The organism is Corynebacterium sp. HMSC077D03 (assembly GCF_001808545.1).
GTDB lineage: Bacteria > Actinomycetota > Actinomycetes > Mycobacteriales > Mycobacteriaceae > Corynebacterium > Corynebacterium simulans.
This window is the reverse complement of sequence record NZ_KV793672.1, coordinates 1-81,014: the sequence shown is the minus strand read 5'-3', so window position 1 is coordinate 81,014 and position 81,014 is coordinate 1. Positions and strand designations below refer to the sequence as shown.

Below are 81,014 nucleotides of genomic sequence, written 5' to 3'. Positions count from 1 at the left end.
AGTTGACAACCTATATAGGAACACCCCCCCGCAGACCCCGCGGACTACTGCCCCAGCTCCTTGCGGCGCTCGGCTGCCAGACGTAGGCGCTCGGCCCGGTCTTTGTCATCCTTCTTTTTCAATTCCTCATAAAGTTTTTCGTCGTCGTCGGAGAGCTTGACCGCCTCCCTGACACCCCACGAGGCGATACCTGCAATCGGGAAGACAAGCCAGAAATAGTCCCAGTCGAAGACGAAAAGCCCCAGGAAGAAGAGGATCATCGTCGCTGACCAAATGACGGCATCGATTCGGTGGACTAACCCTCCGCGGCGCTGCAGCCGGTCGAGCTCGGCCTGCGCTTCCGATTCCTTGAACGGGACGACCTCTGCAATTGGATTGTCAGGAAGGTCCTCAAAGAGGGAAGCGATCTCGCCGCGGGTACGCGCAACAGCCGCCTTTCCTGTGCGGTCTTCGAACTCGTTGATATCGATGAGACCGTTAGCGAAGTGGGTGCTGAGGAGGTCTAGCGCATTGTGGCGTTCCGCGTCTCCCACGCGAATGTCTTTGTTCATGCTTTTACACTTTAATATCCAGCGTTCGGATCCACACGGGTAGGAATTTCCTCGCCAGCCTCAAAGGCTGCGGCCACCTTTGCGGTGTGTGCTCCCAAGTGGCGGCGCACCGAGTTACGGGTATTAGCAATGTGCGGTGTAATGACCACACGTTGGTCCTTCCACAGCGGGTGATCATCCGGGAGCGGCTCCGGATCAGTGACGTCGAGCGCTGCGCCGGCAATCTCGCCAGAGTCCAGCGCTGCCAAAAGATCCTCGGTACTGATGAGTGGGCCACGGCCCACGTTGACCACCACCGCATGATTCGGCATTTGGGCAAACACGTCTTTGTTGACCATGTGGTGGGTCTGCGGGGTAAGCGGCGCGATGAGCACAAAGTAGTCGGCCTCAGACCAGACCTTGTCCACCTCGGAGATGGGATAGGTCTCATCCGCGCCTGGAACCGCGTTGCCGGACCGGTTTACGGCGATGATGCGCGGGCCAAAGCCAGAGAGCATCGTGATGAGCCGCTTGCCGATGCCGCCGGCGCCGATGATCGCCACAGTCTTGTCCTCGTGTAGGTAGGACTTGTGATCCTGCACCTCCTCGTAGTTGGAGAAGGTGTCGTTGACATAGCGATGGGCATGCAGCTGCGCAAGCAGCAGCGCGATGGTAGATTCCGCCACGGTGTTATCGAATACGCCAGCGGCGTTGGACCAGATTACGTCGGTCTCCTTCATGACGTCGAGCAGATGGTCTACGCCTGCAGACGGAATCTGCACGAACTTGATGTTCTCCGGCAGTGGCAACGGGAAGTCCGAGCCGTCGCCGTTGTAGATGAGGAAGTCGGCATCGGAAAGCTCCGCGAGCTCATGGCCAGATCCCCGCAAGGTCTCGACGGATTCTTCCCATTGTTCCGGCAACATGGCGTATTTCATGGTCTTCTCCTGGGGTTCTCTGGCTTCTAGACTCTAGATTCGGGAGGCGTAGTTCGACAGGTAGTCGGCGTGGACAACGCTGCGGCGCTGGTATTCCGGCAGCTCCTCCATCTGCTTGCCCAGGATGCCCCGCAGCTCCGCGGAATCAAAACGTACTTCGCCGCGGCCGATGACCTCACCTTCCGGGCCCATGATGTCGATGATTTCCCCGCGGGAGAATTCACCGATGACCTCCGTGATGCCAACCGCCAGGAGCGAATTGCCTCCCTTGGTGACCGCCTGCATGGCGCCAGCGTCCAGGCGCACCGCCCCACCGGTATCGGCGCAGTAGAGCGCCCAGAACTTCCAGGCAGACAGCTTGCGCTCCTCGCGGGTGTGGAAGACGGTGCCCACGGAGGCATCGGCAAGAGCAGGGCCAATGTTATCCGTCGACGTCAGCAGCACCGGGATTCCGCCGCGGGTGGCCAGGCGCGCGGCCGAGACCTTCGTGGCCATACCACCGGTGCCGACGTTGCCGGACTCACCGGCCTCGACCCCTTTCAGGTCTTTGCCCGTACGCACCTCATCGATGAAGCGGGCGTCCGGCTCCGCCGGGTTTTTGTCATAGAGGCCATCGACATCAGAGAACAGGAACAGCGCGTCCGCGCCCATCAGGTTGGCCACCAAGGCGGAGAGCCGGTCATTGTCCCCGAAGTGCATCTCCGAGGTCGCCACCGTGTCATTCTCATTGACTATGGGAATGGTGCGCAGCTGGCGCAGCCGGTCGATGGTGCGCTGCGCGTTGCGGGCGCGGTCCCGGTGCCCCGTATCCGAGGCGGTGAGCAGCACCTGGCCCACCGTGCGGTCATAGCGGGCGAAAGACCGGCCCCACTCGTACGCCAGATGCACCTGGCCCACAGACGCCGCGGCCTGCTTGGTGGCCAGATCAGTCGGCCGGCGATTAAGCCCCAGCGGGCCCATGCCAGCGGCCACCGCACCGGAGGAGACCAGGATGACATCGGAGATGCCCATGCGGGCGTGCACCGCGTCCACAATGTGGTCGATGCGCTCCTGGGAGACCAGGAAGTCCTCATCCGTCAGCGACGAAGAACCAATCTTGATGACTACGCGCTTGGCGTGCGCGATGCGCTGGCGCAGCGGCGAATCAAAGCCGGACGCCGTGGGATTTTCATGCAACGGGTCCGGAAAGGGGGTGTCAACCGTGGGCCCGGAATAAGGTTTTTGGGTTAGCGGAAAATCTTGTTGCGAAGACATGGCCGCCCATTGTACTAGCCCTGCCAGCGGTCCCGGTTCGCCTGCTCGCGGGTGACCTTCTCGTCATCGCCAAAGTCATACTCGTCGATGAGGCCACGGCGAGCCTGCGAAGCGCGCTTACGCTCAGCGGCGGAAACACGCTCGGTGCCGCCGAGGCGACCGTCGAAGCCGCGGCCGGCATCCGTGGCACGGCCGCCAGTCATCGGCTCCCACTCGAAGGTGATGCCGCCGATGGTCACCGGACAGCCCTCAACAGCGCCCTGCTTGAACAGCTCATCTTCCACACCGGCCTTGGCCAAGCGGTCAGCGAGGTAGCCGATGGCTTCATCATTTTCGAAGTCGGTTTGCACAATCCAGCGCTCGATCTTGTCGCCCTCCACCACGAAGGCACCGGCAAGCTCGGGATCAGGGCGCACGGTGAAGTCAGCGTGGGAGCCGGACTTACGCTCGCCACGTGGGCGGATGATGGTGTGGTTCTTATCCGCCTTGACCTTCGGCTGTGTGCGACGGTGCTCCTTGACCATCTCAAGCAGCTTGTACTTGAGCGGATCGAGGCCCTTGCGTGCCACCGCAGAAATAATGAAGACGGGCCAACCGTACTTCTCCTCCAGCTCGGGTTTGACGAACTCGGCCAGTTCTTCCGCCTCCCGAATATCCGCCTTGTTCAAGATAATGATGCGTGGGCGCTGCCGCAGATCGCCCAAGCCAGTGTCCTGGTCCAGCAGTTCTTGGTACTTTGCGAGCTCCTCCTCGAGCGCCTCAATATCGGAAAGCGGGTCGCGGCCCGGCTCCAAGGAGGCAACGTCAACGACGTGAGCGAGCACCGCAGTGCGTTCGATGTGGCGCAGGAAGTCCAATCCGAGGCCCTTGCCGTCAGCAGCGCCCGGGATAAGGCCCGGAACATCGGCCATGGTGAAAGATTCAAAGCCCATGTCCACCACGCCGAGATTCGGCTGCAGGGTGGTAAACGGATAATCACCAATCTTTGGCTTGGCCGCAGAAAGCACGGAAATTAGGGAAGACTTGCCGGCCGATGGGAAACCGACGAGGCCGACATCCGCCATGGATTTAAGCTCCAACACCAGATCACGGGCCTCGCCCGGCTCGCCTTGAAGCGCAAAGCCTGGTGCCTTGCGGGCAGCAGAAGCTAGCGCAGCATTACCAAGGCCGCCAAAGCCGCCTTCAGCGGCTACAAAACGGGTGCCAGGAATCGTGAGATCCGCCAGCATCTCGCCGTCTTCGGAGTAGACCACGGTGCCGGCCGGGACCTCGAGGATGAGATCCTCGCCGCGGGCGCCATTGCGCCAGTCACCAGCACCGTTGTTACCTCGGCCGGACTTCAGGTGCGGACGGTAGTGGAAGTCCATCAAGGTATGCACCTGGGTGGAAACCTCCAGCAGGATGTCTCCTCCGTGGCCGCCATTGCCGCCGTCTGGACCGCCCAGCGGCTTAAACTTTTCACGGTGCACCGAAGAGCATCCGTGGCCTCCGTCGCCGGCCTGCAGGTGAAGTACGACGCGGTCAATAAAACGTGCCATGAAGTTGGTTTCCTCGCACTAACGCTAAGTAGCTGTTTTTCTTAATCTGAGCTGCTCATACTACCATCGGCGGCCGCCCGCTTCCTAGCCTGACGTTCCTCACGGGCTTGCTTACGTCGGCGGCGACGCCATTCCAGATAGATGATGATAAGCAAAGAGATGGCGATGATGCTAAGCGCGGCAATCATCCACCACGACAACTTCGGGCGCCAACCTGTCTCCTCATCATTTGCCTCCATGTACACGCGTTCTGCATGCACGAGCAGGCGATCCGTGTTGATGCCGTACGGGGTGCAGGTGATCAGCGTGATCTGATCCTTGTCAGGCTCATAAGTCACCGCATCGTACTTATCAGGTTTGACCACCTCGCGGCCCACGACCTTGTAATGCAGCAACTCGCCCATCACCTCGATGGTGACGATTTCGCCGTCCTTGAGTCGCGGCAAGTTATCAAACATCGACGCGTCCACCATGCCGGTGTGTGCAGAAATAACGGCATTGGTTCCCTTACCTCCCACCGGCAGTGAGGAACCAAACATGTGTCCCGCGCCGTCGTAAAGCACAGCAGGGGCAGTCGTATGCCGCACGGGAAGATCGACGTTAATTGCGGGAATGCGAAGTCGCGCAATCGCGCCCCCGGCCTCTGGGGCATTGAGCGTTTTCATGTAACGCTCAAAGCCCGGTGAAGAAGGATTCGGTGGGAAAGCATGATGACCTTGCTCCGCCAACCAATCGTTGTACTCATGTGCCTGCTGCACGTAGGCCTCTCGCTGGGCCGGCGGGTCGATGCGTTCGATAGCACGCCGATAATCCTCCGCCTGGCGCTGCAGCTGCCAATCGTTGTACTGCGTCGCCACGATTGGGTACAGCAGCACGAGGATGCCCAGGATAACCAGCCACAGCGAGCTTTTCTTCTTGCGTGACTGGTTCTTCTTCGACTTAGTCTTCGCCATCGGTTTCTTCGCCGTCGGTTTCTTCGTCGTTGCGATTACGCAGGTACAAAGCCATACCGATTGCCAGCAGAATGAGGCCGATGAGCAGCGCCCACACCAGGGTCTGGCGGCCGGTATCCGGCAGCAGGAAGCCGAGGCCTTCCTTCAGACGCAGAGCACCATAGCTATCGTCATCGGAGACGAGGATGTTATTGCCCAGCGCCGTCACAGTAACCTTGCCGCGGTAGTAGAAGTTATCCTCCGTCGACTCCGTGATCTTCACGTCGAAGCTGCAGGTGGTGGATGCCCCTTCAGCGAGATCGCCTGGGGCACAAACCTCAGTGGGAATCGCACCACCTTCCGGCACCACGTACTCGGATCCATCAGCGGCTACCACAGTGCGGCCAGCCAACTCCGGCTCGGTGAGCTTGAGGTCAGTCAGCGGCAAGGCGCCGTTGTTTTCTACCGTGTAGTTGAAACGCATGGTGGTCGCGTCGTCGGGAAGCACCGCGGTATCGGCCACCGTTCCGCTGACCGCACTGATAGGTGCGCCATCAATCTTCTTGGTGATGTTGACCCCAGGGAAGGTATTGATACCGGTCAGTTCCCACTTGCTGCCCGAAGTGGACATATCGCTGACCTTCGCTACCGGCAGGACATCGAAGGACCACTGGCCAGAAGTCACCGTGTGGGTAGTCGGATCGATGGAGTTATTCGCCTTCACATTACCCAGGCGCGGTCCGGTCTCACCCACGGAGACAACCGGAGACGCAGAATCTTGATTCATGACCTCGCCGATGGTGCAGTTCTGATCAACTTCGATGTCACTCAACGTATGCGACTGGCCAGACTTCAAAGTGAATGTCTCACCACAGCTCGAGGAGAACTCGAAGGTCCGCCCCTCTCCTGCCGCGCCAACAGATTGCTTAGTGAAGGTGACCTCAACGCTATCGCGCGGATGCATCGCCTCACCGGCGATGGTCAACACCGGAGCACCCGTCTCAGAGCGCAGCGCGCTATCCAGCCTAAAATCGTAGGTGTATTTCTTCAAGTCACTGGTGACTTTGTCGAGTGGAATATCTGCAGGCTTTACATCCGGGTTATCGGCTGCGGCGCCCTCCTTCGTCCACGTCGCGAAAGTCATGTACGGAGAACGCGTGCCCGCGGTCACTTCTAACTGCACGCGCTCGCGCAGGGCCGAGGAACCACTTGCATCCAAGGTGCAGTCATAGCCCACCGGCAGGTTTACAACCTTGCCACCCGAAGGTGCACTGGCGTCAGCCACCGTCGCACTCGAGTTAGCTCTATTGACGTCGAAGCTCAACGTTTGGCTATCAAAGCCCGGAGCAGTACAGCTGACCTTATAGTCATAGCTATTGTTGCTCAGACCACCGAGGTAGCCATCCTGCAGCGCCGCGAAGGACACGGGGACGGTGCGGCGCGTGTAGGTGTTGGTGAAGTCATAGGAAACCGCCGGTTGGCCCTCTTCACCGACGCGCTTGTCGACCTCACGTGGGTCCTGCTTCCACTCCAAAGCTTCTGGTGTGGCAGAAGGAGCGAGCTCCGTGAAGGTACACCACGCACCGGAAGGAACCTCAACCTCGTCCGAGGTGAAGGTCAACGTGCCATCCGGGAAGGCATTGGTATCGCCCGCATTCAAACTGGTAGGCAGCCCCACGTTAGAGATGGAATAACCCACGCCCTGGCACTGGTAGTCGAAGCGGAACTCTGGGTTGGCCTCGCGCAGCACCTGAAGGTCGTCCGCATTGGCGACGATCTTCTTACTCATCTTGATGGGCGACTTCACGAATTCATAGAAGTTGACCAGTTCGACCTTGTTGCCCAGGCCTCCATCGGAGATGTCGTCCTCAATCATGAACTTCTGCGAGGTGGTCTCACCATCTGCGAGATCGGTATCCGTGTAGGTCATGCCCTCGTCGCGCTGCAGACGCCACTCCACCTTGCTTGGACGCATGTGCGTTTCCAGTTCCGTGCCATCCGGCGCGGTCTGAGTCAAGTTGAGCTGACCGAACTTGTCACCGGTCAGTTCGCATTCCGCGCCGACCGGGATATCAGCAAAACTGGTAGAGCCAGGTCCCTGAATGGTGCTGTTGACCGGGAAAGTTCCCAGCTTGCCCGAACCATCGATAGGCCCTTCTGGGTCACGGCAGACCAATGCAAAGTTGTGGGTATAGAACTGGTCTTTCCAGTTTGCGCCATAGGCTGCCTGGACGTCGACTGGCGTGTTAGCAACCTTGTCCAGGTTCACCTCTGCCAGCTGACGGGTATAGGTATTGACCAACTTCACGTCTTGGTTGCCTCTGACGTCGAAGTTCAGGGAGCGATCGCCTGAAGCGTCCCCGACTTTTACTTCCTGGGTGAAAGTGATGCCCTCGGCAGCAGTGGTCTCACCTTCTGCCGCAACGCACTCGGAACCGTCCGGAATGTTATCAAAGCTCAAGGACTGGCTAGCCGCATCATCAGATTGCGGGGAGCTGACCTTACCGGAGACAGTGATGACGCTGCCGCCACCGGGTGGCGTGCACTTCATCGTGAAATCGAATTGACGGTTGTACTTGACGTCCTTGCGGGCCTGGGAGAAGTAAGCCTCATTGGCAAAGTCGACCTGCTTGGTCACAGCCACGGTGACATCTTGGTAGTCGTAGGTGTGGGTTACCTGTGCAATGGTGGAATCGCCGACGATGAACTCACCAGAAACGATGCGAGCTTCGTCGTTGAAGGTCTGAGACTCGCCATCGACTGAAATGTTGGAATCACGGTCGATGGCGTAGCCATTGCGTTTGCCGTCTTCACGGTTGCTGTCGGATTCGACCAATTGGCACGTGCTTCCCGACGTCACGACGGTGGCTGGCACGGTCTCCTTCGGGTTATCGGGCCCCAGGGTGATAGTGGCGTACTGGCCTAGGTCCAAGGGGCTGCCGTCGTCGGCGGTACAGGTCAATTCGTAGTCGACGTCGCGGAAGAACTCGTCGACGCCTGCCTCAGACTGGGTAATGGTGATGCCCTTACCGGCGGGTTCGAAGGTATTGGTCAGGCTAACGGATTCAGAGTCAGAATCGACTGTAAAAGTCTGCTCCTTGGCGTCGGTTGACCACAGAACGCCGTTGCCAGTCGAAGGAGTGGTTTCAGAGAACGTACATTCATTGCCATAGGGCACGCCCATCGCACCGTCGCGGTCATTAACCAGCCCCGCAATCGTGGGATCGGAGACCTCGGCGACGAGACGTTCGGTCTGCCCATCGGCTAAACGGACAGTACCAGTGAGGTCGACAGGAACATAGCTATCGCTCGTCGTCTCTACCGTGCGGGTACCACAGCGGAAGGAAAGCTCGTAGTCAGCAGGCAGGTTAGCGCCGTTGACGGAATTGTTAACGAGCTTGGTCAAATCGACCGTGCCCGTTTTATTGAAGTAGTGGTTCGACACAGAAACGCGGTTCTGGTTGGTATCCCTGGATTTGTTCACGGTCAAAACCGGGGTGGTCTTTGCTTCCTCATTGTTGAGGGTGGTCACCACGTCAGAAGAATTGGACGCGGAGACCGTGGTGCGGTCAAGCGTGACGTTCTGCTGCGAGGGGCTACCGGATTCGTAGACGTAGCAGTCTGCACCGACGCGCACGCCCTCGATCTTGACCGGATTGGCGGTGTCAGTGGTGATGTTCATGTCGCCTTCGAGGTTGTAGGCGGCATCGTTTGGGTCGGTGCAGCGATAGTGCACCGGGAAGGTGGTACCCGCGTCCAACAAGCTGCTGCCTGGTCCACGCAACTGCTTGATCACACGGACGTCGCGGGTCTTGTAAGAGTAGTGCGCCTCGATACGAATATCGGACACAGTCGGGGTTCCACCTTGCGGATAATCCTTCAGGCGGATGGTGTAGGTGCCATCGGAGTTGGCTTGAATTTGCTGGCCATCAACCCAGACATCGCGGCCGTCGAAGCTAATGCGCTCGGCCTCGGAATCGGAAAGGCCAGACAGTGGCTTGAGCACGCAATCGCGCTCGACTGGGACATTGTTAAAGCTCGTATCGCCGGCGATTTCATCCCCAGTGCCCGTGGCCTGGATCGTGGATTGCTGACTGTAATTGGTGGTCAAACAACGTAGCGAGAAAGAATAATCGCGCGGGCTGCCGAGCTCGTTGACGGGTTCGCCGGTGATGGTCTTTGAGATGTTGACGGTGCCGGGACGGTAGTCATAGTTGTTGTTTGCCTCGATGTCATTCGAGTGATCGGCGGCGTTGACACCGGATTTCAGGGTGACAGTACCAACGGGCACGGCGTCGGTGTTCTGGGAGGTGCCGTTGCCCTTCCAGGTCAGGGTCAGTTCCTTACCTGGACGGGCAGGCGGAGCACCATCAGCAAACTTCTCCGTCAAGGTACAAGTCGCGCCGGCTGGCAGACCTTCAACGGTGTAATCATCACCAGCGGCGAGATCACGAGAATCCTCCAGCTTCATCGTGGGGTAAGCATCGGAGTAGCCGGCCGGGGCGGCGCAGCGGTAGCCCAAGTTGAACTTGCGCGACTGCACCTCGTCGAAGCCGGCCGCGGTACCGGTGACCGTCTTTCGTAGGGTCAGCGAGGAGAATTGGTACTTTGGCTTCCACGTGACGGTACAGGACATGGGAACCGAGTACTTGTTTTGGTAGACCACCTCGGAGGTACCTGCCGCGGCATTGTTGTTGAGCTGGAATCCCGAGGGCACGGAGCCTTCTTTGATGGTGTAATCCGTGGTACCGAGGGTGCAACGCCACGTCGGCGTATAGCGGGCCAGCGCCTTGCTCTTTTCCGTGCCGGTGGCAGCAGACTTGAACACCATGGAATCGGCAGCGACGTTGCCGTTCACATCGGGGGACATGCGGCGCAGCGCCTGGGTGTAGGTGTTCGCGCCTTGCCACGGAACCTTGGTGTCGGTGCTGCCATAGCGGGTGGCCATGGAGAAATCGAACTTGGTCTCTTGACCCGTGATGGTCTTTTCCATCGTGGTATCCGGCTGGACGACGTCGCCGGTCATGCGGCCCATGTTGAGGGCTAGTGCAACGCCTTGGAAGTTGTTGCGAGTAAAGAAGCCGACGTCGAGGCTCGTCAGGCCATCGCCGCCCACGATGTAAGAGCCGGCCTTGCCGGTGTTGATGGAGAATTCCTTGCACACGAAGTCTTTCGGCGTGTTATCGCCGCGATTGTAGTAATCCTCGATGCCGGGGCCGAAGACGTTGCTGGAATTGTTATTGGGATCGCACGCGGAGCGATAACCGCTCGGAGTGAAACGCTTGTACGGAAAAATGGTCTGCCCCGTCTCGGGGGCATCGATGGTCAAGTTTTCCGTAAATAATGACCAACCACGAGTGTCCTGTGCATCGACGATTGAGGTGCGGTAATTGCTCACGTATTGGCCGGTGAACTTATCCTTGACCTTGATGTTGCGAAAGCGCAGGGTGGCCTGCTGCGATGCGGCCGTAATTCCGGTGCCTATACCCCACACCACGCTCGGCTGGATGGCCTCCTGACCAGAACGCGGGACAAAGTAGTCGGTGTCGTTTACATTGCGGCCAAAGACGCCGTCACCCACCGGACCGGAATACGTCTGCAGCTTGGAAGGATCAGTGTTTAGGTCGTAGCCGCGTTCGTCTTTTGTCTCGTACATGACGTCGAAAGTCAGCTCGTAGCGGCCGAGATCCTTCTTCACGGGCTTCGGGTAGGTGGTGACCGAGTTATTGAGATCCGACATGTCGATCCAGCACAGCTGGTCCGCATAGTTGGCGGCCTCACCGGTGCCACTGCGGAAACCGCACTGCTTGTACGTCGCCTCGTTCGTGGCCCAGCCCTTGCTGGTCTGTGCCTCGGCTTCGGGCGTCACCAAGTTATTCAGCGGCGAAGAGGGCGCGACGACTAGCATTAGCGTCACGAACGCCACCAATAATGCGGCGAAAAGGCGCCGAGTCTTGGTGTTAACCGTCATAAATGCTCCTGCGGAAAAGATTGTGTGTGAGGAATGAAATAGGTTGGCCGGGCGTACCCTCATACGCGACCATCTCCTTCATCGTCATCGTCATCCTCGTCGCGCCTGCGAACGAGAATAAAGCCCAGCACCAATGCGGTAATCGCAGCGAGCACGATGCCGATCACGCTGGCGCCGGTGCTTGCGAGGTTGTCGGCAATCTTGCCGGCAATACGCTTTGCTTGCTCGCCGACGCCGTTACCCTTGCTGTCATTGCCAGCATCGTCGACTACCCCACTGCTCGGAGAATCGGGATGCCCATGAGTCTCGGAACCCGGCTGGGTTTTTCCATCGCGATCGTCATCGTTGTCATCGATCGGATGATTTTTGCCTACAACGACGACTTTCGCTGGAGTGGACTGGATAGTGGCAGGCTGATCGCCACGGCACTGTTCAGCTGCAGCAAGAACAACGCGCTCAGTTACTTGACGGCCGTTAGCATCGGAATACGCCAAGGTCGAAACACTAGGACTTAGGTTTGGTAGGCAGTAGCCGTCGGGGCTAAAGCGCGCAATGTTGGTGATGACATCGCCAACAGCTTCAGAAGAGCGCACTTCTGCTTCCAAGTGAATTTCCACACGGGTCTCCGGATTGCCAAGCCGTGCCTTCGCCAGAATGTCTAGTCCAGACTGTTCCATCACGATTTCAACGGAGTTACCGTCAAGGATAGTGCGAAAATCGCGCCCGTCCTCCAAAGTTTGCGAGCCATTGAGGTTGCTCACGGTAATGGACTTTAGCCGCCGAAACGCAAGACGCGGATCCAGCTCATCGAGCACGACAAACTGGTGGAGTTTTCCTTGGGCGTCGCAAGGCGGCAGCGACGTCCTGATGCGATAGTCCAGCACAGCTCCAACCTCGACTGATCGGGCGTCCACAGATTTATCGGCAATTACCGGCTGCGCTTTGGCACTGATTTCAGCCTGCACGTCATTCTTTACGGGGACGAGGAAAGGGCCTGCCACATCCTCGTAGGAATTGTCGGTGCGTTGGGGCCGCTCAGTTACTTGGTACACGCCTTCTGACAGGCCTGTAAACTTTGCAGTACCGGTCTCATCAGTAGTTGCAACAATCTCAGGCCCGAGCTCCATGCCAGGCTTCGAAGTCAACAAGGCAGGATTATCCTGAACCATCTGCCCGAGTTCTTCTGGGCTTGCCAAGGGCAGCCCAAGAAGCTGACGGACGACGAATACAGCACCAACGTTGGAGTTGATTCCTTTGGGGTCAGCACTCTTGTGAACTGACAAACTACCAGTGCTTGCCGAATGCGCTGGCGCCGGCGAGACAGCGACGATCAAGGCACACGCAAAGAACAGGCCAACGGCCAAGCGCATCCATGCCTCACATCGCCCTCTGGTAGTCACGTTAGGATTCCTCTAATTCTTCTTCTTTTTTCTTTCGCTTACGCCCTGCCAGGAACCACCACAGCAGGTAAAGCAGAACGAACAACACGATGATGATCGCTGCAATCATCCACGGCTGCCATAGCGAGTGATAGCTCTGGTCAAGCTCAGCGGGTAGCTCGGTGCGCTCACCGCGAACCAGAAGGCGGTGACTGTTGATGCCGTACGGAGTACACGTCACCAAGGTCAATAAATCGCGGCCTTCTTCGGCACGTAAGGCCTCCACTTGATCGGGAAGAACCGTCTCAATCTGGTCCACCTTGTAGGCCATAGTCTTGCCCATGACCTCAACCGTAAAGACATCCCCCACCTTGATATGAGTGAGGTTGTCAAACATGGTCAGCGTGGCGAGACCTGTATGGCCCGTGAGGACCGCATGGTTTCCCTCGCCGCCGACCGGAAGAGCGGTGCCGTACAGATGCCCCACTCCATGCGCGAGAACATCAGTCGACGTTCCGTGATAGACAGGCAAGTCGATGCCCACTGATGGAACGTGAACACGCGCCATCGGGCCGACTTGGCGCAGCACTTGCAGATAGTGCTGATAGTCAGGCGACTTGGTATCTACACCGTTTACCCAAGGATCCGGCGCACCGACTTCCGGCAGATGCGCGTTGTAGTCTTGCGCCTCAGCGAAAGCCTGTTCGCGCTTTTCCGGCGTGAGGTCAAAGACGCTGCGGCTGTATTCCTCCGCAATCCGGTGCTGTTCCCAGTTCTTGTACTGGGTGAGCACCACCGGAAGGAGGAAGACCAAAATAGCCAGGATGAGGTAAATGACCCCTCGCGGATTACGCCTGCGCTTTCCCTTCACATGGCCTCCTTAGGCCTGGGCGCGGTTGTCCTTGTAAGAGGTGTACAGACCGCGAGCCAGCAGGAGCAGACCGACCAGGAAGACCAGGACGATACCCTAAGCACCGGTAGCCGGCAGCTTGTTGATGATGGTGTTCTTCTGGTTCTCGACGGTCGCCGTCAAGGTCAGGTCACCTTCGTTGATTTCGACGTGCTGCAGCTCTGGGTTACGAACGTAGCCGTCTGGCGCCTTGGTCTCGAGAACGCAGTAGTTGTTCTGAGAATCACCTGTTACTGCAGCATAGGACTTGATCGGAACGCCGAAGCCCGTTGCAGTCGACTTAGCGTTATCGCCACCGCTGGTGGTCAAGGTCTTCTGCGGGTTGCCACTAGCAGTGCTTGCGACGCTCAGCGGGTCACCAACAGCGGTGTATCCGCCGCCGTCCTTAGCAACGCATTGGTACAGCTCGAATACCGCGCCGGCCAGTGGCCTGTCGCCACCGTTGGAAGTCTTGTTAATGGTTAACGTGCCGAAGGTAGTGCTGGTTGGGCCGTCGCCATCGGTGGTGACGGTAGCGCCGTTCGGGTAGTTGATGGTTGCGGTGTTGGTGATAACACCGCCGGCTGGGATCTCCTTGACGGTCGCAGCGAAGTCAACGGTGACCTTCAAAGCAGGATCGGTAACACGCTGTTTCTCCAGCTTCTCCATACCTGCTTCAGTGAAAGTTACGGTCAGGGTGTTGTTGGCGGTGTCGATGTTGTAGTCGGTGCCAGCTTGCAGATCGACGCCTTTGGCTGCGACTTTAATCCCATCGGTCTTGAGGGTCAGTTCCTGCACGAGCTTGTCCTCGATCTTGAAGGTCGTCAGGTCGCTGGCTGGAACCGGAGCGTTGATGGTGTACTTGAGGTCGGTACCAATGGTGGCAGCGGAGTCATCAACTTGCTTGGAAGGGACCAGCTTCTGGTTCTTCGGGTAGACGTCGCGAGTGTAGGTCCATTTGCCGTCCTCATTGGAGTATGGCAGAGCAATCAGGAAAGGCTGGGCCGTGGTGTAACCAGTGCGGCTCTGCTCGGTTACGCGGTAGAGGCCCTGGCCGTTTGCTGCGGTAAACGTTGCAAGACCTCCACTAGTCGTGAGGGTCTCTCCAACCTTATCAGCGGGCAAAGCTTTGATTTGATCGACAGTGTAGTTGCCGTACTCTGCAGCCTTTGCCCAGCCAGCCTGGGTGGTGAGGTCTACTCCCTGAACCTTCTCCACCACGAATTGAGCGCCGTCGAGAGGCTTCAGTGCGTCAGGATTCTTAGGGGCACCAGTGTTACCCGGCTCTGGTTCGCCCTCGTACTTGTGGATGTTCAGGGTGACCGTAGCGTTGGGGTCTACGAGGTCAGCGGCAGCGGCAGGAGCGGAAGGCGTGGTTTCAACGCCAGCTTCCTGAGCGAGAGCGGGCGCAGCGAAACCAGCACTTGCAACGGATACGGTGCCTGCAGCAATTGCTGCTGCCAAGCGCATAGAGAACTTAGACATAGGGAATCCTATTCCCCCATCAAACTGGGGCATCGAGGGCGTTAAAATTGGCGCCCGCTGAATATTTAGCAGTTCAATCCTAGTAAATCGTTCGCAACCCCACAAACTATGAAACCATCTTTACCCACACTATTCGGTCACAAAACCGCACAATCGCCACCCATAACGCAGCAAAAATCAGCTCTTTTACCCCCGTTTTTGTCATTTTTCCACCCACACGGTGAACATAAGAGAAAAATTAATACATTGAATCTTTTCTTATTTGATTAATATTTTTCTGTAAAGCCGGACAATTTTCCTGAAAAAGAAGGCGTAAATACAAAAACGAAAAAGGTCTGACTCCAAAAATCGGAATCAGACCTTTTTACGTTATTAACTAGGCAGAAGCCTCAACTGCAGCCTGCTCAGCCGGAACGATGTTCACGATGCGGCGGTTGCGCTTGATAGCGAACTCAACAGCGCCTGCCTCGAGTGCGAACAGGGTATCGTCGCCGCCGCGACCAACGTTCTCACCTGGGTGGAACTTGGTGCCGCGCTGACGCACGATGATCTCGCCGGCCTTAACCTGCTGACCACCGAAGCGCTTGACGCCGAGACGCTTGGACTCAGAGTCGCGACCGTTGCTGGAGCTGGAAGCACCCTTCTTGTGTGCCATGTGGTTTTCCCTCCTTCAGGGATTTCTCGAGCCGGTTAAGGCTTACTTGATACCGGTTACCTTCAGAACGGTCAGCGGCTGACGGTGGCCCTGACGCTTCTTGTAGCCAGTCTTGTTCTTGTACTTCAAGATGTCGATCTTCGGGCCCTTGCCCTGCTCGACGATCTCAGCAGAGACGGAGACCTTCTCCAGGTCAGCAGCCTTAGCCTTAACGGTTGCGCCATCGACGAGCAGAACCGGGGTGAGAGCTACGGACGTACCCGGCTCACCCTCGATCTTCTCGACCTTGACGAGGTCACCTTCAGCAACCTTGTACTGCTTTCCGCCGGTCTTGACGATCGCGTACATAGAGGGTTACCCCTTATCTAAACTCGGCTCAGAAGCGGCAGGGTGAGCCACTTCTGAATGGACAATTACTTATTGCGTTTATCCCTGGCGCTATGTGTGGCGCCCGCGCAAAACAACGACTCGGCCGATGCAGCGCATTCATGGTCTAAACAGCGACTGTCAAAGACTACCCCGTCACGGGCAGAAAATACAAACTGCGTATTTTCTCTCCCGCGTGGCGAAGGCCTACTTTGCGCTGCGCCGTGCTACGCGACGCCGTCCGCGCCCACTGCCGCCCTTGCCAGAAGCACGCCCCTTTTCCCGCTCAGCCTGGCGATTTTCGCTCTGCTTAGCCGGATTTTCCTGAGTGTTTTCTGCTGCTGGCTGCGCGGACTTACGAGCCACCGCCTTGCGGACTGCCCGCTTGCGGCCACGGCGAATGACCTTGGTTTCTGTAGCTGCAGGCTCTCCTGCTTCCTCTGCCTCGGGCTTTACCACGGGGGCATCCTTTGGTTTGGCAGCACTCTGGCGAACAACGCGACGACGGCCACGCACTCGCTTTAGCTCAGCCTTCGGCTTGCGCTCCACCGTTTCCTCGGCGGGCGCTTCCTTTTCAGCCGGTGCCAGGAAGTCCTGCGGCTGCGGGCGGTGGTCGGAACGCGAGTTGCCACGGGTGCGGCGCTTACGACGCGGCGAAGCTTCGAACTCTGCAACGGCTTCCTCGTAGGTCTGCTGCTTATCGCTTTCCTGCTGCTTCGGAGCATTCGAACGCACGCTACGACGACGGCCGCGTCCGCTCTTGCGTTTATCATGGCGTGGCTGCTCTTCTTCGTCGGCAACGTACGAGCTGAACTCTGCGACGTCGTCAAGCTCTGCGGCGTTTTCTGCAGCAGCGTAACCGATACTTGCGATGTCTTCTGCAGAAGTACCAGCTTCCTGAGGCTTCCTTCCCTCCCGCTGGACGCGGCGATTGCGACGGTTGCGGCGCTTCTTATTGCCCTTCTGCTCGTCCTGCTCCTCCTCGCCCACGACGATGCCAGCTACGAGTTCCTCGATGGAGGTCTTCTTTTCCCCCTGTTGCTCTTGGTCCTGCTCATCCTCGTGGCGGTGCATGGCAACGGCAGCCGGATGCTGCTGCGGATCATGTTCGGGGTGACGGCGTTCGCGACGCTGGCGGCGTCCCTTGTGCTCGTGACTGCCGTGAGTATCCTGCTCTTCTTCCACTGGGTACTCGTGGATGATGATGCCGCGGCCATGGCAGGTCTCGCACTCGGTGGAGAAAGTCTCCACCAAGCCGGTGCCCAGGCGCTTACGGGTCATCTGCACCAGCCCCAGCGAAGTGACCTCAGAGACCTGGTGGCGCGTGCGGTCACGACCCAAGGCCTCCTTGAGGCGGCGCAGAACCAGCTCCTGGTTCTCCGGCAGAACCATGTCGATGAAGTCCACGACAATCATGCCGCCCAAATCACGCAGACGCATCTGGCGCACGATTTCCTCGGCAGCCTCAAGATTGTTACGGGTGACCGTCTCCTCCAGGTTGCCGCCGGAACCGGTGAACTTGCCGGTGTTGACGTCAATCACGGTCATGGCCTCAGTGCGGTCGATGACCAAGGTGCCGCCGGAAGGCAGCCATACCTTACGGCTGAGCGCCTTATGCAGCTGCTCATCGATGCGGTAGGTAACAAAGGCGTCTTCCCCGCCGTTGCTGCGTGCGTCGTACTTCTCCACGCGGTCAGCGAGATCGGGCGCCATGGACTCTACATAGGCGCTGACGGTGTTGAAGGAACGCTTGCCGTCAACGATGAGCTTGGTGAAGTCCTCGTTGAAAAGGTCTCGGACGACCTTAACCAGAAGATCTGGCTCTTCATACATGGTCACCGGCTTGGCACCCTTGGTGGACTTCTCGTGCTCAGCGCGGCGAGTGATGTCCTCCCACAGGTCATGGAGGCGATTGACGTCGGTGGAAATGGCCTCTTCGGAGACGTTCTCGGCTGCGGTGCGGATGATTGCGCCGCCGTCGCCAGGCACAACGCGCTCCAAAATGGATTTCAAGCGCTTGCGCTCCGGAACAGGCAGCTTGCGGGAAATACCCGCGCTGCGGCCACCTGGGACATAAACCAGGTAACGGCCGGCCAGGGAAATCTGGGTGGTCAGACGCGCGCCCTTGTGACCGATTGGGTCCTTAGCCACCTGGACCAGAACCTGGTCACCAGACTTGAGCGCATTTTCAATCTTGCGTCCGCGGCCGCCCAGACCAGCAGAACGCCAATCCACTTCACCGGCATAAAGCACGCCATTGCGGCCCTGTCCGATGTCGATGAAGGCAGCCTCCATCGAAGGCAGGACGTTTTGCACGCGGCCCAAGTAGATATTGCCGATGAGCGAGGCCTGGGCCTCAGTGGTGACGAAGTGCTCTACAAGGAGATCGTCTTCGAGGACGCCAACCTGCGTGATGATGCCAGCGCCATCGGCGCGCTCCTTGTCGCGCACGACCATGGTGCGCTCGACGGATTCCCGACGCGCCAGGAACTCCGCCTGGGAGACGATGTGCTGACGCTCTCGGCCCTTCTCACGCAGCTCGGCACGACGACGGCGCTGCGCTTCGATGCGAGTGGAACCCTTGATTGCTTTAGGCTCTTCGATCGTCTCGGTCTCGTGCTCATGCCCCTGTGCCCCACGGCCACGGGACGTACCACGGCTACCGCGTCGGCGACCACCGCTGCGAGCTTCCTCGGAGGTCTCCTCCGTCTCACGCGGCTGCGGCTTTTCCAGCTTCGGCGCTATGAAGATGGGAGCGAAGTCGTAGACCTCTGGCTCGTCCTGCGGCATCGGCGTAACGACGGGTGCATACTCGTCTTCGTCGAATTCATCGCCGGCTTCTACTAGCGCCTCATGCAGCTTCTCGACGTCGACGGTGCCCGTGTCCGCATGCTCAGCTTCTTCTGGCTGCGCAGTGTCTTCGACGGTCTCAGCGGTTTCGGCGAGCTCGGCCTCGATCTTTTCCTCGATCTGGGAAATCTCGTTGGCGACGTTCTTGCGCACGCGGTCGCGCAGCTTGGCATCGTCCTGCTCGTCTTTGATCTCAGCGGGCTGGGCGACGGCCTTCTTCTTTTTAGCCTTCTTGTTTTCTTGCTTGTTTTCTTGGGCCTCGCCATCGCCCGCCTTGGCGATGATGGCATCGAGGACTTGGCCTACCTCTTCCCGCGTGAGGGAGGATTGCGCGGCCTTTTTCAGGCCCAGCTCGGCGTATTCAGCAACGAGCTCTTTGGAGCTAAGCCCCAGCTGCTTTGCCACCGTATACAGGCGGGTCTTTTCTGCAAAAGCTTCGCGGTCAATCTTTGCGGCGAAAGCTGCTGCAGCAGCATATGAGTTTTCAGTTTTCGTATTCTTTGCAGTCTTCGTAGTCTTCTTAGTCGCCATCTGGTGACCTTCTCCTGACAAAATCAGCGGCACAATCCCCGGGCGCAGGCAACATAATCAGCACCTTTTGACTGACACAGGCTTTCTGCAGCCACACGAGGGGGCCGGAATGTATGGTGCGGTATGAAATTTTCTGCTTCCCATTGTGTCACAGGACGTCGGCAAGCTGTGCTTTAGCCAAACCAAGCCCCACGAGATATAAGCCACCTATGGCAAGATGTCGGACATGGAAGCGCCTGAGGAGAAAAAAGAACTCGCAATTCCTGAGCACGCACCGCGCACGGTGGCACAGGCTCGGGCCCGTAACGAGATTTCGATGCGCGATATTTTTATCGGCTCGATTCCGCTTTCCCTCGCGTTTGCTTTATCCAATCCAGATCTGGGGCACTATTCAGGCCAGTACGTGGTGGTGGGCATTTGCATCGTGCTTAGTGTGCTGGCGGGCATCAACATTCTGCGCAAAAAGCCCAAGATGATTCAGGCCGTGCGCGAGGAGTATAAGTCGGGCGACTACTCCTCCTTGGCCTATATCGGCCCCTTCCTGCCGGTGGTGGGTGCGCCAATTCTGTGGCTGGCCGATGACTTCGGCCTCGTCCCAGATGCCACTATCTCACCCATCGTGCTAACTGTCTGCAAGGCTATCTACATGGTGCCAGCGTTCACGCTTGGCGGTTGGGCCTCGTTTACTGGCCCATACCGCACTGGGCGGCGGCGCATTCGTAAGACGCTGGAGCATTCTTCGATCGAGGGAATCACCGAGACGACCTTGCAGGCTGTAACCGACTACGCCGATATTGTCTCCGCGCTGGTGGCAGCCGGTGCTGTGGAAGGCAATATCGTGAGCGTCAAGCAGTTGGGTTACATCACCGGGCAGGAGGAAGGCCTCGAAAAACGCGTGCTGGAGCTGGAAAAGACCGGCGTGGTGAAGCTGCGCGGTGTGCGCCATTCCGATAACACTCGCACCTGGGATGTCACGCTGACCGAGTTGGGTGTGCGGAGCATGCATGAGGCGCGGAGGCGTTAGCTGAGGGCTGCTGGGGCTTGGGCCGCACATTTTGCCAAATAGTGCGCTGAAACGGGGTGGTTTTGGCGGCATATTTGGCAAATTGCGCAGGCGCGGTGCAGATACGGCGCCAAAGCGGTGCAGATACGGCGCCAGCGAAGGAGAAGGGGCACCAAGCATGAAGAAAGCCCGCACTCGCCAAGCGAATGCGGGCTAAAAAGCTAGATGCTTTTACAGGTTCGGGAACCAGATGGAGATCTCGCGCTCAGCGGACTCTGGGGAGTCAGAGCCGTGAACAACGTTCTCGCCGACGGTCAGAGCGAAGTCGCCGCGGATGGTGCCCGGGGTGGCCTTGGAAACTGGGTCGGTGCCGCCGGCCAGCTGGCGCCATGCCTCGATAGCGCGCTCGCCCTCAACAACGCCAGCAACCAGCGGTGCGGAGGTGATGAACTCAACGAGGTCACCGAAGAATGGCTTGTCCCCGTGCTCTGCGTAGTGCTTCTTAGCGGTAGCCTCGTCTGCAACGCGCAGATCCATAGCAACCAGCTTCAGGCCCTTGCGCTCAATGCGGGTGATGATTTCACCGACGTGGCCGTTCTTAACGCCGTCTGGCTTGATGAGAATGAGTGTACGTTCAGTCATGGCTGCCATAGTACTAAAGCTATTCCGCCGCGTCTCGCGCTAGGGGCGAGTTATTTGGTTCAGCCCGCGCACGATTTTCTCCGCGTGGTTGTAATCGGTCCCCTTAAACCACAGCTGCACCTGTTTCACGGCGGTGCCGAACTGGCCGTTTTCCAACAGTCGGTTAAGTTCGGCTCGCTGCTCTTCTGAAAGATCTGTCTCACTAACGGGAGTTGCGGGGCGCGCCGATTGCCACAGGCCGAGCGCCAGGAACGCGGCGGCAGCAAGCAGCGCAACCAGCGGCATCCAAGGCTGCCCGGTCATTGCACGCAGCAGCAAGGCCGCAATGCAGCCCAGTGCCGCGAGGAAAAAGTAGAGATAGCGCATGCCTGCAAAGTCTACGTGGCTATTGGCGCGGCTGCGAGGCGTTTAGGTGCTGGGTGGTGAGGTATCCGCGCTTCATGCGCTCGACGATGATGCCGCGCATGTAAGAAGCCATAAGCCACAGCAGGCCAAAGATGATGAAGATGGCCGCGATGGACCAGTGGATCATAAAGCCCAAGATGATAGCGAGCACGTGCAGCGCAATCATGGCGTTGACAATCCACGGCTTGTTCATGAACGCGAAGCTAACGAGCAGCAACACAGCCAGGCCAATCACTACGGAGTAGTTAAACGGGGTCCACAGCGTGCCGTCGTAAAGCTTGTACAAAAGTGGCAGCGCCAGCACGAGGGTGAGCAGCTCCATGGTCAGAGAGCTGGCCACCACCATCCCGCCAAACTGCTTGAGCGGGTCTTTGACCGGTGCCTTGCCGAGACCGAGCGGACTGATTTCAGATTCCGGCACCTCGTTGCGGTTGGTGCGGCGGGACTGACTCATGCGGGATCCTTTCCAAACATCGCGCGGGCGTCGCCGGCAGTGACGACGGAACCCGTGATGACGATACCCGAGCCGGACTGAACTTCCGCATCCTCCGCAAGCTCCACTGCTTGCGCGTAGGCACCGGGCAGATCAGGCTCCACGTAGACGCGCTCTTCGCCGAAGATGTCGCGGGCGAGCTCTGCCAGCTCGTAGGCGTCGCGGGCGCGCGGAGAAGAGTTTTGCGTGATGACGACCTCGGTGAGATAAGGCTCGAGGGCCTCCAATATGCCAAGGGCATACTTGTCTTCGAAGATGCTGATGACGCCAACGAGGCGAGCGAAGTCGAAGTCGCGGTCAAGGGCCGCGCCTAGGGCCTTCGCGCCGTGCGGGTTATGGCAGGCATCGACGAAGGTCGTGGGGCTGGTGCGCACGCGTTCCAGACGGCCGGGAGAGATGGCCTGCGCAAAGCCGTTGCGCACGGTGGCCGCATCGAGCGGCTTGCCTGCCGACGCCCCGAAGAAGGCCTCGACCGCAGCCAGCGCCACGCCGGCGTTTTTAGCCTGGTGCTCGCCGTGCAGCGGCAGGAACACGTCCTCGTAGAGGCCGCCCAAGCCCTGAATGTTCAGCTGCTGGCCGCCGACCGCGATGCGGGACTCCAGCACCGCGAACTCGCTGCCGGAGCGCGCCACGCCCGCGCCGACCTCGACGGTGCGCTGCAGGATGACGGACATCGCCTCCGGCTCCTGCTCCGCGATAATGGCGATGTTCTCGCGCGGGGCGAGGACGTCATCGTCGTCGTGCTCGCGCGCCTTGATGATGCCGGCCTTCTCCCCCGCGATCTCGGCTAGGGTATCGCCCAGGTAGTCGGTGTGGTCGAGGCCCACCGGCATGATGACGGAGACCTCGGCGTTGACCACGTTGGTGGCATCCCAGGTGCCGCCGAGGCCGACCTCGACCACGGCGACGTCGACTGGCGCGTCGGCGAAGGCCGCATAAGAGATGGCCACCAGCACCTCGAACTTGGACATCGGAATGTCCGAGCGCGCGTCGACCATCTCGACATAAGGCTTGATTTCGCCCCAAATGCGCACGAAGTCACGCGGGTGAATCGGGCGGCCATCGATGCCGATGCGCTCGGTGACCAGCTGCAGGTGCGGGCTCGTCACCAATCCGACGCGGCGGTGGAAGGCGCGCAGCAAGGAGTCGATCATGCGGGAAGTCGAAGACTTGCCATTCGTGCCCGCGACGTGGATGACCTGGAAGGACTTCTCTGGGTTACCCAGCAAATCCATCAACGCCTGGATACGTTCCAGGCTCGGAGCGATCTGGGTTTCGGGCGCGCGGGCGTTGAGCTCGGCGTCGACAAGCGCTAGCGCTTCCAGTTCCTCCGGGCTGACCTCGATGGGAGCGGCTTCCTCGTACTCGTCTTCCGCGCCCATGCCGAGGTTGAGCTGCAGGCCGGACTCCGTGATCTCCACGGGTCCGCCCTCAGTACCCTCTTGCAGGGCGTCGACGAGTTCGTATTCCTCGCGATCTTCTCGCTTGCTCACTACTTAAGTGCCTCCAAGCGTGCAGTGATGCGGTCGACTTCTTCCTGTGCCACCTGCTGGCGGGTGCGGATCTTCTCCACGACCTCCTCCGGAGCCTTGGCTAGGAAGGACTCATTAGCCAGCTTCTTTCCGGTCTGATCGAGCTCCTTGTTGGCCTTGGCCAGATCCTTTTCCAGGCGCTTGCGCTCGGCCTCGACGTCGACTGCGCCGGAGGTATCGAGGGCGATCTCGACGGTGCCCTGGGAAAGGCGTACCTCGATGGAAGCAGAGGCGGTAAAGCCCTCTTCCGGCACGGTGGTATTAGCCAGGTTGCGCACCAGGTTCTCCTGACCTGCAAGGTCCACCGAGGCGAAGTCCAGGCGGCCTGGGACCTTCTGCGAAGGCTTAACGCCCTGGTCAGAGCGGAATCGGCGCAGCTCGGTGATGAGCTTGTCGGCGTCCGCGATGCGGCGAGCGGCAACCTCGTCGGTGGCCACGCCGCCGTTGGTATCGGCCGCGGTTGGCCACGGGGCAATCACGATTGACTCGCCGCCCGTTAGTGCCTTCCACAGGACCTCGGTGACAAAAGGCATGGTTGGGTGCAAAAGGCGCAGGACGACGTCGAGGACGCGGCCCAGGACGATCTGAGTGTTGCGTCCGGTCAGCCGCTCCGCGTCTGACGTATCTGCCGAATCGACGTCGCGCGGAATCTGGGACTTGGCGATCTCCAGGTACCAGTCACACAGCTCATCCCAGATGTAGTGGTAGAGCAGCTCGTTAGCCTTGGAGAACTGGTAGTCATCCAGGTAAGCGTCGAACTTGACGCGGACCTCTTCGGCGCGGTCCAGGATCCAACGGTCGGCGTCGGTTAGCTCCTCGCGTGCTGGCAGCTCCGCCACGCCAGCGCCGTTCATGAGCGCGAACTTGGTGGCGTTGAAAAGCTTGGTGGCGAAGTTACGGGAAGCCGCAGCAGCGTCGGAGCCCAGCGGCAGGTCGACGCCCGGGTTTGCGCCACGCGCCAGGGTAAAGCGCAGGGCATCCGCGCCGTAGTCGCGGACCCAGTCCATCGGGTCGATGCCGTTGCCCAGGGACTTCGACATCTTGCGGCCCTGCTCATCGCGAACCAAGCCATGCAGGTAAATGTCGTGGAAAGGAATCTGTGGGCGGCCATCACGCGCGGAGCCATCACCAGCGTTGAGCAACTCCGGGGTCTGGCCGCCAGCGAAGGTGCCGAACATCATCATGCGGGCGACCCAGAAGAACAGGATGTCGTAGGCAGTGACCAGCACGTTGGTTGGGTAGAACTTCTCCAGGTCCGGAGTCTTTTCCGGCCAGCCCAGCGTGGAAAATGGCCACAGCGCAGAGGAGAACCAGGTATCCAGAACGTCTGGATCCTGCTCGTAGCCTGCCGGCGGCTCCTCGTCAGGGCCGACGCAGACGATATCGCGGGTGGTGTTGCCCTCGGCGTCGGTGGTCTCCGGACCGTACCAGATCGGGATGCGGTGGCCCCACCACAGCTGGCGGGAGATGCACCAGTCGTGCATGTCGTCGACCCACTCGAAGTAACGCGGCTCGAGGGAGGTCGGGTGAATCGTGGTATCGCCCTCGCGCACGGCGTCGCCGGAGTACTTGGCCAGCTTTTCTACCGCCACGAACCACTGCAGGGAAAGGCGCGGCTCGACCGGCTCGCCGGAGCGCTCGGAGTGGCCAACGGAGTGGACATAAGGGCGGATTTCCTTGACGATGCGACCCTGTTCGCGCAGCGCCTCTCGGATCTCCACGCGTGCTTCCTCACGAGTCAGGCCATCGAACTTGGTGCCGGTGTTCGCGATGTGGCCGGTGGAGTCCATGATGGTGGGCATGCCCAGGTTGTGGCGCAGGCCCATCTGGTAGTCGTTCGGGTCGTGGGCCGGGGTGATCTTCACAGCACCGGTGCCGAATTCCATGTCCACGTAATCATCAGCGATGACCTTGAGCTTGAGATCATCACGGAATGGGTGGGCAAACTCCTGCCCCACCAGGTCCTTGTAGCGCTCGTCATCGGGGTGGACGGCAATCGCGACGTCGCCAAGCATGGTCTCCACGCGGGTGGTGGCCACGATGAGGTGCGGCTCGTCGTCGTTTAGCGAGCCGTAGCGGATGGACACGAGCTCGCCCTCGACGTCCTTGTAAACAACCTCGATGTCGGAGACCGCGGTCTCCAGAACCGGGGACCAGTTGACCAGGCGGTGGGCCTGGTAGATCATGCCGGCGTCGAAAAGCTGCTTAAAGATGGTCTGGACCGCGCGGGACAGGCCCTCGTCCAGGGTGAAGCGCTCGCGGGACCAGTCCACGGAGTCACCAATGGCACGCATCTGATTCTGGATGGTGCCGCCGTATTCTTCCTTCCATTCCCAGACCTTGGAGATGAACTCCTCACGCTCATAATCCCAGCGCTTTTTGCCCTCGGTCTCCTTCAGCTTGGCTTCGACCTTGGTCTGGGTGGCGATACCCGCGTGGTCGGCGCCCGGCAGCCACAGGGTGGCATAACCCTGCATGCGCTTGCGGCGAATGATGGAGTCGATGAGGGTGTGGTCTAGGGCATGGCCCATGTGCAGCTGGCCGGTCACGTTGGGTGGCGGCAGCACGATGGAATAAGGCTCTGCCTCGCTGGCGGCATCCGGGGTGAAGTAGCCGGCTTCCACCCAGGACTCGTAGAGGTCCTTTTCTGCCGCCTGCGGCTCCCAGGACTTCGGAAGCGCGTCAGCACGGTTAGTGCCTACTAGTTGCTCTTTATCTACAGCGTTGTTCTGCTCAGTCACCCGGACAAGTCTACCCTGTCGGTCAACTGGCTTTTCACCCCCATTGGGCGAAATCAGCACCGCGGGCGCCGGCGGCTGGATACATTGTCTGTCATGTCTTCACATCCTGGAACTTCCCCAGCGCGCCTGCGCACTCGCTGACCAAGGAGGTCTCCTTCCCCACCATCGGCATCGGCGCGGGCAATGCCTGCGATGGGCAGATTCTGGTCTGGACCGACGCTTTTGGCATGGGCGCGGGCAAGACGCCGCGCTTTGTGCGCCGGTATGCGGATCTGCGCGGCATGCTTGCCGAAGCCGCGCGTTCCTACGCCGCCGACGTTCACTCGCGCGCGTTCCCGAATGAGGCGGAATCCTTCAGCGACTAGTCTTTAAGGTTTGAGTAATGCAGGTTTTTGAAACTATTTCGCAGCTGCGTACTTTCCGCGCGGAGCAGGCCGCTGCCGGGCGGAGCGTGGGATTGGTGCCGACCATGGGTGCTCTGCATGCCGGGCACGGCGCGCTGGTTAAGCGCGCACGCCAAGACAACGACGTGGTCGTGGTCTCGGTGTTTGTAAATCCGCTGCAGTTTAGTGATTTGGGCGAGTGCGATGACTACCGGAACTACCCGCGGGATCTGGAAGGTGACGCGAAGTTCTTGGAATTAATTGGCGTGGATGCGGTTTTCGCGCCGCGCGTGGAACAGATGTATCCGTCTGGTACCCCGTTAGTGTGGGTGCGCACTGGGCGCATGGGTGAGGTGCTCGAGGGGGCTTCCCGCCCAGGCCACTTCGATGGTGTGGCCACGGTGGTGACCAAGCTCTTTACTATCGTGCAGCCCACCCGCGCCTACTTCGGGCAAAAGGATGCCCAGCAGGTGGCGGTGATTCGGCGCATGGTGGCAGATCTCGACCTGCCGGTGGAGATTGTGGCGGCACCCATCGTCCGCGCGGCAGATGGTCTGGCGGAATCGAGCCGCAATCAAAGGCTCAGCACGAAGGAGCGTGACCAGGCACTGGCGCTATCGCGCACGCTGTTTGCGCTTCGCGACGGCGCCTTCGCCGACGTAACGCAGGCCGCCGCGGCGCTGGATGCCAGCGAGGGCGTGAAGCTGGACTACCTGACGGTGGTGGATCCGAAAACGCTAGAGCCGGTGGCTGCTGCAGCGCGCCCTGCCCTAGCGTTGGTTGCCGCATTCGTGGGTCCGGTGCGGCTTATCGATAACCTGCTGCTCGATTAAAGCAGGTGCTGGACGGCTTCGCGCTCAGCGCGCAGCTCCTCCACGTTGGCCTGGATGCGTTCGTTCTGGAACTCACCAAGCTCTAGGCCCTGCACGATTTCCCAGGTGCCGTTCTTGGCCACGGTGGGGAAACCAAAGATAAGGCCCTCGTCCACGCCATAGGAGCCATCGGAAACCACCGCGGCGGTGCGCCAATCCTCGGTGCCGTGGATCCAGTCGTGCATGTGATCGACTGCAGCAGAGGCCGCAGAAGCAGCGGAGGAATGACCGCGGACCTCGATGATTTCCGCGCCGCGCTTGGCCACCTTCGGAATCATCTCCTCGGTGTACCACTTCTCATCTACCTCCGCATTGGAGTAGCTAAGGTCTGGGAACTGGGTGGCGGAGTGGTTGCCCCAGACGGCCACCTTGGTGAACTCTGCGGTTGGCGTGCCGGTCTTGAGCGAAAGCTGGCTGAGCGTGCGGTTGTGGTCTAGGCGCATGAGTGCGTTGAACTGGCTGGCGTCCAGGTCTGGTGCGCTCTGGGCGGCGATGTAGGCATTGGTGTTGGCTGGGTTGCCGACGACGAGCACGCGGACGTCGCGCGCGGCGTGATCGTTGATGGCCTTGCCCTGGACAGTGAAGATGGTGCCATTGGCCTCAAGGAGGTCCGCACGCTCCATGCCCTTGGAGCGTGGGCGCGCGCCCACGAGGAAGGCGGCCTTGGTGTCCTTGAAGGCCACTACTGGGTCATCGGTGACGGTGATGCCGCGCAGCAGCGGCAAAGCGGAGTCAGCCAACTCCATGGCAACGCCTTCTGCAGCGCCTACAGCGTCAGGGATTTCCAGCAGCGCAAGTTCAACCGGGGTGTCTTTTCCGTAGACGTCGCCAGCAGCGATGCGCCACAGCAGCGAATAAGCGATGTTGCCGGCTGCCCCAGTAACGGTTACTTTGACGGGCTTCAATGCTGACTCAGTCATGTGCAATCCTCCTGCGGGATGTGGTGAAACAAACATGTTCTTAAAGCCCACCTTAGCCTTGCGCGCAGAACTTATGCAGCAGGTTACTCCCCTCTTTTGGAGTCAATCGAGATCACAAAATTGCGAAAATTACCCCCAAATGTCCCGCAGTTCATGACTTTATTTTCACTTGAAACTCGGAAAAGTTGGTTTTTGGGCACTATAGGAAAGAGAAAGAAAGAGTCTTAAAGGAACAGATTCATCTCGCACAGGACTTACAAGGACGGAAACAATGACCATGGACGCCACTGATTCGGCTTCGCCCGATTCCGTCGGCACCGCCGAGCTTACGGGCTCCGTCGACAAAGTAATCGACGTCGCCATCGAGCAGTTCTCCGAGTTGGGATTCGCTGACACCAAGTTGGACAACATTTCCCGCCTCGCCGGCATGTCCAAGCGCATGATCCATTACCACTTTGGTGACAAAAAGGGCCTGTACCAGCAGGCCCTCACGGTTGCGGCACGCCTCCTCAACCCACCGGCAGGCAGCCTTGAGCTGGACTCTGCAGTCCCAGTGGAAGGCGTACGCACGCTCGTAGACTGGCTTTTCAAGCAGCACGTTGAGCACCCAGAGGCCATCCGCATGATGACGATGGAATCCTCCACCGGCGCGCTTGATGGCGGCCACGCGCTAATCGACGTCTCCGAAGTTTTCCTTCACTTGGACAAACTTCTGATGCTGGGCCAGGACTCCGGCGCCTTCCGCCCGGGCATTTCGGCCAACGATATCTTCACCCTCATTGCCTCCCTCACGATGTACCGCGTGACCAATCGCTCGATGATGCAGAATTTGTTGGACATCGACATGCGCAGCCCCGAAAACACCGACGGCATGCACCGCATGACTGTCGACGCAGTCCTGGCATTCCTTACCACCAACATCCCGGATTCCGGGCACAGCTCCTACCTCACCACCAGCGCCGCCGACGAAGACAACGACGCTAGCCCGCAGGATATCTACTCCAGCGACGAAGAGCAGGCCGCATCGGATATTTACGAATAAAGCCTAAAAGAGCCGCCTTTTAGAAGGCGGCTCTTTTTACATGTGGGCTAGAGGGAAACGCGCTAGCTAGGCAGATTCCTTTTCGGCGTCAGAGTAGACAAACTCCGGCTCGCCCTCGCCCTTAACGCAGGCCTCGGTAATGTGCACGGCCGTGATGTCCTCGCGGTCTGGCAGGTCATACATGATGGGAACGAGCAGCTCCTCCATGATGGCGCGCAAGCCACGAGCGCCGGTCTTGCGCTCAAGCGCGAGCTCGGCAATGGAGCCCAAGGCCTCGTCTGCGAAGACCAGTTCCGCGCCATCCATCTCGAAGAGGCGCTGATATTGCTTGATGAGCGAGTTCTTCGGCTCCACCAAGACCTTGACCAAGGACTCACGATCGAGGTTGTCCACGGTGGCCACAACCGGCAAGCGGCCGATGAACTCCGGGATAAGTCCGAACTTTACGAGATCCTCAGGGCGTACCTCAGAGAAGAGGTCGAGCTTCTCGCGCTCGCTGGCAGTCTCGAGCTTCGCGCCAAAGCCCACGCCCTTCTTGCCCACGCGCTCTGCGATGACTTTATCGAGACCAGCAAAGGCGCCAGCAACGATGAACAGGATGTTCGAGGTATCGAGCTGGATGAACTCTTGGTTGGGGTGCTTACGGCCACCCTGCGGCGGGATGGCGGCTACGGTGCCCTCCAAGATCTTCAGCAGGGCTTGCTGCACACCCTCACCGGAAACGTCACGAGTAATGGATGGGTTTTCAGACTTGCGGGAAATCTTGTCCACCTCATCGACGTAGATGATGCCGCGCTGCGCGCGCTCTACGTCAAAGTCTGCGGCCTGCAGGAGCTTGAGCAGGATGTTTTCTACGTCCTCGCCCACATAGCCGGCCTCGGTAAGGCTGGTGGCGTCGGCGATAGCAAAAGGAACATCCAGCATGCGAGCCAGCGTCTGCGCAAGGTAGGTCTTGCCGGAACCGGTAGGACCGAGCAGCAGGATGTTGGACTTAGCGATCTCGACGTCCTCATCCTCGACTTTCTTGCGGCGGCTTTCCAGGCCCGCTGCTTCTTCTGCCTTGATGCGCTTGTAGTGGTTATAAACCGCCACCGAAAGCACGCGCTTGGCCTGGTCCTGGCCGATGACGTACTTATCAAGGAAGGAGGAAATCTCCGAAGGGCGCGGAAGCTTTACTTCCTTCTCGGCATTGTCAGCCGCGGCGGCTGCGCCGAGTTCTTCCTCGATGATCTCATTACACAGCTCGATGCACTCATCACAGATGTAGACACCGCCGCCGGCGATGAGCTTTTTCACCTGTTTCTGGCTCTTGCCACAAAAGGAGCACTTGAGCAGGTCAGCGCTTTCTTGCATACGTGCCATTAAGGTCTTTCCACTCGCTTTTGATTATTGATTGTGGTGGGAAGATTCTAGGATGCCAATCCTTTGCATCCGGCGCCCTTAAAAAGGGGCGCGTCCCACAGATACCTCCACCTTAGTAAATCAACGCGACACCGCCCTCATTCATTCCTCCGCGTGGCGCAGCCTCAACCCCTCCTTGAGACTTCCCTTTTCGCAGTTCACATACACTATGCGTCTGCTTTCAGCAGGCAACGCAGGGACCAAGAAAACGGCGACGACGCCGCGGGCCTTAAGACCAACGGCGTCGGAAAGCATCGGCTCCTTTTTAGCGGAAGGTGGCGAAGTTCTTAACCACCCAGCGGCTGACTGCCAGGACCAGCAGACCCAGAACGATGGAAGCGATGCCCAGGGAGATAAAGAAGGTATTCTCCGCGCCAGCGTCCTCCGGGTTGTAGAAACCAGCCAGGGAGCCAGCCAGGGAGGTACCCATGGCAACGGCCATCATCCACACCGCCATCATGCGGGAGGGGAAGGCACGTGGCGCGACCTTCGTAGCAAGCGAGTTACCAACCGGGGACAGCAAAAGCTCGCCCATAGTGAACAGGAAGAGGATGCCAATGATGGCAAACATCGGCGTGGAATTTGCACCGGTACCGGAGTACGGCAGGAAGAAGAACAAGGAAATACCGATGATGATGTTCGCGGCGCCGAACTTCACTGGCGTGGACCACTGACGGTTACCGAGCTTGGTCCACATCGTTGCGAAAATCGCAGAGAAGACCACGATGAAGACCGGGTTGAAGGACTGCACCAGTGACGGCGGAATCTCGATGCCGAAGAAGTTACGGTCCAAGCGCACATCCGCGTAGATGGTCATGACGGTGAACTGCTGCTGGAAGATACCGAAGAACAAAACACCAGAGACAAACAGCGGGATAAATCCCAGCAGACGCTTCTTCTCTTCCGCATCAACCAGCTCGGAGAAGTACATCTGGCACCACAATACGATTGCCGCCAACAGCGCAACGACGGTGACGATGTTGGATAGCCAATCGACCTTGACAACGCCGGTTGCGATGGAAATTACCGCAATTGCCACGATGCCAAGGACGGCAGCTAGGCCGAGCAGCATCTGCTTGCTGCTAGCAGGGTTCGGGACCTCGTGGCCTGCATCCTTGATGGTGGACTTGCGCATCAGGGTGTACTGAATCAGGCCCGCGAACATGCCGATTGCCGCGAGGCCAAAGCCCCAGTGGAATCCCTTCCAGCCCCACATGATTGTTGTGACAAACGGGCCTAATAGAGCGCCGATGTTGACACCCATGTAGAAGATGGAGAAACCACCGTCACGGCGGGTGTCATCACGGCTATATAGCGAGCCAAGCACCACCTGGGCGGTGGTCTTCACGCCGCCAGAGCCGATGGCAATGAGAACCAAACCAATCGCCAGACCAATAACGTCCGGAATAAACGCCAGAGCGATATGACCGAGCATCACCAGGTTCGCGGAGTAGAACAGGGTGCGCTCCGGGCCCAAAATTCGGTCTGCAACCAAAGAGGCCAAAAGGCAGGCCATATAGACCAGACCGCCGTAGGCACCAACCACGGACGTTGCAGCGGTCTTGTCCATGCCTAGTCCGCCATCGGTGACGGAGTAGTACATATAGAGCAAAACGATCGACTGCATGCCGTAGAAGCTGAAACGCTCCCACATCTCGATGCCAAATAGGTTGGCTAGGCCCCACGGATGCCCGAAGAACAGTCTTTCTTCAGGCTCCGTTTTGTGTGCTGTCGCGCCAGACAGCTGCGTATTGTGATCTGACATATAAATAGTTGACCACTAATTCTCGGTAACAACAAATCGGTTGGTTGCCCGAAATATTTGTTAAAGCACGCGGCTGCAGAAAGTTCCACGTCACAGCCCCGCACTGCGAAAACTTTCACACCTATATTTGCAGCCGAATTGACCAAGGGTCGGAGCATCAACCTCCGCTTCTGCCGCTTGCTCTTGACGACACATCAAAGCTCATTTAGGGTTACCCACATAGGTGGTAAACCCACAAACCCACAAACCGCTTTGTTATCAGTCACGCATCCGAAAAGAGGTCTCATGGGCAATCCCCTCCCCCTCTACCAACAACTCGCCAGCGGCATCCGCGACATGATCATGTCCGGCCAGCTCGCCCCCGGCGACCGCGCCCCCAGCACAAACGAGCTTTCCGCATTCCACTCAGTCAACCCCACGACAGCGTCCAAGGCCTTAACCGCGCTCTTCGACGAAGGCCTGCTCGAAAAGCGTCGCGGACTTGGAATGTTCGTCACTCCCGAAGCGCGCACCCGCGTTGCAGAAAAGCGTCGTGCCGCATTACACGAGGATTTCGTCGCACCGCTTCTAGCCGAAGCACGAGCCCTCGGAATCACAACGGCTGAGCTCATCGAACTCATCAAAAGCGAAGGAGAATAACCATGCACACTATCGAGGCAAAAGACCTCCGAGTAAAGGACTTTCTCCATGCTCACTCGATCCGATTGAAGCCCGGAATTTACGGCATTATCGGCACCAACGGTGCGGGCAAGACGACGCTTATGAGAGCGATTGCGGGTCACCTTCCAATGACATCCGGCTCTATCGAGACTGCCCCAACTGCCCTTGCACGCACTGGCGCTGACATTTTGCTGGCGGGGCACACAGTGAAAGATCACCTTCACATCGCCCAGAAAGCGCGAGGCGAACTCGACATCGCCTATGCGAACCGTCTCCTAGCCCGCTTTGAGCTTCACCCCTCAGAGGTCTGCTCGAGGCTTTCCACCGGCAAGCGCCAATTGATTGCCAACATCACCGTTCTTGCTGCACGCACGCCTGTCACGCTGATGGATGAGCCTTTCACTGGGCTAGACGTACCGACGCGTGAGGTACTGCGCCAAGTCATCATCGAACACGCATCCCACAACGACGATTGGACGTTACTTCTATCCTCACATCGCGCCGAGGATCTCGCTGGCCTCGTTGAGGGGCTCATCGTCGTGCAGAAAGGCCGCGCGGTTGGTCCACTTCTGCTCGACGAACAGCGGGAACTATATCCACTGTTCACGGGCGAGAGCAGTGCCGTTGATGACGCAGTTGCCGCACTCACGGGGAGCGTCGTCAGCCAGCAAAAGCTCGGGCGAACCTCTCGCGTACGTGTCCAACTAGCGGAGCCGCTGAATACTCCTCTCCACGGCATAGACACCGATTTCCCAGACGACGTCCAACTCATCGACTCACTTGTATCCGCACAGCTTTAAAGGAGCAACACCATGACCGCACTCGTTTCGGCACACCGAAAGACAATCGCAGTATTTGCACCCCTCATCATTGTGCTCGCCGTGGGCGCTTACCTAGTTCCGCATGACTCCAGCCAAGTTAGCGTTAATCCCACTTTCTGGATCATCTTCTCGGCTATCTTTTGGGCGATACTTTGCGCAAGCGCAACCTCGCAGTTCAAGGTTTTGCGCAGCCTCGATATGCCGCAGAAGCGGTGGCAGATCGCAGCTCACGGGTTTGCCATCGTGGGTTCCGTCATCTTTGGACTCGTCGCCGCCGCAGCACATTACATCGCGGTATCCGCAGGCGTTGATGTCGATAGCTCTTTTGAGGTTGCTGTCAACGGCGATACCGGCACCCTTCCAACTTGGTTAGCTCATTTGCTTTCTGTCCTGGCATTCCTGACCACTTACCTCGTTGCGGGCTATGCTGGCACGGCGATAGGGATGCTCTTCAAAGCGCTTGATAATAGAAGTATCGCTATGCGAACCATCACCGCCGCTGGAGGCATTCTCCTAGTCTATTTCCTAGCAATCGCGATAAACTGGGCCGCATACACCTTCAGTATCCCAATCGAGGCACCGTACCCAGGCCTATTCATTTTCAGCGGTATCGCTATCATCGTCAGCGTTGTGCTGATGTGGCGGCTGCCTAGACACATCCATCCGTAGAACGGGTTTGGGTGACGCACCAAGACCTATAGAACTAAAACCAAAGCCCTTGCACCACGAATACGGTGCAAGGGCTTTAGCTTAACTACTGGTTTTAGGCGTTGAGCTTGCGGTAATCAAAGACGGTATCGATGATGCCGTACTCAACGGCTTCCTGAGCGGTCAGGATCTTGTCGCGGTCAGTGTCCTCACGGACCTGGTCTGCGGTGCGGCCGGTGTGCTCAGCGAGGGTGGTCTCCATGAGGCGGCGCATGCGCTCGATCTCGTTAGCCTCGATCTCTAGGTCAGAAACCTGGCCCTGGGTGCCCTGGGTGCGTGGCTGGTGAATCAGCACGCGGGAGTTCGGCAGTGCCGCACGCTTGCCCGGTGCGCCGGCAGCCAGCAGGACGGCTGCAGCAGATGCAGCCTGGCCCAGGCACACGGTCTGCACATCAGGACGTACGTAGCGCATGGTGTCGTAGATAGCCATCAGCGCGGTAAAGGAGCCACCCGGGGAGTTGATGTACATGGTGATGTCGCGATCTGGATCCTGGGACTCGAGGACCAGCAGCTGCGCCATGATGTCATTCGCCGAGGTGTCATCAACCTGGGTGCCAAGGAAGATGATGCGCTCTTCGAAGAGCTTGGAGTACGGGTTGGTGGTCTTAGAGCCTTGTGCGTTCTGCTCGACAAACTCCGGCAGAACGTAGCGGGAATTAGGCATTTGAAGGTTAGACATAGTGATAATTCTCCTTATTCCCTAGTTATTGATCGGGCCGTTTACGGACTCGATGACGTGGTCAACGATGCCGTATTCCTTGGCCTGCTGTGCGGTGAACCAACGGTCACGGTCAGAATCCTTGGTGATTTGCTCAAAGCTCTGGCCGGTATGCTCAGCGATCAGCTGCGCCATTTCGCGCTTGGTCTGAGCAAACTGCTCAGCCTGGATGGCGATGTCAGCAGCGGTGCCACCCACGCCAGCGGAAGGCTGGTGCATCATGATGCGAGCGTGTGGCAGAGCGTAGCGCTTGCCCTTGGTGCCGCCGGAGAGCAAGAACTGGCCCATGGAAGCTGCCAGACCCATGCCATAGGTAGCAATATCGCACGGCGAGTACTTCATCGTGTCGTAAATGGCCATGCCCGCGGTAACGGAGCCACCCGGCGAATTGATATAAAGCGAAATATCGCGCGTGGGATCCTCTGCGGACAGCAGGAGAATCTGGGCGCACAGCTTGTTCGCAATCTCATCATCCACCTGGGTTCCCAGGAAGATAATGCGCTCGCGCAAGAGGCGCTCATAGACGCTATCGCCCAGGCTCATACCAGTAGCGAATGAGTTCATTGAAATCTTCTCAGACATTAATGATGCTCCTTCAATTGAAAAATTTTTAACTGGCCCCACCTTACCGACATTCTTCTCAAATTTGGCCCCTGTTCGCTATGAGCGTTGGGAGCGCTACGTCAGCACACACTAAGGTGCTGGGTTAAGATTTTCCCATGTCTGTTTCCGAGCTTTCCACTAGCACACAGAATTATTTGAAAGCCATCTGGGGGCTAAAGGAATGGTCATCTGAGCCCGTAACCGCCACGCTTATTTCAGCACAGTTAGGGCTCAAACTCTCCTCAGTCTCCGATGCAGTGCGCAAAATGGCCAAGCAAGGGTTGGTATCACACACACCTTACGGAGCAGTGGAGCTCACCGATCGGGGTAGACAGTATGCATTGGATATGGTGCGCCGTCACCGATTGCTTGAATCTTTCTTGGTACAGGCATTGGACTATACATGGGACGAAGTCCATGACGAAGCAGAAAACCTCGAACACGCAGTGTCGGACATGCTGATAGAGCGCGTGGACAAGTTCCTCAATTTTCCCAGCAGGGATCCACACGGCGATCCTATTCCCACAGTTGATGGGAACATCACAATTCCTCGTGCACACCGGCTCTCTGACAGCGGAGCACAATCTCAGGTGATCGTTGAACGAATCTCCGATTCCGATCCACAACTACTAGCTTTCCTGAAAGAACACGGCATCGTCACGGGTGCCGTTCTAGACACGCGCGAAGGAGCCCCCTTTTCAGAATCACTCGAAGTGCGAGTATTTGGTAGCGCTCCGTGGGTACTGCTCGGACGCCCAGCTACCGACGCAGTTTTTGTAGCTCCTCATACCCCATAAAAGCCATCCCCCTCCACCTAAACCTAACATTACCTGCCCTTTTAAAATATACGTTGCAACGTAGTTTGCAACTACGCTCACACGTAGTTACGCTTTCGTATATCACATATCCCACGAATGGCTCAGGCCAGGATGAGCAGGATTGCTATGTCAGACTCACCAGATTTGGTGTACTTTTCGAGCGTTTCTGAAAACACAAAAAGATTTGTTGAACGCCTAGGCAGACCCGCAGTGCGAATTCCACTACGGCCCAAGAAAAACGGAATGATCCAGGTTTCACACCCGTATGTACTCGTCGTCCCTACCTACGGAGGCGGCTCTCTCAAACGCGCGGTTCCTAAACAGGTCATCACTTTCCTTAACGACCCAATCAATCGATCCTTTATCCGCGGCGTCATTTCCTCAGGAAACACCAATTTCGGAAACGCCTACTGCGTAGCCGGCCAAATCATTTCCGCCAAGTGCCACGTGCCCGAGCTGTATCACTTCGAGCTACTCGGCACCCAAAAAGATATTGACATCGTAAAACAAGGTCTTCACAAGTTTTGGGAACAGCAAGAACACGTCAAAAAATGAAGAACACGTCCGGACCACACAGATTGGACTACACAATGACCCCTCCGCAGACCACACCCACGCAGCCTGTTGACGCAGCCCATCGCATCACCACCGGTGCTAACGACGAAGGCGGCGTTGGTAAGCGCAAAAGTTACCATGCGCTCAACGCACAGCTGAACTTATTCGATTCTTCCGGGAGAATTCAGTTCGACAAAGATATTGAGGCAGCACAAGATTATTTAGCCCACCATGTTGCTCCCCGCATGCGCACATTTAGCTCCACCACGGAACGCCTGGAATGGTTAGTAGATAATGAATACTACGAGCGGGGTTTCCTCGAACTTTACGAGGACGAGTTCCTGTGCGCCATATATGACAGAGCACATCGCGCCCAGCATCGGTTCCGCACATTCCTCGGCGCATTTAAGTTCTTTACTTCCTACGCGCTAAAAACCTTTGACGGCTCAACACTCCTTGAAGGCTACGAAGAACGCGTCACCACCACAGCTCTTTACCTGGCACAAGGCGACAAAGTTCTTGCAGAGAAACTGGTGGACGACATCATGTCCGGACGATTCCAGCCCGCCACCCCTACTTTTCTCAACGCAGGCAAGGCTCAGCGCGGTGAAATGGTGTCTTGCTTCCTCCTGCGAATAGAAGACAACTTGGAAAGCATTGGCCGCAGTGTGAACTCCGCGCTACAGCTATCAAAACGCGGCGGTGGCGTGGCCCTATTGCTAAGCAATCTGCGCGAATCCGGAGCCCCGATCAAAAAGATTGAGAACCAAGCATCCGGCGTAGTCCCAGTTATGAAGATTCTGGAGGATAGTTTCAGCTATGCCAACCAACTGGGAGCCCGCCAGGGCGCTGGGGCTGTCTACCTGCATGCGCATCACCCAGATATTCTTCGCTTCCTCGATACCAAACGGGAAAATGCAGATGAAAAAGTTCGCATCAAGACCCTTTCACTGGGTGTCGTTATTCCGGATATAACGTTTCGCCTGGCCAAAGAGAACAAGGACATGCATCTGTTTAGTCCATATGACATTGCTCGCGAATACGGCGTGCCCATGTCCGACATGTCTATCACCGAGCATTACGACGAGCTGGTGACCAATCCGCGAATTTCGCACACCACCATCAAGGCCAGGGAGTTTTTCACTACGCTTGCTGAGCTTCAATTTGAATCTGGATACCCCTATATCCTCTTCGAAGATACGGTCAATCGCTCTAATCCCCTCAAAGGACGTATCAATATGTCCAACCTGTGTAGCGAGATCCTTCAAGTCAACACGCCATCCACTCTTGGCCCATCTGGCAACTACACCACCATCGGCCAAGACATTTCATGCAATCTGGGTTCGCTCAACATCGCTAAGGCCTTTGCATCACCGGATTTTGGAGCAACTGTAGAAACCGCAGTGCGCGCGCTCACCCAAGTCTCAGATCTTACCGATATCGAAGCAGTTCCTTCCATTGCTAAAGGCAATAAATCCATGCACGCGATTGGTTTGGGGCAGATGAATCTCCATGGTTTCCTTGCTTCCAAACGGATTCCCTATGGCTGCGCCGAGGCTTTGGACTTTACCAACTTCTATTTCCTGACTGTGACCTATCATGCGCTGCGCACATCCCATGCGTTAGCGGTAGAGAAAGGTCAGCGATTCCAGGGTTTTGAAGACTCTGCTTATGCCTCCGGCGCATTCTTCGACAAGTATCTCAAACAGGAATGGGTACCTGCCACCAAGCGAGTAGAGCAGCTTTTCCATGAAGCAGGCGTGCGGATTCCTACACGCGAGGACTGGCTGAAATTAAAGAATCAGGTGGCCCGAGACGGAATATATAACGCCTATCTACAGGCAGTTCCACCCACTGGATCAATTGCCTACATCAATGATTCGACTGCATCCATCCACCCGATTGCCTCCAAGATCGAAATTCGCAAGGAAGGCCGCTTGGGGCGCGTGTACTTCCCCGCACCGGAAATGACCAACGACAATGTGGAGTATTTCGAGGACTCTTTCACCGTGGGATACGAGAAAATCATTGATACCTACGCCATGGCCACGCAGCACGTGGACCAAGGCCTTTCTCTGACCTTGTTCTTTACTGCCGACAGCACCACTAGGGATATCAACAGGGCGCAAATCTATGCCTGGAAGGCCGGCATCAAGACCTTGTACTACATCCGTTTACGCCAATCCGCGCTCCAAGGCACTGAGGTCGAAGGCTGCGTCTCCTGCGCTTTATAGGAGCGCTGCCCTCCCATCTTTTGCACTACCAATTCACCCGAAAGGAAAAAGTAATGACTTCAGCATCGAACGCTGCTGCGTTAACTAGCATCTCTGTTACGCCTCCGAGCTTCCGACATGATCCCTCAGCCCGCATCCGCCCCATCAATTGGAACCGTGTGAGTGACGAAAAGGATCTTGAAGTATGGAACCGGCTCACCGCCAATTTCTGGCTGCCGGAGAAAGTGCCGCTTTCTAATGATCTCTCAGCCTGGCAGAAAATGACGCCCTCAGAGCGTAACCTCACCATGCGGGTGTTCACAGGTCTGACCACTTTAGATACCGTGCAGGCTACCGTGGGAGAAATCTGCCAAATTCAAGACGCCCGCACCGAGCATGAGCAGGCCGTTTACACCAACATTGCCTTCATGCAATCAGTTCACGCCCGTTCTTATTCTTCAGTGTTTTCTACGCTAAGCAGCACAAAGGAAATCGACGAAGCCTACCGCTGGGCGGTGAATAATGACCTTCTCCAAGCACGTGCCAAGAAAGTCCTCACGCACTATTTCGGGCCGGATCCGCTCAAGCGCAAGGTATCATCGACGCTTCTTTCTTCGCTCCTTCTATACGCGGGTTTCTATCTCCCCTTACACTTTTCTGTCCACGCCACCCTGACCAATACGGCAGACATGATTCGCCTCATTCTGCGTGACAAGGCAGTACACGGTTACTACTCGGGATATAAATACCAGCGTGGCCTAGAATCTTCTTCTCCTCAAAGGCAAAAAGAGATGAAGAATTTCACCATCTCTTTGCTCGAGGAGCTCTATTCCCTAGAGCTGGAATACTCCGGCGAACTATATGAACCATTAGGACTCATGGACGATGTGGCCGTCTTCGTTCGCTATAACGCAAATAAGGCCCTGATGAACTTAGGCTACCCAGATTACTTCCCACCTGAGGAAACGGAAGTTAACCCAGAAATTCTCGCCGCCCTAGCTCCTGGAGCAGACGAGAACCATGACTTCTTCTCTGGTTCAGGCTCCTCCTATGTCATTGGTACCGCTGAAGAAACGAGTGATGATGACTGGGATTTCTAAACCCTTCCCACGACCAGACCAAGGAAGCTGGCTTGAAACCATTGCATTGTTTGAGACTATTCGTGAAGGAAACCAACCTGCGGCATTGCGGCTGCTACAAAGCTCGGCCGCACGCGAGGCCGTCCTGGGAGGGCTCTTGGGCCTCATTGAACTGTATTTCCGCAATGAAGAAGATGACAAAATAGAGGGATTTCTCGCTGCCGCCCACAGTGCCGGCCCGCCCCCAGCTTTCGGTTGCAAGCCTTTTCTCCCTTAATCCAGCCCCAATGAAGAAAGAAGGTTCAGCATGACTTCCACCCCACGCATCACCGTTATCGTAGGTAGCCTGCGTCGCGGATCAATTGCGCGCAAGATTGCGCACGAAGTACTCACAATGATCCCGAAAGACTACGAGGCAAACATCCTCGAAATCCGCAACTTGCCCCTTTATGACTTCGACTACGATGATCCCGCGGTCACGGACAAGCCAACTCCGGCCGAGTACACCACCTTCCGCGACACCATCAAGAACTCTAGCGGAGTCCTTTTCATTACGCCCGAAAACAACCGCACAATCCCCGCATGCCTCAAAAACGCGGTGGACATCGGTTCTAAACCCAACTCAGATGTGGCTTGGAAGAACCTCCCCGCAGGAATCATCAGCCATTCTGTAGGGCGCATGGGTGGGTATAGCTCACAAAAGAACCTCCGATTGGCCCTGTCTTACTTTGATATGCCTTTTCCTGGGCAGCCCGAGGTATTCCTCGGCCAATCACCCACCCTTTTCGAAGACTCGGGCCGTCTTAATGAACACACCGCAGAATTTGTAAAGGACTACGTCATGCGCTTCCTGGCTCTGGTGGACAATGCCTTAACCAGCTAGGACCCACGCACATCTCTAGAGGGCGTTCACGATCACGCAAACCCCGGACTCATTCATGAATCCGGGGTTTGCTAGTGCGCTAGAAACCGCTCGCTACGAAAGAAACCTACTTCTCCTCGGTAGCATCTTCAGCGCCCTCTTCTTCGACCTCGCCGAAGTACTGGTCGACGTCAACCTTGTTGCCGTCCTCGTCCTTGACGTCAACGCGGCAGATAGCGGCTGCGAGAGCCTTGCCACGGCGAACATCAGAGAAAAGGTTTGCAATCTGGCCATTGGACTGCAGCTGCTGAATGAACTGGTTCGGGTCCATGCCGTAGGACTGAGCGGTGAACAGGATGTGGTCGGTCAGCTCCTGCTGGGAGACCTCAGGCTGCTCTTCCTCAGCAACGGCATCCAGGAACAGCTGGGTGCGGACGGACTCTTCAGCGGACTCGCGAGCTTCCTTATCGAACTCCTCGCGGGTGGTGCCCTGCGCCTCAAGCAGCTGTGCGAATGCCTTCTCGTCGTGAGCCAGCTGGCCCAGGATCTGGTGCAGCTGTGCGTGAACCTGCTCGTCAACGACGGAGGTCGGCAGCTCGAACTTAACGCCGTCGAGAGCAGCCTTCAGAACCTCGTCGCGGATGTTCGCAGCCTGCTCAGCCTTCTTGGACTCCTCAACACGGGTCTTGGTGGACTCGCGCAGCTCGTCCATGGTGTCGAACTCGGAAGCCATCTGTGCGAACTCATCGTCCAGTTCCGGAAGCTTGCGCTCCTTGGTCTGCTGAACGTGAACCTTGATGGTTGCTTCTTCACCAGCGTGGTCACCGGACTGGATGGTGGAGGGGAACTCGTTGTCCTCGTCGGTCTTCATGCCGCGCAGTGCGGTGTCAAGGCCCTTGATGAGGTCGTCATCACCAATCTGGTAGGACATGCCTTCGTAGGATGCCTCTTCCAGCTTCTCGCCGTCGATCTCGGTAACGATGTCGATGATGGCGAAGTCGCCGGTCTTCATCTTGCGCTTGGTGTCCTTGAGCTCACCAAAGCGTGCTGCCAAGTCCTCGAGAGCCTTGTCGACGTCCTCTTCCTTAGCCTCCAGAGCCGGAACGGTAACAGACAGCTTGGAGAAGTCCGGAACCTCGATCTCCGGGCGGATGTCAACCTCAGCGGTGAACTCGACGAAGTCGTTGTCCTCGATCTTCGCGATGTCAACCTCTGGCTGGCCGATAACCTTCAGGTCGTTTTCCTGAACTGCCTGCTCGTAACGGGTCGGCAGCATGTCATTGACAACCTGCTCGAGAATCGGGCCGCGACCAAAGCGGGCGTCGATAAGCTGGCGCGGAGCCTTACCCTTACGGAAACCTGGGATAGAAACCTGTTGTGCGATCGCCGCGTAGGCCTGATCGATTTCCTTGTCCAGCTCAGCAAACGGAACGTTGACGGTGAGCTTGACGCGGGTATCGCTCAGCTTGTCTACGGTGGTCTTCACGAGAAACTCTCCTGGCATAAATTGGTTCAGAATGTAAATAAGGGGTCTGGAAATACTTTAAGGGTATTCCCAGACCCCCATACGTCGGGGCGACAGGATTTGAACCTGCGACCCCCTGCTCCCAAAGCAGGTGCGCTACCAAACTGCGCCACGCCCCGTATGTAGGCCTCCACGATCTTCTAAAACATGTCATGCTTTTCGCCGTGGGTGCGTTGCATACTCGAAATAGTGTAGCGGCATATCTCCAAATGACCTAACACCGACCCCCACTTAAGAGCATTTCCGCAGGTTAACAGCTATGAATTTCCTCCCCGTCACAACGGCCAATTACGCAAAGTTAACGCCTTCAAGCGTGAGTTTTAGCGCTTGTTTTGCGGCGCCATTCCACTGCATCGGCAACGTCTCCGCAGCCCGTTCAGCGAAGCCCCACAACATCGCACTGTGGGACGTGGGCCTTGCCCCTAAACCAGATGGTGAGGTCGCCCATTCCTAGATGGTGAGGTCACGCCGTCAATTCTGCGCCTGGTGATAACGGCTGTGACTGGAGTCTACTGACCTCACCTTTTAGACCTCACCATGTAGGTTTGTCACCTCACCATTTGGGGTTTCGGCCAAGCAAGCACGCTTTATGGGCTTTTCCCTGGATTTGATCGCAAGGTGGAAAACGACAAATCTCGAGCCAACATTTGCATGAAACGTTGACTCGAGATTTAAAAATTGGAGGGAATGACGGGAATCGAACCCGCGTCTTCAGCTTGGAAGGCTGAGGTATTAGCCACTATACGACATTCCCACAGTCCGACATCTAGCGATGTTTGACGTGCGAACCACTTTAGCGCACTTGCCGGCAGAAAATAAAACCGGCCCGTCAACGTGGGGAACTAACTAGGCTTGGAAGGCGTTCAACGTGTGTTGCCCATCAAGATTTGGAAGTGAGTTTTCTTGACACCAATTATCCTGCTTATTGCCGTCGGCGGCGGCGCCGCCTACTTTGCTTCGCGCGGACAGAAGAAAAGGCGCGAAGAGCTTGAAGCGCAGCGCTTCGAGGACGCATTGGCAGATGCCCGCCGCTGGACTGAGCGCCTGGGTGGTCAGGTCATGCAGATTTCCGGCACCGACGCTGCTTCCACACAAGCCATGGCAGATGCTTCCGAGCGTTTCACCGCAGCCAATGCCGCGATTTCCCGCGCAAACACCGTCAAGCAGGCGAACTTGGCGCGCGAATCCGCGCTAGAGGGCATGCACTATGTCAACGCAGCGCGCGAAATCATGGGCATGGATGCAGGCCCAGAGCTCCCGCCGTTGGAGGGCCAGCGCCAGGCCGGCAAGGTCACCGAAAAGCGCACGGTCGAGGCGGACGGTCAGACAATTACTGCTTCACCATATGCATCCAGCGAGACGCCGAACTACTACCCCGGCGGCGTGGTTGCAGGCCGCCCGGTTCCAGCGGGTTGGTACTCCCGCCCATGGTGGGCCGACGCACTGAGCACCGGCGTATGGATGATGGGCTACTCCATGATGTTCAACGCCATGTTCAGCGGCATGTCCGGCATCGGCTACTCGGCAGCAGCTGCTGAAAGCGGCGACTGGGGCGGCGACCATGGCGGTGGTGAGTTAGGCGGTGGTGACATCGCCGGAGATACAGGCGGTGACGGCGAAGATGGCGGCGGATTCTTCGACGGCCTCTTCGACGGCGGCGATGGCGACGACGGTCTCTTTGACTTCGATTTCGATTTCTAGTTCTCGCCCCCACACTGGGCGCCCAGCAACAGCACCACCCGAGCAATAATTAATACGTAAATTTTTGTGGCTATTTTGTACCGCTGAGCTTGGCTTCTGCTAAGTTGTTCACTCGCAACGTAGTCTGGGAACCATGTCTGTACCAATGATGAAACTCCACGACGGTAACGAAATCCCACAGCTTGGCTTCGGCGTCTTCAAGGTCGATCCAGAAAAGACCGAAGAGCTCGTCGCTGAAGCCCTGCGCGTGGGCTATCGCCACATCGATACCGCTGCCGTTTATGGCAACGAGGAGGGCGTAGGCCGCGCCATCGCTAACTCCGATGTTCCGCGCGAGGAGCTATTTATTACCACCAAGCTGTGGAATGACAGCCAGACCAACGCCGCAGAGGCCCTCGATGAGTCTCTGAAGAAGCTAGGCCTCGCCTACGTCGACCTTTATCTCATCCACTGGCCGTGCCCAGAAAACGGCAACTACGTCGAGGCATGGAAGCAGATTATTGAGCTGCAAAAGGCCGGCAAGGTCAAATCCATCGGCGTTTCCAACTTCGAGCTCGAGCACTTGGAGCAGCTGGAAACCCACACTTCTGTTACTCCGGTGGTCAACCAGGTTGAGCTGCACCCGTACCTGCAGCGTTGGCGCGAATTGGACGCTTTCCGTGCACACGGCGTCAAGATTGAGGCTTGGGGCCCACTCGGCCAAGGCCAGACGGACCTTTTCGAGATTGATGAGGTTACCGAGCCTGCCAAGAAATATGGGGTCTCCCCTGCGCAGGTCATCATCCGCTGGCACCTGCAAAATGACGTCATCTTGTTCCCGAAGTCCGCGAACCCAGAGCGTATTGCGGAAAACTTCGACGTCTTTGGCTTTGAGCTAACCGAGGATGAGATGGCTGCCATCACGGATCTGGATCTTGGCGAGGAAGGCCGCGGCGGCCCGCACCCGAACGAGTTTAACGCTAGCTAAGCAGCGCGAGAACTAGACAGCGCGAGTCTGCTTAGCTAGGCATCTAAAAAGCGCCTTCATCTCCCCTTGTCCCCCCACATCGAGTGGGCGGGCGAAGAGAAGTGAAGGCGCTTTTAGCAGTTTTGGTGCTTAAGGCTCCTAGAAGACTCTAAGCCTCAGGCAGCTCCGGGGGAATCTCAGTGCGCTCGTACTCAGCCAAGATGTCGATGCGGCGCTGGTGGCGATCCGCCGCGGACCACTCCTGCTCGAGGAAGGCATCCACGATGGCCAGCGCTTCTTCTTCAGAGTGCATGCGGCCGCCGATGCCGATCAGCTGAGCGTTGTTGTGCTCACGAGCCAAGCGGGCGGTTTCTGGGGACCAGGCCAGTGCGCAACGCGCGCCCTTTACCTTGTTGGCTGCAATCTGCTCACCGTTGCCGGAGCCGCCGAGCACGATGCCCAAGGAACCGGGATCGTTGACGGTACGCAGTGCCGCCTCAATGCAAAAAGCTGGGTAATCATCCTCAGCGTCGTAAACGTGTGCGCCACAATCGATGACGTCGTGGCCCTGCTTCTTCAGGTGTTCAACGATGACGTTCTTCATCTCGAACCCTGCGTGGTCTGCTCCTAAATAAACGCGCATGCCCCAAATCCTACAGCTTTGCCCAATCTGGCGTTGCTATGATCGGCGTTCCCCGTATTCATCCCCTGTATTAACGCTGAATCCCTCACAGCATGGCTCGCAACGTCTTAGAAAGGAGACTGGAAATGAACGAACGTTTTGGTGCACGGCTGTGCCTCGGCCTCTTTGTGGCCAGCTTGCTGTTGCTGCCAATCTTTCCGCTCTTCCTGCCGCCTTTCGTCGGACCCGTCGTCGGCACTGCTTGCGTCACGCTCGCACACATCATCCTGGGCCTTTTCTATTATTTCCGGCCAGCACGAGACCTGCGAGTAGGCCTTTGCGCACTCCTCGGCGCGGCCTCCTGGGCCACCTGGGTGTGGTGCTACTGGGAGGAATACAGTGCACAGATGTCGCTGCCTAACATCAATATCGCGGGCCTTATTGCACCAATTGCAACGCTGCTCACGATTCTTTTCCTCTCCTCGGATAGCCTCAAGTTCGGCTCCACATCCCGCGGCGGGAAGCGATATTTCGCCGTCGGAGTTGCCTTCACGGTGTTGGTCTTGGTCGAGGTGTTGTGGACCTTCCTGTTCCAAGAACAAAATGCAGAACCGACCATGTCGCCTGATATGGCCTCCTTGGCAACGGTCATCATCCTGCGCGCCGCACTAGTCATTCTCACCGTGGTTACTTGGGCCATCGCGCTTTCCACCCAAGACAAAAAGCCCCGGCGCCTGCTGATTGGCACCGGAGCTTTGGCCCTGCTGAGCTTTTTCATCCCGTTCGTCACAGCATTTTCAGCAGTATTTGCTTTCGCGGCATGGGCTAACACCCGCGTCAAGCATTAAGTTCGGGGTGCTAACCCAAGTTACTTCTGGCTCACCTGCGGCATTTCGGTGCGGGTGCGCTTTAGTTCAAAAAAGTATGGGTACTGCGCAAGGCGGACGGAAGCATCAAAGATTTCGCCGGCTTCCTCACCTTCTGGCACGCGGGTAATTACCGGGCCGAAGAATGCGGTATCGCCGAGCTTGACCACTGGGGTTCCTACTTCATCGCCGACCTCGTTGATGGCGGCATTGTGGAACTCGCGCAGCTTATCGTCAACGTCCTCTGTGTTTGCCACCTCGGCGTAATCTGCCGGCAAGCCGACCTCTTCCAGCGCCTGCGCAATGATTTCATCATAAGCGCCGAAGCCTTTCTTGCCGCCCTGCTCCTGGCCGTGGATGAGATTGCCCATCGCGGTGTAATAGGCATCGACCTTTTCAGGGGCCGCAATGGCGATCTTCGTGGCGACGCGGGCCGGGCCCCAGTTTGCCTTCATCATTTCCATGTAATCCGGGTCCAAATCACGGCCGTCGTTAAGCACGGAAAGCGACATCGGCACGAAGGTGACCTCGATATCGCGGACCTTTTCTACTTCCTTGATCCAACGGGAGGTGGCCCAAGCAAACGGGCAGCTGCAATCGAACCAAAACTTCACAGACTCAGCCATGTGGACTCCTTTTATACAAATTCATTGCTAACTGGCCCTTCCCACCCTACGGGCACGACTAAGGTGGATGCAGAAACTCAATTGCTACAAGGAGGAGTAATTAGCCTATGACCTCGATTAACCTCACTCGCGAAGAGGCCACGCACCGCTCACAGATGATCGACGTTTCCCACTACGACGTCCACCTAGACCTTGTTGGTTCCAAGGTTAATCCCGAAACGCATTTCATCTCCACGACTACCGTGACCTTTCGCGCCAAGCAGGCTGGCTCCACGTTCATCGATCTGCGCGGCGAGGAACTGCTAGAGGTTCGCTTGAACGGCGCTCCCCTGCCCACCAAGGCTTATGAAGCCGAGTACGGAATCCCGCTGTCCGGGCTGCAGGTGGCAGATTATGAGCTCAAGGTTGTAGCCAAGATTCCTTATTCCCACACCGGTGAGGGCCTACACCGCTTCGTCGATCCAGCAGACGGCAAAGTTTACCTCTACACCCAGTTTGAAACTGCCGATGCCAAGCGCGTCTTCGCTTGCTTCGACCAGCCAAACATGAAGGCCACTTATTCGCTGGCTTTCGACGCCCCGGCAGACTGGACAATCATCACCAATGGTCCCACCACCGTCGCGCCAATCGAGGGCAAGGCTGGTGCCCAAACCTGGTCCACGGAGATTGATTACCCGCTTTCTACCTACCTGATTGCCCTGTGCGCCGGCCCCTACTTCGAGGTCACCGATACCTGGAACGGCGAACTAACTGAGCACCCAGAAGGCAATGCCGCTGAGAAGGTTTCCATCCCGCTGGGGGTCTACTGCCGCGCCTCCCTAGCAGAGCACCTTGACGCAGAGCGCATCCTTACCGAAACCAAGCAGGGCTTCGACTTTTACCACCGTAACTTCGGCTTTGCTTATCCCTTTGGCAAGTATGACCAGATCTTCGTGCCGGAGTTCAACGCCGGCGCCATGGAGAACGCCGGCTGCGTGACCATCCGCGACGAGTACGTCTTTAGTTCCAAGGCCACCCACTACAAGTACGAGCGCCGCGCTGACACCATCCTCCACGAGCTGGCGCACATGTGGTTTGGTGACTTGGTCACCATGGAATGGTGGGATGACCTGTGGCTCAACGAGTCCTTCGCCACCTGGTCCGCCGCCATCTCCCAGGCTGAGGAAACCCAGTACGACACCGCATGGGTCACCTTCGCCAACGTGGAAAAGTCCTGGGCTTATCAGCAAGATCAGCTGCCCACCACGCACCCAATTTCCACCGATGCCTCCGACATCGAGACCGTGGAGCAGAACTTCGACGGCATCACCTACGCTAAGGGCGCTTCCGTGCTCAAGCAGTTACAGGCCTATGTGGGCCGCGAAAACTTCTTTGCCGGCGTGCGCCGCCATTTCAAGGCGCATGCTTTCTCTAATGCCACCTTCGACGATCTACTCGCTTCACTCGCCGAGTCCAGTGGCCGCGACTTAAGCTTCTGGGCTAAGCAGTGGCTCAAGACCACCGGCATCAACACGTTTGCAGTTGAGCTAGACACTGACGACGCCGGGGTCATCACCACCGCACAGCTGGTCCAGCGTGGCGAGACGCTGCGCACCCACCGCGCAGGCGTGGGCATCTACAACTTGGTAGACGGCAAGGCCGTTCGCACCGATCGCATCGAGATGGATATCGACGGCGAGTCCACCGATATTCCGCAGCTTGTAGGCCGCAAGGAACAAGACATCGACTTCCTGCTGCCAAACGACGATGATCTGACTTACGCGCTCATCGAGCTGGATTCCAAGTCGCTGGAATTCATGGTCGAAAACATCGACAAGTTCGCCGACCCAATGGCGCGCACTCTGTGCTGGTCCGCAGCATGGGAGATGACCCGCGGCGGCACCATGCGCGCCCGCGACTTCGTGGCGCTCGTAGCGCGCGGCGCGGCGGCAGAGACCGAGCTGGCGGTGCTCGAGCGCATCGTGCAGCAGGCGGCTTCGGCGCAATCCAACTACGCGGACCCAGCGTGGGCCAAGGAGTCGACGCTGCTTGCCGACGCCCTGCTCGCCGGCACGCAGGACGAAGACCCAGAGCGTTCCATCGTCTTCGCGCAGGCGCTGGCCAAGATTCGCCTGACCGAAGGCACCCGCGCCTTCCTGCAGGATGTTCTGAGCTCCTCCGATGACGAGGGCCTGCGTTGGTACGCAATCGCAGCGCTGGCTGCCGACGGCGCGCTTGACAATGTCCCGGCTGCCATCGATGCGCAGTTGGCGCGCGATAACTCCGCGACCGGCCACCAAGCCGCAGTGCGTGCGCGCGCCGCGGTCAACACCGCGGAGAACAAGCGCGCGGTGTGGGAAGAAATTGTCGAGGGCAAGCTGAGCAACCGCGAGCTGACTTCGAAGCTAGAGGGCCTTACCTACCCCGGCGCTGACGAGCTGTTGCCGACTTCCGAGTTCTTCGATGTGGCAGAAAAGATTTGGGCTTCCCAGTCCACCGAGATCGGACTGACCTCCGTGACTGGTCTGTTCCCTTCCTGGGCTATCTCGCAGCAGAGCTTGGATGAGGCTGATGCCTTCCTGCAGCGCGACCTAGCCGGCGGCCTGCGCCGTGCGGTTACCGAGCAGCGCGACCGTATGGCTCGTGCGCTGCGCAATCGTGCGGTAGATGCGCAGGAAGTATAAGAGGCACGCTAATTAGTCGAGGTGAGGGACCTGTCCGGGTGATGGGTCCTCGCCGACGATAACCTCCACGTTGGCGATATCGGAGCGCAAAGTTTCCTCACTTATCGCCATAACGGCGCCATCGGACTGCTTGATGACGCGGCTAAAGCGCAGCAATGGGTGCGAACGGCCCACGCCGAGCAGTTTTTGCTCCTCTGCTCGGGCGGTAGCGGCCACGATGCGATCGCGCTTGTGCGCCATTTTTAGACCACAGCTTTCTAAGGTCTCCAGCAAAGGCTGGTGGAGATCGCGCTCATCAAGATCCGGAACCAACTGCACAGGGATGGTGTACTTCGAGACGCTGATCGGGGCGTCATCCACGTAGTGCACGCCCTTGAGTTCCCACACGAGCGTGCCCTCTTCTACTCCGAAAGTCGCCGCCATATGGGAGAGCACTTCTGCCTTGTGCAACGCTACTACTTCAACGCGCGTCAGGAATCCACGATCCCGCAGCTGCAGCAGAATGCCTTCATGGCTAGTCAGGTTAAGTGTGGGCGGGACGGCGCGTACAAAGGTGCCACCGGTGCGACCGCGTTTGCGATCAATTAAGCCCTCGATCTGCAAGATGTCCAACGCGTGGCGCACGGTCATGCGGGCAACGTTGTATTCCTGGACCAGTTCGCGTTCAGTGGGGAAACGCTCGCCTGGCTTGAGTTGCTGGGTTTCGATCTTGCAGCGCAGCGAATCCGCGATCACCAAATAGGCAGGTCGGCGGCGGCTTGAAGTAGTCACAATTTCAGAAGTCTACAGCGCAGCCGAGCTTTCGCATCTCGAGCAGATGTGAATTAGGGCGAGGAAAGGCACCACCGTGGCGCACATCCCCCGCCCAAGCGTTAACTACAAATTTGCTTCGGTATTAAACCAGTTTTCTAGCTAGTTCTTGCAACTATTTTTTAAGGTTCTTGCGTTGCGCAAGCTCCACGCGCGGGCGCACGCGGATCTCGGTGAGCTGGGTGGTAGAGCCTGCATCCACCGCAGCGCGGATTGCATTGGCCACCTCGACGGGCGCGATGACGTGCGCTGGGTCGTAGTCCTGCAGTCCCTGCAACATTGGGGTATCGGTAGGGCCTGGGGCCACGGTGGAAACGCGGATACCGAGCTCGGAAAGGCGCAGGCCGTCGGCAAGCGCGTAAAGCGCATGCTTGGTCGCGGCATAGATGACATTGTCGCCGTAGCTGTGGATACCGGCACCAGAGTTGATGAAGACCACGAGGCCTTCCCCATCAGCCGCGCGCAACTGCGGCAGCAGGCGGCGGCTTAGTTCAGCGGGAACGTGGACGTTTAAGTCCATCTGTGCCTGCCAGTCCTGCGGGCGTGCGGACTCGACGGAGTGCTTATCGGCGCGAGCTGCCGCGTGTACCAGAACGTCGACGCGGTCGAGGGCCTGCAGCGGCTCTGGCAGCGCGGTTTCGGGGTCAAGAAGCTCCAGCAAGTCGAGCGCTACCGGGGTGATGTTCGCGGCTTCCGGCAGCTCCTCGGCGCGGCGGCCCAGCGCATAGACGTGATGGTCGCGCGCGAGGTCCTCAATGATCTCGCGGCCCATGCCGCCGGTAGCGCCGGTTACTACTGCGATCTTGGTATTTGCCATGATTTACTCGCCTTCCTAACTATGTTTGCGCTTATTTAGGTTTCCCGATTCTAGCGATAACGCTTCGGCACATCCGGCGCGCCGAGGGTAAGCATGAGGCGGTTGGCCCAGTTGAAGAAGGACGCAGAGTTGATGAGGTCAATGATTGCCAGGTCATCGAAGCCCACGCTGCGCAGCTTGGCCACGCATCCGGAGTTGAAGCTGAAGGGCGAACGCGTCAGCTCACGCGCGGCGTCGCGAATCACGCCCCATGCATCGCTTCCCAAATCGGCGTCGAGGCCTTCGAAAAGCAGCCTATCGATGGCCGCGGCATCGCCGCCCTCATCCTTGGAACGCTGCTGGTGCACCGAGGCGCAGAACTCGCAGCCGTTGAATCGGGAAACCACGGTGGCGGCCAGCTCGCGCTCGGCACGGCCCAAGCCGCCGTCGGTGTTGTAGAAGATATCCAAGTCCGTGAGCGTACGGGCCTTCAGCGCCGCAGCATCGCGTGCCAGCAGGCGGAAGTACTCGGAGTCGATGCGCTCCGGGCGGATGAGTGCATCGATCTGCTCTTGGGTGAACTCCTCCTTGGCCAACGGTGTAAGCCACGGCTTCCAGCCCAGCGAGTGGGCAACAAAGCCCTGCGGAGCGTGGATCTCTGGGTTAAGCGTGTGCTCGTGCAGCTGCCAGCCCGGGTCAGAAGCGCCCTCAATACGGGTGGTCTCGGGGGCGGTGGATTCATCACCACCCAAGACCTTCAGCCCGTGGATGACGCGCAGCTGGAAGGAAAGGAACGCGACGAGCTGGGACAGGCTCACGATGTCATCCTCAGACCAACCGGCAGCCTGCAGGTGGCCGATGGCCTCGGCAGAAGCGTCCTTAGGGTGGAATGCCAAAAGATGTGCAAAATCGAAAGCCGCGGCCAAGCGCTCGTCTAGGCCGGCAATCTCACCGAAGGTGATAAAGCCCGCGCCCTCGCCCGAAATATCGGCCGGTGCGGCATAAGGACCAGAAGTAGTGCCGTGCTCAATGGCGGCCTGGACGGCGCCCTGCAGAGTCTCCGTGGCCTCATCAGCAAGCAGGTCCCCGTAGAACTCGCCGGCGCTTTTAGCCTGGTAAATGCCGCTCAAGAAAGCCGCCACGGCATAGCGCTGCGCATAGCTAAAGGTGCCGGGCTCCTTTGGCTCCAGCAGGGCCTGGAAGGAAAGCTGCGCATTCGCCAAAGCATCGGGCCGGCGTGCGCGCAGCTGCGCTAGCTCCGGGCTTGCCCCGGCTAGTTGGTTGATGATGTCTGCCATGAAACTTCCTTTCCTTGTTTTAAGGTTTTTAGGCTCTTAAGGTTTTTAAGGCCTTTACCCGCCGCGTAGGAGCGGCGGTGCTTACAGCCCTAGGTTTAAGTCCCCGGCGCGATAACGCTGGCCAGGGATAGCATCGATTAGCGTGCGCGTGAACTCGGAGCGCGGGTTCGCAAATACCTCGGCGGTCCGGCCCGACTCTACCTGCTTGCCATGGGAGAGCACCGAGACCGTATCGGAGATCTGGTTGACCACGGCGAGGTCGTGGGAGATGAAGACATAGCTCAACTGCAGTTCATTTTGCAGCTGCGCCAGCAGGCGCAGGATCTGCGCCTGGACGGTCACGTCGAGGGCGGAGACTGCCTCGTCAAGCACCACCAACTCCGGTTCCACGATCATGGCGCGGGCAATGGCCACGCGCTGGCGCTGGCCGCCGGACAGCTCGCGCGGGCGGCGGTCATAGTGCTGTGGGTCAAGCGCGACGAGCTCCAGGAACTCCTGCGCGCGGGCCTTAGCCTTGGACTTGCTAGCGCCCGCGAGGTTGCGCAGCGGCTCAGCGATGGCGTCACCGATGCTCTGGCTTGGGTCCAGGGAGGAATACGGGTTCTGGTAGACGAGCTGGACGGACTTGCGCGCCTCGCGCAGTGCCTTGCCCTTCAGCTTGGTCAGCTCGGTGGTACTACCAGCTGCATCCAGCAGTTCGATAGAGCCCGAAGTCGGCGAATTGAAGAAAGAAATGGAGCGTCCCGTGGTGGTTTTTCCGGAGCCAGACTCGCCCACCAGCGCGTGGGTGGTTCCTTTCGCCACGTCGAAACTCACGCCATCCAAAGCCACGAAGTCGCCGTAGCGCTGGGTGAGGTCGCGGACCTTGAGCACGGTTTCAGCAACGGGTTCCTTGCTGGCAGGCTGCGCCACGCGCGAAGAGTGCGGGGCCTCGGCTACAGAAAGCGACGGGGCGTCGGCAAGCAGGCGGCGTGAGTAGGCATGCTGCGGGTCGGTGAGCACGCGCGCGGCCTGCCCGGACTCGCGAACTTGGCCCTTTTCCATGACGACGATGCGGTTCGCGCGGTCACCTGCCACGGCGAGATCGTGGGTGATGAACAAGATGCCCACGCCGGTCTCCTGGCGCATTTCATCAAGCAGGTCCAAGATGACCTTCTGCACCGTCACATCGAGTGCGGAAGTCGGCTCGTCGGCAATGATGAGTTCTGGCTCCAGCGCCACCGCCGCCGCGATGAGCACGCGCTGCTTCATGCCGCCGGAGAGCTCGTGCGGGTACTGGCCATAGCGGCGGTCAGGCTCGTCGATGCCCACTTTCTCCAGCAGCTTAATCGCGCGCTGCTTGCGGCTAGCGGCGCTGCCGATGCCGTGGATGGCCATGCCTTCCTCGATAGAGGCGCCGATGGTCTTGAGCGGATTCAGCGAGTTGTTGGGATCCTGCGGGATGAGCCCAATTGCGCGCCCGCGCAGCTTGCGCCACTGCGCATTGGTGTAATCGGTGACGTTGGTGCCCTTGAAGGCGATCGTTCCGGCGTCGACCTGCGCGTTGGGCGCGAGTAGGCCGATGGCGGCCATGGCAGAGGTGGACTTGCCGGAGCCGGACTCACCCACGATGGCGGTGATCTCCCCTGGGTGGACTTCCAGGCTAACGCCCTGCACGGCTGGGACTTCGCCCGCGGCCGTGGTGTAGGAGACATTCAAGTCACGGATGGTAAGCAAAGGATTATTCTGTGCAGCCTTGTCTTTAACTGTCATTGTTTTTCTAAGCCTCCGCTCGGAAGTTCTGGGATAGACGGTTGGCAGAGACCACTACGGCCACGATGGCCAGGCCCGGCAGGATGATGAGCCACCAAGCGGTGGCCATGAAATCGCGGCCTTCGGCGATGATGAGGCCCCACTCCGGGGTCGGGGCCGGAGCGCCGTAGCCCAAAAAGCCGAGGATGGAAAGCTGCAAGATTGCAGAACCAAACTGCAAAGTAGCCAGGGCGATGACCGGGGTCAGGGAGTTCGGCAGGATGTGGCGCGCCATGACCTGCATGGGGATCGCGCCGGCGCCGTAGGCGGCCTCAACGTAGTCGGAGCCGGCCACAGACATCACCTGCGAGCGGGCCAGACGGGCGAAGGTGGCAATAGAGGTCGCACCCACCGCGACGGCGGCCTGCAGGGAACCAAACCCCAGCACGATAATGATGGACAGGGAAAGCAGGATGCCCGGGATGGAAAGTAACACGTCCACCACGCGCATGATGATCGCATCCACCCAGCCGCGCAGCGAGCCGGCCAGAAGGCCCAGTAGCGTGCCCACCATAAGGCCCACTGCCACGGCGATGAGCGCGCCAATGAGTGACTGACGCGCACCATAGACCACGCGGGCATACAGGTCGCGGCCTACCGCGTCGGTGCCGAACCAGTGCTCAGAGCTGGGGTGCAAAAGAGCGACGTCGGTGCCGGCATAAGGATCCGAGTTGGTGAAAAGGCCCGGCACCAAAGCCGCCAGGAAGGCCACCGCGAGGATCACCAGCGCGAGGATGGAGGCTGGGCTGGTCCACGGGTTGCGCTGTGCGCGCGAGACGTGGTGGCGGTTGCGGCGCAGCTGCGTGGGTTGCGCGTTTGTGTTATTCGAGGTTGGAACGCTCATGCGCGGGCTCTCTTCGCGGATTCGGTCGATCCTGCAGTAGCAGTAACGGGACGGCGCAGGCGCACGTCCAGCACTGGGTAGAGCAGATCCACCACGAGGTTGATGATGACGTAAGCGGTAGCCGCGATCAGAACCACGGCCAGCAGCACCGGCGTATCGCGGTTCGAGACCGCCTGGGCAGTCATATAGCCCAGGCCGTTGCGTCCGAAGACGGTCTCCGTCACCACGGCGCCGCCTACGAGCTCACCGAAGAGCAGGCCCGCCATAGTCAGTGCCGGAAGGAGGGAGTTGCGCAAGATGTTGCGCCAGAAGATCCACGACTCCGAGGCGCCGCGAGCGCGCACTGCCTGCACGAAAGGCATCGACTGAGTCTCGTCGATGGAGCGAATCAGCACCTGGATAAGTGGTGCGGCCATCGGCACCGACAGTGTCAAGGTCGGCAGGATAAGGCCCTCTACCCCGGAAGGCTCGATGATGCGCACCCAGCCCAGCTGGAAGGAAAAGACCTGGATGAGCAGGATGCCAATCCAGAAACCGGGCAGGGAGACCATGAAAGATGGCAGCCCGCGGAAGAAGGTCGCAATCGCGCCGAGGCCCGGCAAGGTAGCCAGGAAGGCCACGATGAGCGCCACGACGATGGCCAGGCCAATCGCGCACGCGGCGAGGATAAGGGTGTGCGGGAGGGCGTCGGCAATCAGCGTCGACACCGCCGCGCCCGTCTGCGTAGAGTTACCAAAATGGCCGGTGAAAAAGCCTGCGAGCCCGGTAAAGAACTGCACGAGCAGCGGCTTATCGACGCCCATTTCCTCCCGGATGGCGACAATCTCCGCCTCCGAAAGGCCCAGTGCTGGGTCGCCAAAGCGCGACATCACGGCGTCGGAAGGCAGCGCGGAAAGCAGGAAGAAGGCCACCGTGTATGTCACGAGCAGCACCACGAGTGCCTGCCCGATGCGGGCAGCTAATTGTCGAGCAGTCATTTACTTCTCCTCCTGATTCAAGCTGACCTCGTAGAACCACGGGCGAGCCACCGACTCGGTGTGGAAACCGGAAACCTGCGGCGATACCGCGTAGACCTGCGGCTCCTCGAAAAAGGGAATGACGTAGGCCTGTTCGGTGAGGTAATCCTGCACCTCTTCGACAGCCTTCTTGCGGTCTTCAGACTTGGGGCTGGAGGTCACCTTATCCAGCAGCTTTTCCAGCTTCGCGTCGATTGGCTTGCCGTCCTCGTCCTGGTTAAGCAGGGCGTCGCGGTTGTTCACCGAGTACATGGAGGAAATAACGTCATAGTCCGCGCGGCCGACCATGATGTGGTAGAGCTGCACCTTGTCGATGGACTTCGCATCTGCGTTCTGAGTTGCCTGGTCGCCAGGGTTAATCTCGATGGCGATGCCCAGTTTGCCCAGCTGATCTTGGACCATCGTCATGACTTCCTTGGAACGCGGCTGCGGCAGCGCGGTATTCGAGCGCAGCACCAGGCGCTTGCCGTCCTTGACGCGGATGCCATCGGGGCCGGGCTTCCATCCGGCTTCGTCAATCAGGCGCTTCGATTCCTCCGGATCGAAGGTATAGGCCGCCGACTGATCCTTGAAACCCAAGCCGGTCTCGGCCACGGAAGACTTGGCCAGCGGGTAGGACTCGGAGAAGAGCACGCGGATAATTTCCTCGCGGTCGATGCCGTGAATGATGGCCTCGCGCACGCGCTTATCGCGCAGAAATCGGTGATTGAAGCGGAAGCCCAGCTGGTTGTTAATCGCATTGGTGCCGCGGGAGAAGATTTCTACACCCTTGTCTTCCAATAACGGCTCCTGCGGGGCAGAGATCTGGCGGGCGATGTCTGCCTGACCGGAGATGATGGCGCCCGTGCGCACGGATTCTTCGGCTGCCAGGATGTAATGCACGCCGTCGATGTCGGCGCGGCCCTGGTGCTCTACGGCCGGTGGCGCCCAGTCATAGTCCTCGCGGGTCTTAAGCACGAGGTCGGTGCCGATCTTCTCCTCGTCGACCACGAATGGCCCGGAACCCACGAACTTCTTTGCATTACCGGGGCCAAAGCCCTCGTTGTCCAGCTGCAGAGAGCTATCCGCGAGCAGGCCTGCATTATAGGAGGAAGTAGCCTGCAAAAAGCCCGGCGAAGGCTCGGAGAAGTAGAACTTCACAGTGTCTTCGTCGACTACTTCGCCGCGCTCATAATTGGCAATCTGCTCCGAGGCCGTCAGGGTACGCTCAGTATCGCCCAAGCCATAAAGATCGAAGTTGCGCACCACGTTTTCCGCGGTCAGCGGGCTGCCGTCGGAGTAAGTCACATCCGTGCGGATGCTAAATGTGTACTCGGTGGCGTCCTCGTTGACCTTCGGCATCTCCGTGGCTATCCATGGAGAAAGCTCGAAGGTCTCCGGGTCCTGGTACAGCAGACGGTCGGTGAGCTGATTGACCACGCCACCGTTGGGATAAAAGCCGGCCGCTGGCGGATACAGCGTGCGGAAGAACTGCGGTTCGAGATAGGTCAGGACGTTGTCTTCATCTCCAGAACCCGCGCCGGTCGATGTCGCGCATCCTGTGAGAAGTGCCGCGGCACCCACCACGCTGGCGATGGTGCGAATCAGTTTCACTTTCTAAAGCCTTCGAGTTTTAAAGAGGTTGCTATTGGCCATGTAAATTAACACAACATAGACATGTTAGTATTAATTCCATAGACAGTACGGTCTAGAAAAATTCTCAAAACGGCGAGCCTACAAGCTCGCCTCAAAGGATGAATTAAATGATTTCGCCAGATTCAACCCCCTCCATCGCCATCGTTGGCATGGGGCCTCGCGGCATCTCCGTGATAGAGCGGTTGGCCGCGCACCTCAATGCCCGCAGCGACTCTCCCGCCCTCACGCTGCATCTCATCGACGACGCCCAGTTCGGTGCCGGCCGCATCTGGGACACCGAACAAACCCAGACGCTGTGCATGAACACCCTCGCCGGTGCGGTCACACTGTTCACCGAGCCCGGCTCCACCATGAGCGCCCCGGTTCTCGAGGGCCCCATTCAGTACGAGTGGATTCAGCTACTGCGCGGCGAGCGCGAGGGCATCTCTCCAGAAAAGCAGGCGCTTTTCGACGCCCACCCCGTCACCGTCGACGAGTCCTTCCGCGCCGAAATTGAGTCCAGCCGCCCCGAGTCCAACCCTTCCCGCGCGCTCTATGGCGCTTATCTGCGCTGGGCTTTTGAGGTGGCATTGGCACAGTTGCCAGATACTGTCACCGTCTCAAATCACCCCTCCCGCGCGGTTGCTGTGCGCGAAGAAGGCACGCAGGACGTCATCGAGCTTGCCGACGGCTCTAGCGTCACCGCCGATTCCACCGTGCTGGCTTATGGCTGGCAGGTGCCGGGCCTTAACGGCTCTGAGCAGCACCTTACTGAGGCCACCGCCGCCTCCGACTCGCTCCACTGGGTACGCCCTAATAACCCGGTGGAACAGGACATTGCCGAAATCCCTGCCGGCCAAGAGGTCTTGGTGCGCGGCCTGGGCATGGGCTTCTTCGACATCATGGCGCTGCTGACCATCGACCGCGGCGGTGTCTTCCACGAAGACACGTCCACTCGCTCCGGCCTGCGCTATGAGCCCTCCGGCAACGAGCCGCATCTCATCGCCTCCTCGGGCCGCGGCTACCCCTATATTCCCAAGTCTGACTATCACTCACTCCCACCGCGCGCAAAACTTATGCGCTTCCGCGAACAACTCGCGAAGGTAGAAGGCGGCGAAATCGATTTCGGCCGCGACCTACTCCCCCACATCGCTCGCGATGCTTATGCCGAGTACTACGAGACACAGGCCCGCGTTAACTCTGCGGCACTGCAGGTTCCACTGGAAGAGATCATTGCGCGCATTGATGCGGCGAAACTTAATTCCCAAAACATCGTCGGCATCTCCCAGGAGCTCAATGCGGCACTCAAAGATGTTTCTGCCGAGCCGCTCGATCTCTCCCACTGGGTCAATCCGTTGGATGCTTTCACGGGTTCCACCGCAGAAGAGCTCACCGCGTACATCGCGGACAGCTTGGCGGACGATATCATCGCCGCCGATGCCGCTCAGGATTCCCCGCTGAAGTCTGCGCTGTGGGCGGTTGCCTCCGCCCGCAAGCCCTCTGCCATCGCAGGCTCTGAGGGCCGCCTGGACTGGGAGTCACGCACCAGCAATTACAAAGAGTTCATGGCCTTTGGCCAGATGGTCGGCTCCGGCCCACCCCTGTTCCGCGTCCGCCAGCTGCTCGCTCTCGTGGACGCTGGCGCGGTCTCCTTCTTGGGAGGTCGCCCCGCACTGAGCTGGGACGACGAATTCACGCTGACTTCCGGCCCACGCGCTGCTTCGAGCCCGTGGCTGATTGATGCGTGGATGCACTCTCCCGACGTGCGTCGCCCAGCCGACCCGCTAGCGGTATCGCTTAAGGACCGCGTTCGCCCCTTCCTAGACCATGGCAACCCCACCGGCTCCCCAGAGACCACGTGGGAGCGCAAGGTGGTTCGCCCCGACGGCAGCGTCGACCCGCGCCTGCACGTCATCGGCATCCCTACCTACTCGCAATGGCCGGATACCACCATCTCCCCGATGCCTGGTACCGACCCGCTGATGCTGCAGGAGACCGACCGCACCGCCGGCTCGCTGTTGGCGGCACTTCGCTAGCGCGCCCCTGCGCCCTTTCCATCCTCACCATTTACTCAAATACCCAGGGCTGGAAACCAAGACCTCCAGTTCGACTTCGCGGCTGATGAAAAATCCAACGAGGCTATCTAGGAGGTCTGGGTGCCCAGCCCTGGGTATCTGTTCGAGTAAGGCCGCCGCCTCCCTAACCCAACGTGTCCAATGCCTGCTCGAAGTCCGCAATAAGGTCGGCGATATCCTCGATGCCGACCGAGATGCGCACCAAGTCCGCAGGTGGAACCAACTCAGAGCCCGCGGCGGACACATGGGTCATATTCTGCGGATGCTCAATCAGCGATTCCACGCCGCCCAGCGACTCCGCGAGTGAGACCAGCTTCGTGTTCAGGCAAATCTGCTTTGCGTGCTCCTCGTTATGGAAGCGCACCGACATCATGCCGCCGAAGCCGCGCATTTGCCGTGCAGCCAATTCATGTCCCGGATGCGTCGGCAGCCCCGGATACAGCACCTGCTTTACTTCGGGCCGCGATTCCAAGTATTCGGCTACTGCCTGCGCATTTTCACAGTGCCTATCCATCCGCAGCCCCAACGTCTTAATGCCGCGGGCGGTGAGATATGCATCAAAGGGCGAAGACACCGCACCGACATTGCCTTGGAAGTACAACAAGCGCTCGTCCATCTCAGCGGAATTTGTCACCACCGCGCCGCCCAACACATCGGAATGGCCGCCCAAGTACTTGGTGGTGGAATGCACCACGTGGTCCGCGCCCAGTTCAAGCGGATTCTGCAGGTATGGAGTGGCAAAGGTATTGTCCACGACCACCTGGGCGCCGCCCTTGCGCGCGGCAACTGCGGCGATATCAGTGATATTCAGCGCCGGGTTGGTTGGGGTTTCCAGCCAAATCAGCTTGGTGTTTTCACGGATGGCCCCAGCAACCGCCGCGGCGTCGCTTGTGTCAACGATGTCAAGCTCAATCCCCCACTGGCCATAGTCGTTGTTGAGCAGGCGATACATTCCACCATAGGCATCATTACCCAAGATGGCGTGGTCACCCGGGCGCAAGATAATGCGCAACAGCGTATCGATGGCCGCCATGCCAGATGAAAAAGCCCGCGCATATTGCGCATTCTCTAATGCGGCAAGCGTTAACTCGAGCGAGCGCACCGTGGGGTTAGCCACGCGCCCGTATTCATAGCCGCCGCGCAACTGCGCCAAACCATCTTGTTGAAAGGTGGTCGAGGCATAAATCGGTACGTTGATGCTGCCCATGTGGCTATCGGGCTGGTAGCCAGCATGGATGGAGCGAGAGTGGAATCCAGAAGCACGCTTAACAGTCATGTCTGAAAATTGTAGACAAAGCTGTCCACTTTGCCCGCGGATTACTTCTTTAAATTCATTGCAGCACTTAACGCGACACTGAGCTGGAACTTTAGGAAACGCCGAGCCCGTGGGCCATGCCCAACGATTGCCTTTTACGTACCATATTGTGGTTGCGCGTAGCAGATTTGGCTAGCCCATCGTTGCTAGCCCCGTCACTGCACGCCTCTCGCACACTTTCCCCAAATAGAAAGCACTATGAGTCCTAATTTCGCACCGCATCTGACGCTCGCCCAAAGCGAGACCACTCCACAAGAGGCAGTAGATAACCTCACCGGCTTGTGGGAAAACGAAACCACCCAGGCATGGCTCGTGGATAAGCCCATCCGCGTGGCTATCATCCTTCTCATCGCGCTCGTCGGCCACTGGTTGCTACGCCGCCTCATCACGAAGCTGGCAGATAACAGCATCAAAAACGGCCGCCTGAAGTCCCAGATTCGCCCACGCCGCAAAGCTGCAAAACAGGAAACCGCACTGTCCAAATCCCACGAGGCGCGCCGCGTTTCCCGCCTGCAGACTTTGGCTAGCGTGGGCCGTTCCGCCGCGGGCATTTTCATCTGGGTCTGGGCCGTGCTCGCAATCCTGGACGAGGTCGGCGTCAACGTTGCCCCACTCGTAGCCTCCGCAGGTGTGGTCGGTGTTGCCCTTGGTTTCGGCGCTCAGTCACTGGTCAAGGACTTCCTCTCCGGCATCTTCATGTTGTTGGAGGATCAGTACGGCATCGGCGACACCATCGATTTGGGCAACGGTGTCTTCGGCGACGTTGAGTCGATTTCCCTGCGCATCACTACCGTGCGCGATATCGACGGCGCCCTGTGGTACGTCCGCAATGGCGAGATCCTGCAGGTGGCTAACCACTCCGACCACTACTCCGTGGCCCGCGTGCAGGTTCCGGTCGCGCTTTCCAACGACCCGGATAAGGCCTTTGACGTCATCTCCAAGACGGTTGAAGAAGCCGCGCTTGACGACGCCATCCGCGACGACCTCCTAGACAAGCCCGACGTCAATGGAATTTCCAGCCTCGAGGTCGACCATATGTCCTTCCGCGTCGTGGTCAAGACCTTGCCAGGAAAGCAGTGGGGCGTGCAGCGCAAACTGCAGTCGAAGATTCTCAACGCGATGCATGCCAACGACATCGATACCCCATACCCACAGGGCGTGGCCTTCTTTGACATGGACGAGGCTCCAGACGCACAGGTAGAAAGCCTCAGCCCTTCGACCCCAGGAAACGAGTCTTAAATCATGCCGTCTGAAAAGCAGCCAGCCAGCGTTTATGAGGCAATCGGCGGCATGGAGACCTTCGAAAAGTTGGTCCACGGTTTCTATGCCCAAGTCCGCAACGATGACGTCATCGGCCCGATGTACCCCGATGCCGATTGGGAGGGCGCTGAGGAGCGCCTCAAATGGTTCTTGGTTCAATACTGGGGCGGCCCGCAGCTTTTCAGCGAAAACCGCGGGCATCCGCGCCTGCGCATGCGCCATGCCCCGTATCCCGTGGACCAGAAAGCCCATGATCGCTGGTTAGAGCTCATGGGCAATTCCCTGGCGGAGATTGATGAGCAGACGATTCCGCCGGCCTATCGCCACATGATTTGGGATCACATGCAGCGCGTGGCGCAGATGCTCATCAATCGCTAGGGTTTAATCCTCCCAATTAAAGGCCCGACGCACCGGCTCAGAAATGAGCTTGCCGTCGCGGGTCATCACACCGCCGGACAAGCCTGGGAAGCGCTCGATGGCACCATCGACACCCTGCGCTGCGACTGCGCGAATATACGGCAGAGTTGCCGAGTTCAGCGCCCGCGCAGAGGTGTTGGCCACCGCGCCCGGCATGTTGGCCACGCAGTAGAACAAAGTGTCGTGAACCTTGAAGGTCGGCTCATCGTGCGAAGTCTTGCGCGAGTTCTCGAAGCAGCCACCTTGGTCAATCGCGACGTCGACAAGCACAGCTCCCGGCTTCATCTTCTTGACTGTTTCCTCGCGCACCAACTTCGGCGCAGCGGCGCCTGGCACAAGGACAGCGCCGATGACGAGATCGGCTTCTAAGAGCTCCGCCTCCAGGGTGGCTGGGTCAGAAATGAGCGTGCGGACGGTGCCCTGGTACTGCTCGTCAAAGCGCTGCAACACATGCGGATCCAGGTCCAGAACCGTCACCTCGGCGCGGAGGCCACGGGCCATCGCCACGGCCGAGGCACCGACCTGGCCACCGCCAATAACGACGACGCGGGCGGCCTGCGTGCCCGGAACACCCGACAACAGCACGCCGCGGCCGCCCTGCGTGGACAAGAGGTGATGCACGCCCTCCATCACCGCGAGACGTCCCGCCACCTGGGACATCGGAGTAAGAAGCGGCAAGGTGCCGTGGCGGTCGGTGACAGTCTCGTAGGCCACCGAAGTGGTCTTGGCTTCTACGAGGGCATCGGTAAGAGGCCGGTCCGCCGCCAGGTGCAGGTAGGTAAACACGATGAGGTCTGGGCGCAGGTAGCCATATTCGGAGGCCTGCGGCTCCTTGACCTTGACCACCATCTCCGCCTGCTCCCAAGTCTCTGCGGCGGTAGGCATGATGCGCGCACCGGCGTCCTCGTAATCGCTATCAGGGAAGGAAGCGCCCACGCCAGCGCCGGTTTCCACCAGCACCTCGTGCCCATCTTTTACGAGTGTTTGCACCGCAAGTGGGGTCAGAGCAACGCGGTTTTCGTTGTTCATAATTTCTTTAGGGACGCCAATGCGCATTCTAGAACTCCTTAAGCAAGAAAATTTTGATGGATAAACTCCTCCCCAAAGAGTAACGCACAGCACAAATGATTTCGAGTGTGATTTTTTACCACGGCTCGCGGAGGCCATAGCACACCGCTACCATCCTTAGAATGACGCAAATAAACCGTGGATTTTTCGAGCTCAGCCGCTCCTTTGGCCCACTCGGCTGGACGGCTTTCGGAGGGCCCGCGGTGCTTTTATAGCGAGTTAGAAGAGGGACAAGCGCGTCGAGCGATAAACGCTACCGAAGGGCGCGTCGACGCGTACCCACCGACCGAGGCCGGAGACACGCAGGTGGCGTGGGATATCCATGGGCGCAGCAAAACCGGGAATTAGGCCTAGGCTCGTGCAGGCAAAGATCATCCGCATGGGAATCTCAACCGCTTGCTCCGCACCACCGCTAACCGTGACCACGGTCTGATTCAACAAGCTGGCAGGCGGGCCCATCGGGCCAGAGAACTGGCGTGCTAACTGTTGGCCTTTATCCGAGAGCTCACGGACCACCTCGACGGGCAGGGTGTCGATAAGCTGAAAGCCCGTGGCTGGCGGCAGCGCACCGGGCCAAGAAGGATCGCGGGCTGGGCCTAAGTCCAGCGTCGCAGACTCAATCCCGGCGAGCACAAGCGCATCATGCAGGGTCTGCGCGGAAACCACTGCCCCATCGCGGGACACAACGGCCTCTATGCGGCGGGCGGCGACGACCTCGAACGGAGTGGTAACGAAAGCCTCGACGGTCTGGGCGTCGAATTGACGCAAGCGCACCACTGCCGAAGCATCCAACCCCACCGCACGTGCGAGAAGGGCCCGCAAACCAGGTCCACCACTTAATAATTCGAGTAATTCATGAACCATGGTCTGCGGGCCCTCCTAGACAAACTGCTCACGCATCGAGCCGGATTTGGCTCGCGCTATGCGTCCAGCTTAACCAAAGCATTCTCCGTGATGATTTTCTTTTCTTCCTCGGAGACGGGACGCGGCGCCTGCGTTACCTTATCGATGACCACCTGGGTGCAGGTGACCACGCAAGTTACGTTGCCAGCACCGTCTTTGATTTCCTGCCGGGTGGTAAACGAGGTATTGCCTAGGCGTACTACAGCAGTCTCTACGGTGACGGTGGAATTCTTTCCATCCCACTTCAGCGGGCGAACATAGTCGACGTCGAGATGACGCACGAACGCAATGAGTTCCAAACCCTGCTTGTAGAAATGGTCCATGGCAAATGCCAGGCGGGCCTCCTGCGCCAACTCGATATAGTTGGCGTTCATCATGTGGCCGTACATGTCGAAGTCCGACCACCGTACGCCTACAGAATGGGCGTGCACCTTTTCAGAAGACATTGATTCCTTTTACTAGCTAGTAGTCACTCTTATCGGGTCAGCTTGCGGTGGGTAACACGGCTCGGGCGAGCAGCGTCTTCACCTAGGCGCTCGATCTTGTTCTTTTCATAGTCACCGAAGTTGCCCTCGAACCAGAACCACTGGCCTTCTGCAACATTGCCCTCCCACGCGAGGATGTGGGTACAGGTGCGGTCCAGGAACCAGCGGTCGTGGGAAATGACCACTGCACAGCCCGGGAACTTCTCTAGAGCGTTTTCCAGGGAGCCCAGGGTCTCGACGTCCAGGTCGTTGGTTGGCTCGTCGAGGAGGATCAGGTTGCCGCCCTCTTTCAGGGTCAGCGCCAGGTTGAGGCGGTTGCGCTCACCACCGGAGAGCACCTTGGAAGGCTTCTGTTGGTCCGGGCCCTTGAAGCCGAATGCGGACAGGTATGCACGAGAAGGCATTTCGTTCTGGCCGACGTGGATGTAATCCAATCCGTCAGAAACGACCTCCCAGACGGTTGCCTCTGGGTCAATGTTCTCGCGGCCCTGGTCAACGTAGGACAGCTTGACGGTCTCGCCAACCTCGACGGTGCCCTCGTCCGGCTGCTCCAGGCCAACGATGGTCTTGAACAGGGTGGACTTACCGACGCCGTTCGGGCCGATGACGCCCACGATGCCGTTACGCGGCAGGGTGAAGGAGAGATCCTTGATCAGGGTGCGACCGTCGAAGCCCTTGACCAGGTTCTTGACCTCAACGACCTTGTTGCCCAGGCGTAGAGGGGTAGGAATCTGGATTTCTTCGAAGTCGAGCTTGCGGTACTGCTCAGCCTCAGCAGCCATCTCCTCGTAGCGCTGGAGACGAGCCTTGTTCTTTGCCTGACGTGCCTTGGCACCGGAACGAACCCAGGCGAGCTCTTCCTTCAGGCGCTTTTGCAGCTTCTTATCCTTGGCGCCAGCAACCTCGAGACGCTCGGCCTTCTTCTCCAGGTAGGTGGAGTAGTTGCCCTCGTATGGGTAGAGCTTGCCGCGGTCAACCTCACAGATCCAACCCGCGACGTGGTCGAGGAAGTAACGGTCGTGGGTAACGGCTAGGACGGCACCCGGGTAGTCAGCAAGGTGCTTTTCCAGCCACTCCACGGACTCGGCGTCCAGGTGGTTGGTTGGCTCGTCGAGCAGCAACAGGTCAGGCTCTGAAAGCAGCAGCTTCGCCAGCGCAACGCGGCGGCGCTCACCACCGGAAAGGTTGTTTACCGGGGCGTCGGAAGGCGGGCAGCGCAGAGCTTCCATCGCCTGCTCAATCTTGGAATCAACCTCCCAGGCGTCGGCAGCGTCCAGCTCCTCCTGCAGCTTGCCCATTTCTTCCATGAGCTCGTCGGTGTAGTTCGTAGCCATCTCTTCCGCGATAGCTTCGAAGCGCTGCTTCTTCTCGAAGATGTCACCGAGGCCCTCTTCCACGTTGCCGCGGACCGTCTTTTCCTCGTTGAGCGGTGGCTCCTGCAGGAGGATGCCCACGGTCTTGCCCGGGTCGATGAATGCTTCACCGTTGGAAGGCTGATCAATGCCGGCCATGATCTTCAGAATGGAGGACTTACCTGCACCATTCGGGCCGACGACACCAATCTTGGCGCCTGGGTAGAAGGCCATCGTTACGTTGTCGAGAATGAGCTTCTCGCCGACTGCCTTACGCACGTTTTTCATCGTGTAGATGAATTCGCCCATGTTTCACCCTTTGCTTGAACTTAGGAATGGTTTATAACACAACAAAGAGTACATGACATGGATGTACCTAGCGCCCCGGGCTGGGATTAGCGTGTGATTTCAATCCCCCGCTTTGCACCTCCCCGGGGCGCCCAGGTCGCAGGCATCCACAAGGCGGTGCTTAGCTGCCTACCGATTGCTCGGCGGGCGCCTCGGCCTCCTCGAACGACTCCTCGGCTGCATTCGCCTTACTATGCGCAGCTTGACGGCGATCGGCTGCGGTGTCGTGCTTATCGTCATGGTCTTGGGTGCCGGCACCTGCGGCCATCGACGCCGTCCTGTCCACATCGACTTCCGGCATCGTCTCGCCCGAAGCAGGTGCCTCCAATCCGTCGGTTTCATAGACGCGCTCGAGCTTGCGGGAGGAGATAACGTAGCGGTTTAGGTCTAGGCCGACATAGAAAGCCTTGATAAAGGTGCGGAACTTATTCTGGCCATCGGGCGCCAGCCAGGAATCGGAGCAGACCGAGCCGACCACGATGACCGGCATTCCGCGGTGCAATGACTTCTTAACGTTGATCGCGAACTGACCCCACAGCTCCACGTCGATGTAGATGAGGTCGGTATCGCGCCACTCACGGACTCCGTTGTCCGCATTATCCACCGGGATGCGGCGGGAGGATGCCACGCGCAGGCGCGCCTTGTACATGTCGGTGTTGACTTTGATGAGCTCGGGTTCGTGCGTGAGATGGCCGGTGATGGTGATTGGTAGCTGAGACATGTGCTTTAGAAAATCCTTTGCTGAGCTAGCGAAACTTGTGAGTACAGGTCTTCCTGCCTCGCGGTGTTTTAAGAAGGTCGTGTAAATACCTTCCTTGCTCGAATCATCGCTAGCGTCCTAGCACTGCCACAAGGGCCGATTTTCCTAGCTGTGGATAACTTGTTGGAAGCATCAACAAAAGTTAATCCCCTGCCCGAAACGGCAGGGGATCTATCCACAAAAAGAACTTCGCTCAGAAAAATAACCGGCTCTACTGCAACGATTACTGCTGCCGGAATCCAGTGGCGTCGCCCTCACTCATGCGGCGCAACATTTCGTTGTAATCCTCCAACTCCGCATCGCCGTCAACCTCTGCCTTTGCATCGTGGCGGCGAGCGGTAGCACGGTCATCGCGCAGCCAGTCCAAAAAGAGTTTGCCAAAGACGATGACTAACGGGAACTGGCCAAAGCCCCACGCGATGCCGCCGCCCACGCGCTGATCCTGCAGCAAGTCCGGGTGCCACGGCAGCCCCAGCGACTCATAAAACTCCACGCCGAGCACGCTCTGCAGCTGCATCAAGTAGACGCCGGCGAAAAGGTGCAGCGGCATCGAGAAGAACAACACCAGAAGGCGCAGGTTAGTCGGCGCGCGGAACGGCAACGGATCCGGGCCGATAACCTCCCAGTAATAGATATAGCCCGAGGCCAAGAAGACCCAGTTCATGATTACGTGGCCGGCATGCTCAGAAACCGCGAACTGATACAGCTCCGGATAAAGGTAGAGCACGTACAAAAAGGTCAGGAACTGAATCAGATTGACCGCCGGATGGGTAAGAAACTTCAAAAGCTTCGACTTAGTTACCGCCACCGCCAGGTCATGGACAGTGGGACGCCCCGGCGCGCCGGGCTCAAAGGCCTCCATCACCAAGGTCAGCGGTGCGCCGAGCACGAGGAAGAGCGGAACCGCCATGGAAAGGAGCATATGCCCCAGCATGTGCATGGAATAAAGCGCCGGGATATAAAGGCCGATGCCCGAGCTCATGATGAAGGTCAAGCCTAAGGCGCCCAGCATAAACCAGGTGGTTCGGACCCGCGACCAGTTAAGGCCGCGGCGGCGCAAGCGCAGCAGCGCGTAACCATAGGCGGCAGCAAGCACGAGCCCCAAAGTGCCAAACATGAGGTCGTAGCGGTACATGGTCCAGACATTGGTCACCGTCGGGGCGTCGAGAAGCTCGTAGCCCAAGAGCACCTGCATGTTGTTCAGGTTCGGATCGCGCGGCGGCGGGGGCGGCGTGCGGCCCATGGAAATAGCCACGCCCACGGTGGCGGCCATCACGAGGATTTCCACGAATGCGACGCGGCGAAAAAGCAGCGGACGGCGCTCCAGCTGCGGCATGGTGATCTGGCGATGCGCTAGTCCAAAGACGGCAAGCAGGACAGTAAGCACCGCCTTGGTGACGATGATGAGTCCATAGCGGGTGCTAAACAGGTCTGCTAGCTCAACGCGGATGAGCGCATTAATCACGCCGGAGGCGGCCATAGCTACGATGGAGATGAAAGCAACCACCGAGTAGCGGCGCACAGCCGTAGGCATGTCTGGTCCCAGACGGCGACTATGGGCTATAAGCCCCAGCAATCCGCCCACCCAAAGCACCATGAAGAAAAGGTGGAAGAGCAGGGAGTTCGTGCCGTAATCATGGTCGCCGCCGGAAGCAGAGTGACCTTCCATGCCGAGGGGCACAATCTGCATGAGTGCGAAGAAAAACGCAATAGGCTGCAGGGACCATTTCTTAGAAACCAGGCCCAGCACGCCGGCAACAACCGCGATGGAGGCGGTGACCAACCAGGCCTGGGAGGTGGAAATGCTATCCAGCGCCATGCCCATCAGCTGCGGGTTGAGGACTTTGAGGAAAGGTGTGCCCGTCAGATCGGACATAACCAGCGGCACTTCCAGCAGAGATACCACTGCCACGCCAAAAGCCGCCAGGGCGCCGGCGCGGGCGGCGATGTGTCCATCGACACTTAAGCGCGACTCAATGAGACGATCATTGTCTTTCTTAGGAATTTGCGGCGCAACGAGAAAGGCTGAAACCATGTACGAGCCCACCGACAGCGCCATTAAAATCCAGGCGACGCCGCGGAAAAATGGCAGGCCGAATGTGGTCAAACGCCCGGGATCGGGAATGCCCAATGCCGCGAGTGACTCCGCCAGAAAGAACAGGGAAATAACGCCAGCAACCAGCCCGGCAACGATAAGAGCCGCGAGATAGACCGTTGTAGCACCTTTGGCGCCACGCTTTCCACCTTTGAAAACTGTGTTCTTGGACGCTGCGCCCTGCGCCGGCGAAACCGTTGTCGAAGCCGCGCGAGCCGCTGAGCTGGCAGTTTCTTCCCGTTTTTCCATAGGCGCAGTCTACCGCCCAAACCGTCTTCTTACCTAAAACGAATAATCTTTTAAGTTCTGGCATAATTATTCGTTATGGATTCACGCCAGCTACTCTACTTTCGTTCCGTAGTGGACTACGGATCTTTCACTCATGCGGCTGAAGCTCTAGATATGACTCAGCCTTCTCTAAGTCTCTCTATTCGTAAGCTCGAAAAGGAGCTTGACGTTCAACTCCTGACCCGCGGCCGCGCCGGTGTTAAGACCACCGAAGCCGGCGACTACCTCTATTCCATCGCCGCGAAGATGGACACCCTGCTTAGCGACGCCGCACAGCGCATCACCGAGATCGCCAGCGGCGCCGCCGGCAGCGTCTCTATCGCGTCTGCGCCGGAGTTCAACTGGCTGTTTATGCCAGAGGTTCTTCACCGCATGGTGGATCGCGCCCCTGAGGTCAACATCTTCTTGGACGATCCAGAACCGACCATAACCCTGCGCCGCGTCCTCGAAGGCTCCATCGACCTAGGCCTGATGCCTTCGACTGACCCACACGCATTTGCCCAGCGTTACCACAACGAGCTGAACGTCCATGTAGCCAGCGAGATGGAATTCCGCGTCGCCGTACCGGATCGCCTCCAGCACCTGCCCAACCCTGTTTCCCTTCACGACATCGCGGAAGAAACGTGGATCCTGCCTCCACGCAACCCTGAATTCGTTGGCCTTCCAGAGCTGCTGGACCAGGTCTTTGCCAAGCACCCGGACGCCGTCCCTAACCGCGTCCAAGAAATCTCTACCCTCCAGACCGGCCTCCCACTGGTTTCCGGCGGCATCGGTGTGTGCCTTGTCCCGAGCTCGGCACAGGCGCTCAACCACCGCGGCATTCACCTCCGCGAGATTGCAGAAGGCATCCCACCGATGCAGTCCTTGCTCATCTACCGCCGTGAACGCGACCTTTCCCCTGCCGCCAACCAGCTGGTAGATCTCATCCTTTCCGTAGGCGGCGAGAGCGAAGAAACCCTTCTTCACAAGTCCGTCCACTCGGCAGAAGCGGACAAGGCCTAAGACGCTAAGCCCTACTTTTAGTACGCGAGGCTGGCTGGTCTAAGATGAAAGCCTAAGCCTCCATAGCTCAGCGGATTAGAGCAGTGGGTTTCTACCCCATGTGTCGCGGGTTCGAGTCCTGCTGGGGGCACCGCCGAAAAGGCCACTTCACTGGGAAGTTTCTTCCACAGATTGGTGGCCTTTTCTTTGGTTTTATCGGTCTGGCTTAGTAAGCGCGCCTAAAATAACAAGCATGGATATCACGCTGGCCACCTTCGTCACTGCCCCAGAAGAAGCGCTCATCGGCATGCGTTTTACCAACGCATGGGCGCCTTCGCCGGAATACGCACAATCGCGCAACTCGGTTCTGACCGGCCAGTATCCGCAGCGCGGCGCCACGACCCGCATCACCGATATCTTCCGCGAGGCCGGCTACCTCATCAGCGAGGACATCGACTCGGCCCCCGGTACTGCTGAGCAGCCCGTGTTCCGACTGCTCGAGGAGCCTGCGGAGCCGGCGCGGTTGCGCGACGTCGCCAAGCACAGCGTCCTTGCTGTGTGTTCCTTAAGCGGCGGGCCCTCGCCGATGTCGCTGTCGTGGCCGGGTGTTACGGATCAAAAGCTGGTGGAGCCGTGCCCAGAGCTAGTCTCCCCGATGGACTTGGCGCCGACGCTTGCTGCCATCGCGGGCCTTGATGTGCGCCCGAATGCGCATCTTTCCTTCGACGGCCTCAACCTCGTTCCCGTCGTGCGCTACGGCGCTTCCGGGCACGCGGCGTTGTTCTTCGACAACGGAGTGCGCATGCAGGACGCGGTGCTTATCGACGACGTCGCCAGCCCCGCACACCACGCCGCCAGGCTCCGCGATGAATGGGAAACCTGGCATAGGTTCATGGGCTTTGGGCCACTGCAGTAGGGCTTAGCTACCTACCGGCATCACAACCCACAGGATGAGATAAGCCAGCACACCGGAAAAGCCTGCCAAAGTGGCAACAACGAAGAGGATGCGCACCAACGTGGGATCCAGATTGTAGGTCTGAGCAATGCCGCCGCATACGCCTCCGATGTAGCAATCCGTGCTCGAGCGGGTCAAACGGTAATTCATGATTGTCCTTTCTTCTTAGTGTGCGCCCTCCATTAAAGCTTTTCAGCAGGCCACACGCATCAGGTAAACCCCCGAGAATCACCCTGATGTTTTGCTTTCGTCTACGCTGGTTGAAAACTTCTTTTCGGCGAAAGGACACAATCACTATGGCTAAAAACGCAGGTCTTCCCGCACCCACCCGCAATTCCTATGCGCTGCTTACGGGCGCTAGCCAGGGCATCGGCGAGGCGATGGCGCGCGATCTCGCCGCCCTCGGATATAACGTCATTTTGGTGGCGCGCCGCCAGGAAGTCCTCGAGCACATCGCGGATGAACTGAAGTCGAAGCACGAGATCGATGCGATCGCTCTGGCCGCCGACTTAGCAAAGGAAGCCGACGTCGACCGCGTCATCGAGTTCATGGCCGGCAAAGAAATTTCCATCATCGTCAACTCCGCGGGCATCGCCAGCTTTGGCAAATTCATGGACCAGGACTGGGACTATGAGAACAAGCAATTCGATCTCAACGGCAAGGCCGTGCACCGCCTGACCCGCGCCGCTTTGGACCAGATGCTGCCGCGTCGCTCCGGCGCTATCTGCAACGTTGGTTCTGCAGCGGGCAACGTCTCGATTCCGAACAACGCCACCTATGTATTTACAAAGGCAGGCGTCAACGCTTTCACCGAGGCGTTGCACTACGAGCTCAAGGGCTCTGGCGTCAGCTGCACCTTGCTAGCCCCCGGCCCGGTGCGCGATGCCGTCATCCCGGAAGAGGAGCAGTCCATCGTAGATAAGGTAGTTCCTGACTTCCTGTGGACCACCTACGAGTCCTGCTCCGCAGAGACCCTAGAGGCTATGGCTCGCAACCAGCGCCGCGTGGTACCGGGCCCGCTGTCGAAGGCCATGAATACGCTTGGCCAAATCATCCCTACCCCGATTGCCGCACCGCTCATCGGCAGCTTCTACTCAAAGATGGCCTAAGGCACTCCCACCCTTTCCGCGGTCCTGCTTTTGGTGTGCCTTACTCGGTTGCAGAGGAAGAGCGAGCGTTCTTGCGGTCTACCCAGAAGTCGGCGTTCTTGATGCCCAGAGCTTCAGGGTCGAAAACCGGATCCTTGCCAGCCTTCTTCTGCGCGCTGTAGTCCTTGAGGCACTTGAGTGCCGGGACCTGGAGGAAGAGGACGGCGATGATGTTAAGCCATGCGGTGGCGCCCACTCCGATGTCGCCCAATGCCCACGCGGAGCCCGGGGTGGTGGTGGCACCAATGATGACGGAGATGATGATGAGGACGCGCAGGACCCACACCAGCGCGCGCCGTGCGCCAGCATTCTTGATCCAGCGGTTGAAGTAGGTGAGGTTGGTCTCTGCCATGTAGTAGTAAGCCAGAACGGTGGTGAAGGCGAAGAACGCGATAGCAATTGCCACGAAGGAAGCGCCGACACCGTTGAATACCGAGTCCATACCGGATTGAACGAAGCCTGGGCCGACCTCAATGCCGTCAGGCAGGGAGCCGGCGTAGCGAACGGCGCCGTCCTCGGACTCGCCTTCGAAGACCTTGTACATGTCAGTGGAGATGATGATGAAGGCGGTGGCCGAGCAGACGAAGAGGGTATCGACGTAGACGGCGAATGCTTGAACGAAGCCCTGCTTTGCTGGGTGGGAAACCTCAGCAGCTGCTGCCGACTGCGGGCCGGTGCCCTGGCCTGCCTCGTTAGAGTAGATACCGCGCTTTACGCCCCACATGATTGCAGAGCCCAGCATGCCCGCGAATCCTGCTTCCATGTCAAATGCAGACTTGACGATGAGGCCAAAAACGTGTGGGATGTCGCCGAAGTTCATGAACAGGATGGTCAGCGCGATGATGATATAAGCGCCTGCCATGAATGGAACGATGAGCGAGGTGAAGTTAGCGATACGCTTGACGCCGCCGATGATGATGAAGGCCAAGACGCCAGCCAAGATGACTGCGGACCAAGTGACGTTGACGCCCCAGGCGTTCTCCACTGCAGCGGCCACACCGTTGGCCTGGATACCTGGGAGGAAGTAGCTGGTAGCCAAAATCATGGAGACAGCGAAGATGACGCCGTAGACCAGCATGAACGGGCCCACAGAGGTGTGGCGGTAAGCCTTTTCGATGTAGTACGCCGGGCCACCACGGTACTCACCGGTGTCCTGATCCTTTTCCTTGTAGACTTGGGCGAGAGTACATTCCACGAATGAGGTAGCGGACCCCAACAGCGACACCGCCCACATCCAGAAGACAGCACCTGGGCCACCGAAGGCGATCGCCGTGGCAACACCGGCAATGTTGCCGACGCCGACGCGACCGGCGAGCGAAATCATCAGGGACTGGAAGGAAGAAACACCGGAGTCTGACTTCTCGCCGTTCTTCAGCTGCGCAATCATGTCGGGAATACAGCGAATCTGCAATCCCTTGGTCACGAACGTGAAGTAGACACCGGCGCCCAAGCACAGGAACACGAGTGCTGGGGACCAAATGAGGGAGTTGAGAGCATCCAAGAACCCGGCCATATGAGGGAACCTACTTTCTAAAATTGTGAGCTCTAACATAAAAGGTGACATAAAGAATCATGCACTACTTCAATCGAACTTTGTGAGGATAATCACGAAAATGTTTTGGAAGAATCTAATTCTTCACATTACCTGTCGGTTGACCGAAATTTAATGCACAGCTCAAGGACCGTCAATACCGCTAAGACGAACCATTTAGAAAAACTGAACTATCTGCACCAAAACACACCCTTTGCCTCCCCCCGCCACACCTTCCACGCCGGTGGATTAAATCAGACGGTGGGAAGGGAGGCGTCGACAAGCGCGGCTCTAGGAAGACTAAGGTTAAACCCATGACTGACATCGCCCCGAAGAATGACCGACTCGTCTGGATTGACTTGGAGATGACCGGGCTCGACCCGAAGCGCCACGTCATCGTGGAGGTGGCCGCCATCATCACTGATGGCAACCTCAACGTCATTGGTGAGGGAATCGACCTAGTGGTCCATGCCACGGAAGCGGAGCTCGCTGAGATGGATGACTTTGTCACCAACATGCACGCCAACTCCGGCCTGGATAAGGAAATCCGCGAATCCACCACCACTCTGCGGGAAGCCGAAGATGCCGTCCTGGCGCTCATCGCTGAGCACTGCGACCCCGAGCATCCCGCCCCCCTGGCAGGCAACTCCATCGCCACCGACCGCACCTTCATTCGCGCCTACATGCCGCGCTTGGATGAAGCGCTGCACTACCGCATGATTGACGTTTCCACCATCAAGGAGCTCAGCCGCCGTTGGTTCCCGCGCGCCTATTACAACCAGCCAGACAAGGGCATGGCGCACCGCGCGCTTCAGGACATCATCGAGTCCATCCGCGAGTTGGACTACTACCGCCGCAGCGTCTTCCGCACCGACGAGGGCCCCTCTTCCGAGGAAGCAGCCGAAGCAAAAGCGTCAACTACCGCCGATTACCAGGCGTTTTTGTAATTTACGCAGCGTGAGTTAATCTTATCCGTGCTGCTTTTAAGGCAGCGATGGTGGCTGTAGTTCAGCTGGTAGAGCACCAGGTTGTGATCCTGGGTGTCGCGGGTTCGAGCCCCGTCAGCCACCCCGATGAGGGCCCTAACCTGTTATTTATTCAGGTTAGGGCCCTATACTTTTCTCGCGCTATTTTTTAGCCCCATGGATTAAGGTGGCCAATTGTGTTTGGGATTTCTCGCTTCCCCACTCAGCCTTTGCCACGCTATGACCAAAGTGCCCAAAGAGCCGCAGCACAAATCATCGCGGCCTATTCCACGAGCTTTTCCTTTGCCTCCGAGCTGCTCGCTCCCCGCACACGCACCGATATCCGCAATCTTTATGCCGTGGTTCGCATAGCGGATGAAATCGTCGACGGCGCCGCAACCGCCGCGGGCCTTAACACAACAGAAGTCGAACAGACCCTCAATGCATACGAAGAGGCGGTTCTGCGCGCGCCTTCGCAACGCTTTCACACTGATCCTGTTCTGCATGCCTATGGTATTTCCGCCAGGCGCTGCGGGTTCAGAGATGAACACATCCGGGCCTTCTTCGCATCGATGCGCCGCGACCTTCACCAGTGCGATTACGCCGACGAGGAAGATCTCGAGGCCTATATCTATGGCTCCGCGGAGGTCATTGGGCTTTTGTGCCTGTCTGCTTTCTTGGTTGATCATCCAGTTTCTGGCCCCGAGCTGAGCCAGCTCGAGACGGGTGCACGGCGCCTCGGCGCCGCCTTTCAGAAGGTCAACTTTTTGCGCGACCTCGGCGCGGATACCGCACAACTTGGCCGCAGCTACTTCCCGCGAGCAGGCCACGGCGGATTGAGCACGCAGGACAAAGACCTGCTCATCGCCGATATCCGCAGCGATCTCGCCACTGCCCGCGCCGTTACCGGCAAGCTTCCATTCTCTGCGCGTGTAGGTGTCACCGCCGCCACTGACCTTTTCGAGGCTTTGACCAACGACCTTGCAGCACTGCCTGCCGACGCCGTCTTTTCCCAACGCACCCGCGTCAGCACCCCACGCAAGCTGTCACTTTTAACCCGCGCCACCTTGCGTTCTTTAAGAAAGAGCAACTGATGAAACTGCCCCGACTTTCCACCATCCGCGCCAGCGGGCAGCCCGAGACCGTCATCGTCATCGGGGCAGGCGTCGCCGGCCTTGCCACCGCAGCGTTGCTTGCGCGCGATGGCAAGAAGGTCACCGTGGTGGACAAACTAGAAGAAGTGGGCGGCCGCGCGGGCAGCCTGACAGAAGCGGGCTTTCGTTGGGATACGGGCCCATCCTGGTACCTGATGCCAGAGGCATTCGACCACTTCTTTGAGCTCTGTGGCACGTCCACGCAGGCAGAGCTCGAGCTTATCGATCTCAGCCCCGCCTACCGCGTCTACAACGACGATGGTGACTTCCTCGACGTCGAGACCGGCGTTGAGAAAGTCGCCAAACTCTTCGAGTCCATCGAGCCCGGCGCCGGCGCCCACATCCGCGCCTACCTCGCCCAGGCCAGCGACATCTACAACGTGGCACTATCGAAGTTCCTCTACACCACTTTCAGCAGTCCCCGCGAGCTTTTAGGCTCCACGGTTCGCTCCCGGCTAGGTATGCTGGCGCAGCTACTTGTCCGGACCTTGGACAAACATGTGGCGAAATCCTTTAGCGATTACCGGCTACGCCAGGTGCTCAGCTATCCGGCGGTGTTCTTATCCAGCGAACCCGCGGCGGCGCCGGCGTTGTACTCGCTGATGAGCCACACGGACTTGGTCGAGGGCGTGCGCTACCCGCTGGGTGGCTTCGATGCGGTGGTGCGCGCCATCGCCAAGCAGGCCCAGCTCGCCGGCGTGCAGTTCCGCTTGGGCGCGGAGGTCACCAGCATCCTCACAGCGGGCGCCTCCCCGCGCGCGACGGGCGTGCGCATCACCGACGCCTCTGGCACGCAAAAGCTGCTTGCCGACGCCGTGGTTTCCGCCGCCGATCTTCACCACACCGAGAACACGCTCCTCCCACAACGCCTGCGCACCTACCCGGAAAAGTACTTTGCCGGGCGCGATGCGGGGCTTGGAACCGTGCTTGTGCTGCTCGGAGTGAAGGGCAAACTTCCGGAGCTTTCACACCACACGTTGTTGTTTAGCAAGGACTGGGCGCCGGACTTCCGCGCGGTCTATCACGGCCCTGAGCCAGCCCGTCCGCTGGACTGTTCGCACTCCATCTACATCTCCAAGACTTCGGCAACGGACCCCGATGTGGCGCCGGAAGGTCACGAGAATCTCTTCGTGCTCGTGCCAGTGCCGGCTGATTCCACGCTGGGACACGGCAACGCCTACCGCGATAGTCCTTCCGCCCGCGTGGAGGCCATTGCTGACGCTGCCGTAAAGCAGATTGGGGATTGGGCCGGTATCGCAGACTTGGAAGAACGCATCGTAATCCGCCGCACGCTGGGCCCAGCGGATTTCGCAGAACGCTATCACGCGTGGCGCGGCGGCTCGATCGGCCCGGCGCACACGCTAGCGCAGTCTGCGTTCCTGCGCGGAAAGAACATCTCTTCCAAGGTTGCCGGGCTTTACTATGCTGGTGCCACGACAGTGCCCGGAGTGGGCGTGCCGATGTGCCTAATTTCCGCCGAGAACGTGCTCAAACGCATGCACGGCGACGCCACGGCGTCACCGCTGAGCTCCTTTTATCCTGCTTAAAGCTCTGCTTTAAGCGTTCGCGTTGGTATTGCCCTTGGACCAAGTCTCCCAGTCCATGTTCCAATCGCCCAAACCATCGAATGGGTTGAGCTGCGCACCGCCAGTGTTGAAGACGCGGACGATGTCGCCGCGCTTGACCACAGACTGGAACCACTGCGCGGCCTCCGGGGAGAGGTTGATGCAGCCGTGGGACTGGTTGTAGACGCCCTGTGCGCCGATGGACCACGGTGCGGAGTGAACGTAGATGCCGGAGTAGGACATCTGCGTAGCGTAATTGACGGAGGTGCGGTAGCCGCCGGCGTCGACAGCCAAGCCAAAGGTGCTGGAGTCCATGACCAACGACTCGTACTCATCGCCGATGATGTAGCGGCCATTCGGAGTATCCCACTGGCCATCGGTGCCCAGGGAAACCGGAATCTCGCGCAGCAGTTGGCCGTTCTTAAATACCTTCATAGTCTTGGTGGCGTTGTCCACCAGGGAAATCACACGGTCACCGATGGTGAAGTTGGTGGAAGCGTCCTCGCCGCCATAGATGCCGCCGCCCAAGTTGCGGCCGTAGAGATCAACGTTGACCTCAACCTTGGTGCCTGGCTGCCAGTAATCCTTCGGACGCCAGCGCACTTCCTGGTCATTGATCCAGTAGAAAGCGCCTTCAACCTCTGGGGTGGTCTTGACGGTGATTGCTTCCTCGGCAGCCTTGCGGTCGGTGACGTAGTTGCCAAAGCGCACGCCGATGACCTGACCAACGCCCACTTCGGCGCCCGGAATCGGGGAAAGCGCAACCTCAGAGACACCCGCCGACTGTGGAGTGCTGAAGGTGATGGTCTTTTCGTTTCCATCAACGTCGGCGGCTTTGATTGTGTAGGTGTGGTTATAGCCCAGAACCTCATCGGTGGACCAGGTCTTCGCGTCAGAGGAAAGCTTTTCCGCAACCTCAACGCCAAGCTCATTGGTCATGGTGACGGACTTCAGCTTACCCTCGGTCTTTACCGTGACGAGCTCGGAAGGATCGACGTCTTTCGCACCGTTTTTAACGGAGAACTGCAGATCCTTTGCCTTTGGCGCTTGCGATTGCTCTGCACCACCCTGACTGCCATCAGCGGACGCGGCTTGTTCAGCGGCATTATCTTGAGCGGAAGAATCAATGGTGCACGCTGCCGCAACAGTGGCTGTTAGGGCTACAGCGGTAGTGGCAAGGACACGACGAGCGAGAGGGAGGGAATTAAACACTTGGGCCCTTTAAAATTTGTGTATATAAGACGGTCAGAATTTCTCAATTAGCGTATATCGCACACCTTCAAAACACCACACGGCGCTTCACGCGTTAATCAATTGTTATAAGAAGAACACCCCTGCCCCACCCACCTTCTTCGACGGCAGATCTTGAAGCCCTATAAACCATCATAAAACGCCCTAAAAACACACAATGGCCTGGCGATTTTACAGTTTTGAATAGTGGGTGTTAAAGTTATTTCTCGTTGCACGGCAGGCAAACAAACCAGCCAGACAACATAAGCGCCATTAGCTCAATTGGCAGAGCAACTGACTCTTAATCAGTGGGTTCGGGGTTCAAGTCCCTGATGGCGCACAATACAGAATCTCGCGGTTTCCTTTCACGGAGGCCGCGAGATTTTTTATTCCGGAAACGCCCTTAACCTTCGCCGGAGGGATATGCGACAGAAAGTGTGTCTGTGC

Annotated in this window: 67 protein-coding genes, 5 tRNA genes and 1 pseudogene; 29 read left to right on the top strand and 44 right to left on the bottom strand. The window is 58.6% G+C overall.

Going from position 1 to position 81,014, the window contains the following annotated elements; all coding sequences use genetic code 11:
- Nucleotides 1-44: 44 nt before the first annotated feature.
- From HMPREF2888_RS03380 to HMPREF2888_RS03325, 12 genes are all read right to left on the bottom strand, one after another.
- Nucleotides 45-551, bottom strand: coding sequence for a DUF1707 SHOCT-like domain-containing protein (locus HMPREF2888_RS03380; RefSeq protein ID WP_062037851.1), 507 nt, complete (start codon nucleotides 549-551; stop codon nucleotides 45-47).
- 11 nt (nucleotides 552-562) lie between these two features.
- Nucleotides 563-1,468: a D-isomer specific 2-hydroxyacid dehydrogenase family protein gene (locus HMPREF2888_RS03375; RefSeq protein ID WP_070455906.1), complete on the bottom strand. Its 906-nt coding sequence runs from the start codon at nucleotides 1,466-1,468 to the stop codon at nucleotides 563-565.
- Nucleotides 1,469-1,501: 33 nt separating this feature from the next.
- Nucleotides 1,502-2,722, bottom strand: a complete 1,221-nt coding sequence (gene proB, locus HMPREF2888_RS03370) for a glutamate 5-kinase (protein WP_070518253.1) — start codon at nucleotides 2,720-2,722, stop codon at nucleotides 1,502-1,504.
- Nucleotides 2,723-2,736: 14 nt separating this feature from the next.
- On the bottom strand, nucleotides 2,737-4,260 hold the full coding sequence (obgE, locus tag HMPREF2888_RS03365) for a GTPase ObgE (protein ID WP_061924098.1): 1,524 nt from the start codon (nucleotides 4,258-4,260) through the stop codon (nucleotides 2,737-2,739).
- Nucleotides 4,261-4,301: 41 nt separating this feature from the next.
- Nucleotides 4,302-5,213: a class C sortase gene (locus tag HMPREF2888_RS03360; RefSeq protein WP_070455905.1), complete on the bottom strand. Its 912-nt coding sequence runs from the start codon at nucleotides 5,211-5,213 to the stop codon at nucleotides 4,302-4,304.
- Nucleotides 5,200-11,163, bottom strand: coding sequence for a DUF5979 domain-containing protein (locus tag HMPREF2888_RS03355; protein WP_070518250.1), 5,964 nt, complete (start codon nucleotides 11,161-11,163; stop codon nucleotides 5,200-5,202). Before HMPREF2888_RS03355 ends, HMPREF2888_RS03360 begins: the two co-directional genes overlap by 14 nt.
- A 59-nt stretch (nucleotides 11,164-11,222) precedes the next feature.
- Nucleotides 11,223-12,563 (bottom strand): isopeptide-forming domain-containing fimbrial protein, encoded by a 1,341-nt coding sequence (locus HMPREF2888_RS03350; RefSeq protein WP_141744813.1) that lies wholly within the window; start codon nucleotides 12,561-12,563, stop codon nucleotides 11,223-11,225.
- A 1-nt stretch (nucleotide 12,564) separates the two neighbouring features.
- Nucleotides 12,565-13,413 (bottom strand): class C sortase, encoded by an 849-nt coding sequence (locus HMPREF2888_RS03345; protein ID WP_070518247.1) that lies wholly within the window; start codon nucleotides 13,411-13,413, stop codon nucleotides 12,565-12,567.
- Nucleotides 13,414-13,509: 96 nt separating this feature from the next.
- Complete coding sequence (locus tag HMPREF2888_RS03340; protein ID WP_070518246.1) at nucleotides 13,510-14,916, bottom strand: SpaH/EbpB family LPXTG-anchored major pilin; 1,407 nt, start codon at nucleotides 14,914-14,916, stop codon at nucleotides 13,510-13,512.
- A 376-nt stretch (nucleotides 14,917-15,292) separates the two neighbouring features.
- Nucleotides 15,293-15,571: a 50S ribosomal protein L27 gene (gene rpmA, locus HMPREF2888_RS03335; protein ID WP_005531747.1), complete on the bottom strand. Its 279-nt coding sequence runs from the start codon at nucleotides 15,569-15,571 to the stop codon at nucleotides 15,293-15,295.
- Between the two features lie 42 nt (nucleotides 15,572-15,613).
- Complete coding sequence (gene rplU, locus HMPREF2888_RS03330) at nucleotides 15,614-15,919, bottom strand: 50S ribosomal protein L21 (RefSeq protein WP_061924117.1); 306 nt, start codon at nucleotides 15,917-15,919, stop codon at nucleotides 15,614-15,616.
- Between the two features lie 225 nt (nucleotides 15,920-16,144).
- Nucleotides 16,145-19,318: a translation initiation factor IF-2 N-terminal domain-containing protein gene (locus tag HMPREF2888_RS03325; protein ID WP_070518245.1), complete on the bottom strand. Its 3,174-nt coding sequence runs from the start codon at nucleotides 19,316-19,318 to the stop codon at nucleotides 16,145-16,147.
- Between the two features lie 226 nt (nucleotides 19,319-19,544).
- Here HMPREF2888_RS03325 and HMPREF2888_RS03320 point away from each other — a divergent pair, with 226 nt between their 5' ends.
- Nucleotides 19,545-20,342, top strand: coding sequence for a hypothetical protein (locus HMPREF2888_RS03320; RefSeq protein ID WP_062037827.1), 798 nt, complete (start codon nucleotides 19,545-19,547; stop codon nucleotides 20,340-20,342).
- A 210-nt stretch (nucleotides 20,343-20,552) separates the two neighbouring features.
- Here HMPREF2888_RS03320 and ndk read toward each other — a convergent pair whose 3' ends face one another.
- The 5 genes from ndk to HMPREF2888_RS03295 are packed head-to-tail and all read right to left on the bottom strand — an operon-like array spanning nucleotide 20,553 to nucleotide 26,134.
- On the bottom strand, nucleotides 20,553-20,963 hold the full coding sequence (gene ndk, locus HMPREF2888_RS03315; RefSeq protein ID WP_070518244.1) for a nucleoside-diphosphate kinase: 411 nt from the start codon (nucleotides 20,961-20,963) through the stop codon (nucleotides 20,553-20,555).
- 39 nt (nucleotides 20,964-21,002) lie between these two features.
- Nucleotides 21,003-21,329, bottom strand: coding sequence for a hypothetical protein (locus HMPREF2888_RS03310; protein ID WP_070455900.1), 327 nt, complete (start codon nucleotides 21,327-21,329; stop codon nucleotides 21,003-21,005).
- Between the two features lie 19 nt (nucleotides 21,330-21,348).
- Nucleotides 21,349-21,822: a DUF4233 domain-containing protein gene (locus HMPREF2888_RS03305; protein WP_062037819.1), complete on the bottom strand. Its 474-nt coding sequence runs from the start codon at nucleotides 21,820-21,822 to the stop codon at nucleotides 21,349-21,351.
- Nucleotides 21,819-23,354, bottom strand: coding sequence for a bifunctional tetrahydrofolate synthase/dihydrofolate synthase (locus tag HMPREF2888_RS03300; protein ID WP_070518243.1), 1,536 nt, complete (start codon nucleotides 23,352-23,354; stop codon nucleotides 21,819-21,821). The genes HMPREF2888_RS03305 and HMPREF2888_RS03300 overlap by 4 nt, the downstream gene beginning before the upstream one ends.
- Nucleotides 23,354-26,134, bottom strand: coding sequence for a valine--tRNA ligase (locus HMPREF2888_RS03295; RefSeq protein WP_070518242.1), 2,781 nt, complete (start codon nucleotides 26,132-26,134; stop codon nucleotides 23,354-23,356). Before HMPREF2888_RS03295 ends, HMPREF2888_RS03300 begins: the two co-directional genes overlap by 1 nt.
- 116 nt (nucleotides 26,135-26,250) lie before the next feature.
- On the opposite strand from HMPREF2888_RS03295, the pseudogene HMPREF2888_RS12400 reads away from it, so the two are divergent.
- Nucleotides 26,251-26,499: pseudogene (locus HMPREF2888_RS12400) on the top strand (3-methyl-2-oxobutanoate hydroxymethyltransferase); the annotation flags it as partial.
- A gap of 17 nt (nucleotides 26,500-26,516) precedes the next feature.
- Nucleotides 26,517-27,350, top strand: a complete 834-nt coding sequence (panC, locus tag HMPREF2888_RS03290) for a pantoate--beta-alanine ligase (protein ID WP_061924134.1) — start codon at nucleotides 26,517-26,519, stop codon at nucleotides 27,348-27,350.
- Here the strand turns inward: panC and HMPREF2888_RS03285 are convergent.
- Nucleotides 27,347-28,309, bottom strand: coding sequence for a malate dehydrogenase (locus tag HMPREF2888_RS03285; RefSeq protein WP_070432999.1), 963 nt, complete (start codon nucleotides 28,307-28,309; stop codon nucleotides 27,347-27,349). The genes panC and HMPREF2888_RS03285 overlap by 4 nt on opposite strands.
- 271 nt (nucleotides 28,310-28,580) lie before the next feature.
- Here HMPREF2888_RS03285 and HMPREF2888_RS03280 point away from each other — a divergent pair, with 271 nt between their 5' ends.
- On the top strand, nucleotides 28,581-29,351 hold the full coding sequence (locus HMPREF2888_RS03280) for a TetR/AcrR family transcriptional regulator (RefSeq protein ID WP_061924139.1): 771 nt from the start codon (nucleotides 28,581-28,583) through the stop codon (nucleotides 29,349-29,351).
- Nucleotides 29,352-29,417: 66 nt separating this feature from the next.
- On the opposite strand, the gene clpX is transcribed toward HMPREF2888_RS03280, so the two are convergent.
- Complete coding sequence (clpX, locus tag HMPREF2888_RS03275; RefSeq protein WP_061924143.1) at nucleotides 29,418-30,713, bottom strand: ATP-dependent Clp protease ATP-binding subunit ClpX; 1,296 nt, start codon at nucleotides 30,711-30,713, stop codon at nucleotides 29,418-29,420.
- A gap of 304 nt (nucleotides 30,714-31,017) precedes the next feature.
- A complete protein-coding gene (locus HMPREF2888_RS03270) occupies nucleotides 31,018-32,517 on the bottom strand; it encodes a peptide MFS transporter (protein WP_062043551.1) in 1,500 nt (499 codons plus the stop codon).
- Nucleotides 32,518-32,802: 285 nt separating this feature from the next.
- On the opposite strand from HMPREF2888_RS03270, the gene HMPREF2888_RS03265 reads away from it, so the two are divergent.
- The 3 genes from HMPREF2888_RS03265 to HMPREF2888_RS03255 are packed head-to-tail and all read left to right on the top strand — an operon-like array spanning nucleotide 32,803 to nucleotide 34,667.
- On the top strand, nucleotides 32,803-33,156 hold the full coding sequence (locus HMPREF2888_RS03265; RefSeq protein WP_062043548.1) for a GntR family transcriptional regulator: 354 nt from the start codon (nucleotides 32,803-32,805) through the stop codon (nucleotides 33,154-33,156).
- A gap of 2 nt (nucleotides 33,157-33,158) precedes the next feature.
- Nucleotides 33,159-33,977 carry an ATP-binding cassette domain-containing protein gene (locus HMPREF2888_RS03260; protein ID WP_062043544.1) on the top strand — a complete coding sequence of 273 codons (819 nt, stop codon included), beginning with the start codon at nucleotides 33,159-33,161 and terminating at the stop codon, nucleotides 33,975-33,977.
- Nucleotides 33,978-33,989: 12 nt separating this feature from the next.
- Nucleotides 33,990-34,667 carry a hypothetical protein gene (locus tag HMPREF2888_RS03255; RefSeq protein ID WP_061924156.1) on the top strand — a complete coding sequence of 226 codons (678 nt, stop codon included), beginning with the start codon at nucleotides 33,990-33,992 and terminating at the stop codon, nucleotides 34,665-34,667.
- A gap of 94 nt (nucleotides 34,668-34,761) precedes the next feature.
- Here HMPREF2888_RS03255 and HMPREF2888_RS03250 read toward each other — a convergent pair whose 3' ends face one another.
- On the bottom strand, nucleotides 34,762-35,385 hold the full coding sequence (locus tag HMPREF2888_RS03250; RefSeq protein ID WP_061924159.1) for an ATP-dependent Clp protease proteolytic subunit: 624 nt from the start codon (nucleotides 35,383-35,385) through the stop codon (nucleotides 34,762-34,764).
- A gap of 21 nt (nucleotides 35,386-35,406) precedes the next feature.
- On the bottom strand, nucleotides 35,407-36,006 hold the full coding sequence (locus HMPREF2888_RS03245; protein WP_070518241.1) for an ATP-dependent Clp protease proteolytic subunit: 600 nt from the start codon (nucleotides 36,004-36,006) through the stop codon (nucleotides 35,407-35,409).
- Nucleotides 36,007-36,143: 137 nt separating this feature from the next.
- On the opposite strand from HMPREF2888_RS03245, the gene HMPREF2888_RS03240 reads away from it, so the two are divergent.
- The 5 genes from HMPREF2888_RS03240 to HMPREF2888_RS03220 all read left to right on the top strand — a co-directional run bounded on the left by HMPREF2888_RS03240 (nucleotide 36,144) and on the right by HMPREF2888_RS03220 (nucleotide 41,575).
- On the top strand, nucleotides 36,144-36,824 hold the full coding sequence (locus HMPREF2888_RS03240) for a metal-dependent transcriptional regulator (protein ID WP_061924164.1): 681 nt from the start codon (nucleotides 36,144-36,146) through the stop codon (nucleotides 36,822-36,824).
- A 117-nt stretch (nucleotides 36,825-36,941) separates the two neighbouring features.
- Nucleotides 36,942-37,400: a class Ib ribonucleoside-diphosphate reductase assembly flavoprotein NrdI gene (gene nrdI, locus HMPREF2888_RS03235; RefSeq protein ID WP_070518240.1), complete on the top strand. Its 459-nt coding sequence runs from the start codon at nucleotides 36,942-36,944 to the stop codon at nucleotides 37,398-37,400.
- Nucleotides 37,401-37,435: 35 nt separating this feature from the next.
- Nucleotides 37,436-39,634 carry a class 1b ribonucleoside-diphosphate reductase subunit alpha gene (gene nrdE / locus HMPREF2888_RS03230; protein ID WP_061924170.1) on the top strand — a complete coding sequence of 733 codons (2,199 nt, stop codon included), beginning with the start codon at nucleotides 37,436-37,438 and terminating at the stop codon, nucleotides 39,632-39,634.
- Nucleotides 39,635-39,687: 53 nt separating this feature from the next.
- Nucleotides 39,688-40,713 (top strand): class 1b ribonucleoside-diphosphate reductase subunit beta, encoded by a 1,026-nt coding sequence (gene nrdF / locus HMPREF2888_RS03225; RefSeq protein ID WP_082787678.1) that lies wholly within the window; start codon nucleotides 39,688-39,690, stop codon nucleotides 40,711-40,713.
- Nucleotides 40,714-40,999: 286 nt separating this feature from the next.
- Entirely contained in the window at nucleotides 41,000-41,575 is a 576-nt protein-coding gene (locus HMPREF2888_RS03220; RefSeq protein ID WP_061924173.1) for an NADPH-dependent FMN reductase, read from the top strand.
- A gap of 106 nt (nucleotides 41,576-41,681) precedes the next feature.
- On the opposite strand, the gene tig is transcribed toward HMPREF2888_RS03220, so the two are convergent.
- Together tig and HMPREF2888_RS03210 are read right to left on the bottom strand one after the other, a co-directional pair.
- A complete protein-coding gene (gene tig / locus HMPREF2888_RS03215; protein WP_070518238.1) occupies nucleotides 41,682-43,040 on the bottom strand; it encodes a trigger factor in 1,359 nt (452 codons plus the stop codon).
- 84 nt (nucleotides 43,041-43,124) lie between these two features.
- Nucleotides 43,125-43,198, bottom strand: a tRNA-Pro gene (locus HMPREF2888_RS03210).
- Nucleotides 43,199-43,392: 194 nt separating this feature from the next.
- Here HMPREF2888_RS03210 and HMPREF2888_RS12830 point away from each other — a divergent pair.
- A complete protein-coding gene (locus HMPREF2888_RS12830; RefSeq protein ID WP_168163249.1) occupies nucleotides 43,393-43,533 on the top strand; it encodes a hypothetical protein in 141 nt (46 codons plus the stop codon).
- Between the two features lie 225 nt (nucleotides 43,534-43,758).
- Here the strand turns inward: HMPREF2888_RS12830 and HMPREF2888_RS03205 are convergent.
- Nucleotides 43,759-43,833, bottom strand: a tRNA-Gly gene (locus HMPREF2888_RS03205).
- Between the two features lie 149 nt (nucleotides 43,834-43,982).
- Between HMPREF2888_RS03205 and HMPREF2888_RS03200 the strand changes: the two genes are divergently transcribed.
- Nucleotides 43,983-44,780: a hypothetical protein gene (locus HMPREF2888_RS03200; RefSeq protein ID WP_070432997.1), complete on the top strand. Its 798-nt coding sequence runs from the start codon at nucleotides 43,983-43,985 to the stop codon at nucleotides 44,778-44,780.
- Between the two features lie 133 nt (nucleotides 44,781-44,913).
- Nucleotides 44,914-45,747, top strand: a complete 834-nt coding sequence (locus HMPREF2888_RS03195) for an aldo/keto reductase (RefSeq protein ID WP_070432996.1) — start codon at nucleotides 44,914-44,916, stop codon at nucleotides 45,745-45,747.
- 148 nt (nucleotides 45,748-45,895) lie between these two features.
- Here the strand turns inward: HMPREF2888_RS03195 and HMPREF2888_RS03190 are convergent, their stop codons facing one another.
- On the bottom strand, nucleotides 45,896-46,369 hold the full coding sequence (locus HMPREF2888_RS03190) for a ribose-5-phosphate isomerase (RefSeq protein WP_061924185.1): 474 nt from the start codon (nucleotides 46,367-46,369) through the stop codon (nucleotides 45,896-45,898).
- A gap of 125 nt (nucleotides 46,370-46,494) precedes the next feature.
- Here HMPREF2888_RS03190 and HMPREF2888_RS03185 point away from each other — a divergent pair, with 125 nt between their 5' ends.
- Complete coding sequence (locus HMPREF2888_RS03185; RefSeq protein ID WP_070432995.1) at nucleotides 46,495-47,196, top strand: hypothetical protein; 702 nt, start codon at nucleotides 46,495-46,497, stop codon at nucleotides 47,194-47,196.
- Nucleotides 47,197-47,216: 20 nt separating this feature from the next.
- Here HMPREF2888_RS03185 and HMPREF2888_RS03180 read toward each other — a convergent pair whose 3' ends face one another.
- Nucleotides 47,217-47,840: a mycothiol-dependent nitroreductase Rv2466c family protein gene (locus tag HMPREF2888_RS03180; protein ID WP_070432994.1), complete on the bottom strand. Its 624-nt coding sequence runs from the start codon at nucleotides 47,838-47,840 to the stop codon at nucleotides 47,217-47,219.
- A gap of 107 nt (nucleotides 47,841-47,947) precedes the next feature.
- Between HMPREF2888_RS03180 and pepN the strand changes: the two genes are divergently transcribed.
- Nucleotides 47,948-50,503 carry an aminopeptidase N gene (gene pepN, locus HMPREF2888_RS03175; RefSeq protein WP_070518236.1) on the top strand — a complete coding sequence of 852 codons (2,556 nt, stop codon included), beginning with the start codon at nucleotides 47,948-47,950 and terminating at the stop codon, nucleotides 50,501-50,503.
- Nucleotides 50,504-50,515: 12 nt separating this feature from the next.
- Here the strand turns inward: pepN and HMPREF2888_RS03170 are convergent, their stop codons facing one another.
- The 7 genes from HMPREF2888_RS03170 to HMPREF2888_RS03140 all read right to left on the bottom strand — a co-directional run bounded on the left by HMPREF2888_RS03170 (nucleotide 50,516) and on the right by HMPREF2888_RS03140 (nucleotide 58,651).
- Nucleotides 50,516-51,274: a GntR family transcriptional regulator gene (locus HMPREF2888_RS03170; protein ID WP_070518233.1), complete on the bottom strand. Its 759-nt coding sequence runs from the start codon at nucleotides 51,272-51,274 to the stop codon at nucleotides 50,516-50,518.
- A 154-nt stretch (nucleotides 51,275-51,428) separates the two neighbouring features.
- Nucleotides 51,429-52,130: an SDR family oxidoreductase gene (locus tag HMPREF2888_RS03165; protein ID WP_070518232.1), complete on the bottom strand. Its 702-nt coding sequence runs from the start codon at nucleotides 52,128-52,130 to the stop codon at nucleotides 51,429-51,431.
- Between the two features lie 50 nt (nucleotides 52,131-52,180).
- Nucleotides 52,181-53,407: an alkylhydroperoxidase domain protein gene (locus tag HMPREF2888_RS03160; protein ID WP_070518230.1), complete on the bottom strand. Its 1,227-nt coding sequence runs from the start codon at nucleotides 53,405-53,407 to the stop codon at nucleotides 52,181-52,183.
- A gap of 81 nt (nucleotides 53,408-53,488) precedes the next feature.
- Nucleotides 53,489-55,159, bottom strand: coding sequence for a dipeptide ABC transporter ATP-binding protein (locus HMPREF2888_RS03155; RefSeq protein ID WP_070518228.1), 1,671 nt, complete (start codon nucleotides 55,157-55,159; stop codon nucleotides 53,489-53,491).
- A gap of 7 nt (nucleotides 55,160-55,166) precedes the next feature.
- Complete coding sequence (locus HMPREF2888_RS03150; protein ID WP_061924208.1) at nucleotides 55,167-56,042, bottom strand: ABC transporter permease; 876 nt, start codon at nucleotides 56,040-56,042, stop codon at nucleotides 55,167-55,169.
- The gene (locus HMPREF2888_RS03145) at nucleotides 56,039-57,019 is read right to left on the bottom strand and encodes an ABC transporter permease (RefSeq protein WP_061924211.1); all 981 of its coding nucleotides are present in this window, start codon (nucleotides 57,017-57,019) and stop codon (nucleotides 56,039-56,041) included. The genes HMPREF2888_RS03150 and HMPREF2888_RS03145 overlap by 4 nt, the downstream gene beginning before the upstream one ends.
- A complete protein-coding gene (locus HMPREF2888_RS03140) occupies nucleotides 57,020-58,651 on the bottom strand; it encodes a TIGR04028 family ABC transporter substrate-binding protein (RefSeq protein ID WP_070518226.1) in 1,632 nt (543 codons plus the stop codon).
- 149 nt (nucleotides 58,652-58,800) lie between these two features.
- On the opposite strand from HMPREF2888_RS03140, the gene HMPREF2888_RS03135 reads away from it, so the two are divergent.
- Entirely contained in the window at nucleotides 58,801-60,708 is a 1,908-nt protein-coding gene (locus HMPREF2888_RS03135; RefSeq protein WP_061924217.1) for an FAD/NAD(P)-binding protein, read from the top strand.
- Nucleotides 60,709-60,871: 163 nt separating this feature from the next.
- Here HMPREF2888_RS03135 and HMPREF2888_RS03130 read toward each other — a convergent pair whose 3' ends face one another.
- Complete coding sequence (locus tag HMPREF2888_RS03130) at nucleotides 60,872-62,023, bottom strand: cystathionine gamma-synthase (RefSeq protein ID WP_061924220.1); 1,152 nt, start codon at nucleotides 62,021-62,023, stop codon at nucleotides 60,872-60,874.
- Nucleotides 62,024-62,260: 237 nt separating this feature from the next.
- On the opposite strand from HMPREF2888_RS03130, the gene HMPREF2888_RS03125 reads away from it, so the two are divergent.
- Both HMPREF2888_RS03125 and HMPREF2888_RS03120 read left to right on the top strand, forming a co-directional pair.
- Entirely contained in the window at nucleotides 62,261-63,301 is a 1,041-nt protein-coding gene (locus tag HMPREF2888_RS03125; protein ID WP_061924223.1) for a mechanosensitive ion channel family protein, read from the top strand.
- Nucleotides 63,302-63,304: 3 nt separating this feature from the next.
- A complete protein-coding gene (locus HMPREF2888_RS03120) occupies nucleotides 63,305-63,700 on the top strand; it encodes a globin (protein WP_061924226.1) in 396 nt (131 codons plus the stop codon).
- Between the two features lie 3 nt (nucleotides 63,701-63,703).
- Here the strand turns inward: HMPREF2888_RS03120 and ald are convergent, their stop codons facing one another.
- From ald to HMPREF2888_RS03090, 6 genes are all read right to left on the bottom strand, one after another.
- Nucleotides 63,704-64,795 (bottom strand): alanine dehydrogenase, encoded by a 1,092-nt coding sequence (gene ald / locus HMPREF2888_RS03115; RefSeq protein ID WP_061924230.1) that lies wholly within the window; start codon nucleotides 64,793-64,795, stop codon nucleotides 63,704-63,706.
- A gap of 231 nt (nucleotides 64,796-65,026) precedes the next feature.
- Nucleotides 65,027-65,671 carry a DUF8185 domain-containing protein gene (locus tag HMPREF2888_RS03110; RefSeq protein ID WP_070518224.1) on the bottom strand — a complete coding sequence of 215 codons (645 nt, stop codon included), beginning with the start codon at nucleotides 65,669-65,671 and terminating at the stop codon, nucleotides 65,027-65,029.
- A gap of 56 nt (nucleotides 65,672-65,727) precedes the next feature.
- Nucleotides 65,728-66,156, bottom strand: coding sequence for an acyl-CoA thioesterase (locus tag HMPREF2888_RS03105; RefSeq protein ID WP_061924236.1), 429 nt, complete (start codon nucleotides 66,154-66,156; stop codon nucleotides 65,728-65,730).
- A 29-nt stretch (nucleotides 66,157-66,185) separates the two neighbouring features.
- Nucleotides 66,186-67,856: an energy-dependent translational throttle protein EttA gene (ettA, locus tag HMPREF2888_RS03100; RefSeq protein WP_070518222.1), complete on the bottom strand. Its 1,671-nt coding sequence runs from the start codon at nucleotides 67,854-67,856 to the stop codon at nucleotides 66,186-66,188.
- A 160-nt stretch (nucleotides 67,857-68,016) separates the two neighbouring features.
- Nucleotides 68,017-68,616 carry a single-stranded DNA-binding protein gene (locus HMPREF2888_RS03095; protein WP_061924242.1) on the bottom strand — a complete coding sequence of 200 codons (600 nt, stop codon included), beginning with the start codon at nucleotides 68,614-68,616 and terminating at the stop codon, nucleotides 68,017-68,019.
- A 262-nt stretch (nucleotides 68,617-68,878) separates the two neighbouring features.
- Complete coding sequence (locus HMPREF2888_RS03090; protein ID WP_061924245.1) at nucleotides 68,879-70,999, bottom strand: bifunctional copper resistance protein CopD/cytochrome c oxidase assembly protein; 2,121 nt, start codon at nucleotides 70,997-70,999, stop codon at nucleotides 68,879-68,881.
- 75 nt (nucleotides 71,000-71,074) lie between these two features.
- Here HMPREF2888_RS03090 and HMPREF2888_RS03085 point away from each other — a divergent pair, with 75 nt between their 5' ends.
- The 3 genes from HMPREF2888_RS03085 (at nucleotide 71,075) to HMPREF2888_RS03075 (ending at nucleotide 72,935) form a co-directional block, all read left to right on the top strand.
- Nucleotides 71,075-72,040: a LysR family transcriptional regulator gene (locus tag HMPREF2888_RS03085; protein WP_062043497.1), complete on the top strand. Its 966-nt coding sequence runs from the start codon at nucleotides 71,075-71,077 to the stop codon at nucleotides 72,038-72,040.
- A 56-nt stretch (nucleotides 72,041-72,096) separates the two neighbouring features.
- Nucleotides 72,097-72,170, top strand: a tRNA-Arg gene (locus tag HMPREF2888_RS03080).
- A gap of 102 nt (nucleotides 72,171-72,272) precedes the next feature.
- On the top strand, nucleotides 72,273-72,935 hold the full coding sequence (locus HMPREF2888_RS03075; RefSeq protein ID WP_061924293.1) for a hypothetical protein: 663 nt from the start codon (nucleotides 72,273-72,275) through the stop codon (nucleotides 72,933-72,935).
- Nucleotides 72,936-72,938: 3 nt separating this feature from the next.
- On the opposite strand, the gene HMPREF2888_RS03070 is transcribed toward HMPREF2888_RS03075, so the two are convergent.
- Nucleotides 72,939-73,124 (bottom strand): PspC domain-containing protein, encoded by a 186-nt coding sequence (locus tag HMPREF2888_RS03070; protein WP_201040745.1) that lies wholly within the window; start codon nucleotides 73,122-73,124, stop codon nucleotides 72,939-72,941.
- 146 nt (nucleotides 73,125-73,270) lie between these two features.
- Here HMPREF2888_RS03070 and cmrA point away from each other — a divergent pair, with 146 nt between their 5' ends.
- Nucleotides 73,271-74,083: a mycolate reductase gene (cmrA, locus tag HMPREF2888_RS03065; protein ID WP_070455881.1), complete on the top strand. Its 813-nt coding sequence runs from the start codon at nucleotides 73,271-73,273 to the stop codon at nucleotides 74,081-74,083.
- A gap of 40 nt (nucleotides 74,084-74,123) precedes the next feature.
- Here the strand turns inward: cmrA and HMPREF2888_RS03060 are convergent, their stop codons facing one another.
- On the bottom strand, nucleotides 74,124-75,635 hold the full coding sequence (locus HMPREF2888_RS03060; protein ID WP_070518220.1) for an alanine/glycine:cation symporter family protein: 1,512 nt from the start codon (nucleotides 75,633-75,635) through the stop codon (nucleotides 74,124-74,126).
- Between the two features lie 332 nt (nucleotides 75,636-75,967).
- Between HMPREF2888_RS03060 and orn the strand changes: the two genes are divergently transcribed.
- From orn to crtI, 4 genes are all read left to right on the top strand, one after another.
- Nucleotides 75,968-76,600 carry an oligoribonuclease gene (orn, locus tag HMPREF2888_RS03055; protein WP_062043487.1) on the top strand — a complete coding sequence of 211 codons (633 nt, stop codon included), beginning with the start codon at nucleotides 75,968-75,970 and terminating at the stop codon, nucleotides 76,598-76,600.
- Between the two features lie 50 nt (nucleotides 76,601-76,650).
- A tRNA-His gene (locus HMPREF2888_RS03050) sits at nucleotides 76,651-76,723 on the top strand.
- Between the two features lie 92 nt (nucleotides 76,724-76,815).
- Nucleotides 76,816-77,712 (top strand): phytoene/squalene synthase family protein, encoded by an 897-nt coding sequence (locus tag HMPREF2888_RS03045; protein WP_235591076.1) that lies wholly within the window; start codon nucleotides 76,816-76,818, stop codon nucleotides 77,710-77,712.
- Nucleotides 77,712-79,319 (top strand): phytoene desaturase family protein, encoded by a 1,608-nt coding sequence (crtI, locus tag HMPREF2888_RS03040; protein WP_070518219.1) that lies wholly within the window; start codon nucleotides 77,712-77,714, stop codon nucleotides 79,317-79,319. Before HMPREF2888_RS03045 ends, crtI begins: the two co-directional genes overlap by 1 nt.
- 9 nt (nucleotides 79,320-79,328) lie before the next feature.
- On the opposite strand, the gene HMPREF2888_RS03035 is transcribed toward crtI, so the two are convergent.
- Nucleotides 79,329-80,549: a L,D-transpeptidase gene (locus HMPREF2888_RS03035; protein WP_070518217.1), complete on the bottom strand. Its 1,221-nt coding sequence runs from the start codon at nucleotides 80,547-80,549 to the stop codon at nucleotides 79,329-79,331.
- A 285-nt stretch (nucleotides 80,550-80,834) separates the two neighbouring features.
- Here HMPREF2888_RS03035 and HMPREF2888_RS03030 point away from each other — a divergent pair.
- A tRNA-Lys gene (locus tag HMPREF2888_RS03030) sits at nucleotides 80,835-80,907 on the top strand.
- The last annotated feature ends 107 nt before the right edge of the window (nucleotides 80,908-81,014 follow it).

What these genes read in the sequence shown, in the direction of transcription:
- HMPREF2888_RS03130 (WP_061924220.1), bottom strand. Translation starts at nt 62,023, where the DNA reads ATGACTGTTAAGCGTGCTTCTGGATTCCACTCTCGCTCCATCCATGCT.
- HMPREF2888_RS03240 (WP_061924164.1), top strand. Translation starts at nt 36,144, where the DNA reads ATGTCTGTTTCCGAGCTTTCCACTAGCACACAGAATTATTTGAAAGCC.
- HMPREF2888_RS03075 (WP_061924293.1), top strand. Translation starts at nt 72,273, where the DNA reads ATGGATATCACGCTGGCCACCTTCGTCACTGCCCCAGAAGAAGCGCTC.
- HMPREF2888_RS03060 (WP_070518220.1), bottom strand. Translation starts at nt 75,635, where the DNA reads ATGGCCGGGTTCTTGGATGCTCTCAACTCCCTCATTTGGTCCCCAGCA.
- HMPREF2888_RS03340 (WP_070518246.1), bottom strand. Translation starts at nt 14,916, where the DNA reads ATGTCTAAGTTCTCTATGCGCTTGGCAGCAGCAATTGCTGCAGGCACC.
- ndk (WP_070518244.1), bottom strand. Translation starts at nt 20,963, where the DNA reads ATGACTGAACGTACACTCATTCTCATCAAGCCAGACGGCGTTAAGAAC.
- HMPREF2888_RS03325 (WP_070518245.1), bottom strand. Translation starts at nt 19,318, where the DNA reads ATGGCGACTAAGAAGACTACGAAGACTGCAAAGAATACGAAAACTGAA.
- HMPREF2888_RS03095 (WP_061924242.1), bottom strand. Translation starts at nt 68,616, where the DNA reads ATGTCTCAGCTACCAATCACCATCACCGGCCATCTCACGCACGAACCC.
- rpmA (WP_005531747.1), bottom strand. Translation starts at nt 15,571, where the DNA reads ATGGCACACAAGAAGGGTGCTTCCAGCTCCAGCAACGGTCGCGACTCT.
- HMPREF2888_RS03110 (WP_070518224.1), bottom strand. Translation starts at nt 65,671, where the DNA reads ATGGTTCATGAATTACTCGAATTATTAAGTGGTGGACCTGGTTTGCGG.
- HMPREF2888_RS03270 (WP_062043551.1), bottom strand. Translation starts at nt 32,517, where the DNA reads ATGTCAGATCACAATACGCAGCTGTCTGGCGCGACAGCACACAAAACG.
- HMPREF2888_RS03150 (WP_061924208.1), bottom strand. Translation starts at nt 56,042, where the DNA reads ATGAGCGTTCCAACCTCGAATAACACAAACGCGCAACCCACGCAGCTG.
- HMPREF2888_RS03305 (WP_062037819.1), bottom strand. Translation starts at nt 21,822, where the DNA reads ATGAGTCAGTCCCGCCGCACCAACCGCAACGAGGTGCCGGAATCTGAA.
- nrdF (WP_082787678.1), top strand. Translation starts at nt 39,688, where the DNA reads ATGACTTCAGCATCGAACGCTGCTGCGTTAACTAGCATCTCTGTTACG.
- HMPREF2888_RS03360 (WP_070455905.1), bottom strand. Translation starts at nt 5,213, where the DNA reads ATGGCGAAGACTAAGTCGAAGAAGAACCAGTCACGCAAGAAGAAAAGC.
- pepN (WP_070518236.1), top strand. Translation starts at nt 47,948, where the DNA reads ATGACCTCGATTAACCTCACTCGCGAAGAGGCCACGCACCGCTCACAG.
- HMPREF2888_RS03255 (WP_061924156.1), top strand. Translation starts at nt 33,990, where the DNA reads ATGACCGCACTCGTTTCGGCACACCGAAAGACAATCGCAGTATTTGCA.
- HMPREF2888_RS03155 (WP_070518228.1), bottom strand. Translation starts at nt 55,159, where the DNA reads ATGACAGTTAAAGACAAGGCTGCACAGAATAATCCTTTGCTTACCATC.
- nrdI (WP_070518240.1), top strand. Translation starts at nt 36,942, where the DNA reads ATGGCTCAGGCCAGGATGAGCAGGATTGCTATGTCAGACTCACCAGAT.
- crtI (WP_070518219.1), top strand. Translation starts at nt 77,712, where the DNA reads ATGAAACTGCCCCGACTTTCCACCATCCGCGCCAGCGGGCAGCCCGAG.
- HMPREF2888_RS03190 (WP_061924185.1), bottom strand. Translation starts at nt 46,369, where the DNA reads ATGCGCGTTTATTTAGGAGCAGACCACGCAGGGTTCGAGATGAAGAAC.
- HMPREF2888_RS03265 (WP_062043548.1), top strand. Translation starts at nt 32,803, where the DNA reads ATGGGCAATCCCCTCCCCCTCTACCAACAACTCGCCAGCGGCATCCGC.
- HMPREF2888_RS03310 (WP_070455900.1), bottom strand. Translation starts at nt 21,329, where the DNA reads ATGCGCTATCTCTACTTTTTCCTCGCGGCACTGGGCTGCATTGCGGCC.
- HMPREF2888_RS03145 (WP_061924211.1), bottom strand. Translation starts at nt 57,019, where the DNA reads ATGACTGCTCGACAATTAGCTGCCCGCATCGGGCAGGCACTCGTGGTG.
- HMPREF2888_RS03280 (WP_061924139.1), top strand. Translation starts at nt 28,581, where the DNA reads ATGACCATGGACGCCACTGATTCGGCTTCGCCCGATTCCGTCGGCACC.
- HMPREF2888_RS03090 (WP_061924245.1), bottom strand. Translation starts at nt 70,999, where the DNA reads ATGGAAAAACGGGAAGAAACTGCCAGCTCAGCGGCTCGCGCGGCTTCG.
- HMPREF2888_RS03380 (WP_062037851.1), bottom strand. Translation starts at nt 551, where the DNA reads ATGAACAAAGACATTCGCGTGGGAGACGCGGAACGCCACAATGCGCTA.
- HMPREF2888_RS03120 (WP_061924226.1), top strand. Translation starts at nt 63,305, where the DNA reads ATGCCGTCTGAAAAGCAGCCAGCCAGCGTTTATGAGGCAATCGGCGGC.
- HMPREF2888_RS03250 (WP_061924159.1), bottom strand. Translation starts at nt 35,385, where the DNA reads ATGTCTAACCTTCAAATGCCTAATTCCCGCTACGTTCTGCCGGAGTTT.
- HMPREF2888_RS03285 (WP_070432999.1), bottom strand. Translation starts at nt 28,309, where the DNA reads ATGACTGAGTCAGCATTGAAGCCCGTCAAAGTAACCGTTACTGGGGCA.
- ald (WP_061924230.1), bottom strand. Translation starts at nt 64,795, where the DNA reads ATGCGCATTGGCGTCCCTAAAGAAATTATGAACAACGAAAACCGCGTT.
- HMPREF2888_RS03375 (WP_070455906.1), bottom strand. Translation starts at nt 1,468, where the DNA reads ATGAAATACGCCATGTTGCCGGAACAATGGGAAGAATCCGTCGAGACC.
- panC (WP_061924134.1), top strand. Translation starts at nt 26,517, where the DNA reads ATGCAGGTTTTTGAAACTATTTCGCAGCTGCGTACTTTCCGCGCGGAG.
- nrdE (WP_061924170.1), top strand. Translation starts at nt 37,436, where the DNA reads ATGACCCCTCCGCAGACCACACCCACGCAGCCTGTTGACGCAGCCCAT.
- HMPREF2888_RS03165 (WP_070518232.1), bottom strand. Translation starts at nt 52,130, where the DNA reads ATGGCAAATACCAAGATCGCAGTAGTAACCGGCGCTACCGGCGGCATG.
- clpX (WP_061924143.1), bottom strand. Translation starts at nt 30,713, where the DNA reads ATGGCACGTATGCAAGAAAGCGCTGACCTGCTCAAGTGCTCCTTTTGT.
- HMPREF2888_RS03355 (WP_070518250.1), bottom strand. Translation starts at nt 11,163, where the DNA reads ATGACGGTTAACACCAAGACTCGGCGCCTTTTCGCCGCATTATTGGTG.
- HMPREF2888_RS03220 (WP_061924173.1), top strand. Translation starts at nt 41,000, where the DNA reads ATGACTTCCACCCCACGCATCACCGTTATCGTAGGTAGCCTGCGTCGC.
- HMPREF2888_RS03160 (WP_070518230.1), bottom strand. Translation starts at nt 53,407, where the DNA reads ATGGCAGACATCATCAACCAACTAGCCGGGGCAAGCCCGGAGCTAGCG.
- HMPREF2888_RS03070 (WP_201040745.1), bottom strand. Translation starts at nt 73,124, where the DNA reads ATGAATTACCGTTTGACCCGCTCGAGCACGGATTGCTACATCGGAGGC.
- HMPREF2888_RS03260 (WP_062043544.1), top strand. Translation starts at nt 33,159, where the DNA reads ATGCACACTATCGAGGCAAAAGACCTCCGAGTAAAGGACTTTCTCCAT.
- HMPREF2888_RS03245 (WP_070518241.1), bottom strand. Translation starts at nt 36,006, where the DNA reads ATGTCTGAGAAGATTTCAATGAACTCATTCGCTACTGGTATGAGCCTG.
- orn (WP_062043487.1), top strand. Translation starts at nt 75,968, where the DNA reads ATGACTGACATCGCCCCGAAGAATGACCGACTCGTCTGGATTGACTTG.
- ettA (WP_070518222.1), bottom strand. Translation starts at nt 67,856, where the DNA reads ATGGGCGAATTCATCTACACGATGAAAAACGTGCGTAAGGCAGTCGGC.
- cmrA (WP_070455881.1), top strand. Translation starts at nt 73,271, where the DNA reads ATGGCTAAAAACGCAGGTCTTCCCGCACCCACCCGCAATTCCTATGCG.
- proB (WP_070518253.1), bottom strand. Translation starts at nt 2,722, where the DNA reads ATGTCTTCGCAACAAGATTTTCCGCTAACCCAAAAACCTTATTCCGGG.
- HMPREF2888_RS03135 (WP_061924217.1), top strand. Translation starts at nt 58,801, where the DNA reads ATGATTTCGCCAGATTCAACCCCCTCCATCGCCATCGTTGGCATGGGG.
- HMPREF2888_RS03105 (WP_061924236.1), bottom strand. Translation starts at nt 66,156, where the DNA reads ATGTCTTCTGAAAAGGTGCACGCCCATTCTGTAGGCGTACGGTGGTCG.
- HMPREF2888_RS03085 (WP_062043497.1), top strand. Translation starts at nt 71,075, where the DNA reads ATGGATTCACGCCAGCTACTCTACTTTCGTTCCGTAGTGGACTACGGA.
- HMPREF2888_RS03125 (WP_061924223.1), top strand. Translation starts at nt 62,261, where the DNA reads ATGAGTCCTAATTTCGCACCGCATCTGACGCTCGCCCAAAGCGAGACC.
- HMPREF2888_RS03185 (WP_070432995.1), top strand. Translation starts at nt 46,495, where the DNA reads ATGAACGAACGTTTTGGTGCACGGCTGTGCCTCGGCCTCTTTGTGGCC.
- HMPREF2888_RS03320 (WP_062037827.1), top strand. Translation starts at nt 19,545, where the DNA reads ATGGAAGCGCCTGAGGAGAAAAAAGAACTCGCAATTCCTGAGCACGCA.
- rplU (WP_061924117.1), bottom strand. Translation starts at nt 15,919, where the DNA reads ATGTACGCGATCGTCAAGACCGGCGGAAAGCAGTACAAGGTTGCTGAA.
- HMPREF2888_RS03180 (WP_070432994.1), bottom strand. Translation starts at nt 47,840, where the DNA reads ATGGCTGAGTCTGTGAAGTTTTGGTTCGATTGCAGCTGCCCGTTTGCT.
- obgE (WP_061924098.1), bottom strand. Translation starts at nt 4,260, where the DNA reads ATGGCACGTTTTATTGACCGCGTCGTACTTCACCTGCAGGCCGGCGAC.
- HMPREF2888_RS03195 (WP_070432996.1), top strand. Translation starts at nt 44,914, where the DNA reads ATGTCTGTACCAATGATGAAACTCCACGACGGTAACGAAATCCCACAG.